Genomic DNA, 115,343 nt, shown 5'->3' on the forward strand with positions numbered 1-115,343 from the left:
ATTCTGATTCAGGGCGCTGGAAATATCGGCAAAATCGCCCGTACCTTAGCTGAAATCAAACTGAAGCCGCAAACCCCGGAGGACGAGCATCATGGCTGATAAGATTGCTGTCCTGTCTGGCGGCACCTCCGCCGAGCGCGAGGTTTCCCTGAATTCCGGCGCGGCTGTACTGGCGGGCCTGCGTGAAGGTGGCGTCAATGCGCACCTGGTCGATCCAAAAGAGATCGACGTGACGCAATTAAAAGCTTTGGGCTTCGATAAAGTCTTTATCGCTTTGCATGGTCGCGGCGGTGAAGACGGCACCCTGCAGGGGCTTCTGGATTTAATCGGCATGCCGTATACCGGCAGCGGCGTGATGGCCTCCGCTATCTCTATGGATAAACTGCGCAGCAAGCTTCTGTGGCAGGGCGCGGGGTTACCTGTTGCGCCATGGGTAGCACTGACGCGTCGCGAATTTGAATTGGGCCTGCCGGATGGCGTTAATACACGCATTGCTGAACTGGGCTTACCGGTTATTGTAAAGCCCAGCCGGGAAGGCTCCAGCGTGGGAATGTCCAAAGTCGACAAAGCTGAAGATCTTTCGTCCGCTTTAGCACTGGCATTTCAACATGATGAAGAAGTTCTGATTGAAAAATGGCTCAGCGGGCCGGAATTTACCGTCGCGATGCTTGGCGAAGAAATTTTACCGTCAATCCGTATCCAACCGGCCGGAACCTTCTATGATTATGAGGCGAAGTATCTCTCTGATGAGACGCAATATTTCTGCCCTTGTGGTCTGGAAGCTGAGCGTGAAGCAGATTTACAGTCCCTGGTGCTTAAAGCCTGGCATGTTCTGGGTTGCCGCGGCTGGGGACGCATCGACGTGATGCAGGACAGTGATGGACAATTTTATCTGCTGGAAGCCAACACTTCTCCGGGAATGACCAGCCACAGCCTTGTGCCAATGGCCGCGCGTCAGGCGGGGATGAGTTTCTCGCAGTTAGTCGTACGCATTCTGGACCAGGCGGGCTGATATGTCGCAGGCTGCATTGAACACGCGCAACCGCGATGATGAGGACGAATACACCTCTTCACGCCGCAGTAATGGAACGCGTCTTGCAGGCATCATTTTCCTGCTCGGGGTGCTGTGCACCGTGTTTATCAGCGGCTGGATGGTCCTGGGCTGGATGGAAGATGCGCAGCGGTTGCCGCTTTCTAAGCTGGTTGTCACCGGTGAGCGTCATTACACGCGTAACGACGATATTCGTCAGTCAATACTGGCGCTGGGCTCGCCTGGCACCTTTATGACTCAGGATGTCAATATTATCCAGAGCCAGATAGAACGTCTGCCATGGATAAAACAGGCGAGCGTAAGAAAGCAATGGCCTGATGAATTGAAGATTCATCTGGTTGAATATGTGCCCATTGCGCGTTGGAATGATCAGCACATGGTTGACGCAGACGGAAATTCCTTCAGCGTCCCGGCCGATCGTGTCAACAAGCAAAATTTACCGATGTTATATGGCCCTGAAGGCAGCGAAAACGAAGTGTTACAGGGGTTTCGCGAAATGGGTCAGGTGCTGGCGAAGGACAGGTTTACGTTAAAAGATGCTGCAATGACGGCGCGCCGCTCCTGGCAGCTGACGTTAACGAACGGCATTAAGCTCAACCTGGGACGCGGGGACACAATGAAGCGTCTGGCACGTTTTGTCGAACTTTACCCGGTTTTACAGCAGCAGGCACAGACTGACGGCAAACGGATAAGCTACGTTGATTTGCGCTATGACTCAGGCGCAGCAGTCGGTTGGGTACCGGCTCCGGTCGAGGAACCTAATCAGCAACAGAATCAGGCACAGGTAAAGGCAGAACAACAATGATCAAGGCGACGGACAGAAAGCTGGTAGTTGGACTGGAGATTGGCACCGCGAAGGTTGCCGCTTTAGTAGGGGAAGTTCTGCCCGACGGTATGGTCAATATCATTGGCGTAGGCAGTTGCCCGTCCCGTGGTATGGATAAAGGTGGGGTAAACGATCTTGAATCGGTGGTGAAATGCGTTCAGCGCGCCATCGATCAGGCTGAATTGATGGCTGATTGCCAGATTTCTTCTGTCTATTTGGCCCTTTCTGGTAAGCACATCAGCTGCCAGAACGAAATCGGTATGGTGCCGATTTCCGAAGAAGAAGTGACGCAGGAAGACGTTGAAAACGTAGTGCACACGGCGAAATCCGTGCGTGTCCGCGACGAACATCGCGTGCTGCATGTGATCCCGCAGGAATATGCGATTGACTACCAGGAAGGGATCAAGAATCCGGTCGGTCTTTCTGGCGTACGTATGCAGGCAAAAGTGCACCTGATCACATGTCACAACGATATGGCGAAGAACATTGTAAAAGCCGTTGAACGTTGTGGCCTGAAAGTTGACCAACTTATTTTCGCCGGTCTGGCGGCAAGTTATTCCGTGCTGACCGAAGATGAACGTGAACTGGGTGTCTGTGTGGTCGATATTGGTGGTGGTACAATGGACATCGCCGTGTATACCGGCGGCGCGCTGCGACACACCAAAGTGATCCCTTATGCCGGGAACGTTGTGACCAGCGATATTGCTTACGCTTTTGGTACGCCGCCGAGCGATGCAGAAGCGATTAAAGTGCGCCACGGCTGTGCGCTGGGGTCTATCGTTGGCAAAGATGAGAGCGTTGAAGTGCCGAGCGTCGGTGGTCGTCCACCGCGTAGCCTGCAGCGCCAGACGTTGGCAGAGGTGATTGAGCCGCGCTATACCGAGCTGCTCAACCTGGTCAATGAAGAGATTTTACAGTTACAGGAACAGCTTCGCCAGCAGGGCGTTAAACATCATCTTGCGGCGGGGATTGTATTAACCGGCGGTGCAGCGCAAATTGAAGGTCTTGCGGCCTGTGCTCAGCGCGTGTTCCATACGCAGGTGCGTATTGGTGCGCCGCTGAATATCACCGGTTTAACGGATTATGCTCAGGAGCCGTATTATTCAACGGCTGTGGGCCTGCTCCACTACGGGAAGGAATCTCATCTCAGTGGTGAAGCGGAAGTGGAAAAACGCGTCTCAGTGGGGTCGTGGGTCAAACGACTGAACAACTGGTTGCGAAAAGAGTTTTAATTTTTTTAAGAGACCGGAGAGAATTAGCGGTCTCGGGCGACAGGCACAACGGAGAGAGAAATTATGTTTGAACCTATGGAACTGACCAACGACGCGGTGATTAAAGTCATCGGCGTCGGTGGCGGCGGCGGTAACGCCGTAGAGCATATGGTGCGTGAACGCATTGAAGGTGTTGAATTCTTCGCAGTTAACACCGATGCGCAGGCACTGCGTAAGACGGCTGTAGGCCAGACTATCCAGATCGGCGGTGGTATCACCAAAGGGCTGGGAGCAGGGGCTAACCCGGAAGTCGGTCGCAATGCGGCTGAAGAAGATCGTGAAGCTCTGCGCGCTGCACTGGAAGGTGCGGACATGGTCTTTATCGCAGCAGGTATGGGTGGCGGTACCGGTACCGGCGCAGCACCTGTTGTGGCTGAAGTGGCAAAAGATTTAGGTATCCTGACCGTTGCTGTCGTGACCAAGCCTTTCAACTTTGAAGGCAAGAAGCGTATGGCCTTCGCGGAGCAGGGTATCACCGAGCTGTCCAAGCATGTGGACTCGCTGATCACCATCCCGAACGACAAGCTGTTGAAAGTTCTGGGTCGCGGTATCTCCCTGCTGGACGCATTCGGTGCAGCAAACGACGTGCTGAAAGGCGCGGTTCAGGGTATCGCTGAACTGATTACCCGTCCTGGCCTGATGAACGTTGACTTTGCAGACGTTCGCACCGTGATGTCCGAAATGGGCTACGCGATGATGGGCTCTGGCGTGGCGAGCGGTGAAGACCGTGCAGAAGAAGCGGCCGAAATGGCGATCTCTTCTCCACTGCTGGAAGATATCGATCTGTCTGGTGCGCGCGGCGTGCTGGTCAACATTACCGCTGGCTTTGACCTGCGTCTGGATGAGTTCGAAACCGTGGGTAACACTATCCGTGCATTCGCCTCTGACAACGCTACCGTGGTAATCGGTACTTCCCTTGACCCGGAAATGAACGACGAGCTGCGTGTTACCGTTGTTGCGACCGGTATCGGTATGGACAAGCGCCCAGAAATCACCCTGGTGACTAACAAGCAGACTCAGCAACCGGTAATGGATCGTTACCAGCAGCACGGTATGTCTCCTCTGACTCAGGAGCAGAAACCGGCTGCGAAAGTGGTGAACGACCCAACGCCGCAAACTGCAAAAGAGCCAGATTATCTGGATATCCCGGCTTTCCTGCGTAAGCAAGCTGACTAAGAATTGGCTGGAATTAGGGGATTTGCGCTCTTTGTGCTAAACTGGCCCACCGTTAGTGATATACACTCTCGGTTGGATAGTTAATTTGGCGAGATTATACGATGATCAAACAAAGGACACTTAAACGTATCGTTCAGGCGACAGGTGTCGGTTTACATACCGGCAAGAAAGTCACGCTGACGTTACGCCCTGCGCCGGCCAATACCGGGGTCATCTATCGTCGCACCGACTTGAATCCACCGGTAGATTTTCCGGCCGATGCCAAATCTGTGCGTGATACTATGCTCTGTACTTGTCTGGTGAACGAGCATGACGTGCGGATTTCTACCGTAGAGCACCTGAACGCCGCCCTGGCGGGTCTGGGTATCGACAACATTATTGTTGAAGTCGATGCGCCAGAAATCCCGATTATGGATGGCAGTGCTGCACCGTTCGTCTATCTGTTGCTGGATGCTGGCATCGAAGAACTGAACTGCGCGAAGAAATTTGTTCACATCAAAGAGACCGTTCGCGTCGAAGATGGCGACAAGTGGGCTGAATTCAAACCGTACAATGGTTTCTCGTTGGACTTTACAATCGACTTTAACCATCCTGCGATTGATTCCAGCACCCAGCGCTATGCGATGAACTTCTCTGCTGATGCGTTTATGCGCCAGATCAGCCGAGCCCGTACATTTGGCTTCATGCGTGATATCGAATATCTGCAGTCCCGCGGCCTGTGCCTGGGCGGCAGCTTCGATTGTGCCATCGTTGTTGACGATTATCGCGTGCTGAACGAAGATGGCCTGCGTTTCGAAGATGAATTCGTTCGTCACAAAATGCTGGATGCTATCGGCGACCTGTTCATGTGTGGTCACAACATCATTGGTGCATTTACCGCGTTCAAATCCGGTCATGCGCTGAACAACAAACTGTTGCAGGCCGTCCTGGCAAAACAGGAAGCCTGGGAATATGTGACCTTCGAAGACGAAGCTGAACTGCCGCTGGCTTTCAAAGCACCAAGCATGGTTCTGGCGTAACGGTTCACGCCGTTTCGTAAAAAAATCGACTGGTTAACCTGGTACTCTCTCCGACCAGGAAGACCAGTCGTTTTTATTTTTACCCTTCTTCGTTTGCCCCAGCGTTATCTCTCGTTTGTCTTACGCAGAAAATGTGTGCGTTAGCTGCATTCTTGACCGTTTTTCCCCGCGGCGGCACCTCATTCCTGCTGATGTATATTGGCTTTAGTGGTACTATCTGGGCGCTAAAAAGAATAACTGAACTCAGCCTCTACAAGGCTGGCTTATTGGGTGGAGCAGGTGAGCGGAATACTGACGCGCTGGCGACAATTTGGCAGACGTTACTTCTGGCCGCATCTCTTATTAGGGATGGTCGCGGCGAGTTTCGGCTTGCCTGCGCTCAGCAACAGTGCCGAAGCGGCGACACCCGCGAAAACCTCCACTACCAAACACGATCTCAACTCGCGGGTTAATTTTACTAACCTTGCTTGGCTTGAAGCCAGTCGCCGCCCAAACTTCTCCGTCGATTACTGGCACCAGCACGCTATCCGCACGGTTATCCGCCATCTGTCCTTCGCGATGGCACCGCAGGCCATGCCTGTTGCGGAAGAGGCGTTGCCGGTGCAGGCTCAGCATCTTGCCCTGCTGGACACGCTCAACGCGCTGCTCACGCAGGATAGCCAGCCGCCGGTCATGGTTCGTCAGACAACGCAGCGTGCGTTTGTTTCACCGGCTTCATTCTCTGTTTCAACCTGGATTAGCCAGGCTCACGGCATTCGCGCCGGGCCGCAACGCCTCAGCTAAATTAACTTTTTCAATACCTTAATTTATCTGCCCACGATGGGGCGTTTGAGAATTTATTATGCTAATCAAATTGTTAACTAAAGTTTTTGGTAGTCGTAACGATCGTACCCTGCGCCGTATGCGTAAAGCAGTTGCCGTCATCAACGGTATGGAACCCGCGATGGAGAAGCTCTCTGATGACGAGCTGAAAGCGAAAACGGCGGAATTCCGTGCGCGTCTGGAAAAAGGTGAAACCTTAGAAAGCCTGATCCCGGAAGCGTTCGCCGTGGTGCGCGAAGCGAGCAAACGCGTGTTCGGCATGCGTCACTTCGACGTTCAGCTGCTGGGTGGTATGGTGCTTAACGAGCGCTGCATCGCGGAAATGCGTACCGGTGAAGGTAAAACCCTGACCGCAACGCTGCCGGCTTATCTGAACGCGCTGACCGGTAAAGGCGTTCACGTCGTTACCGTCAACGACTATCTGGCGCAGCGTGACGCCGAAAACAACCGTCCACTGTTCGAATTCCTCGGTATGATCGTCGGCATCAACATGTCCGGCCTGCCTGCGCCAGCCAAGCGCGAAGCGTACAATGCGGATATCACCTACGGTACCAACAACGAATACGGCTTCGACTACCTGCGTGACAACATGGCGTTCAGCCCTGAAGAGCGCGTCCAGCGTAAGCTGCACTACGCGCTGGTGGATGAGGTGGACTCTATCCTGATCGATGAAGCGCGTACCCCTCTGATCATCTCCGGCCCGGCTGAAGACAGCTCCGAGATGTACCGTAAAGTCGACAAAATCATTCCACACCTGCTGCGCCAGGAGAAAGAGGACTCGGATACCTTCCAGGGTGAAGGCCACTTCTCCGTAGATGAAAAAGCGCGCCAGGTGAACCTGACCGAACGCGGTCTGGTAAAAATTGAAGAACTGCTGGTTGCTGAAGGCATTATGGAAGAGGGGGAGTCTCTGTATTCCCCGAGCAACATCATGCTGATGCACCATGTGACCGCTGCGCTGCGCGCTCATGCGCTGTTTACCCGCGATGTTGACTACATTGTGAAAGACGGCGAAGTGATTATCGTCGATGAACACACTGGCCGTACCATGCAGGGACGTCGCTGGTCTGACGGTTTGCACCAGGCTGTGGAAGCCAAAGAAGGTGTGGATATTCAGAATGAAAACCAGACGCTGGCGTCTATCACCTTCCAGAACTACTTCCGTCTGTACGAGAAGCTGGCGGGTATGACCGGTACTGCTGATACAGAAGCGTTTGAATTCAGCTCCATCTACAAGCTGGATACCGTGGTCGTTCCAACTAACCGTCCGATGATCCGTAAGGATATGCCGGACCTGGTGTACATGACCGAAGCGGAAAAAATTCAGGCGATCATCGAAGATATTCGCGACCGTACTGCCAATGGCCAACCGGTTCTGGTGGGGACCATCTCCATCGAGAAATCCGAAGTGGTTTCTAACGAGCTGACGAAAGCGGGTATCAAACACAACGTTCTTAACGCAAAATTCCACGCCAAAGAAGCGGACATTGTTGCGCAGGCGGGTTATCCGGCTGCCGTGACCATCGCCACCAACATGGCGGGTCGTGGTACCGATATTATGCTGGGTGGTAGCTGGCAGGCTGAAGTGGCGGAGCTGGAAAACCCAACGCCAGAACAGATTGCACAGATCAAAGCCGACTGGCAGGTGCGTCATGATGCGGTTCTGGCTTCCGGCGGTCTGCACATCATCGGTACGGAGCGTCACGAATCGCGTCGTATTGATAACCAGCTGCGTGGTCGTGCGGGTCGTCAGGGGGATGCCGGTTCATCCCGCTTCTACCTGTCTATGGAAGATGCGCTGATGCGAATTTTCGCCTCCGACCGTGTATCCGGCATGATGCGTAAGCTGGGGATGAAACCTGGCGAAGCCATTGAGCACCCGTGGGTGACTAAAGCGATCGCTAACGCACAGCGTAAAGTGGAAAGCCGCAACTTTGATATTCGTAAGCAGCTGCTGGAATATGATGATGTGGCTAACGATCAGCGTCGTGCGATCTACACCCAGCGTAACGAACTGCTTGACGTGTCCGACGTAAGCGAAACCATCAACAGCATTCGTGAAGATGTGTTTAAAGCTACCATTGACGCGCATATTCCACCGCAGTCTCTGGAAGAGATGTGGGATATCGAAGGCCTGCAGGAACGTCTGAAAAACGACTTTGATCTCGATCTGCCAATCAAAGAGTGGCTGGATAAAGAGCCTGAGCTACACGAAGAGACCCTGCGTGAACGTATCTTTGAAACCGCGCTGGACGTCTACAAGCGTAAGGAAGAGGTTGTTGGCGCTGAGATGATGCGTCACTTCGAAAAAGGCGTGATGCTGCAGACGCTGGACTCCCTGTGGAAAGAGCACCTGGCGGCGATGGACTACCTGCGTCAGGGTATCCACCTGCGTGGCTATGCGCAGAAAGATCCGAAGCAGGAATACAAGCGTGAATCCTTCTCCATGTTTGCGTCTATGCTGGAGTCACTGAAGTATGAAGTGATCAGCACCCTGAGCAAGGTTCAGGTGCGTATGCCGGAAGAAGTGGAAGCGATGGAGCAGCAGCGTCGTGAAGAAGCCGAGCGTCTGGCACAAATGCAACAGTTGAGTCATCAGACCGACGACAGCGAAGCCGCAGCGGCGATTGCCGCACAGACCGGCGATCGTAAAGTGGGTCGCAACGATCCGTGCCCGTGTGGTTCCGGTAAAAAGTACAAGGCGTGCCACGGCCGTCTGAGCTAAGTTCATAAAAAAACAAAAAGGCGCAGATTTCTGCGCCTTTTTTATGGAAGTGACAATATGAAAATACTGCAAATTGCCGTCGGGATTATTCGCAACCCGCAAAACCAAATCTTCATCACCCAGCGCGCTGCCGACGCCCACATGGCGAACAAGTGGGAGTTTCCGGGCGGTAAAATCGAGTCAGGTGAAACGCCGGAAGAGGCGCTGATTCGGGAGCTTCAGGAAGAGGTGGGGATCACCCCGCTTGGCGCAACGCTGTTTGATAAGCTTGAATACCAGTTTCCGGACAGGCACATCACGCTGTGGTTCTGGCTGGTGGAAAACTGGGAAGGTGAACCCTGGGGAAAAGAGGGACAGCCGGGTAACTGGGTGGAACTTCAGGCAAGTGATGCCGAAAAATTCCCGCCAGCCAATGAGCCCGTGATCCTGCGGTTAGCCGAACAACCGTAGGCCTGCTAAGCGAAGCGCCAGCAGGCTTTACAGATTACTGCTGGGTTTCACTCCAGTCATCGCTGTCCGAGAGATCGCCTTCGCTTGGAATGCGTTTCTCTTCCGCGGCCCATTCGCCCAGGTCAATGAGCTGACAGCGCTTGCAGCAGAATGGGCGGAACGGACTTACTTCGCCCCAGACAACGGTTTTGCCACAGGTTGGGCAGCTTACGGTGGTGACATCAGACATCGGCACTCCTTAACAACAGGCCAGTTCAAAATCGAGACGTTCCGGCACGGTGCCATTTTCACTGTCCAGCGGCATAAAGCGAATCGCAAAGCGGCTTTTATGCCCTGAAATCTGTGGGTAAAGCTGTTCACCGAGTGACAGATTGAGACGCAGAAGGTCGGCATCATCACCGTTATCCTGGAAGAAACCATTCAGGCTGGTTTGCTTGCGGAACGGCGCAGAGTTACGGATCAGATCGAGGATCAGCGATAGCGTCTGGTGCATTGGCTCCAGGCTTGCCAGCCAGCTGTTCACCTGTGCGTCACGCTGCGCCTGTGGCATATGTAGCCACATATGCAGCGTCGGCAGGTCGAAGCTGCAGCAGCCGCCAGGAATGCTAAGACGCTGGCGCACCAGGCCAATCAGGCGATCTTCACGCAAAAACTGCCCGACGCGCGGCGCCGCCATCAGGACGGCGCTACTGCTTTTCAACTGCTGGCGGAGCGCGTCGATACGGCTCTGATCTACGCCGGGGACTTCTGTCCATGCCTGCAATTTACGCTGCTGGCGCTCCAGCTCTTTGAGTAATTCTGTGCGGACATCGCCGCGTTCAATCACATCCAGCAGATCGCCTACGTTGCGGAAGAAGTGCAAAGCCGTGGCATGATCGTTAACAGGCAGGTGTTGTGAAAGTTGTTGAATAAGGAATTCGATGCGCAGCCAGGTGCGCATTTTTTCGTTGAGCGGATGCTCAAAAAGGATGTGTGTCGACATTATGGTTTTTCCTGTGCAACGGCCTGCGCGGCGAACGTCAGATACTGCTCGTGCAGACGGGCAACATCCGATGCAATGGCATCTGGTGCGCCGTTATTATCAATAACATCATCCGCCACGGCAAGGCGCTGAGCGCGCGTAGTCTGAGCGGCAAGAATTTTTTCAGCATGCTCCCGCGAGACGCGATCGCGCGCCATGGTTCTCTGGATTTGCGTTTCGGGTGCGACATCAATCACCAGCACCCGATCGGCTTTCTTCTGCAGCTTATTTTCAACCAGTAGCGGAACCACCCACAGGACATAGGGCGAGCGGGCTGCGGCTATCTGACGTTGAGTTTCCTGGTGGATGATGGGGTGGAGAAGGGCATTAAGCCAGGCTTTTTCCGCAGAATCAGAAAAAATGCATTCGCGAAGCTGACGGCGATTCAGTGTGCCATCGGCACTGATGATTGCCTGACCAAAATGTTCTGCAATGGCCTTTAGCGCGGGTGTATTGGGCTCTACCACCTGGCGGGCAATGATATCGGCATCAATAATCGTGATACCCAAACGAGAGAACGCGTCCGCAACGGTACTTTTGCCACTACCGATGCCGCCGGTTAATGCGACGATATACCCCATTAAATCAAATCCTGGGAATTATTCATTATAAAAATCAGTTGATTGAAACTCTTAGGTGCGCCGGCAACTGTTTGGCCCTGTTTACCTGCTTATTACCAGGTAAATTTATAGGATTGTAGCGTAAAAAAAGAGAATTTCGCAGTCTTGCGGAGCAGGTATTAGTGCGTATGATAACGTCACTGGAGTTGTGCTTTTAACATATTTGCCTCTAACCCCAGGAATCCGCACATGCGTATCGAAGAAGATCTGAAGTTAGGTTTCAAAGACGTTCTTATCCGCCCTAAACGCTCTACACTGAAAAGTCGCTCAGACGTTGAACTCGAACGTCAATTCACCTTTAAGCATTCCGGTCAGACCTGGTCTGGCGTGCCGATCATCGCTGCCAACATGGATACTGTGGGAACCTTTGAGATGGCAACCGCCCTGGCACAGTTCGACATTCTCACCGCAGTGCACAAACATTACAGCCCTGAAGAGTGGAATGCGTTTGTTGCGTCCGCGTCTGCTGACGTGGTGAAGCATGTGATGGTTTCTACCGGGACCTCCGATGCGGATTTCGAGAAGACCAAACAGATCCTGAACGCTAACCCGGCGCTCAATTTCGTTTGTATTGACGTGGCGAACGGTTACTCCGAGCACTTCGTGCAGTTCGTCAGCAAGGCGCGTGAAGCCTGGCCGACGAAAACCATCATCGCGGGCAACGTGGTGACCGGTGAAATGTGTGAAGAGCTGATCCTTTCCGGTGCAGATATCGTGAAAGTGGGTATTGGTCCCGGCTCCGTGTGCACGACACGCGTCAAAACCGGCGTCGGTTATCCGCAGCTTTCCGCAGTCATTGAATGCGCCGATGCGGCGCACGGTCTGGGCGGTCAGATCATCAGCGACGGCGGTTGTACCATGCCGGGCGATGTTGCGAAAGCCTTCGGTGGTGGCGCGGACTTCGTAATGCTCGGCGGTATGCTGGCAGGCCACGAAGAGAGCGGTGGTACCGTTGTTGAAGAGAACGGCGAGAAATTTATGCTGTTCTACGGCATGAGTTCTGAATCCGCGATGACCCGTCACGTCGGTGGCGTGGCAAAATACCGTGCGGCGGAAGGTAAAACCGTGAAGCTGCCTCTGCGCGGTCCGGTTGAATACACGGCGCGCGATATCCTCGGCGGCCTGCGCTCGGCCTGCACCTACGTTGGGGCATCCCGCCTGAAAGAGCTGACGAAACGTACGACGTTTATTCGCGTTCAGGAACAGGAAAACCGCGTATTCAATAGCCTGTAATGGCTTCTGCTGGCGCATGCCCGTGCGCCAGCACTGTTCAACACTAGCCCGCGCTCATCGCATCCCCCAGATGGAAAATCGGCAGGTACATTGCCACTACCAGCGTCCCGATGATGACCCCTGTCACAATCAAAAGCACTGGCTCCAGAAGTGCCGCCAGATTATCTGCCCGTTGAAAGGTCTGTTCCGTGTGATGCCGGGCGAGGTTTGCCAGCATGATGTCCAGCGCACCTGACATTTCGCCGGTTCGTAAAAGCTGAATACACAGCGGGGTAAAGATGGCCGCTTTCTGAAAGGATGACCAGACGGGGAGACCTTTTTCAATATCCTCCCGAATGCTGCAGATTATTCCCCGCCAGTAACGACTTTCAACGGTCTCCTCTGCGCTCTCCATGCCCTGCAAAAAGGGGATACCCGCCTGCTGCGTGAGTGACAGCACGGTAAAGATGTGTCCAAGTTTTTGTCCCTTTGCCAGCGCGCCCATCACGGGCGTATGCATCAGCATGCGCTGCCAGCGAGGATTCTGCCGCAGAGCCCAGGCGGCGGCTAAGGGCGCTAATAACGCGACGAACAACGCGGGGGCATTGGACTGGATAAATGCGGCCATCCCCATGACCATTTGTGTCAGCATCGGGAGTGGCGTGTTAAACGTTTTGTAGATCGCGGCAAACTCGGGCAAGACCAGAATGACCATCGCCAGTACAACGAGTACGGCCAGCATCAGGACGATCGCCGGATAGCGCAACGCCTTTTTCACCTTCTCTCTGAGCTGCTGCTGCGCTTTTTGCTGCTGGGCGAGCTGGCGGCAGCACTCCTCCAGTTTCCCTGTGAGTTCACCGGTTTTCACCATTGAGACATGCAGTGGGCCAAACACCGCTGGCCACTTTTTTAGCGACTCAGAAAAGGGGGAACCCTCACTGAGCTCATCGGCAATGCTTTGCAGCAGCGCCTGCCATGGCTTCAACGGATGTTGCTCTGCCAGCATCTGCAGGCTGTGGGACAATGTCAGCCCCGCCTGCAAAAGCGTTGCAAGCTGGCGAAACATCTCGTAGCAGTGCTGTGGGCGCCAGCGGTGTCGCTGAGCGCATCGGGTCAGCGACAGAGGATGGAGATCGCTACGCATCAGCCTGGTGAAGGCGGCATCGCGGTCTGTGGCCCAGAGAGTCCCGCTTCGGGGTTCTCCTTCTTGGGTGAGCGCTCGCCAGCGCCAGAGCTGATTAGCAGCCATCCGGCATTCCCAGCACGCGCACCAGCTCTTCGATCGTGGTCAGCCCTCGTTCGACGGCCATGCAGCCGTGCTCAAAAAGAGAAATCATCCCCGCCTGCCGGGCACTCGCCTCTATCACTTCGATTCCCGCCCCGCTGGCAATAGCCTGACGCAGGGCGTTGTCGATCGCCAGTACTTCAAAAATGGCCACGCGGCCATAAAAACCGTGATAACACCGCTCGCAGCCGCTGGGCTGCCAGCGTGGAAGCGGTCTGGACCACACGGCGCCTGGTAATTCAACACGCTCGCTGGCTTCCCGGCGACAATGCGGGCACAAACGCCGGACCAGTCGCTGGGCAATCACCATCGACAGCGCGGAAGATATCATCCAGCGCGCGACGCCCATCTGCTCAAGGCGAATCAGGGTTTCTGTCGTCGAGTTGGTGTGCAGCGTTGAAAGCACCAGATGACCGGTCTGGGCGGCATTAATGGCAATTTCTGCCGTTTCACCGTCACGTATTTCGCCGACCATAATGATGTCGGGATCCTGACGTAGCAGCGCCCTCAACACGCTCTGGAATGTTAAACCCGCCCGGGGATTAATCTGCGTCTGGTTTAATCCCGCAAGGGGGATCTCTATGGGATCCTCCACGCTACAAATGTTGACGTCAGGGGTGTTACGCGCCTGCAGCGCGCTGTATAGCGTCACGGTTTTGCCGCTGCCGGTAGGGCCGGTGACCAGAATCAGTCCCTGCGGATGGTGGAGTACCTCATTGAAACAGGCCAATTGTTCTGCACTCATACCAAGCGCTTCCGGCTCAAGAGCCTGCTGCACCTGATGCAGCAGGCGCAGCACAATTTTCTCGCCACCGCTGCAGGGAAGCGTAGCGATCCGAAACGAGACCGGCTCGTTTGCCAGCTCAATCGTAAACTGACCGTCCTGAGGTAAACGACGTTCTGCAATATCCAGGTTACCCAGCACTTTTAAACGTGCGCTGAACAGGCTTGCCAGCGAGGCGGAAAGCGGAGGCTGGGGGCAAAGAACCCCGTCGATGCGTAAACGGATCTGGCATGCGTGCTCCATCGGTTCGATATGAATGTCGGAGGCGCGTTGGTTAATTGCCTGCTGCAGCGTGTGGTTTAGGATATCCACCGTCGAGTGTGTTTGCGAAACAACGGGCAGATGCGATTGTGACGTAAGCTGCCGGTGTTTTTCCATACGCTCAGCGCTCCAGCACTCAATATCAATCCGTTTCTGGGTCGCGAAGCGCAGCGCTTCCATGAGTTCAGCCGCGGGGCTGCCCACGACGGCGATGCTGACCCTGTCACTGTCGCTGGTGAGCAGCAGAGCGTGATGGCGATGACAAAGCGCCACGAGTTGATCGGTATTCATTATCCGCTCCTCAGTTATTGTTGAAGCGGAAAACGTCTTCGCAGGCCTGTTTCAGCGCGCTGTCAGCACTGATGTTGCAGTCGCGCGTCCAGCCCGTCATTCCGTTGCCGTCGTTCCACCGTGGCGTCATAGTTACCGTCAGCCCGTTAAGACTCTCCTGCCCAGTTAAGGTCACGGTCCCTTTTGCCACGCTCATTCCTGAAACGTAGCGTGTCATGGTGGGGGAAGGAATACCGTTACTACCGGCATCGCAGCTCTCTACGCCACCGTGATCCAGTGCGCAAAGCTCAATGGCCGTGCGGTAGGGAACGAAGGTTTGCAGCATATCGGTCAGCGCCGCCTTGCGCAGGTAGTTCTGATAGGCGGGAACGCCGATGGCGCTCAGAATCGCAATAATGCCAATGACCACCATCAGCTCAATGAGTGTGAATCCTTGTTGTCTGTCCATATCTGCTCCTTATGCAAAGTGGCGCTACTTTGTCAGCGGGAAAGAGTAGAAACGAGAGGCAAAAAAGGGAACGGGAAGGGGTCTTCAGAAAATTTATTCAGTGTTGCAGGGAAGAACAGCGGATCTGCGAGCGGGGCTGAAATTCCCCTCTCCGGCTGGAGAGGGGAGAATGCGTTATTTGAAGCGCATCGAGAGGTCGAGGGCACGAACGTGTTTGGTCAGCGCGCCGACGGAGATGTAATCCACGCCGGTTTCGGCGAATTCACGGATAGTTTCGAAAGTGACGTTCCCGGACACTTCGAGCTGGGCCCGACCGTTGGTCAGTTTTACCGCCTCGCGCATCTGCTCTGTTTCGAAGTTATCGAGCATGATGATATCGGCCCCGGCCTTAATCGCCTGCTCCAGCTCTTCCAGGCTTTCGACTTCTACCTCAACAGGCACATCCGGATGCAGCCAGAAGGCTTTCTCCACCGCCTGACGCACAGAGCCAGAAGCAATAATATGGTTCTCTTTAATCAGGAAGGCGTCGGATAAGCCCAAGCGGTGGTTTGCGCCACCGCCGCAGAGCACCGCGTACTTCAGCGCGGTGCGCAGGCCCGGCAGCGTTTTGCGGGTATCCAGCAGTTGGGTGTGGGTGCCGGCCAGCAGGTCAACGTAGCGACGCACTTCACTGGCCACACCTGAGAGGGTTTGTACAAAATTGAGCGCGGTACGTTCGCCGGTCAGCAAGACGCGGGAAGGACCGTCCAGTTCGAACAGCGGCTGGTTGGCCGTAACTGCATCGCCGTCTTCAACGTGCCAGGTCACCTGCACATCATCGCCCGCCAGCTGGGTAAAGACCTCTTCAACCCAACGCTTGCCGCAAAAAACGCCATCTTCACGGGTGATAATTACCGCGTGTGAGCGAGTCTCTTTTGGCAATAATTGTGCGGTAATATCCTTTTCAGCGTTAACGTCACCGCCCAGATCTTCTTTCAGAGCATGGGAGACGCTTGCCGGAATATCCATATTAATACGTTCCAGAAGCGCTTCACGTCGGTGGTCGGGGTTGTAGCGGCGAGGCGGCATGATAAAACTCCAAATTGGTAACGAATCATAATATTGAAACATGCTACTCTGAACCGAGTCATTGCACCATACAGAAGGAGTTCCAGCATGTTGTTAGAAAACGGATGGCTGGTGGATGCGCGGCATGTGCCCTCGCCGCACCACGACTGCCGCCCGGAGGATGAAAAGCCCACACTGCTGGTGGTTCATAATATTAGTCTCCCGCCTGGGGAATTTGGCGGCCCGTGGATCGATGCGTTATTCACGGGAACGATAGATCCCGATGCCCATCCTTTCTTCGCTGAGATTGCGCATCTGCGCGTGTCGGCTCACTGTCTGATTCGTCGCGATGGTGAAGTGGTTCAGTATGTTCCCTTTGATAAACGCGCCTGGCATGCTGGCGTGTCGATGTATCACGGGCGCGAACGGTGCAACGATTTTTCTATCGGGATTGAACTGGAAGGCACGGATACTACGCCCTACACCGATTCACAGTATCAACAGCTAGCGGCAGTGACCCGCACGCTTATCGGACTCTACCCGGCTATCGCTGACAATATCACGGGACACAGTGATATTGCCCCGGAGAGAAAAACCGATCCCGGCCCGGCCTTTGACTGGCCCCGGTTTCGCGCCATGCTCACCGCGTCGTCAGAATAAGGAGATACCATGACGTTGTTTACCATGCTGCTGGTTATCATCGCTGAACGCCTGTTCAAGCTCGGCGAACACTGGCATCTGGATCACCGGCTGGAGGTGTTATTCCGCCGTATCAAACATTTTTCCATGCTGCGCACGCTGCTGATGATGGCAGGGGTAATGGTCATTACGTTCCTGCTCCTGCGCTCACTGTACGGACTCTTTTTCAACGTGCCGCTGCTGGTGGTGTGGATCCTGCTCGGCGTGCTGTGCATTGGCGCGGGCAAGGTGCGTTTGCACTATCACGCATACCTGAAGGCCGCCTCCCGCGATGATGCCCACGCGCGCGGTGCCATGGCGAGCGAGCTGACGATGATCCACGGCGTGCCGCCGGACTGCGACGAGCGCGAATTCCTGCGCGAGCTGCAAAACGCGCTGCTGTGGATTAACTTCCGTTACTATCTTGCGCCGCTGTTCTGGTTTGTAGTGGGCGGCCCGCTGGGGCCGGTACTGCTGATGGGATATGCGTTCCTGCGCGCCTGGCAGACCTGGCTTGCCCGCTATCTGACGCCGCACGAACGTTTGCTGTCCGGCATCGATGCCATCCTGCACGTGCTCGACTGGCTTCCGGTGCGTCTGGTGGGCGTGGTGTACGCGTTAATTGGTCACGGTGAAAAAGCGCTGCCCGCATGGTTCGCCTCGCTTGCCGACCGCCATACGTCGCAGTACCAGGTGCTAACGCGTCTGGCGCAGTTCTCGCTGGCACGTGAGCCGCACACCGACAAGATTGAAACGCCGAAAGCCGCTGTCTCCATGGCGAAGAAAACGTCGTTTGTGGTGGTGGTTATCGTGGCGCTGCTGACTATTTACGGCACGCTGGTGTAGGCCAGCGCGCCGCAAAGACTACAGCGTATCCGCGGGCGGGATGCCAAAATCAGGCATCCCGTTTTCATTCCAGCGGACGAGCTTCAGGCGGGTATGACGATTCGGATCGTACAGCGGGTCGCCCTCAATTTCGGTGTAATTACGCGCGTGATACACCAGCACATCTTCCCCTTCCTGCGTTTGCGTAAAGCTGTTGTGGCCTGGGCCGTACTGACGATTTTCGTAGCTGGTAACGAACGCCGGACGCGGGGATTTGTGCCAGTTTGCCGGGTTTTGCGGATCGGCATTCAGGTCTATCCACAGTAGCCCCATGCAGTAATTCTCATCTGTGGCGCTGGCGGAATAGCTGATAAACAGCTTATCGCCGTGAATCAGTACCGCCGGGCCTTCGTTGACCCAAAACCCGCGACGCTCCCAGTCATACTCCGGCTTGCTGAGCATCACCGGCTCGCCTTTCAGCGTCCAGGGGTTCTCCATTTCGCACAGATAAAGATTGGAGTTTCCGGTGATATCCGGCGCTTTTTGCGCCCACAGATACCAGCGTTTCCCCTGGTGCACAAAAGTGGTGGCGTCCAGGGCGAAAGTATCGAACGGGGTTTTTATTTGCCCTTGTTCCACCCACGTGCCGGTGAGCGGATCGCCGTCAGCACATTCAATAGCAAACATGCGGTGCTGGAACATCCCGAGCTCGTCGAGCGCCTGGGTGTGCGTCGCGGCAAAGTAGATGTACCACTTCCCGTCAATGTGGTGCAGTTCCGGTGCCCAAATCAGCTGACTCATCGGGCCGGTCTCGGGCTTGCGCCAGACCACCACTTCTTCGGCATGACGTAATCCTTCCAGCGACGCTGCGCGGCGGATCGCAAGCCTGTCGTACTGCGGCACGGAGGCGATAAAATAGTACTGCCCCTCGTGGAGTAAAATGTACGGATCGGCGCGTTGTTCAATAAACGGGTTTGGCCAGGTTTGCATTCGGCTTTCCTTATTTTGTCTCAGCGGCTTTGAGTTCCTGTAAATCATTCAGCTCGCGGTAGTTAGCGCGACGCTTCTCCAGGTCTTCCTGAATGCGTTTCATCGTTTCACGGTCAACCTTCAGCAGACGCACCACGCCAGCGGTAATTAAGTATCCAACGCCGGGAATGACGGTAAAGAGCAGCACAATGCCGTTAATGGCGTCCGCGCTCTGCGCTTTTGCACCTGCGTCATAACCGTACCAGGAGAGCAGGAAGCCGACCATCGTCCCGGCAATTGCCAGACCCAGCTTCAGGAAGAAGATATTGCCGGAGAAGCTGATCCCGGTGATGCGTTTCCCGGTTTTCCACTCGCCATAGTCGTCCACATCCGCCATTAGCGACCAGTGCAGCGGAGACGGGATCTGGTGCAGGATGTTCAGCAGGACGTAGAGCACCACGATGGTGACGGTGGCTTTCGGGTCGAAGAAATAAAAGGCGGTTGAGAAAATCGCCAGCACGATATTGGTCCAGAAGAAGACCTTTAGCTTACACCAGCGGTCGGTCAGCACTTTTGCCAGCACGCTGCCAAGCATCATGCCGACCACGCCCAGGCTGATAAACAGGGTCGCGAAGTGGGTGCTCTGGCCCATCACCCAGGTGACGTAATACATGGTGGCCGCCATGCGGATAAACCCCGGGCAGACGTTGCACAGGGTCAGGAGCAGAATGCGTACCCACTGGTCGTTCTTCCAAACGTCTTTGAGATCGTTTTTCAGCTCGTCGTTGGTCTGTACCGCCGGACGCACGCGCTCGCGCACGGTGGCGAAGCAGAACAGGAACATGCAGGTTCCAATCAGCGCCAGGACAGTCATCGCCATCTGATAGCCTTTGGCTTTGTTATCCCCGCCAAACCAGTCGGCCATCGGCAGCAGCGTTAATGAGAGCAGCAGCGTGGCGATGCCGACCAGCACGAAGCGATACGACTGGCAGGCCACGCGTTCTTTTGGATCGTTGGTGATCACTCCGCCCAGCGAGCAGTAGGGAATGTTGATGGCCGTATAGGTTAAAGAGAGCAGGAAATAGGTGACAAACGCATAGATAACTTTGCTGTTATAGCCCCACTCCGGCGTGGTGAACATCAGAATGCTGAACAGCGCGTAGGGGAAGGCGATCCACAGCAGCCATGGACGAAACCTGCCATATTTGCTGCGGGTACGGTCAGCAATCGCGCCCATTATCGGGTCCGTTACGGCGTCAATAACGCGGACGGAGAGCAGCAGCACCCCGACCAGCGCAGGGGCCAGGCCAAAAATATCCGTATAAAAATAGTTAACAAACAACATGATGGCGCCAAAGATAATGTTGCATCCGGCGTCGCCCATCCCATAGCCGATCTTTTCTTTTACTGACAGTGTGTTGTTATCCATCGACAGCTCTCCGGTTTACGGTATGGAGAGAAGTATTCGCTGGCGAAGGAATATATGCGTTGCAGTATCAGGGCGGTGATATGGATAAATACGCTGTGGGGGCGAAAGTGTGAGGAAGGTAACAACGCGCGGCACCCGCAAAAGCAGGTGCCGCGGAGAGAGGCTTAGTGAGCCTTCATGGCATTACGGCTTTTCTGACTGAAGAGATAGCCCACGCCAAGAATCGCAATCCAGACCGGGATCAGGTAGACGGAAATCGCCATACCCGGCGTGATCAGCATGATCACCAGCACGGCTGCCATAAATACCAGGCACACCCAGTTGCCCAGCGGGTAAAGCAGGGCAGGGAAGCGCGTGGTGACGCCCTGCTGCTGCTTGGCACGGCGGAACTTCATGTGCGCCAGGCTGATCATCGCCCAGTTGATGACCAGGGCAGAGACCACCAGCGCCATCAGCAGGCCAAACGCCGATTCCGGAGCCATGTAGTTAATGAGCACGCACAGCGCGGTCACCACCGCCGAAACCAGAATCGTGTTTACCGGCACGCCGCGTTTATCGACGTTGAGCAGCGCTTTTGGCGCGTTACCCTGCTGGGCCAGGCCGAACAGCATGCGGCTGTTGCAGTATACGCAGCTGTTATAAACCGAGAGCGCTGCGGTCAATACCACGATGTTCAGGGCGTTAGCGACAAAGGTGTCGCCCAGCTCGTGGAAGATCAGCACAAACGGGCTGGTGTCAGCGGTCACGCGCGTCCACGGCAGCAGGGAGAGCAGCACGGTCAGCGAGCCCACGTAGAAGATCAGAATACGGTAGATAACCTGATTGGTGGCTTTTGGAATGCTCTGCTCCGGGTTGTCAGCTTCAGCGGCAGTGATCCCTACCAGCTCCAGGCCGCCGAAGGAGAACATAATGATGGCCATCATCATCACCAGACCGGTCATGCCGTGAGGCAGGAAGCCGCCCTGTTCCCAGAGGTTACGCACGGTTGCCTGCGGGCCGCCGTTGCCGCTGAACAGCAGCCAGCCGCCGAAGATGATCATCGCCACTACGGCAATCACCTTAATAATGGCAAACCAGAACTCCATTTCACCGAACACTTTTACGTTGGTCAGGTTAATGGCGTTAATAATGACGAAGAAAGCCGCTGCGGAGGCCCAGGTTGGGATTTCGGGATACCAGAACTGAATATATTTCCCGACGGCGGTAAGCTCAGCCATGGCAACAAGAACGTACAGCACCCAGTAGTTCCAGCCCGAGGCGAAACCGGCAAAGCTGCCCCAGTATTTATAGGCAAAGTGGCTGAAGGAGCCTGCGACCGGCTCTTCAACGACCATTTCACCCAGCTGTCGCATAATCAGAAAGGCAATAAAACCGGCAATCGCGTAACCCAAAATAATGCCGGGACCGGCTGACTGGATAACGGATGCGCTGCCCAGAAACAGGCCGGTACCAATCGCACCGCCCAGTGCGATGAGCTGAATATGGCGGTTTTTAAGACCGCGCTTTAGCTGATCGCCGTGCTGTTGAGCTTCCATTTGAAACCTCGTGTGTGGTTGTTATGTTCACGCTGAGCGTGTGTAATTATGAAAATCCATATTCTGTATTTATTTCTTTACGGTTAACGAGACCGAAAAAAGCGGGCATGACTTCCGTAAGCGCAAGAATAGTGGTAAGCGCCTGCGAATGCACCTGCTTTATGAAGGGGTGATGACGACTTGAATAAAAAGAAAGCATTTGTAAATCGGCCCGCTCATTCTTCCTAACCCAACCTATAGAATAGAAATGCGCCGTAAGTGGGCGAATTTTCATTATTTGCCTTGTTGAATCGCTTCAGATTGCAAAAGCCCTCGTTTCATTATGGTTAAAACTCCCTCTTTGGGAGTAATCAACTCATTTGTGCAAAGTTACATTTCTGAAACGTTATTTCTGTAAGGTTGTTAAAATGTGCAAGGTTTACTGATTTCAATCAAAACCAATATGGACAGAAGGTGAATACTTTGTTACTTTAGCGATACGAAATAGAAATTGGTAAGACCAATTGACTCCGGGCAAAAAGGCGTAAGACAGGGAATATGGCCTACAGCAAAATTCGCCAACCAAAACTATCTGATGTGATTGAGCAGCAGCTGGAGTTTTTAATCCTCGAAGGGACTCTGCGCCCGGGTGAGAAACTTCCGCCAGAACGCGAGCTGGCAAAACAGTTCGACGTTTCACGTCCCTCTCTGCGTGAGGCGATTCAACGTCTCGAAGCAAAGGGCTTGCTGCTTCGTCGCCAGGGCGGCGGAACCTTTGTGCAAAACAGCCTGTGGCAGAGCTTCAGCGATCCGCTGGTAGAACTTCTCTCTGACCACCCAGAATCCCAGTTTGACCTGCTTGAGACCCGTCACGCGCTTGAAGGTATTGCGGCCTATTACGCCGCCCTTCGCAGCACTGATGAAGATCGCGTGCGTATCCGCGAACTGCATCAGGCCATTGAACGGGCACAGCAGTCCGGCGATTTAGACGCCGAGTCCAGCGCCGTCGTCCAGTATCAAATCGCCGTCACCGAAGCGGCTCACAACGTGGTGCTCCTCCATCTGCTACGCTGCATGGAGCCCATGCTGGCCCAGAACGTTCGTCAGAATTTTGAATTGTTGTATGCCCGTCGGGACATGCTCCCACTGGTAAGCAACCATCGCACCCGAGTATTCGAGGCGATAATGGCCGGGGAACCGGAGCAGGCGCGCGAAGCGTCGCACCGACATCTGGCTTTCATTGAGGAAATCTTGCTGGACCGCAGCCGTGAACAATCGCGTCGCGAACGTTCATTACGCCGCATACAGCAACGAAAGGATTAAGCGCCAGGTACTTTTAGAGCGCGGCAACTAAACGCAGAACCTGTCTTATTGTGTTCTTGCCCAAGAGCACAATGGGACAGGTTCCAGACAAATCAACGTATTAGATAGATAAGGAATACCCCCATGTCAGAACGTCTCCAAAATGACGTGGATCCGATCGAAACTCGCGACTGGCTACAGGCGATCGAATCGGTCATCCGTGAAGAAGGTGTTGAGCGCGCTCAGTATCTGATTGATCAGCTGCTTTCTGAAGCCCGCAAAGGCGGCGTGAAGGTTGCTTCAGGTGCAGGGGCTAGCAACTACGTAAACACGATTGCCGTCGAAGACGAACCGGAATACCCGGGCAATCTGGATCTGGAACGTCGTATCCGTTCTGCAATCCGCTGGAACGCCATCATGACCGTTCTGCGCGCGTCCAAGAAAGACCTGGAACTGGGTGGCCACATGGCGTCCTTCCAGTCTTCTGCAACCGTTTACGAAGTGTGCTTCAACCACTTCTTCCGTGCAGCGAACGAGAAAGACGGCGGCGATCTGGTGTACTTCCAGGGCCACATCTCTCCGGGCATCTATGCACGTGCATTCCTGGAAGGTCGTCTGACTGAAGAGCAGATGAACAACTTCCGTCAGGAAGTTCACGGTAAAGGTCTGTCTTCTTATCCGCACCCTAAACTGATGCCTGAATTCTGGCAGTTCCCGACCGTATCTATGGGTCTGGGCCCAATCGGTGCGATCTATCAGGCTAAATTCCTGAAATACCTGGAACACCGTGGTCTGAAAGACACCTCTGAGCAGACCGTTTACGCCTTCCTGGGCGACGGCGAAATGGATGAACCAGAATCCAAAGGTGCGATCACCATCGCTACCCGTGAGAAGCTGGACAACCTGTGCTTCATCATCAACTGTAACCTGCAGCGTCTGGATGGTCCGGTAACCGGTAACGGCAAGATCATCAACGAACTGGAAGGCATCTTCGCAGGTGCTGGCTGGAACGTGATTAAAGTCATGTGGGGTTCCCGTTGGGACGAACTGCTGCGTAAAGACACCAGCGGTAAACTGATCCAGCTGATGAACGAAACCGTTGACGGTGACTACCAGACCTTCAAATCCAAAGACGGTGCCTACGTGCGTGAGCACTTCTTCGGCAAATATCCAGAAACCGCAGCCCTGGTTGCTGACTGGACTGATGAGCAGATCTGGGCCCTGAACCGCGGTGGTCACGATCCGAAGAAAATCTACGCTGCACTGAAAAAAGCGCGCGAAACCAAAGGCAAAGCGACTGTAATCCTGGCCCACACCATCAAAGGTTACGGCATGGGTGATACCGCAGAAGGTAAAAACATCGCTCACCAGGTTAAGAAAATGAACATGGACGGCGTGCGTTATATCCGCGACCGTTTCAACGTTCCAGTGACCGATGAGCAGGTAGAAAACCTGTCTTACATCACCTTCCCGGAAGGGTCTGAAGAGCACAAGTACCTGCACGAACGTCGTCAGGCGCTGAAAGGCTACCTGCCAGCTCGCCAGCCTAACTTCACCGAGAAGCTGGAACTGCCGGCGCTGGAAGACTTCTCTCAGCTGCTGGAAGAGCAGAACAAAGAGATCTCTACCACTATCGCTTTCGTTCGTGCCCTGAACGTGATGCTGAAGAACAAGTCGATCAAAGATCGTCTGGTTCCAATCATCGCCGACGAAGCGCGTACTTTCGGTATGGAAGGTCTGTTCCGTCAGATCGGTATCTACAGCCCGAACGGCCAGCAGTACACCCCGCAGGACCGTGAGCAGGTTGCATACTACAAAGAAGACGAGAAAGGTCAGATCCTGCAGGAAGGTATCAACGAGCTGGGCGCAGGCGCATCCTGGCTGGCTGCTGCGACCTCTTACAGCACCAACAACCTGCCGATGATCCCGTTCTACATCTACTACTCCATGTTCGGGTTCCAGCGTATCGGTGACCTGTGCTGGCAGGCAGGCGACCAGCAGGCTCGCGGCTTCCTGGTAGGCGGTACTTCAGGTCGTACGACCCTGAACGGTGAAGGTCTGCAGCACGAAGATGGCCACAGCCACATTCAGTCTCTGACTATCCCTAACTGTATCTCTTACGACCCGTCTTACGCGTACGAAGTGGCTGTCATCATGCATGACGGTCTGCAGCGCATGTACGGTGAAGCGCAGGAGAACATTTACTACTACATCACCACCCTGAACGAAAACTACCACATGCCGGCAATGCCAGCAGGTGCCGAGGAAGGTATCCGTAAAGGTATCTACAAACTCGAAACCATTGAAGGTAGCAAAGGTAAAGTTCAGCTGCTGGGCTCCGGCTCTATCCTGCGTCACGTTCGTGAAGCAGCGCAGATCCTGGCGAAAGACTACGGCGTGGGTTCCGACGTGTACTCTGTTACCTCCTTCACCGAGCTGGCGCGTGATGGCCAGGATTGTGAGCGCTGGAACATGCTGCACCCACTGGAAACTCCACGCGTTCCGTACATCGCTCAGGTGATGAACGACGCGCCAGCGGTGGCGTCTACTGACTATATGAAACTGTTCGCTGAGCAGGTTCGTACTTACGTTCCAGCTGATGATTATCGCGTTCTGGGTACTGACGGCTTCGGTCGTTCTGACAGCCGCGAAAACCTGCGTCACCACTTCGAAGTTGATGCTTCTTACGTGGTTGTAGCAGCACTGGGCGAACTGGCTAAACGTGGCGAAATCGATAAGAAAGTGGTTGCGGACGCAATCACCAAATTCAACATCGATGCAGAAAAAGTTAACCCGCGTCTGGCGTAAGAGGTAAAAGAATAATGGCTATCGAAATCAATGTACCGGACATCGGGGCTGATGAAGTTGAAATCACCGAGATCCTGGTCAAAGTAGGCGACAAAGTTGAAGCTGAACAGTCGCTGATCACCGTAGAAGGCGACAAAGCCTCTATGGAAGTCCCGTCTCCTCAGGCTGGCATCGTTAAAGAGATCAAAGTCTCTGTTGGCGATAAAACCGAGACCGGCAAACTGATCATGATTTTCGATTCCGCCGACGGTGCAGCAGCAGCTGCACCTGCGCAGGAAGAGAAGAAAGAAGCCGCTCCGGCCGCCGCTGCTCCAGCAGCCGCCGCGAGCGCGAAAGAAGTCAACGTGCCTGACATCGGCGGTGACGAAGTTGAAGTCACTGAAATCCTGGTGAAAGTGGGCGACACCGTTGCAGCTGAGCAGTCACTGATCACCGTAGAAGGCGACAAAGCCTCTATGGAAGTGCCGGCTCCGTTCGCCGGTACTGTTAAAGAGATCAAGATCAACACCGGCGACAAAGTGTCTACCGGGTCGCTTATCATGATCTTCGAAGTGGCGGGTGCTGCACCTGCTGCCGCGCCTGCGCAGGCCGCTGCTCCGGCTCCGGCTGCTGCACCAGCAGCTGCTGGCGGCGCGAAAGACGTTAACGTACCGGACATCGGCGGTGACGAAGTTGAAGTAACCGAAGTGATGGTGAAAGTGGGCGACAAAGTTGCCGCTGAACAGTCACTGATCACCGTTGAAGGCGATAAAGCTTCTATGGAAGTGCCGGCTCCGTTCGCGGGTACCGTTAAAGAGATCAAGATCAGCACCGGCGACAAAGTGTCTACCGGCTCTCTGATCATGGTCTTCGAAGTGGAAGGCGCTGCGCCTGCCGCAGCTCCGGCTGCCGCGGCTGCTCCAGCACCGGCTGCTGCACCGGCTCAGGCTGCTAAACCAGCCGCTGCCCCTGCTGCTAAAGCAGAAAAATCTGAGTTCGCTGAAAACGACGCTTACGTCCACGCGACTCCGCTGATTCGTCGCCTGGCGCGCGAGTTCGGTGTGAACCTGGCGAAAGTGAAAGGGACCGGCCGTAAGGGTCGTATCCTGCGCGAAGACGTTCAGACCTACGTGAAAGACGCGGTGAAACGCGCCGAAGCTGCACCAGCTGCAGCCGCTGGCGGCGGTATCCCGGGCATGCTGCCATGGCCGAAAGTGGATTTCAGCAAGTTCGGCGAAATCGAAGAAGTGGAGCTGGGCCGCATCCAGAAAATCTCTGGTGCGAACCTGAGCCGTAACTGGGTGATGATCCCGCACGTTACGCACTTCGACAAAACCGATATCACCGATCTGGAAGCGTTCCGTAAACAGCAGAACGCCGAAGCTGAGAAGCGCAAACTGGACGTGAAATTCACCCCAGTGGTCTTCATCATGAAAGCCGTTGCCGCTGCCCTTGAGCAGATGCCACGCTTCAACAGCTCCCTGTCCGAAGACGGCCAGAAGCTGACGCTGAAGAAATACATCAACATCGGTGTTGCGGTTGATACGCCAAATGGTCTGGTTGTTCCGGTCTTCAAAGACGTTAACAAGAAGAGCATTACCGAGCTGTCCCGTGAACTGACCACCATCTCCAAAAAAGCGCGTGATGGTAAGCTGACTGCCGGCGAAATGCAGGGCGGCTGCTTCACTATCTCCAGCATCGGCGGCCTGGGTACCACCCACTTCGCGCCGATCGTGAACGCGCCGGAAGTGGCTATCCTCGGTGTGTCCAAGTCCGCGATGGAGCCGGTGTGGAACGGCAAAGAGTTCGTACCGCGTCTGATGATGCCAATCTCTCTGTCCTTCGACCACCGCGTGATCGACGGTGCTGATGGTGCGCGCTTCATCACCATCATCAACAACATGCTGAGCGACATTCGCCGCCTGGTGATGTAATCGAAAAGCCGGCCAGTCGGCCGGCTTTTTTCTGATAATCTCATGGGGTTTGTGAGGTTATTGGCGAAAGCGACAATTCGTGAGCCGTTTGTTGTTTCAAAATTGTTAACAATTTTGTAAACTGCGGGCGGATAGAACGACCCGGTGGACGACGGGTATAAATTAAGAGGTCATGATGAGCACAGAAATCAAAACTCAGGTCGTAGTACTTGGGGCAGGCCCGGCAGGTTACTCCGCAGCATTCCGCGCCGCGGATTTAGGTCTGGAAACCGTCATCGTAGAACGTTACAGCACCCTCGGCGGTGTTTGTCTGAACGTCGGCTGTATCCCTTCTAAAGCGCTGCTGCACGTAGCGAAAGTTATCGAAGAAGCCAAAGCGCTGGCTGAACACGGTATCGTCTTCGGCGAGCCGAAAACCGATATCGACAAAATTCGTACCTGGAAAGAGAAAGTTATCACTCAGCTGACCGGCGGTTTGGCGGGTATGGCCAAAGGCCGTAAGGTGAAAGTGGTAAACGGTCTGGGTAAATTCACCGGTGCGAACACCCTGGAAGTAGAAGGCGAAAACGGTAAAACCGTAATCAACTTCGACAACGCGATCATCGCGGCAGGCTCTCGCCCAATCGAACTGCCATTCATTCCGCATGAAGATCCGCGCGTGTGGGATTCCACCGATGCGCTGGAGCTGAAAACCGTTCCTAAGCGTCTGCTGGTCATGGGCGGCGGTATTATCGGTCTGGAAATGGGTACCGTGTACCATGCGCTGGGTTCAGAGATCGACGTGGTTGAAATGTTCGACCAGGTTATCCCGGCTGCCGACAAAGACATCGTTAAAGTCTTCACCAAACGCATCAGCAAGAAATTCAACCTGATGCTGGAGACCAAAGTGACTGCCGTTGAAGCGAAAGAAGACGGTATTTACGTTTCCATGGAAGGCAAAAAAGCCCCATCCGAACCACAGCGTTACGACGCCGTGCTGGTGGCTATCGGTCGTGTACCGAACGGTAAAAACCTCGACGCGGGCAAAGCTGGCGTAGAAGTGGACGACCGTGGCTTCATCCGCGTTGACAAACAGCTGCGCACTAACGTGCCGCACATCTTTGCTATCGGCGATATCGTCGGTCAGCCAATGCTTGCGCACAAAGGTGTTCACGAAGGTCACGTTGCCGCTGAAGTTATCGCCGGCATGAAGCACTACTTCGATCCGAAAGTTATTCCATCTATCGCGTACACCGAGCCAGAAGTTGCCTGGGTGGGTCTGACCGAGAAAGAAGCGAAAGAGAAAGGCATCAGCTACGAAACCGCCACCTTCCCGTGGGCTGCTTCTGGCCGTGCTATCGCTTCCGACTGCGCTGACGGTATGACCAAACTGATCTTCGACAAAGAGACTCACCGCGTGATCGGTGGTGCGATTGTCGGTACCAACGGCGGCGAGCTGCTGGGTGAAATCGGTCTGGCTATCGAAATGGGCTGTGACGCTGAAGACATCGCGCTGACCATTCACGCTCACCCGACTCTGCACGAGTCAGTGGGCCTGGCGGCAGAAGTGTTTGAAGGCAGCATCACCGACCTGCCAAACGCGAAAGCGAAGAAGAAATAAGTTTCTTCCCTGATTGCTAACGCCTCCTCTGGAGGCGTTTTTTTTGCCTGAAAACTACCCATTATGGTAGGTAACTTCTTGTTATTTCCCCTAAAAATTTTCGTCTGTCTGCCGATACCTTTTGCACCATTGTGTAGCTACTGGCCGCACGGTTAACGATTCTGGACTTTTGATTACACACAAAAAGGAAATAGCATGTCTTTGAAGAAAGTGATGGGGATTGGCTTATTAGCGGCAGTGATGACGCTGACCGGGTGCGGTGCGATGACGACGGCGGTGAAAAAACGCAACCTGGAAGTAAAAACGCAGATGAGTGAAACCATCTGGCTTGAGCCATCCAGTGAAAAAACGGTCTACATCCAGGTTAAAAACACCTCTGATAAAGACATGAGCAACCTGCAGACGCTGCTGGCAAACGATCTGAGTGCCAAGGGATACAAGATCACCAGCTCACCTGACAGCGCGTACTATTGGGTGCAGGCTAACGTTCTGAAAGCAGATAAAATGGACCTGCGTGAATCTCAGGGTTACCTGAAAACGGGCTATGAAGGTGCCGCTGTTGGTGCTGCGTTGGGTGCCGGTATTACGGCCTACAACAGCAACTCCTCCGGTGCAGCGCTGGGCGTGGGGTTGGCTGCGGGACTGATCGGCATGGCGGCAGATGCGATGGTGGAAGACGTGAACTACACCATGGTGACCGACCTGCAGATCTCCGAGCGCAGCAAGGCGAAGGTGACCACGGACAACATCGCGGCGCTGCGTCAGGGAACGTCTGGCGTGAAGCTGCAAACGAGCTCCGAGCAGGGCGACCGTGCGAAGTATCAAACCCGCGTGGTGTCGAACGCTAACAAAGTAAACCTGAAGTTTGAAGAAGCCAAACCGGTTCTGGAAGCTCAGCTGGCGAAATCTGTCGCAAATATTCTGTAAGTTAAAAAGCCGGGAGGCGGCTTCGCCTTACCCGGCCTACAGGTTTAGCAGGCGAAGCGCCTCCGGGGATTCAGGGTTCGACGGGCTGCCAGGTTTTATCAGGCGCGTATGAGGCTAGCGCCCGGGCTTTCTGCTCTGAATCGCTGCCGAGATCGGACTGGTACACCTTGTCGTCCTGGTTTATCACAAAGCTCATTACGCCCGTCTGACCATAGCTGACCGGCCAGGCAACCATCGCGAAACCGTGGTTATCCGGCAGAATTCGAAAACGATAGCCGTGATAGCCGGTACCTGGCTCCTTCGGGCTAAATGCCGGTCCGAGTGGACTGGGCGCTTCGCCCGGAGAGGCTGGCCAGTACAAACCGTCTTTTTTCCCTTTCGAGCTGACAATCTTCTGCGCGTATCTCTGGTTCATCGCAAAATAGCTTTGCTGCGCATCCACGTAAGCATGTAAGGCTTCTATTGCTGCGAGCTCGTTACGACCAATTTCGCGAGTCAGGATCTCCTCAGCGCCTTCTTTGATATCAAATTGCCAGCCTGAAGTGGTCTTGATGACCGGGATAGGAAGTTGCCAGTCGGTCTCGCCGACAACAAGATGCGCCGTGTCACCTTCAACAACGGTGTTATGACGGACTTTCCAGTCGCGCAGGAAGCGATCGACGGCATCAGGATCGACCCCTTCTGGGGGCAGGAAATCGCGCCAGTTCTCTCCAAGCAGGTTATTCATTGCACTTTCATTCTGCTCACTAATGGCATTTGCCAGTGCATCGGTAGCCCGATCGGGTGTGCTAAAGGACTGCTGGGCCATCACCGAGGCCGAAAGCATGAATAACACCATTCCACTGAGTAGTTTACGTTTCATGTCGGTTCCCTTAGCGATGTCGAATTTCACGGCGTTCAGCGCGTCCGCCAGCTGCCTGGCGCGGTTGTTGTTGACGAGCGATCTGTCGGCTTTGCGCCCCGCGCTGCTGCTGCGCCTGCCAGTTCGCGGAGCGGCTGTCGTTACCGCTCAGCGCATTGGCCCGGGGCTGGCTGTTTCGCTGCTGGAAAGGGCGTTGCTGCGCGGGCTGCGAAACCCGTTTCTCTTGTCTCTGCGCGGTGGTCTGGCGATTTTCTCGGTGTTGCGTGGTGCTCCGCTTCGCCGTTTGCGGTTTGGTGTCGTAGCCACGGTAGTTATTTCGCTGAGAAATCTGTTTCAGCTGCTCAGTTGAGGCCTTGCGCTGGACATCTTTCGTTCCGGTGCGCGCCGTTTGGGGGAAGGTTTTGCCCGTTGATTTCTCCATCTGGCTCAGCGCGGCCTGACGCTGGCTATCGCGGTTACCCGGTTTTTGCTGCGTTGAACTGAGCCCTGTCGCCGTGTTGGTGGCGTGGAAGCGAGTGTTGAGCTGGTTGGTCGGATAGGGCACGCCTTCCCGATAAGCCGGGTTGTGCTGCCAGGTGCGGTTGGCATCCTTCAGACGCTGTCCGCTGATTTTATTGAAGTTCTCAACGTTAATATTGATGTTGTTATCACCGTTGCGGTTATAGCCGCCGTGATTATCCCAGTCGCCATGGTGATGATCCCAGTCATCGTCATCATCCCAGTCAATGTTGCTGAAGATGGCATAGGTTGTGGCGACACCCAGACTGAAGCCTAAACCGTTGACGAAGCTGTTGCCAAACTGCTCTCCGGGTGTGGGCGGGAGATAGGTGGGTGGATAGGAGGTGTTGGGCCAGGTCCCGTAAACCGTATTAGGGTTATAGGTGGGGACGTAAACGACCTGCGGATCGGCAGATTCAATTTTGATCACCGTTGGGGCGGGCGCAGACGTGGTTGTTGTCGTTGCCTCGGTGGCGCTGGCTTTAGCCGGTGCAGGTTTAGTCACTGTAGTGACCGTCTGCTGAGGCGTGGATTGTAAAGCGCCGGTCTTCTGTGCCAGCGCGCGCAGGCGTTGCACGGAGTCCATCACGTCCTTCGGCTGCGCGAGAAACGCATCACCCAGATTTTGTACCCACGGCGGGTTTTCGCCCATCAGGGACATAAGCTGAGGAAACGCGACCAGCGATTTTACGCTGGGATCCCAGGGCTGGCTGGCAACGGCCTGAATCGCGGCGTCCCCTTCCATTTTAGGGTTGTCTTTGGACCACTGCGCCGCCTGGATAACGTTGGCCGGATAGGTCGACGCCATTAAAATTTGCGACAGCAGGGCATCCGGGTAGAGCGCAATGGGAGCAACCCACTGATCTATTTGCGCGGCAGTGTAGGTTGGTGCGACAACAGAGGCGGGCTGGGCTGCGGCCGCCGCCGGTGCAGCCGGTTGTTGTGCGACAGGGGCCGGTGCAGCGGGCTCCGTGGCGCGGCCTTTGACAAACATGACGCCTGAGGCGGCAAGCAGCCCGGCACTGCACAGAAGGACGAGCAGATGTGGCTTAAAGGGCAACTTCATAAAATGACTCCAACGAGACAAGCGCTGTGCCGTGAGGCGTTACGGTTGGCGTGAGTATTATTCACCCGTCTTTTACTGTTTTGACTTTTATTGGGAAGCGTCCGGTACGTCCGGATAAAGAGTGTGAGTATTTATTACACAATTATATCTGATGAGGAAAAAACTGAAGCGTCACGGTGCAGAAGAAACCGCAAAACGATGCCCTAAATCCTCGCTACACCATGCTTAACGATTCAGCAAATTTTTTAATGTTGCTTTTTTGTAAACGGATTAACACTGTGCAGAAATCCTGCTATGCTGCCCGACGCGGTATCGGGCATTTACCCTACAAACTGCTGTCTCACAGGAGCGTGAAGAGAACGCCCGCCGCATATGACAATGAGAGCGAGGAGAACCGTCGTGCTAGAAGAATACCGTAAGCACGTAGCAGAACGTGCCGCCGAGGGAATTGTACCCAAACCTTTAGATGCAACCCAAATGGCCGCGCTCGTCGAGCTGCTGAAGAACCCGCCTAAGGGCGAAGAAGAATTCCTGTTAGATCTGTTGATCAACCGCGTACCGCCTGGCGTAGATGAAGCTGCCTACGTAAAAGCCGGATTCCTTGCTGCTATCGCCAAGGGCGAAGCCACCTCCCCACTGGTTACTCCTGAAAAAGCCATTGAACTGCTCGGCACCATGCAGGGTGGTTACAACATTCATCCGCTGATTGACGCGCTGGATAACGACAAGCTGGCACCGATTGCCGCTAAAGCGCTCTCTTCCACGCTGCTGATGTTCGATAACTTCTACGACGTAGAAGAAAAAGCCAAAGCAGGCAACGTCTATGCGAAGCAGGTGATGCAGTCCTGGGCTGATGCCGAATGGTTCCTGAATCGTCCAGCACTTGCTGAAAAAATCACCGTCACCGTCTTTAAAGTGACCGGTGAAACCAACACCGATGACCTCTCTCCTGCACCGGACGCGTGGTCTCGCCCGGATATCCCTCTGCACGCCCTGGCGATGCTGAAAAACGCCCGTGAAGGCATTGAGCCGGATCAGCCGGGCAGCGTCGGCCCGATCAAACAGATCGAAGCCCTGCAGAAAAAAGGCTTCCCGCTGGCCTACGTGGGTGACGTTGTGGGGACCGGTTCTTCCCGTAAGTCTGCAACCAACTCCGTGCTGTGGTTCATGGGTGACGACATTCCGCACGTGCCAAACAAGCGCGGCGGCGGCCTGTGCCTCGGCGGCAAAATTGCGCCAATCTTCTTCAACACCATGGAAGATGCGGGCGCGCTGCCGATCGAAGTGGATGTTTCTAACCTGAACATGGGCGACGTGATTGACGTCTATCCGTATAAAGGTGAAGTGCGCAACCACGAGACCAACGAGCTGCTGGCAAGCTTCGAGCTGAAAACTGACGTGTTGATCGACGAAGTGCGCGCCGGTGGCCGTATCCCGCTGATCATCGGCCGTGGCCTGACCACCAAAGCGCGTGAAGCGCTGGGTCTGCCGCACTCAGACGTGTTCCGTCAGGCGAAAGACGTTGCTGAAAGCAACCGCGGTTACTCTCTGGCACAGAAAATGGTGGGCCGCGCGTGCGGCGTCGCCGGCGTGCGTCCGGGCGCATACTGCGAACCGAAAATGACCTCCGTGGGCTCTCAGGACACCACTGGCCCAATGACCCGTGACGAACTGAAAGACCTGGCGTGCCTGGGCTTCTCTTCTGACCTGGTGATGCAGTCCTTCTGCCACACGGCGGCCTATCCGAAGCCGGTTGACGTGACCACGCACCACACGCTGCCAGACTTCATCATGAACCGCGGCGGCGTTTCCCTGCGTCCGGGTGACGGCGTAATTCACTCCTGGCTGAACCGCATGCTGCTGCCGGATACCGTGGGTACCGGCGGTGACTCCCATACCCGTTTCCCAATCGGTATCTCCTTCCCGGCGGGCTCCGGTCTGGTGGCGTTTGCTGCTGCGACCGGCGTGATGCCGCTGGATATGCCGGAATCGGTGCTGGTGCGCTTCAAAGGCAAAATGCAGCCGGGTATCACCCTGCGCGATCTGGTTCACGCGATCCCGCTGTATGCGATCAAACAGGGCCTGCTGACCGTTGAGAAGAAAGGGAAGAAAAACATCTTCTCTGGCCGTATCCTGGAAATTGAAGGTCTGCCGGATCTGAAAGTGGAGCAGGCGTTCGAGCTGACCGATGCCTCCGCCGAGCGTTCTGCGGCGGGCTGTACCATCAAGCTGAACAAAGAGCCGATTATTGAGTATCTGAACTCTAACATCGTGCTGCTGAAGTGGATGATTGCGGAAGGCTACGGCGACCGTCGTACGCTGGAGCGTCGTATCCAGGGTATGGAAAAATGGCTGGCCGATCCGCAGCTGCTGGAAGCCGATGCTGACGCAGAGTACGCGGCGGTGATCGACATCGATCTGGCGGATATCAAAGAGCCAATCCTGTGTGCACCGAACGATCCTGACGACGCGCGTCCGCTGTCTGAGGTTCAGGGCGAGAAGATCGACGAAGTGTTTATCGGATCCTGCATGACCAACATCGGTCACTTCCGTGCTGCCGGTAAACTGCTGGATACCCACAAAGGCCAGCTGCCAACCCGTCTGTGGGTGGCGCCGCCAACCCGTATGGACGCGGCTCAGCTGACCGAAGAGGGCTACTACAGCGTGTTTGGTAAGAGCGGCGCGCGTATCGAAATCCCGGGCTGTTCCCTGTGCATGGGCAACCAGGCGCGCGTAGCCGACGGTGCGACGGTGGTCTCCACCTCTACCCGTAACTTCCCGAACCGTTTAGGTACCGGTGCGAACGTCTTCCTGGCCTCTGCGGAGCTGGCGGCGGTTGCGGCGCTGATTGGCAAACTGCCAACGCCGGAAGAGTACCAGACCTTTGTGGCTCAGGTGGATAAGACCGCGGTGGATACCTATCGCTATCTGAACTTCGACCAGCTCTCTCAGTACACCGAGAAGGCCGACGGGGTTATCTTCCAGACGGCGGTATAAACAGCAAAACCGTCTCCACGAGACGGTTTTTAGTGTTTGCACCCTCTCCCGTGAGAGAGGGACGGGGTGAGGGCATCAGGCCGCAGGGTCTTGCTCTCACCTTTTTATTTTCATTCCTCCTGCCTCTCCCGCTTTTTTTCTTCCTCTCTGCTGCGATAATTACCTTAATGGCTTTGCAGAGGAAAATACTATGGATTACGAATTTCTGCGCGACATCACCGGAGTGGTGAAAGTGCGTATGTCGATGGGCCACGAAGCCGTTGGACACTGGTTTAACGAAGAGGTGAAAGAAAATCTCGCACTTCTTGATGAGGTTGAACAGGCGGCAAATACGGTGAAAGGCAGTGAACGATCCTGGCAGCGCGCCGGGCATGAATATACGCTGTGGATGGACGGTGAAGAGGTCATGGTGCGTGCCAACCAGCTCGAGTTTTCAGGTGACGAGATGGAGGAGGGGATGAGCTACTATGACGAAGAAAGTCTGTCGCTGTGCGGCGTGGAAGACTTCCTTCAGGTCGTGAACGCCTACCGTGACTTCATGAAACAGAAATAACAGACCGGAGCATCCCTGCTCCGGCTTGCTCTTACACGGCCGGAATATTGCGGCCGTAGTAAATCTCGCGCATCTCTTTCCAGAGCAGGTCAGTAATCGCCTTACGCTCTTCTTCGCTCAAATCTTCCGGCTTCGTGTGGAACATATAATGCTTAAGGTCGAATTCCTTAAGTAACATCTTGGTATGGAAGATGTTTTCCTGATAAACGTTCACGTCCATCATGTCGTACAGCGATTTCATGTCTTCGGACATAAAGTTCTGGATGGAGTTGATCTCGTGGTCGATGAAATGCTTCATGCCGTTGATATCGCGGGTAAAACCACGCACGCGATAATCAATGGTGACGATGTCCGATTCCAGCTGGTGGATTAAATAGTTCAGCGCGTTCAGCGGGGAAATCACGCCGCAGGTCGACACTTCAATATCCGCGCGGAACGTGCACAGCCCGCCTTCCGGATGACTCTCCGGGTAGGTGTGCACGCAGATATGGCTTTTATCCAGGTGGGCCACGACCACTTCCGGCAGCGGGCCCGGATGTTCAGTTTTGTCGATAAGCTTCGGGTCGACCGGCTCTTCGCTGACCAGAATAGTCACGCTGGCGCCCTGAGGTTCATAATCCTGTCGGGCGATGTTCAGGATGTTTGCGCCGATAATGGAACAGGTTTCTGACAGGATCTCGGTCAGACGGTTGGCGTTGTAGAGTTCGTCGATATAGGCGATGTAACCATCGCGTTCTTCCGCTGTTTTGGCATAGCAGATATCGTAAATACAAAAACTCAGGCTTTTCGTCAGGTTGTTAAAGCCATGCAGTTTAAGCTTTTTCAATTAGCTCACCCCCTTAGTGGATAATGCGTCTTGCAGGTACTGCGGCAGAGCAAACGCTGCGGTATGGATAGCCGGATTGTAGTATCGGCACTGAAGACCGGCCTGATGGAAGCGGGCCTGAATAATTTCGGTGGAGAGGTGGCGTAATACGTCGTTATCCGTCGCCCAGGCAAAGGTCATGATTCCGCCGTAGTACGTCGGAATGGCCGCCTGATAGAAGCTGACGTCATCGAAATAGGTACTCAGCTTGCGATGGCTGTCGAGCGCTTCATCCTGCTGCAGGAAGCAGACGCCATTTTGTGCGACAAAAATCCCACCCGGGTTCAGGCAGCGCTTGCAGCCTTCGTAGAAGGAGGAGGTGAACAGCGACGCGCCAGGACCGATAGGGTCGGTGCAGTCGGAGATAATAACGTCAAAGGTCTGCGAGGTCTGGTTAACAAAGTTAACGCCGTCGTCAATCACCAGGCTAAAGCGCGGATCGTCATAGCTACCGGCATTGTGGTTGGGCAGGAACTGGCGGCAGAAAGAGACGACGCCCGCATCGATTTCCACCATGGTGATGGTTTCAATGGAACGATGGCGGGATACTTCACGCAGCATTGCGCCGTCGCCGCCGCCGATAATCAGGACATGCTTCGCGTGACCGTGCGCCAGGAGCGGAACGTGGGTCATCATCTCATGATAGATAAACTCATCTCGCTCGGTGGTTTGCACGACGCCGTCCAGCGCCATGACGCGGCCAAAGGCGGCATTCTCGAAGATGATCAGATCTTGGTGATCGGTTTTCTCATGATAGAGCACGTTATCAACGGCAAAGTACTGACCAAACTGGTCATGCAGTGTTTCATGCCACAACGTGTGGTCGGCCATAGCGAACTCCTCCTGTGTAAACATCCATTACGCTCACAAAAAATGAGCGAAACATGATAGCTAACTCTAACCGTGGTTGCACGGCCAGAGGTTCAACAGGGGGCGTCGGGAAGGTTATTTGACGTAGGCGAGCAGGCTGAGTGAGTCGCGAGCCAGCGCTTTGCATTTTTTGGCAGTGGGAATACCAATACCGCTCAAGTCACGGTAGCTGTCTTCGCCGAGCGCCTTCATGTCGAAGCTGTCGTAGTTGCTGAGATCCCACTGGTTCTGCTGGGCAAAAAAGACCAGCGCGCGGCGAATTTGCCCGTTGGGTAAATTCTGGTAGCCACAATCATTTTTCAGGAATACAAAAACCGCCGTTAAATCGGCCATATCTTCCGCTTCATTTTCACTTAGCGCATAGCTGTTCGCACACATTGCCATCAGGCTACCGAACAAAATTGTCCTGAAAAACGTCTTCATTGCTTCTACCACTTCTTCACGGAAAATTAACGTTAGCATACTTGATGCCAGTGCGACGATCTTTATTATTGCCGCCTGACTTGACCTTCCGGTAAGGGGAGGGTTTATGCTCAAAAGATCGCCTGCTGGAAATAAGGAAATGAACATGCAACGTCGTGATTTTTTAAAATATTCCGCTGTGCTGGGGGCTGCCAGCGCATTACCACTCTGGAGCCGCTCGGTTTTCGCGGCCGACAGGCCTGCCTTACCCATTCCTGACTTACTGACCGCTGACGCCCGCAGCCGTATTCAGCTTGTGGTTCAGGCGGGTAAAACGACGTTCGGCGAGCACAACGCCACGACGTGGGGTTATAACGGTAATCTGCTCGGCCCGGCGCTTCAGCTACGTAAAGGGAAAGCGGTGACGGTGGATATCCACAACACGCTCGCCGAAGAGACGACGCTGCACTGGCACGGACTGGAGGTTCCGGGCGAGGTGGACGGCGGGCCGCAGGGCGTCATCAAAGCGGGCGGCACGCGTAGCGTCACCTTTACGCCCGTTCAGCGCGCGGCGACCTGCTGGTTCCATCCGCATCAGCATGGCAAAACGGGCCATCAGGTGGCGATGGGGCTGGCGGGGCTGGTACTGATTGAAGACGACGAAAGCCGCCTGCTGCGCCTCCCGAAACAGTGGGGCATCGACGACGTACCGGTGATTGTGCAGGACAAGAAATTCAACGCTGACGGGCAAATTGACTACCAGCTGGACGTGATGAGCGCGGCGGTAGGCTGGTTTGGCGACACGTTGCTGACCAACGGCGCCATTTACCCTCAGCATGTCGCGCCGAAAGGCTGGCTGCGCCTGCGCCTGCTCAACGGCTGTAACGCACGCTCGCTGAATTTTGCCGCCAGCGATAAACGCCCGCTGTATGTGGTGGCAAGCGACGGCGGCCTGCTGCCGGAGCCTTTGAAAGTGAGCGAGCTGCCGATGCTCATGGGCGAACGCTTTGAGGTGCTGGTGGATATCAGCGACGGCAAGCCGTTTGACCTCGTGACGCTGCCGGTGAGCCAGATGGGCATGGCGGTCGCGCCGTTTGATAAGCCGCATCCGGTGCTGCGTATTCAGCCGCTGCTGGTGACTGCATCCGGCACGCTGCCTGATACGTTAACCACTTTGCCAGCCCTCCCGCCGCTGGAGGGGCTTACGCAGCGCAAGCTGCAGCTCTCCATGAATCCGATGCTTGATATGATGGGCATGCAGGCGCTGATGGCGAAATATGGCGATAAGGCGATGGCGGGGATGCACCACGGCCAGATGATGGGCCACATGAATATGGACCACGGCAAAATGGGCGGCATGGGGAACATGAATCACGGCGACCATGGCTTTGATTTCCACAACGCCAACATGATCAACGGTAAAGCGTTCGACATGAATACGCCAATGTTTGCTGCGGCAAAGGGTCAGTATGAGCGCTGGGTGATTTCGGGCGAAGGGGACATGATGCTGCATCCGTTCCACATCCACGGCACCCAGTTCCGCATTCTGTCTGAAAACGGCAAAGCGCCGGAGGCGCACCGCGCGGGCTGGAAAGATACGGTGAGAGTGGAAGGCGGCGTGAGCGAGGTGCTGGTGAAGTTTGACCACGATGCGCCGAAAGAGTTTGCCTATATGGCGCACTGCCACCTGCTGGAGCATGAGGATACGGGGATGATGTTGGGGTTCACTGTTTAAAACAGTGTGGCCTGATCCCCTCTCCCACAGGGAGAGGGAACAAATATAAAAACGGCAACCGAAGTTGCCGTTTTGCTTTTATTTGCCTTCGTCAGGCAGCGCATACGCGACAATATAGTCGCCCATCTTCGTGCCAAACGAACCATGACCGCCGGCAGAGATGACAACGTACTGCTTGCCATTCACTTCATAGGTCATCGGCGTGGCCTGTCCACCTGCCGGCAGGCGGCCTTGCCACAGTTTTTCACCGTTGGTCATGTTGTACGCGCGCAGGTAGTTGTCTGCGGTTGCCGCGATGAACAGCACGTTACCGGCGGTGGAAATTGGGCCACCCAGCATCGGCATACCCATATTGAACGGCACCGGAACCGGCATCGGGAACGGCATGCTGTCCTGCGGCGTACCAATACGTTTTTTCCACACGATCTGGTTGGTTTTCAGATCCAGACCGGAGATATAACCCCAGGCAGGCTGTTTACACGGCAGACCAAACGGAGACAGGAACGGGTTCAGCGTCACGCCAAACGGTACGCCGTACTGCGGCTGAATGCCGGCTTCGGTACCGCTGCCTTTCGCGTCTTTCGGCTGCTCCATTGGGTTGCCCGGACCGCGTGGGATCAGGCGGGAAACGAACGGCAGCGCCATCGGGTTGGCAATCGCCACCTGACGGTTCGGGTCAACGGAGATCCCGCCCCATTCGAACATCCCCAGGTTACCCGGGAAGACCAGCGTGCCCTGCTCAGAAGGCGGCGTGAAGATGCCCTCATAGCGCAGCTGGTGGAACATCACGCGGCACACCAGCTGGTCAAACATGGTGGCACCCCACATGTCCGCACCGCTGAGGTCTTTCTTCGGACGGAAGCTCAGGTCAGAGAACGGCTGGGTTTTGCTGACGTAATCGCCTTTAGCCGCGCCCTGCGGAACCGGTTTTTCCGGAGCAGGCACAACCAGCTTGCCGTTGCTGCGATCCAGGACGAAGATGTTACCCGTCTTGGCCGGAGCGTAAATCACCGGCACGGTTTTGCCGTCAACGGTAATGTCCGCCAGCGTCGGCTGGGACGGCATATCCATATCCCACAGATCGTGGTGAACGGTCTGGTAGCTCCATGCCAGCTTGCCGGTGGTCGCATTCAGCGCCACGATAGCGCTCGCATAACGCTCCTGCTCCGGCGTGCGGTTACCGCCCCAGATATCTGGCGTGGTTACGCCCATCGGCAGGTAGACCAGATCCAGCTTCGCGTCATACGCTGCAGGTGCCCAGGAGTTAGGCGAGTTAAAGGTAAAGGTGTGCTCGTCCGACGGGATCGCGTTTGGATCTTTCGCGCCCGGGTCGAAGGCCCACAGCAGTTTACCGGTGTTCACGTCGAAGCCACGGATAACGCCGGAGGTTTCACGCGTGGAGAAGTTATCCGTAACCGAACCGGCAATCACGATGGTTTTATCGGTAATGATTGGCGGAGAGGTGGGCTCATAAAGACCCGGCGTGGTGTCCGGCATGTTGGTCTGCAGGTTCAGAATACCTTTGTTGGCAAAGGTTTCGCACAGCTTGCCCGTTTCGGCGTTGATGGCGAACAGACGGCCATCGTTCACCGGCAGCATAATGCGGCGCGGGCAGTCGGCGATGACTTCCGGGCTGGCATTATCGGCACGCGCTTCGTGGTAAGAGACGCCACGGCAGGTCACGTGCTGGAACGACGGGTTGGAGTTCAGCTGCGGATCGAAGTGCCATTTCTCTTTACCGGTGGCCGCGTCGAGCGCGAACAGACGCTGGTGCGCAGTACACAGGTAGAGCATGTTGCCCACTTTAATCGGGGTCACTTCGTTGGTCAGCTCGCCCGGATCGTTCGGCATCTTCAGGTCGCCGGTACGGAATACCCAGGCTTCTTTAAGGTTTTTAACGTTGTCCGCGTTGATCTGCTTAAGCGGGGAGTAACGCTGACCTTCCTGGTTACGACCATAGGCCGGCCAGTCACCGTCAGCGACCTGGGAGATAGCTGCTGCAGGCGTGGATTCCGCGTTCAGCGTACCGTTGATCTCCTGTGGGTCGTTAAAGCCGGCCCAGGTCAGAATGCCGCCGGTAATCAGCAGGGCAACAACCAGGCCTGCTACCGCACCGCTGGAAGGCACAATCAGGCGACGCCAGACAAACGGTAGGATCAGCCAGATACCGAAGAAGACCAGGATGTCGCTACGCGGCGTCAGTGCCCAGAAGTCGAACCCGACTTCCCAGACGCCCCAGATCATGGTGGCAAGAAGGAGTGCGGCATACAGCCACAGTGCAGATTGTTTTCTACGCAACAGCAGGACGGTTACGGCAACCATAACCAGACCCGCAATCGGGTAGTACCAGGAGCCGCCTAAAGCGACCAGCCAGACGCCACCGATTAACAGATACAGCGCGCAGAAGGCTGCGAACGCTGCTGTTAATGTCACCAGTAGACGCGGCTGTTTAGAGTGTGTTTCAGCCATAGAAAGTGTACTCGTCAGTTTTTGTTAATAATTTGCTAGCAACTAATTATAGGTATTAACAAGTGTGATCGGAATCACAATATTTGCTTTTTATAACTCATACGCCAGGGTTATCCATTTGCTGATATAATGGCTGGCTTGCGTATCGATGCCGGAGATGAATTCATCCGCATTGAGAGATTTTCATTAAAATCATTTGGTTAGTAATATGAAACATACTGTTGAAGTGATGATCCCGGAAGCCGAGATCAAAGCGCGTATCGCCGAACTGGGTCATCAAATCACCGAACATTACAAGGACAGCGGCAGCGAAATGGTGCTGGTCGGTCTGTTGCGCGGCTCTTTCATGTTCATGGCAGACCTGTGCCGTGAAGTGCATGTGCCCCATGAGGTCGATTTTATGACCGCCTCCAGCTACGGCAGCGGCATGTCTACAACCCGTGATGTGAAAATCCTGAAAGATCTGGATGAAGATATTCGTGGCAAAGATGTGTTGATCGTTGAGGACATTATCGACTCCGGCAACACGCTTTCAAAAGTGCGTGAGATCCTGAGCCTGCGCGAGCCGAAATCACTGGCGATTTGTACGCTGCTGGATAAGCCCGACCGCCGTGAAGTGCAGGTACCGGTAGAGTTTGTTGGCTTCTCCATCCCGGACGAATTCGTGGTGGGTTACGGCATTGACTACGCACAGCGTTATCGTCATCTGCCGTATGTTGGGAAAGTGGTATTGCTGGACGAGTAATTACGGGCTGATGCCCTCACCCCGGCCCTCTCCTACAGGGAGAGGGAGAAAATCCCCGGCTTTATTTATGGTTCACATGCTTAAGCTGAAGGTTGGCTATCCCCGAACGATAACGCTGCTCCAGCGTTTCGCGGTTGGTGGCGGTGACTTCCAGATTACGCAGCAGACCATCGTGAATGCCGTACGCCCAGCCGTGGATAGAGACCTTCTGCCCGCGTTTCCACGCCGATTGCATGATCGTTGAGTGGCCGAGGTTATACACCTGCTCCATCACGTTGAGTTCGCAGAGGGTATCCATGCGACGCTCCTGCGGCATTTCGCCCAGCAGTGAGCTATGTTTGAACCAGATATCGCGGATGTGCAGTAGCCAGTTATCAATGAGCCCCAGTTCCGTGTTTTCAACCGCCGCCTGCACGCCGCCGCAGCCATAATGGCCGCAAATGATGATGTGCTCGACTTGCAGAACGTCCACGGCATACTGAACAACAGAAAGACAGTTAAGATCGGTGTGAATCACGAGATTGGCGACATTGCGATGAACAAACAGTTCGCCGGGTTCAAGGCCGGTCAGGCGCTCCGCCGGTACGCGGCTGTCGGAACATCCAATCCAGAGAAAGCGTGGGTTCTGAGCCTGCGCGAGTTTTCCAAAAAATCCGGGGTCTTCCTCCACCAGCATTTTTGACCATAGTGCATTGTTGCTGATGAGTGTATCTATGTTGTTCATGGAGGTTAGCGACCTGTAACCGAGTTATTGCGTTGCGCTACTATAGGGTAACCCGACTTTTAATGAAACCACACAACGTGTGTAAGAACTGAAGGTAAGTTAATTTCATGGCAATTGCACTGGAGCTTGAGCAGCTTAAAAAAACCTATTCGGGTGGCATTCAGGCGCTACGCGGAATAGATCTTAAAGTAGAGGCCGGCGATTTTTACGCGCTTCTGGGGCCGAACGGGGCGGGGAAATCGACCACCATTGGGATTATCAGCTCGCTGGTCAACAAAACGTCCGGCCGGGTGAGCGTCTTTGGGTACGACCTGCAAAAAGATGTGGTTAACGCCAAGCGCCAGCTGGGGCTGGTTCCGCAGGAGTTCAACTTCAACCCGTTCGAGACGGTGCAGCAAATTGTCGTTAACCAGGCGGGCTATTACGGCGTTGAGCGTAAAGAGGCCCTGGAGCGTAGCGAAAAATACCTTAAGCAGCTCGATCTGTGGGAAAAGCGTAACGAACGCGCGCGCATGTTGTCCGGCGGGATGAAGCGCCGCCTGATGATTGCCCGTGCGCTGATGCACGAGCCAAAACTGCTGATCCTCGATGAACCGACAGCGGGTGTTGATATCGAACTTCGCCGTTCCATGTGGGGCTTCCTGAAAGATCTCAACGACAAAGGCACCACCATTATTCTGACCACCCACTACCTTGAAGAGGCAGAAATGCTGTGCCGCAACATCGGCATCATTCAGCACGGTGAGCTGGTGGAAAACACCTCGATGAAGAATCTGCTCTCCAAGCTGAAATCCGAAACCTTCATTCTCGATCTGGCGGCTAAAAGCGCGCTGCCGAAGCTGGAAGGGTATCAGTATCGCCTGGTGGATACCTCGACGCTGGAGGTGGAAGTGCTGCGCGAGCAGGGGATTAACAGCGTGTTCTCGCAGCTCAGTGCGCAGGGGATTCAGGTCTTAAGTATGCGTAACAAAGCGAACCGACTGGAAGAGCTGTTTGTCTCTCTGGTACATGACAAACAAGGAGACAAGGCATGACGCATCTTTACTGGGTCGCGCTGAAAAGTATCTGGGCGAAAGAGATTAACCGCTTTATGCGTATCTGGGTGCAAACCCTGGTGCCGCCGGTCATCACGATGACGCTCTATTTCATCATCTTCGGTAACCTGATTGGTTCCCGAATTGGTGAGATGCACGGCTTTACCTATATGCAGTTTATCGTGCCGGGCCTGATCATGATGGCGGTGATCACCAACGCCTACGCCAACGTGGCGTCGTCGTTCTTTAGCGCCAAGTTCCAGCGCAATATTGAAGAGCTGCTGGTGGCGCCCGTACCGACGCACGTCATTATTGCCGGCTATGTGGGCGGCGGCGTGGCGCGCGGGCTGTGTGTGGGGATTCTGGTCACGGCGATTTCGCTGTTCTTCGTGCCGTTCCAGGTCCACTCGTGGCTGTTTGTCGCACTGACGCTGCTTCTGACGGCGATCCTGTTCTCGCTGGCCGGTCTGCTGAACGCCGTGTTCGCCAAAACGTTTGACGACATCAGCCTGATCCCGACCTTCGTGCTGACGCCGTTGACCTATCTCGGCGGGGTGTTCTACTCCCTGACGCTGCTGCCACCGTTCTGGCAGGCGCTGTCGCACCTGAACCCGATTGTCTACATGATCAGCGGCTTCCGCTTTGGCTTCCTCGGCATTACCGATGTGCCGCTGTTTACCACGGTGGCGGTGCTGGTGGTGTTCATCATCGCCTTCTACCTGCTGTGCTGGTCTCTGATCCAGCGCGGACGCGGTCTGCGCAGCTAATCTTTTGCCCGGCGACGTTCTGTTTGCCGGGCACTTTCTTTGACAGTTATCACCGCAAGCTAACCTTCACTTCGCTAAACTACTTGCCTGCTAAGGAGGGAGTTATGCTGGGATGGGTTATCACCTGCCACGATGAACAGGCGCAGGAAATGCTGGATAAGCTTGAAGCCAGATTTGGGCCGCTGGTGCAATGCCGGGCGGTAAACTACTGGCGTGGGTTGAGCACCAACATGCTTAGCCGCATGATGTGTGATGCCCTGCATGAAACGGACACCGGTGATGGCGTGATTTTTCTTACCGATAGATCGGGCGCGGCGCCTTATCGCGCAGCCGCTTTGCTGAGCCATAAGCATGCGTGCTGTGAAGTGATCTCGGGTATTAACCTCTCCCTGCTGGCGTTAATGTATCCGCAGCGTGAATCCTTAAGCAGCGCTGAGTTTCGCCAGGCCATCGTGGCACAGGGCGTTCCGGGCGTCAGCAGCTTGTGGCATCAGCAGCAAAAAAATCCTCCTTTCGTCCTGCTCCACGATCTGTATAAGAATTAAACGTTGGTATTGATGTCTCATTTGTTACAATAGCGGCAGTTTTCCGCACCGATTAAGACACCATGCTACCGCGCATTCTTTTCTTGCTATTGATGCTCATTTCCGGCGTCAGCTCAGCCAGTTTACTCAGTCAGCAAACGCTGCCTGCCCAGTACATGCAAACCACCGAAGACGCGGCGATCTGGGCGCAGGTGGGGAACAGCGTGATTAACGTCGGTAACGTGCGCGCCGGGCAGATCCTGGCGGTTGTGCCCGCAGCGGCGGACTACTATGAATTTCGCTTTGGTTTTGGTACGGGCTTTATCGACAAAGGGCACCTGGAACCGGTTCAGGGGAAACAGCGCGTCGAGGACAGCCTCGGGGACCTCAATAAGCCCCTGAGCAATCAGAACCTCATTACCTGGAAAGACACGCCGGTATATAACGCGCCGTCGAGCGGCAGCGCGCCGTTCGGCACATTAAGCGCCAATCTTCGCTATCCGATACTGAACAAACTGAAAGACCGTCTGAATCAGACCTGGTTCCAGATCCGCATCGGCAATCGTCTGGCGTGGATCAGCAGCCTGGATGCGCAGGAAGATAACGGACTTCCGGTTCTGACCTACCATCATATTTTGCGTGATGAAGAAAACACGCGCTTTCGACATACGTCCACGACGACCAGCGTACGTGCGTTCAACAACCAGATGGCCTGGTTACGCGATCAGGGCTATACCACCCTGACGATGTACCAGCTGGAAGGGTACGTGCGTAACAAAATGAACCTGCCTGCAAAATCGGTGGTGATTACCTTTGACGACGGCCTGAAATCCGTCAGCCGCTATGCTTATCCTGTGCTGAAAGAGTACGGCTTTAAGGCTACCGCATTTATTATCTCTTCCCGCATTAAAGGCCACCCACAGAAGTGGGATCCAAAATCGCTGCAGTTTATGAGCGTGCAGGAGATTAAGGGCATTCAGGATGTGTTCGATATTCAGTCTCACACTCACTTCCTGCACCGCGTGGATGGGTATAAACACCCGATTTTACTGAGCCGCAGCTATCACGTGATTTTGTTTGATTTTGAACGCTCGCGTCGCGCGCTGGCGCAGTTTAATCCACGCGTGCTCTATCTTTCCTATCCGTTTGGCGGCTACGACAATAAAGCGATAAAGGCGGCGAATGATGCCGGTTTTCATCTGGCGGTAACGACGGTGAAAGGGAAGGTGAAGCCGGGGGATAATCCGTTCTTGCTGAAACGTCTGTACATCTTAAGAACGGATTCGCTGGAAACAATGTCGCGGCTGATCAGCAATCAGCCGCAGGGATAGTGCTTAAGCAACCTGAACCGGGATCGCCTTCGCGGTACGTTTCATGTCGTTTTCGCCTTCAAAGTAGGCGACTTTCGGCTGCCAGCGGCGTGCTTCTTCATCAGACATCATCACGAAGCTGGCGATAATCACAATATCGCCCACGTCCGCACAGTGCGCTGCCGCGCCGTTAACGGAGATGATTTTAGACCCACGCTCGGCTGCAATGGCGTAGGTTGAGAAACGTTTGCCGTTGTTGACGTTCCAGATATCAATCGCTTCGTTTTCAAGGATGCCCGCAGCATCAAGGAAATCCTGGTCGATGGCGCAGGAGCCTTCATAGTGCAGGTCGGCCTGGGTGACTTTCACACGGTGAAGCTTACCTTGCAGCATTTTGCGAATCATTACGTTTACCTTTCATCTTCCGGGTAGAGAAACCTACGCCAGTTCAACCACTTTGTTGTCGATTAGGCGGGCTTGACCAAGCCATGCCGCCACCAGAATGACCGCACGTTTGCTGGTCTGTGCAAGCTCCAGAAGCGTGTCGGCATCGCGAATTTGAATATCATCAGCGCGGAAGCCTTTATCGTTCAGCGTCTGTTCAGCCAGAGCAATAATCTCTTCGGCAGTTAACTCTTTCGCCAGAAGCTGTTCTGCCATGGTATTCATCACCTTGCTTAATCCAGGCGCGATTTTACGCTGTTCGGCGGTCAGGTAGCCATTTCGCGAGCTAAGCGCCAGACCGTCTTTGGCGCGTACAATCGGTACGCCGACAATCTCGATATCGTAACCCATATCCGCAACCATCTTGCGGATCAGCGCCAGCTGCTGGAAATCCTTCTCGCCAAAACACGCGACGTCGGGCTGAACGAGGTTGAACAGCTTGCTGACGATGGTCGATACGCCACGGAAATGACCAGGGCGGCTTGCGCCTTCCAGCATGGTGGAAATACCCGGTACGTCAACGTAAGTGGCCTCATCGGTACCCTGCGGGTAAACATCCGCCGGTGCAGGTGAGAAGACGATATCCGCATGGCGTTTTTTGAGCTTCTCGCAATCTTCCTGCAGGGTGCGCGGATAGCGTGCCAGATCGTCGGCGCGGTCAAACTGCATTGGGTTAACGAAGATACTGACCACCACGATATCTGCACGGGCTCTTGCTTCATCGACCAGCTTCATATGGCCGTCATGCAGGTTACCCATGGTCGGGACCAGTGCGATACGTTTACCTTCCTGACGCGCACGACGGATATGCTGGCGCAGCAGCGGCAGGGTTTCAATGATTAGCACAACGAGACTCCTTAATGGAAACTGTGTTCTTCACCCGGGTAAACACCGGATTCAACGTCGGCAATATACTGCCTGACCGCAGCGCGCATGTCGCCCGCTTCGGTGAGGAAATTTTTGGCAAACTTCGGAATATGCCCGCCGGTGATGCCAAAGGCGTCGTGCATCACCAGGATCTGACCGTCGGTCACGTTGCCTGCGCCAATACCTATCACCGGAATGGACAGAGCTTCAGTAATACGCTTCGCCAGCTCAACCGGCACGCACTCCAGCACCAGCAGCTGCGCACCTGCGGCTTCCAGCGCCATGGCATCATCAAACAGCGTCTGGGCTGCGTCACCGCGGCCCTGCACCTTATATCCACCAAAGATGTTGACGGACTGCGGCGTCAGGCCCAAATGACCGCACACCGGCACGGCGCGCTCGGTGAGCATTTTCACCGTATCCACCAGCCAGGCGCCGCCTTCAATTTTGACCATGTTGGCACCGGCGCGCATTACTGCCGCCGCGTTTTGGAATGCCTGCTCTGGCGTGGCGTAGGCCATAAACGGCAGATCGGAGAGCAGCAGGCAGGCTGGGGCACCACGGCGTACAGCGCGGGTATGGTAAGCGATATCCTCAACCGTGACCGGGAGGGTGGAATCATGTCCTTGTACCGTCATCCCTAACGAATCTCCGACCAGCATGACGTTGATACCCTCTTCGGCAAAGAGTTTGGCGAAGCTGTAGTCATACGCGGTGATGGTGGCGAAGCGTTTGTTTTCCTGTTTGCATTTCTGCAGTAAGGAGATGGTGGTTGGTTTCATACTGTTTCCTGATAGCCCAAAAGCGAATCTTTGCGCATTCTAACAGTAACATTCGAGGGAACAATGATTTTAGGTAACCGATTAGCCACAATTATTTTGAGGCTAATCGGCGAGGGAACAGGATCACCAGCGGGCGGGTCTTTCCGCGTTGAGGCTGTCCAGAATGGACTTGAGTGGAGTGCCGTCCGGGAAGATGAAATCGGGGGCGACTTCAAAGAGCGGCCAGAGCATAAACCCGCGATTTTTCATGTCGTAATGCGGAACGGTGAGACGTTCAGTGTTAATGGTCTCGTGACCAAACAGCATAATGTCGAGGTCCAGCGTGCGCGGCCCCCAGCGCTCGGCTTTGCGCACGCGGCCCTGCTGCAGCTCAATGCGCTGGGTGTTATCCAGCAGCGTTTCGGCACTAAGAGCGGTTTCAAGCACTACGGCGGCATTGAGATAATCAGGCTGATCCTGCGGACCCAGCGGCGGCGTGCGGTAGAAAGAGGAGACCGCCACTATTCGACTTTGTGGGATCTCCCCCAGCGCCTGTACGGCAGCGTTAACCTGCTCCAGCGGAGAGGCTAAATTACTGCCGATGGCGATATACGCGAGGGTCATGCTGTCCCTTCACGACGCGGCGCGCGTTTGCGCGGACGACGATGACGGCGACGCGGTTCCGGCTCTTCATCCAGTCCGGTGAGCATGTCTTTTTGCTCCGGCGGTGCTGAGACCTGGAATTCGGCCCACCACTGCGCCAGGCGCTGCAGTTCCTGATTGCGTTCAATTTCAGCACGCAGCGACAGCAGATCGAAGGCGGCGCGGAATTTTGGATGCTCCATCAGCTTCCAGGCGCGTTTGCCCTGACGACGGGACATGCGCAGCTGAAGCTGCCAGATATCGCGCACCAGCGTGGTAATACGTTTTGGAATAGCGAGCGTACGGCACCCTTCGTCCAGCACGTCGTTTGCGGCCAGCGCGAAGGCATCATAGTAGGCGAGCCCGCTCTCCTGGGTGATGCGCTGGGCCGTTTCCAGCAGCGGATACCAGAACATCGCCGCAAACAGGAACGCTGGATTGACGCGCATGTCGTTGCGAATACGGGTATCGGTATTTTTCAGCACCTGCGCAATCATCCGCTCCATTGGGCTATCACCGCTTTCGGTGAAGTAACGGGTAATGGTCGGGAACAGCGGCTGGAACAGGTTGTATTCGCGCAGCAGATTATAGGTTTCAAAGCCGTGGCCAGCCTGCAGCAGCTTCAGGGCCTCTTCGAACAGGCGGGCAGGAGGTACGTCGTTAATCAGCGTCGCCAGACGCGGAATCGGCTCTGCCGTTTCCGGGCTAATGCGCATATTGAGCTTGGCGGCGAAACGCACGGCGCGCAGCATACGCACGGGATCTTCGCGATAGCGTGTTTCCGGCGTGCCAATCAGGCGGATCAGACCTTCTTTCAGGTCCTGCATGCCGCCGACGTAATCGCGCACGGTGAAATCCGCCACGCTGTAATAAAGGCTGTTGATGGTGAAGTCACGACGCTGGGCATCTTCTTCGATAGAGCCAAAGATATTGTCACGCAGCAGCATACCGTTCTGGCCGCGCTGTGACGTAGTGCGATCGGATGCGCCCGCTTCGTGGTGGCCGCGGAAGGTCGCCACTTCGATAATTTCCGGGCCAAACATCACGTGAGCCAGACGGAAACGGCGGCCAACGAGACGGCAGTTACGGAATAGTTTGCGCACCTGCTCAGGCGTGGCGCTGGTCGTCACGTCGAAATCTTTTGGTTTTTTGCCCAGCAGTAAATCACGTACTCCACCGCCCACGAGGTAGGCCTCGTAGCCCGCTTTATTCAGACGATAGAGCACCTTGAGGGCATTTTCACTGATATCTTTGCGGGAAATAGTGTGCTGCTCACGCGGAATAACCGACATGTGTGGCTGCGCAATAGCATCGTTCGCCATGCTCTCTTCGCGGCTTAGCACTTTACGGCAAAAATTAGCGACTCGGGTAAAAATGGTACACCTCGTAGTGTGTTTTGTTATGAAAAAAGCGGCTAATCATAGCTCAGCGCAACGCATTTGAGAATGCTGGATTTTTGGCACAGCCGCGAGCGTCCAGTTGGCAATGGCCATTTTCAGCAGTTCGTCAATACGCAGATCCTGCCATTCCTGGGTTACATTCTGGTTGAGAAATCTCAGCGCGTCGATCAAAACAGGACGCGGATCGCTGTCCGGCAGGGCCGGGGCGTGGTTCTGCTTTGACAATTTAAAGCCCTGCGCATTGACCGCCAGCGGCAGATGAACGTAGTCCGGTGCCGTCCAGCCAAACTGGTGATACAGCGAGATTTGTCGCACTGTAGGCTCAACCAGATCCGCGCCGCGCACAATTTCCGTCACGCCCTGGAAACGATCGTCGACGACCACCGCCAGGTTATAGGCAAACAGGCCGTCACGACGATGAATAATAAAATCCTCACGCGCCAGACGTTCATCGGCATGAATCTCACCGGAGAGGAGATCGGTAAAGCGCGTCACCGGGGAACGCTGCCGTATACGCACGGCGGCATTTTCCGGGGGAAGATTCAGCGTGCGGCAGTGGCCGTCATAGACGCCACCCGCGCTCTGGATACGCGCGCGGGTACAGGTGCAGTTATAGGAAAGCCCCCGATCGCGAAGCCAGGCCAGCCGTTCCCGATAAGCATCGTGACGTTTTGACTGCCAGAGAACCTCGTCGTCCCAGTGAAGACCGTAATGTTCCAGCTGACGCAGAATGGTGTCTGCAGCACCGGGAACTTCACGCGGAGGGTCAATATCTTCAATGCGGACAAGCCATTTTCCCTGGCGGGCGCGAGCCTGCAGGTAGCTGCCGAGCGCGGCAATCAATGAGCCGAAGTGTAATTCACCGGAAGGAGATGGCGCGAAGCGCCCAATATAATGTGATTCAGACATATCAGCAGTAACAAGGCGGGAGAGACTCCCGCCTTTGGAGTGTGTAAACAGCGCTGGTATTAACCGGCCATCTGTTTTTCGCGGATTTCGGCCAGCGTTTTACAGTCGATGCACAGATCGGCGGTTGGACGCGCTTCCAGGCGACGAATTCCAATTTCAACACCGCAGGATTCGCAGTAGCCAAAATCTTCGTCTTCGACTTTTTTCAGCGTTTTCTCGATCTTTTTGATCAGTTTGCGCTCGCGGTCACGGTTACGCAGTTCGAGGCTGAACTCTTCTTCCTGAGCGGCACGGTCTACCGGATCCGGGAAGTTTGCAGCTTCATCCTGCATATGAGTAACGGTGCGATCGACTTCATCCCTGAGTTGATTACGCCATGCTTCAAGAATACGCTTGAAGTGCGACAGCTGGGCTTCGTTCATATACTCTTCGCCCGGCTTCTCTTGATACGGCTCCACCCCAGCGATGGCGAGAATACTCAGGGACGATGTTTTACGGTTTTGCCCTTCTTGCATGTTGCTTCTCCTTAACACGCACTATCGATCCCCGTGTTGGGGGAAAAATCAGGTCGCTATAAATAGCAGATGCTTTTCCGTATGGCAATTATCTAAACGTAACACTTGACAAGCCTGTGAGGAAAAGCGTATTTGCGCACGCGGCCAGAACACTTATTCGACAATCGTCTAATCCCTTACAAGACAATGGGAAGAGAGGATCTCAGAGTCATATTATCGGCAGAAAGTTCCGCTTTATAAGCGAAAACCTCTACCCCCTGCTTTTGTGCCTCATTCAACAATTGCGCGTATTTAGGATCAATATGGCGGGCAGGGGAGAAACGTTCAATGGCTGAATGTAGCACCGCAAACAGCAATACGGCGCGTTTGCCCGCCGCCGCAACACTCATTAGCTCTCGCAGATGCTTCTGGCCACGTAGCGTTACCGCATCCGGGAAGTAGCCATTTTCCTGTTCCGCTAACGTCACTGATTTCACTTCAATATAGCACTCCGGCCTGTCTTCCGCCTGTAACATGAAGTCAATTCTGCTGCCTTCATCGCCGTATTTCACTTCACTTTTATGCGTGCCATATCCCACCAGTTCGGGAATTGCGCCATGGGTCAACGCTTCCTTAACCAGTTGATTTGCGCGCAGGGTATTAACGCAAATAAATGCCCCGTTTTGGGTTTCGGTCATTTCCCAGGTATGGGCATATTTGCGTTTACTATTGTCTGATGTGGAATACCAGACCCTGTCACCTGGCGTCGCACACCCCGTCATAGCGCCGGTGTTGGGGCAGTGCAGGGTGAGCTGAACCCCTTCGGGGGTGATCACGTCGGCGAGGAAGCGTTTGTAGCGTTGGATAAGCGTAGCGTGCTGCAGGGGAGGACTAAACTTCATCAGAATTCCTTTCGGTGTTGCCCAGCGTCCAGCGCTGTAGCGGCGTATAGCGGGTGCGTCCCTGTACAAAGACGGATTCGTAAAGCGCGAATCCGTTGACCGGAAAGGCCCAGTGAAAACCCGGCGGCGGGATAGCAACGGCCTGACCGGCATCGCGCAGCAGCGTGATATGAGGATGAAACGGCTGTGGGCTTTGATAACAGCCGCTGCGTGCCGCCTGGGCGCGCAGCATATTCGCCAGCTGCAATAATCCGCGCGGTGGCTGGCGCGTTCCCAGCCAGACCACGCGTGAACGCAGCCACTGCCCCGCGTCGTCGAGGTGCAGCGTAAATTCCGGCTGGGCAATACGCCCGGCCATTGCGGCTAACGCCCGCTGTTTTTCGGCACTGACGTCGCCCAAAAAGGCCAGCGTCAGGTGCAGGTTGGCCGCCGCGACAGGGCGGCCCGCTTCCGGCGGAAAGCGATCGGCGCGCCAGCGAACAATTTGACGCTGTATTGTGGTGGGCAATTCAATGGCAAAAAACAGCCGTTTCGACTCAGGCATACGGAGGACTCGGTAATGATATGCGCCGATGCTACAATGTACGCCGACTAATGTTAACCCTCTGGAGCTGTTAGTGTCCTCATTGCCGGTCGCCGTCATTCTTCCTGAGCTTCTCGCTGCCTTACACCATGCCCCGCAGGTTTTACTGAATGCCCCTACGGGCGCGGGCAAGTCCACCTGGCTGCCGCTGCAGATTCTTAAAGACGGAAACATCAGCGGGAAAATTATCCTGCTGGAGCCGCGCAGGCTGGCCGCGCGCAACGTGGCGCAGCGTCTGGCGGAACTGCTGAATGAAAAACCGGGCGAAACGGTAGGTTACAGGATGCGTGCCGAGACCTGCGTTGGCCCGACCACGCGTCTTGAAGTGGTCACCGAGGGTATTCTCACCCGCATGCTGCAAAACGATCCGGAGCTGACCGGCGTCGGGCTGGTGATCCTCGATGAATTCCACGAGCGCAGCCTGCAGGCGGATCTGGCCCTCGCGCTGTTGCTGGACGTGCAGCAGGGGCTACGCGACGATCTCCGGCTGCTTATTATGTCGGCCACGCTGGACAACGAGCGGCTACGACAGGCATTACCCGATTCACCGGTCATCAGTTCAGAAGGGCGGGCGTTTCCGGTTGAACGTCGCTATCAACCGCTTCCCTCACATCTGCGTTTTGACGAGGCCGTCGCGATTGCCACGGCTGAGCTGCTGCGCCAGGAGTCCGGTTCCCTGCTGCTGTTTTTGCCCGGCGTGGGCGAAATTCAGCGCGTGCAGGAGCAGCTTTCTAGCCGCGTAGGCGACGATGTGCTGCTTTGCCCGCTGTACGGCGCGTTGTCGCTACAGGAGCAGCGTAAAGCCATCCTTCCGGCCCCGGAGGGGCAGCGCAAGGTGGTGCTGGCAACCAACATTGCTGAAACCAGTTTGACCATTGAAGGTATTCGTCTGGTGGTGGATAGCGCGCATGAGAGAGTGGCAAGCTTTGACCCGCGTACCGGGCTGACTAAACTCCTGACGCAACGCATTAGCCAGGCGTCGATGGTGCAGCGCGCGGGCCGTGCGGGGCGTCTTGAGCCGGGTATCTGCCTGCATTTGACCAGTGCGGAGCAGGCGGAACGCGCTGCGCAGCAAAGCACGCCGGAAATTTTACAAAGTGATTTGTCAGGCCTGGTGATGGAGCTGCTGCAGTGGGGTTGCCCGAACCCTGAGCAGCTCACCTGGCTTAACCCTCCCCCTGTCGTAAACCTCACCGCTGCGCGTACGTTGCTGACCCAGCTTGGCGCGCTGGAAGGCGAGCGTCTGACGGCGCGCGGCCAGAAAATGGCCGCGCTGGGCAACGATCCGCGTCTGGCCGCGATGCTGGTGGCTGCGCAAGGGGAAGATGAAATTGCCACGGCGGCAAAACTGGCGGCTATTCTTGAGGAGCCGCCTCGCGGTGGCAGCAGCGATCTGGGGCAGGCGTTTTCGCGCAATCAGGGGAACTGGCAGCAGCGGGCGCAGCAGCTGAGCAAACGCCTGAATAGCCGGGGAGGCGCGCCTGACAGCGATAAGATTGCCTTTCTGCTGGCCCAGGCCTTCCCGGACAGGATTGCGCGTCGGCGCGGGCTGGACGGTCGCTACCAGCTGGCAAACGGCATGGGGGCGATGCTGGACAGCGATGATGGGCTGACGCGTCATGAGTGGCTGATTGCGCCGCTCCTGCTGCAGGGAAGTCACTCCCCGGATGCGCGTATCCTGCAGGCGATTGCCGTAGATATTGATGCCCTGACCCGTACCTGTCCGCAGCTGCTTAAGCAATCTGACATCGTCGAGTGGGATGACGCCCAGGGCACGCTGAAGGCGTTTCGTCGCAGCCAGATTGGGAAACTGACGCTCGGGACGAAGCCGCTGGCGAAGCCGTCGGAAGAAGAGCTTCATCAGGCTATGCTGAACGGCATTCGGGAAAAAGGGCTGAGCGTGCTGAACTGGACGCCGGAAGCGGAGCAGTACCGCATTCGCCTGCACTGCGCCGCGAAGTGGCTACCGGGATACGGTTGGCCTGCGGTGGATGATGAGACGCTGCTGGCTACGCTTGAGCGCTGGCTACTGCCGCAAATGAGCGGCGTGCACTCCCTGCGAGCCCTTAAGGCGCTTGATGTTAAGACAGCGCTACAGAATTTACTGGACTGGTCATTACGTCAACGTCTGGATAGTGAACTGCCAGGGCATTACACTGTGCCGACCGGAAGCCGGATTGCCATCCGTTATCATGAGGATAATCCGCCGGCGCTCGCGGTTCGTATGCAGGAGATGTTTGGCGAGGCCACCACGCCGTCTATTGCGCAAGGGCGTGTGCCGTTAGTGCTTGAGCTGCTGTCGCCTGCGCATCGTCCATTACAAATCACCCGAGATTTGGGGGCGTTCTGGGCGGGAAGCTACCGTGAAGTGCAGAAAGAGATGAAGGGGCGATATCCCAAACATGTCTGGCCGGACGATCCGGCGAATACGGCGCCGACGCGGCGAACGAAGAAATATTCGTGAGTTAAGTGAAAGGGGGGAGTGCGGCCTGATGCCCTCACCCCGGCCCTCTCCCACGGGGAGAGGGAGAAAACAAATTTTGAGAGATTTCTTCTTTCACAGGCCTGTGAAAGAAAAGAAAATCTGGCCTTTGCGCCTGAAAGTTGCGGAGAAAAAGCATGGCGGGGAATGACCGCGAACCAATAGGACGTAAGGGAAAACCAACGCGTCCGGCGAAAGAAAAGGTAAGCCGTCGTCGCCTCAGAGATGAGGACTATGACGATGACTATGAAGACGATTATGAGGATGAAGAACCGATGCCGCGTAATGGAAAAGGCAAAGGGCGTAAGCCTCGGGGCAAGCGCGGCTGGTTCTGGCTGTTGCTGAAGCTGTTTATTGTTTTTGTTGTCCTGATGGCGATTTACGGCGTCTATCTGGATCAGAAGATCCGCAGCCGTATCGACGGTAAAGTCTGGCAGTTACCTGCGGCAGTGTATGGCCGTATGGTGAACCTTGAGCCAGATATGTCCATCACCAGGAACGAGATGGTTAAACTACTGGAAGCCACCCAGTATCGTCAGGTGTCTAAAATGACCCGTCCTGGCGAATTTACCGTGCAGGCCAACAGCATTGAGATGATCCGTCGTCCGTTTGATTTCCCGGACAGCAAAGAGGGGCAGGTGCGTGCGCGTCTGACCTTTGACGGCGATCGTCTGGACACCATCGAGAACATGGATAACAACCGTCAGTTCGGTTTCTTCCGTCTCGATCCGCGTCTGATCACCATGCTTTCGTCAGCAAACGGCGAGCAGCGTCTGTTCGTGGCGCGTAACGGCTTCCCGGATCTGCTGGTCGATACGCTGCTGGCAACCGAAGACCGTCACTTCTACGAGCACGACGGCATCAGCCTTTACTCGATTGGTCGTGCGGTACTGGCTAACCTGACTGCCGGCCGTACCGTGCAGGGGGCGAGTACGCTGACCCAGCAGCTGGTGAAGAACCTGTTCCTCTCCAGCGAGCGCTCTTACTGGCGTAAAGCGAACGAAGCCTACATGGCCGTGCTGATGGATGCGCGCTACAGCAAGGATCGTATCCTCGAGCTGTACATGAACGAGGTGTACCTCGGTCAAAGCGGCGATAACGAAATTCGCGGCTTCCCGCTGGCGAGCCTGTACTACTTTGGCCGTCCGGTAGAAGAGCTGAGCCTGGACCAGCAGGCGCTGCTGGTGGGTATGGTGAAAGGGGCGTCCATTTATAACCCTTGGCGTAACCCGAAACTGGCGCTGGAGCGTCGTAACCTGGTGCTGCGCCTGCTGCAACAACAGCAGGTGATTGACCAGGAGCTGTACGACATGCTGAGCGCGCGTCCACTCGGCGTACAGCCGCGCGGTGGCGTGATCTCGCCACAGCCTGCATTTATGCAGCTGGTGCGTCAGGAGCTGCAAAGTAAACTCGGAGATAAGGTTAAAGACCTCTCCGGCGTGAAGATCTTCACCACCTTTGACTCCGTGGCGCAGGATGCAGCGGAAAAAGCGGCGGTGGAAGGCATTCCGGCGCTGAAAAAACAGCGTAAGCTCTCCGATCTTGAAACCGCGATGGTGGTGGTTGACCGCAACACCGGCGAAGTGCGCGCGATGGTGGGCGGTGCCGAGCCGCAGTTTGCAGGCTACAACCGTGCCATGCAGGCCCGTCGCTCAATCGGCTCTCTGGCAAAACCCGCGACTTATCTCACTGCCCTGAGTCAGCCAAACCTGTATCGCCTTAATACCTGGATTGCGGATGCGCCGATCTCCCTGCGTCAGCCTAACGGTCAGGTCTGGTCACCGCAGAACGACGATAAGCAGTTCAGCGGCCAGGTCATGCTGGTGGATGCGTTGACTCGTTCCATGAACGTGCCAACGGTGAACCTGGGCATGTCGCTGGGACTGCCGGCCATTGTCGATACCTGGCAAAAACTGGGCGTGGCGAAAGATCAGCTCCACCCGGTTCCTGCGATGATCCTCGGTGCGCTTAACCTGACGCCGATCGAAGTGGCGCAGGCGTTCCAGACTATTGCCAGCGGGGGCAACCGCGCACCGCTGTCTGCCCTGCGCTCAGTCATTGCCGAAGATGGTTCGGTTCTGTATCAGAGCTTCCCGCAGGCGGAGCGTGCCGTTCCTGCTCAGGCCGCCTATATGACGCTGTGGACGATGCAGCAGGTCGTGCAGCGCGGCACCGGGCGTCAGCTTGGGGCGAAGTATCCGGGTCTGCATCTGGCGGGTAAAACCGGGACCACCAACAACAACGTCGATACCTGGTTCGCCGGTATTGATGGCCGTGAAGTGGTGATCACCTGGGTAGGCCGCGACAACAACCAGCCGACCAGGCTGTACGGCGCGAGCGGGGCGATGTCGATTTACCAGCGCTATCTGGCCAATCAGTCCCCTGTGCCGCTGAATCTGGTTGCGCCGGAAGATATCGTCGATATGGGCGTGGACAGTTCCGGTAATTTCGTCTGCGGCGGCGGAATGCGTACCCTGCCTGTCTGGACCGCAAACCCGGACTCGCTGTGCCAGCAAAGCCAGCCAGAACAGCCAACGGGTAACCCGTTCGACCAGTCTTCTCAGCCACAGCAGCCGCAGCAGCAACAGCCGCAGCAGCAGCAGAATGAGAAGAAAGACAGCGACGGTGTCGCGGGCTGGATTAAAGACATGTTCGGCGGTAACTAACCTTTTAAAGCCCTCTTCCCCGGAAGGGGGCTTTTTTTACCCGTAAATCTCATTTCGTTAACCCTCGCTTTAATTCTGATTAACCCTTCGTTTTCTCTTGATGATTTCTTAAACCCTTAATTCTCGTAGGGCCGCTTACTGCTTGCTATGCAACCCGCGATTCGCATATTATTCTGGCGCTCATAATAATAATTCTCGTTTACGTTATCATTCACTTTCACATCAGAGATTCAACATGGCGCTTTCCAATACTGCTCAGCCAATGAACACGTCGCTGCGTAAACTCGCGGTCGTCCTCGCCACAGCGGTTGCCGGCATGTCTGCTTATACTCACGCGGCCGAAACCCCGAAAAAAGAAGAAACCATTACGGTAACCGCAGCACCTGCGGCACAGGAAAGTGCCTGGGGGCCGGCTGCGACCATCGCCGCAAGGCAATCCGCAACCGGGACCAAAACGGATACCCCGATTCAGAAGGTTCCTCAGTCTATTTCTGTGGTCACGGCCGAAGAGATGGCGCTGCATCAGCCGCGATCGGTGAAAGAGGCCCTGAGCTACACGCCGGGTGTTGCGGTAGGCACGCGCGGTGCGTCTAACACCTATGATTATTTGATTATTCGCGGCTTCGCGGCCGATGGTCAGACGCAGAATAACTACCTCGACGGCATGAAAATGCAGGGGAACTTCTATAACGACGCAGTGATTGATCCTTATATGCTGGAACGCGCCGAGATCATGCGCGGTCCGGTTTCCGTTCTGTACGGCAAAAGCAGTCCAGGCGGTTTGCTGAACATGGTCAGTAAGCGCCCAACAACCGAGCCGCTGAAAGAAGTTCAGTTCAAAATGGGCACTGACAGCCTGTTCCAGACCGGCTTTGACTTTAGCGATGCGATCGACGACAGCGGCGTCTACTCTTACCGCTTAACGGGCGTTGCACGTTCGAATAATTCCCAGCAGGAAGGTAAGGGCGAACAGCGGTACGCCATCGCGCCATCTTTCTCCTGGCGTCCGGATGATAAAACCACCTTCACGTTCCTCTCTTACTTCCAGAACGAGCCTGAAACGGGTTATTACGGCTGGCTGCCAAAAGAGGGAACGGTTGATCCGCTGCCGAACGGCGATCGTCTGCCGACGAACTTCAATGAAGGCGCTAAGAACAATACCTATTCCCGTAACCAGAAAATGGTGGGATACAGCTTCGACCACGAGTTCAACGACACCTTTACCGTGCGTCAGAACCTGCGCTATGCACAGAATAAGACCTCGCAAAACAGCGTTTACGGCTACGGTATGTGTTCCGATCCGCTCTATTCGAGTAATCTGGCATCCAGCCCTTGCGCGAGCGTTCCTCAGTCGCAGTGGGGGCATACGCTGACTCGCCAGTATGTGATCGATAACGAGAAGCTGGAAAACTTCACTGTTGATACGCAGTTGCAAAGCAAGTTCGCGACGGGTTCACTCGATCATACTCTGCTGACGGGTGTGGATTTCATGCGCATGCGTAATGACATCGACTCGTGGTTCGGTTATGCCGGTTCCGTTGCGCCATCTGATATCTACAATCTCGATCGTAGCGACTTCGATTTCGGTTCACATCCCGGACCGTCAGGCGCTTATCAGGTGTTGAACAAGCAAAAGCAGACCGGTATTTATGCTCAGGATCAGATCGAGTGGGATAAAGTGCTGGTAACGCTGGGTGGCCGATACGACTGGGCCAATCAGGAATCTTACAACCGCGTGACGAATACCACCTCCGAGCGTGATGACACGCAGTTTACCTGGCGCGGCGGCGTTAACTACCTGTTCGATAACGGCGTCACCCCGTACTTTAGCTATAGCGAGTCGTTTGAGCCGGCTTCTCAGACCGGAGCGAACGGCAACGTCTTCGCACCGTCTAAAGGCAAGCAGTACGAAGCGGGCGTGAAATACGTGCCGAACGATCGTCCGATCGTTGTTACCGGTGCGGTCTACCAGCTGACCAAAACCAACAACCTGATGGCCGACCCGGCGGGTTCGTTCTTCTCCGTTGAAGGCGGTGAAATCCGTGCGCGTGGCATAGAGCTGGAAGCGAAAGCGGCCCTGTCTGCGAGCGTGAACGTCGTCGGTTCTTACACCTACACCGATGCGGAATATACCACCGATACGAACTACAAAGGCAACACGCCTGCTCAGGTGCCAAAACACATGGCATCGTTGTGGGGCGATTACACCCTGTTTGACGGTGCGTTGTCTGGTCTTACGCTGGGTACCGGCGTGCGATACACGGGCTCAAGCTATGGCGATCCGGCGAACTCCTTCAAGGTGGGCAGCTACACCGTGGTTGATGCGTTGGTCAGATACGATCTGGCACGCGTTGGCATGGCAGGCTCGAACGTGGCGCTGCACGTGAATAACCTGTTCGATCGTGAGTACGTTGCCAGCTGCTTCAACACCTACGGCTGCTTCTGGGGTGCTGAACGTCAGGTTGTTGCCACCGCGACCTTCCGCTTCTAATCTCTCTTCGGGCACGGTTCGCCGTGCCCTTTTTATTTAAGTTGGCTGATATGCAGGATAATCAAACGCAACCCGACACCACCTTTACGCTCAATCATCTCTCCTTTCGCGTACCCGGGCGCACGCTGCTGCATCCGCTCTCTCTGACGTTTCCGGCCGGTAAAGTGACGGGCCTGATTGGTCACAACGGTTCAGGTAAATCCACGCTGCTCAAGATGCTGGGGCGCCATCAGCCGCCTTCAGAAGGCGATATTCTGCTGGATGACCAACCGCTGGAGAGCTGGAGCAGTAAAGCCTTTGCCCGCAAAGTGGCCTATCTGCCGCAGCAGCTGCCGCAGGCGGAAGGGATGACGGTGCGTGAGCTGGTGGCGATTGGGCGTTATCCGTGGCACGGGGCGCTTGGCCGCTTCGGCGTCGCCGACAGAGAGAAAGTGGAAGAGGCGATTGCGCTGGTCGGGCTAAAGCCGCTGGCGCACCGTCTGGTGGATAGCTTATCCGGCGGTGAACGTCAGCGCGCGTGGATCGCGATGCTGGTTGCGCAGGACAGCCGCTGCCTGCTCCTTGATGAACCCACCTCCGCGCTCGATATCGCCCATCAGGTCGATGTTCTGGCGCTGGTACACCGCTTGAGCCAGCAGCGTGGTCTGACGGTAATTGCGGTGCTGCATGACATCAACATGGCGGCGCGCTATTGCGACTACCTTGTTGCGCTGCGCGGGGGCGAGATGATTGCCGAGGGGACACCGGCAGAGCTGATGCGCAGCGAAACGCTGGAACACATTTATGGTATTCCGATGGGTATTCTGCCTCACCCGGCCGGGGCTGCACCGGTGAGCTTCGTCTACTGATGCTCGACAAGATGCGCATTAGCCGCCGTCGCCTGCTGACGGCGATGGCCCTCTCACCGCTGCTGTTAAAAATGAACACGGCGCGTGCCGCCGTCGTCGATCCGCACCGTATTGTGGCCCTGGAGTGGCTGCCGGTCGAACTGATGATGGCGCTCGGCGTCACGCCCTACGGCGTGGCGGACATTCCTAACTATAACCTCTGGGTGAACGAGCCGAAGCTGCCGGACTCGGTGATCGACGTCGGCCTGCGTACGGAGCCCAACCTTGAACTGCTCACCCAGATGAAACCCTCGTTCATGTTCTGGTCAGCGGGCTACGGTCCGTCAGAGGAAATCATGGCGCGCATTGCGCCAGGGCGTGGATTTGCTTTCAGCGACGGTAAAAAACCGCTGGCTGTGGCGAAAAACTCGATTAACGAGATGGCGCATTTCCTCAACCGCGAAGCGGAAGCCAAAAAACATCTCGACGAATTCGATGCCCTGATCGACTCCCTGAAGCCGCGCTTTGCTCACCGGGGCGACCGTCCGCTGCTGATGGTGACGCTGCTGGATGCCCGCCATATGCTGGTCTTCGGTAAAAACTGCCTCTTCCAGGAGGTGCTCGACAGCTTCGGCATTCGCAATGCCTGGGAAGGGGAGATGACGTTCTGGGGCAGTACCGCCGTCGGTATCGATCGTCTGGCGGCGTTTCGTGATGTCGATGTGCTGTGTTTCGACCACGGTAACGAACGCGACATGCAAACCCTGATGGCGACCCCGCTCTGGCAGGCGATGCCGTTTGTGCGTGAGCAGCGCTTCCAGCGCGCTCCGGCGGTCTGGTTCTACGGGGCGACGCTGTCGGCCATGCATTTTGCCCGCGTGCTGGATAACGCCCTGGGAGGTAAAGCATGAGTACGCGTATCGCCCGCTTTCCGGCGCTGCTGTTATCCCTGCTTTTTCTGGTTGCGCTGGCATTAACCGGTTTCAACCTCTCCACGGCGTTACCCCGCGCGCAGTGGGGGGCCGCTCTGGCCTCGCCGGATATCGACAATATTCAGCAGATGCTGTTCCACTACAGCCTGCTGCCGCGTCTGGCAATCTCCCTTTTAGTCGGCGCCGGTTTAGGGCTGGTGGGCGTGCTGTTCCAGCAGGTTTTACGTAACCCGCTGGCAGAGCCGACCACGCTCGGCGTCGCGACGGGGGCTCAACTTGGGATCACCGTCACCACGCTGTGGGCGCTGCCGGGAGCGTTAACCTCGCAGTTTGCGGCACTCGCGGGAGCGTGCGTGGTGGGGGCGCTGGTCTTTGGCGTGGCCTGGGGCAAGCGCCTTTCCCCGGTGACGCTTATTCTGGCCGGACTGGTGGTAAGCCTCTACTGCGGGGCGATTAACCAGCTGCTGGTGCTGTTCAACCACGATCGTCTGCAAAGCATGTTCCTCTGGAGTACCGGCACGCTCACCCAGACCGACTGGAGCGTTGTGCAGCACCTTTGGCCGCAGCTGGCGGGCGGTGTGGTGCTGACGCTGCTGCTCCTGCGTCCTCTGACGCTCATGGGTCTGGATGATGGCGTGGCGCGTAACCTGGGGCTGGCGCTGTCGCTGGCTCGTCTGGCGGCGCTGACGCTGGCGATTGTATTGAGTGCCCTGCTGGTGAACGCGGTCGGCATCATCGGGTTTATCGGCCTGTTTGCGCCGCTGCTGGCGAAAATGCTCGGGGCGCGTCGCTTGCTGGCGCGTCTGATGCTGGCACCGCTGATTGGGGCGCTGATCCTCTGGCTTTCCGATCAGCTTATTCTCTGGCTGGCGCAGGTCTGGCGGGAAGTATCCACCGGCTCTGTGACCGCGCTTATCGGGGCGCCGCTGCTGCTGTGGCTGCTCCCGCGCCTGCGCAGCATGAGCGCCCCGGCGATGAACGCGGGCGATAAAGTCTCCGCTGAACGTCGGTCGGTGTGGTGGTTCAGTCTTGCCGGTCTGGCGGTGCTGATCATCGCCTCGTTCGCGGCGCTCTCATTCGGGCGCGATGCCGCGGGCTGGCACTGGGCAACGGGTGATTTACTCAATGAACTGCTGCAGTGGCGCTGGCCGCGTATTTTCGCTGCGCTGATCGCAGGGGTGATGTTGGCGGTGGCGGGGTGCATTATCCAGCGTCTGACCAGCAACCCGATGGCAAGCCCTGAAGTGCTCGGGATCAGCTCTGGCGCCGCCTTTGGCGTGGTGCTGATGCTGTTCTTTGTGCCGGGGAATGCGTTTGGCTGGCTGATGCCTGCGGGGAGTCTCGGCGCGGCAGTTACGCTGCTGATTATCCTGATTGCCGCCGGTCGCGGCGGATTTTCGCCGCACCGCATGCTGCTGGCCGGGATGGCGCTCAGCACCGCATTTACGATGCTGCTGATGATGCTGCAGGCGAGCGGCGATCCGCGTATGGCGAAGATCCTGACCTGGATTTCCGGATCAACGTACGGTGCCACCGGTAGCCAGGCGATCTGGTCCGGGATAGTGATGGTCGTGCTGCTGGCGATGGTACCGCTGTGCCGCCGCTGGATGACCATTCTGCCGCTCGGCGGCGAAACCGCGCGTGCGGTGGGAATGGCGCTGACGCCAGCGCGTGTGGCCTTGCTGCTGCTGGCGGCGTGCCTGACGGCGACGGCAACCCTGACGATAGGACCGCTGAGTTTTGTCGGGTTAATGGCGCCGCACATTGCCAGAATGATGGGATTCCGCCGGACGATGCCGCATATCGTAATGTCGGCCCTGACGGGTGGGGTGATGCTGGTGTTTGCGGACTGGTGCGGAAGAATGGTGCTGTTCCCGTATCAGATCCCGGCGGGTCTGCTGTCGACCTTTATCGGCGCGCCGTATTTTATTTATCTGTTGAGAAAGCAGAGCCGGTAATAAAAGCAAACGGCAACCTTCAGGTTACCGTTTTAGTGTTTGCTCCCTCTCCCGTGGGAGAGGGGTGGGGTGAGGGCATCAAGCCGCACATTTTACAGCTTCGCAAACACCTTACGCGCCGCGTCGATGGTGTTATTGATATCTTCTTCACTGTGCGCCACGGACATAAAGCCCGCTTCGAATGCGGACGGCGCCAGGTATACGCCTTCTTCCAGCATCAGGTGGAAGAAGCGCTTGAAGCGTTCAACGTCGCACTTCACCACGTCCTGATAGCAGGTCACGGTTTTCGCATCGGTGAAGAAAATCCCGAACATGCCGCCCACGTGGTTCACCACCAGCGGAACCCCCGCTTCTTCTGCGGCTTCCAGCAGGCCGTTTGCCAGCTGCGTGGTCAGGTCGGTCAGGGTTTCGTGAATGCCAGGCTGAGCCACTTCGGTCAGGCAGGCAAAGCCCGCAGCCATGGCGATAGGGTTACCGGAGAGCGTGCCCGCCTGGTAAACCGGGCCGGTTGGTGCCAGGGCTTCCATCACGTCCTTACGACCACCGAATGCACCAACCGGCATGCCGCCGCCAATGATTTTGCCGAGGCAGGTCAGGTCCGGCACGACGTCGTAGTAAGACTGGGCACCCGCCAGCGCCACGCGGAAGCCGGTCATGACTTCATCGATGATTAGCAGCGCGCCGAATTCGTCACACAGGGCGCGCAGGCCCGGCAGGAAGTCAGGCTGCGGTGGGATACAGTTCATGTTACCCGCAACCGGCTCAACGATGATGCAGGCGATCTCCTGCGGATACTGCTCGAACGCCGCGCGAACGGTAGCAAGATCGTTGTAGGTGCAGGTCAGGGTGTGCTTCGCGAAATCTGCCGGCACGCCCGGGGAGTTCGGCTGGCCGAGCGTCAGCGCGCCGGAACCGGCTTTCACCAGCAGGCAGTCCGCATGACCGTGGTAGCAGCCTTCAAACTTGATGATTTTATCGCGACCGGTAAAACCGCGCGCCAGGCGGATGGCGCTCATGGTGGCCTCGGTACCGGAGTTCACCATGCGCACCATGTCCATGGTGGGCACCAGTTCGGTCACCAGCTCCGCCATTTTCACTTCCATTTCGGTTGGCGCGCCGAAGCTCAGGCCGCGCTGGGCGGCTTCAATCACCGCGTTACGAATGGCCGGGTGGTTGTGCCCCAGCACCATCGGTCCCCAGGAACCCACATAATCGATATAGGCTTTGCCATCGACATCATACAGATACGCGCCGTCAGCACGTTCGATAAACAGCGGCGTACCGCCCACGCCGGTGAAGGCGCGCACGGGTGAGTTCACGCCACCCGGAATAAGCTCGCGGGCTGCACTGTAGAGGTTTTCAGACTTGCTCATGGCGTCGTTCCTGGTTCGTATAAAATGATTAAGCCCACTATTCTAAGTGATTCGGGGAAGGTTATGAAATTTTTAGCCGGGTAATGCTTTAAGATTTGTTAAGTAATTTTCAGGAGACGGTAGGGCAGTCTCTGGTAAAATCCCTGCGGCTTTTTGTATGACGAATAAGAACAGGACATGAAATCAGATTCTCCGTCTTTTGAAGAACAACAGTTTACGCGCGCCCAGCACCGAATCAGCATTCGGCGGCTGCTCAATCGCGATAAAACGCCGCTGGCGATCCTGCTGGCCGCTGCCGTGGTGGGCACACTCGCGGGGCTGATTGGCGTGGCGTTTGAAAAAGCGGTTAACGCCGTACTCAACTGGCGAGTGGGCACCGTGGCCGGTTTCGCCGACAGCGAATGGCTGGTCTGGGTGTGGGCATTCGGGCTGTCTGCGCTGTTTGCCATGGTGGGGTATTTTCTGGTGCGTAAATTTGCGCCGGAAGCGGGCGGGTCGGGCATCCCGGAAATTGAAGGTGCGCTGGAGGAGCTGCGTCCGGTTCGCTGGTGGCGGGTGATTCCGGTTAAATTCATCGGCGGTATGGGTACCCTGGGCGCGGGCATGGTGCTTGGCCGGGAAGGGCCCACGGTACAGCTGGGGGGCAACGTCGGCCGCATGGTGGGCGATCTGTTTCGGATGCGAAGCGCCGAAGCGCGCCATACGCTGCTGGCAACCGGCGCGGCGGCAGGGCTTTCCGCCGCGTTTAACGCGCCGCTGGCGGGCATTTTGTTCATTATCGAAGAGATGCGCGCGCAGTTTCGCTACAACCTGATCTCGATTAAAGCGGTGTTTACCGGCGTTATTATGTCGAGCATCGTGTTTCGCATCTTTAATGGCGAGGGAGCGGTCATTGAGGTGGGTAAACTGACCAACGCGCCGGTCAACACCCTGTGGCTTTACCTGATCCTCGGCATGGTTTTTGGCGTGGTGGGACCGCTGTTTAACACCTTTATCCTGCGCGCTCAGGATATGTTCCAGCGCATTCACGGCGGGAACACCACGAAATGGGTGCTGATGGGCGGTCTGCTGGGCGGAATGTGTGGCGTACTCGGGTTTATTGAGCCGAATGCCGCAGGCGGCGGGTTTGGGCTGATTCCCATTGCCGCGGCGGGGAATTTCAGCGTGGGTCTGCTGCTGTTTATGTTTATCTCGCGGGTCATCACGACGGTACTCTGCTTCTCTTCCGGCGCGCCAGGGGGGATTTTTGCCCCAATGCTGGCGCTGGGTACGCTGCTCGGCACCGCGTTTGGTATGGCGGCTGAAGTGGGATTTCCTGCCTATCACCTTGAAGCCGGGACCTTTGCGGTGGCCGGAATGGGGGCGCTGCTGGCCGCTTCCCTGCGTGCGCCCTTGACCGGGATCGTGCTGGTGCTGGAGATGACGGACAATTACCAGCTCATTTTGCCAATGATCATTACCTGTCTCGGCGCGACACTATTAGCCCAGTTCCTGGGTGGAAAACCGCTATACTCCACCATCCTTGCGCGTACCCTGGCGAAACAAGAGGCTGAGCGGGCCGCCTCGCAGAATACTTGAATGAATTACCAGGGTATTAGATAATGACACAAAGAATTGGGTGAATTTTACCCAATAGCAGTATTCATGGGAGCATAAGATGAGTGATGACGTAGTAGCTGTACCGCTCGAATTTACCGAAGCAGCAGCCAACAAAGTGAAAGTTCTGATTGCCGACGAAGACAATCCGGATCTGAAACTGCGCGTTTATATTACCGGTGGCGGCTGCAGCGGCTTCCAGTATGGTTTTACCTTTGACGATCAGGTTAACGATGGCGATATGACTATCGAGAAACAGGGCGTCGCGCTGGTGGTTGACCCGATGAGCCTGCAATATCTGGTGGGTGGTTCGGTGGATTACACCGAAGGTCTGGAAGGTTCGCGCTTTGTGGTAACTAACCCGAATGCGACAAGCACCTGTGGGTGTGGATCTTCGTTCAGTATTTAATTTCAGTATTTGATAAGGTGCGGGCTGATGCCCTCACCCCGGCCCTCTCCGACAGGGAGAGGGAGAAAACACTACAAACGGTAACCTGGCGGTTACCGTTTTGCTTTTACCTGTCATCCAGCGCAAACGTCGGCAGCTTCAGGTGCCAGCGTATCGCCGCTAAGCGTATCACCAGCGTCACGACCATCCCCAGCATCGCGGCATTTTCCAGCGGGAGGGCAAAGGTGTAGTACGCGGTAGCGTGAACAATCCCGCCCACAATGCAGGCCGTTGCGTAAATTTCAGTACGCAGGATCATCGGCACTTCACGCGCCAGAATGTCGCGAATGATCCCACCGCCCACGCCGGTTAGTACGCCCATACAGATTGCCACCATCGGACCGGTACCTGCATTAAACGCCTTATTGACGCCGATACCGACAAACACGGCCAGACCCACGGCATCCAGTACCGGCAATATCCACTTGGGTAAGCGGCGGGGCTGGCGAACCAGCACAATGGTTAACAGGCAGGTGACCATCGCGACCACCAGATCGGTAGGATCTTTCACCCAAAACACCGGGCCATTCGCCAGCGCCATATCACGGATAGTCCCGCCGCCGACGGCGGTCACGACGCCCAGCACCAGCACGCCAAACGGATCCATGCGTAGTTTTCCGGCGAGCAGGACGCCGGAGATAGCAAAAACGGCTGTGCCAAGAATATCCAGCCAATAAACGAGCATCGTTAAATCCTCGAAAAGGGTCTTAGGTTAGTGACTCTCTGCCAGTGCGGCACAGAGCTGTTTTGCGGCGAGGATAATACGCGGGCTGGCGCGTTCAAACCAGTCGCTGTTGAGGGGGATCACTGGAATTTTTAGCTGCCTTTGCCAGAATTGTTCGATTTTAGGAATTTCGCTCGCATTTCCGACCACGACGATGGCCTGCGGCTGACGCGCCAGCACCTGCTCGCGGCTGACCTGAGGCCACGGCACCCGGCTGGCGGCAAAGATATTTTCACCGCCACAGACTTCCAGCACCTGGTTCTGAATCGACCCTTTTCCGGTGGTGAACAGCGGCTGGCTGCCAAACTGCAGGAAGATGCGCTTTTTAACAGGGGTATCGTATCGGGATTTCAGCGCGGCATAGTCGCTCAGCATCTGTTTCGCCGCAGCCTCGGCTTTTTTGGGCGTAGGGCTATAGGGTGCCAGGGCGCCTAGCGCCTGAGCGACTTGCTCAATGCTGACGGCATCAATCCACATGACCTTTATGCCAAGCGAGGTGAGCTGGTTGACCTGCCGCTCGGCATTGCCGCCACGCCAGGCCAGCACGAGATCCGGTTTAAGCGCCACGATGCGCTCAAGGTTCATCCCCTGCCAGGTTGCCACCTGTTCAATACCCGCGGCTTGCGGTGGATAATCCGAAAAGCTACTCACGCCAACGGGCGTGATCCCGGCGGCAAACGCCAGTTCCGTATTTGCGGGAGAGAGAGTAATCACGCGCGGTAACGCATAGAGCCACAGCGGTGCGAGAAGAAGCAGGGCGGCTAGCGCCCTGACGGTATGTTTAGCCACGAGCCAGATTCTGCACCAGGCGTTCCACCATCACGGTGGACTGTTTTGCCGCAACGGTCAGGAACTCGTCAAAGCTGATGTGGGACTGCTGGTCTGCCACGTCCGAGATGGCGCGAACCACCACGAACGGTACGCTGAAATTATGGCAAACATGAGCGATCGCGGTCGCTTCCATCTCAACGGCAACCGCCTGTGGGAAGTTATGACGGATTTTCGCCAGCCCAACGGAGCCGTTGATGAATGCATCACCGCTGACAATCAGACCGCGTACCGCGTTGAGGTTGAGTTCTGCGATGCAGGTCTCTGCCGCCGCGATCAGTTTGTCGTCAGCTTTAAAACCAGCAGGGCAGCCCGGGAGCTGACCGTATTCGTAACCGAACGCGGTGACGTCGGCATCGTGGTAACGCGCTTCGTCGGAGACAACGATATCGCCCACTTTCAGCGTCGGCGCCAGGCCGCCCGCAGAGCCGGTATTCACGATCACGTCCGGCTTGCAGCGCTCCAGCAGCAGGGTCGCACCCAGCGCAGCAGCCACTTTACCGATGCCTGATTTCAGCAGAGCCACGTCAACACCGTTCAGCTGGCCGGTGTAGATCTCACAACCACCAAGAGAGAGTGTCTGACGGTTCTCAATTTTGTCACGCAGCAGCGTAACTTCTTCTTCCATTGCACCAATAATGCCGATTTTCATAGATTTACTCGCGATGTGCCTTGTTAAGATGCATAGTCTATCATGCGGTTAAGGGGAAACGCATTCTCACGCGGGGGAGCACATGGCACCAATCGATTTTCGCACCAAAATTAACTGGCACCGACGTTTCCGTTCGCCACAGGGCGACAAGAGCGAACATGAGATCCTGCGTATCTTCGAGAGCGATCGCGGGAGGATCATTAACTCGCCCGCTATCCGGCGTCTGCAGCAAAAGACCCAGGTATTCCCGCTGGAGCGTAACGCCGCAGTGCGCACCCGTTTAACCCACTCCATGGAGGTGCAGCAGGTCGGGCGCTACATCGCCAAAGAGATTTTAACCCGTCTCAAAGAGCAGAGCTTACTGGAAACCTATGGTCTGGACGAGCTGACGGGCCCCTTTGAGAGCATCGTTGAGATGGCCTGCCTGATGCATGACATCGGCAACCCGCCTTTCGGTCATTTTGGTGAGGCAGCAATCAATGACTGGTTTAAACAACGGCTTTACCCTTCGGATGCGGTAAGCCAGCCGCTGAGCGACGACCGCTGCATCGTACGCGATTTACGCCTGCGTGAAGGCGAAGAGGGGCTGAACGATTTGCGCCGCAAGGTGCGCCAGGATTTGTGTCATTTCGAGGGCAACGCGCAGGGTATCCGGCTGGTCCATTCCCTGATGCGCATGAACCTCACCTGGGCACAGGTCGGCTGCATTCTGAAATATACCCGCCCGGCGTGGTGGATGGGGGATACGCCCGCGTCCCACAGCTATTTAATGAAAAAACCGGGCTATTACCTTTCCGAAGAAGCCTATATTGAACGGTTACGTAAAGAACTTTCATTGACGCCAAACGGCCGCTTCCCATTGACCTGGATTATGGAAGCCGCCGATGATATTTCCTATTGTGTAGCCGATCTGGAAGATGCCGTGGAGAAAAGAATCTTCAGCGTCGAGGAGCTTTATCAGCATCTTTATGCGGCCTGGGGGACTCATGAAAAAGGCTCGCTGTTTGCGCAGGTTGTCGAAAATGCCTGGGAAAAATCGCGCTCAAATACATTAAGCCGCAGTACGGAAGACCAGTTCTTTATGTATTTGCGGGTCAACACATTAAATAAACTGGTGCCGTATGCGGCGTCGCGCTTTATTGATAATTTGCCGCAAATTTTTAGCGGGGAATTCAACCACGCGCTGCTGGAAGATGACAGCAGTTTCAGTCAACTCCTTGAGCTTTATAAACAGGTGGCGATGCGGCATGTATTTAGCCATCCGGATGTCGAGCAGCTGGAACTGCAGGGCTATCGGGTAATCAGCGGGTTACTGGAAATTTATTCCCCGTTGCTCCAGCTGTCGGTCGATGAATTCAGCGAGCTGGTGGAACACGAGCGTGTGCGCAGAATACCTATCGAATCGCGGCTTTATCAGAAACTCTCTACCCGGCATCGTCTGGCGTACGTCGAAGCGATTGGCAAGCTGGATCGCCACTCTTCCCAATGGCCGGTGATGGAATATTATTATCGCTGCCGTCTTATCCAGGACTATATTAGCGGCATGACGGATTTGTATGCCTGGGATGAATACCGCAAGCTAATGGCCGTGGAATAATCCGGGAGTTTTGTAAAGACGGCCAATAAATTTTTACCTTTTCCATAAACTTATCGCCGGAACTAAGCGGTATAAAACGAATCTGAGTTACACAGCAATTTTGCGTTACCTGTAAATCGAGATTAAGAAACATGAAAAAAACCACATTAGCAATGAGTGCACTGGCTCTGAGTTTAGGTTTAGCGCTGTCTCCTCTGACTGCTACCGCAGCCGAGACCGCGTCGTCGGCAGCAACCGCGCAGCAGATGCCAAGCCTGGCACCGATGCTCGAAAAAGTGATGCCATCGGTGGTGAGTATTAACGTTGAGGGCAGTACGACCGTCAATACGCCGCGTATGCCGCGTAACTTCCAGCAGTTCTTCGGCGACAACTCGCCATTCTGCCAGGACGGTTCGCCATTCCAGAGTTCTCCGTTCTGTCAGGGCGGCGGTGCTGGGGATGACAGCCAGGGCGGCGGCCAGCAGCAGAAATTCATGGCGCTCGGCTCGGGTGTAATTATTGATGCGGCAAAAGGCTATGTCGTCACCAACAACCACGTTGTCGATAACGCTAACAGCATTAAGGTTCAGCTGAGCGATGGCCGTAAGTTCGACGCCAAAGTGGTGGGTAAAGACCCGCGCTCCGACATCGCGCTGATCCAGATCCAGGATCCGAAAAACCTGACGGCGATTAAAATTGCCGACTCCGATGCGCTGCGCGTTGGCGACTACACCGTGGCGATCGGTAACCCGTTCGGTCTGGGTGAAACCGTGACCTCGGGTATCGTCTCTGCGCTGGGCCGTAGCGGCCTCAATGCCGAGAACTATGAAAACTTCATCCAGACGGATGCGGCGATCAACCGCGGTAACTCCGGCGGTGCGCTGGTTAACCTCAACGGTGAGCTGATCGGTATCAACACCGCTATCCTGGCACCGGACGGCGGCAACATCGGGATCGGCTTTGCTATCCCAAGTAATATGGTGAAAAACCTGACCGCGCAGATGGTGCAGTATGGCCAGGTGAAACGCGGCGAGCTGGGTATCCTCGGTACGGAGCTGAACTCCGAACTCGCTAAGGCGATGAAAGTTGACGCCCAGCGCGGGGCATTCGTCAGCCAGGTGATGCCGAATTCCTCCGCGGCGAAAGCGGGTATTAAAGCGGGTGATGTGATCACCTCCCTGAACGGTAAGCCGATCAGCAGCTTTGCCGCCCTGCGTGCCGAAGTGGGCTCTATGCCGATTGGCAGCAAAGTGACCCTCGGCCTGCTGCGCGACGGTAAGCCGGTTAACGTGAGCCTGGAGCTGCAGCAGAGCAGCCAGAACCAGGTGGATTCCAGCACCATCTTCAGCGGTATTGAAGGTGCCGAGATGAGCAATAAAGGCGCAGACAAAGGCGTGGTAGTGAACAACGTGAAAGCGAATTCACCGGCAGCCCGTATAGGCCTGAAAAAAGGCGATGTGATTATGGGCGCTAACCAGCAGCCGGTGAAAAACATCGCTGAACTGCGCAAGATCCTCGACAGCAAGCCTTCCGTGCTGGCGCTGAATATCCAGCGTGGTGATACCTCGCTTTATCTGCTGATGCAGTAATCCTCTAAAGCCCCTGTTCGCAGGGGCTTTCTCTTTTCTGTGATTCTTGCCACAACTCCATACTTCTCCCTCTCTCTTTGTGCATTCGCACAATGCAGCCGTCCCTGAACTTCCCTATGCTTGAGCTCTGCTCACGGGAGGGTTACATGGCTGGCTGGCATCTTGATACCAAAATGGCGCAGGATATAGTAGCGCGCACCATGCGCATCATTGATACCAATATCAACGTGATGGATGCCCGCGGGCGTATTATTGGCAGCGGCGATCGCGAGCGTATTGGAGAATTGCACGAAGGTGCGCTGCTGGTGCTTTCTCAGGGGCGGGTAGTGGATATCGACGATGCGGTAGCGAAACACCTGCACGGCGTACGTCAGGGCATCAATTTACCGCTGCGTCTTGAAGGCGAAATTGTGGGGGTAATCGGCCTCACCGGCGAGCCCGAATCACTGCGAAAATACGGTGAGCTGGTCTGTATGACGGCAGAGATGATGCTGGAGCAGTCGCGCCTGATGCACCTGCTTGCCCAGGACAGCCGCCTGCGTGAAGAGCTGGTGATGAACCTTATCCAGGCGGAAGAGCATACGCCTGCGCTCAGCGAATGGGCGCAGCGTCTTGGGATCGATCTCAACCAGCCGCGCGTGGTGGCGGTCATTGAGGTCGATAGCGGACAGCTTGGCGTGGACAGCGCGATGGTCGAGCTGCAGCAGCTGCAAAATGCGCTGGCGACGCCGGAGCGCGATAACCTGGTGGCGATCGTTTCTCTGACGGAAATGGTGGTGCTCAAACCGGCGCTCAATGCGTTCGGCCGCTGGGATGCAGACGATCATCGTCGTCGCGTGGAGCTGCTGATCTCCCGGATGGAAGAGAATGGTCAGCTGCGTTTTCGCGTTGCGCTGGGCAACTATTTTACCGGTCCCGGCAGCGTCGCACGCTCCTGGCGTACCGCTCGCACCACCATGATGGTGGGCAAGCAGCGGATGCCGGAGAGCCGCAGTTATTTCTATCAGGATCTGATGCTGCCGGTGCTGCTCGACAGTCTGCGCGGGGGATGGCAGGCCAATGAGCTGGCTCGGCCATTAGCGCGTCTGAAAGCCATGGACAATAACGGCCTGCTGCGCCGGACGCTGCAGGCGTGGTTCCGCCATAACGTGCAGCCGCTGGCGACCTCGAAGGCGCTGTTTATTCACCGTAATACCCTTGAGTATCGTTTAAACCGCATTTCGGAGCTGACGGGGCTGGACCTGGGGAATTTTGACGACAGGCTGCTGCTGTATGTGGCGTTGCAGCTGGACGAACAGAGATGATGTTGTATGCGGTTTTCACCCTCTCCCGGTGGGAGAGGGCCAGGGTGAGGGCATCAGACCGCACCGGTAATTACTTATTGCGGGTAAGCTTCTCAAGATCCGCTTCAATTTCGCTGATCTTATTAGTCACAACGCTTTCGAGGTGACGCAGATCGTCAAGGATCTTACGCTTGAGATCGACTTCGGTGCGGTCGCGCTGGCAGATCTGATCGAGTTCATCGATCACATAGCGCAGGTTAGGGCTGATTTCCTGTACTTCTTTGTAGCCCTGTCCTACACCGTCAGCAACAACGGTCTTACGCTGGCGTGGATATTTAAACTTCACGCTTTTGGCGAAAAACTCTCCTTTGTCCTTGTGAAAATAGATTTTCAGAATATCGTTATTGGCTTCCTGACGGAGGCTGTAACGATCAATTTCATCAGGATTGGTAATGCCCAGACTTTTCAGATTATCGTACATAGCGGTACCCTTGATCTCAACATAACCTTTGAATAATTAACGAAAAAATCTATTTTCGCCACCCTCAGATATAAAAAAAGCGGGGTTGCCCCCGCTTTTTGTTATACCCGATTAATCGATGGTGCGCAGCAATTCGTTGATGCCCACTTTACCGCGCGTTTTCGCATCCACTTTCTTCACGATAACCGCACAGTACAGGCTGTATTTGCCATCTTTTGACGGCAGGTTGCCGGAAACCACCACGGAGCCCGCCGGAACACGACCGTAATGAACTTCGCCGGTTTCACGGTCGTAAATACGGGTGCTCTGACCGATGTAAACGCCCATGGAGATCACCGAGCCTTCTTCGACGATTACGCCTTCAACCACTTCAGAGCGTGCGCCGATGAAGCAGTTGTCTTCGATGATGGTCGGGTTAGCCTGCAGTGGCTCAAGAACACCACCGATGCCAACACCGCCGGACAGGTGAACGTTTTTACCGATCTGCGCGCAGGAACCAACAGTTGCCCAGGTGTCCACCATGGTACCTTCGTCAACGTAGGCACCAATATTCACGTAGGATGGCATCAGCACGGTATTGCGTGCGATGAAGGCGCCCTGACGCACTGCCGCAGGCGGTACCACGCGGAAACCTTCTTTCTGGAAACGCGCTTCGTCGTAGTCAGCGAATTTCATTGGCACTTTATCGAAGTAGCGGCTTTCTGCTCCGTCGATAACCTGGTTATCGTTGATGCGGAAAGAGAGCAGCACGGCTTTCTTCAGCCATTGATGAGTGACCCACTGACCGTCGATTTTTTCTGCCACGCGCAGCGCGCCGGAATCCAGAAGGGAAATCACCTGGTTTACCGCTTCACGGGTGACGGTATCCACATTTGCCGGGGTAATCTCGGCGCGACGCTCAAAAGCGGACTCAATAACGTTCTGTAACTGCTGCATTGTTTACTCTTTCCATTTCACTAAAAAACATATCACCCTTTATCGTTTGGATTGAGGGCCGCTGTCAACCGTTGTTGCACTTCAAGCTGCAGGTCATTATTAAGGGCACGCCGGTCGGCGGTGGCGATTATAAATAAATCTTCTACTCGCTCGCCAATGGTTGTAATTCGGGCCCCATGAAGCGAAATTCCCAGATCGGCAAAAACCTGACCGACGCGGGCGAGCAGCCCGGGCTGGTCGAGCGCAATAAGCTCCAGGAACGATTTACGGTCGGTGTGGGTCGGCAGGAAATTGACCTCAGTATCGACGGTAAAGTGGCGCAATTTTGCCGGCTGGCGACGCGGCAGCGGGGGTTGCCAGCTGTGCTGGGTAATAGCCTGTTCCAGACCAAAGCGTATCCCTTCATGCCTGTCCGACGAGAGCGGGCTGCCGTCTGGCTCAAGCACGATAAAGGTGTCCATCGCCATGCCGTCACGGGTGGTGAAAATCTGCGCGTCGTGAACGCTCAGGTTCCTCCTGTCCAGCTCGGCGCAGACCGCAGCAAACAAATAAGGTCGGTCCGGGCTCCAGATGAAAATCTCCGTCCCGCCGCGGGTGGCCTGCGGGCTCAGCAGGATCATCGGTTGGGACAGATCGTGTTTCAGCAGGTGCCGCGCGTGCCACGCAAGCTGGTTTGGGCTATGGCGGACAAAATAGTTGGCACGGCAGCGGGCCCAAATCTGATGCAGTGCCTCTTCATCAATGTTATCCATCCGCAGCAGCGCAAGCGCCTGGAGCTGGTGATGACGCACGCGCTCGCGCATATCCGGGGTATTTTGCATCCCGCGACGCAGCTGTTTTTCGGTGGCGAAGTACAGCTCGCGCAGCAGGCTCTGCTTCCAGCTGTTCCACAGGGTCTCGTTGGTGGCGCAGATATCGGCCACGGTCAGGCAGACCAGATAGCGCAGACGGTTTTCCGTCTGAACCTCTTCCGCGAACTGCTTGATCACTTCAGGATCCTGAATGTCACGACGCTGCGCGGTGACCGACATCAGCAGGTGATGGCGTACCAGCCAGGCCACCAGCTGTGTTTCACGTGAGTTCAGGCCGTGCAGTTCGGCAAATTTCAGCACGTCCTGTGCGCCCAGCACCGAATGGTCACCGCCGCGACCTTTGGCAATATCGTGGAACAGGGCGGCAATCAGGATCAGTTCCGGATGGGTCAGGCGCGGCCACAGTTCCACGCAGAGCGGGTGGCGGGAGCGCGTCTCTTCTTTCGCAAAGCTTTCCAGCTTGAGCATGACGCGGATCGTGTGCTCATCCACCGTGTAGGCGTGGAACAGATCGAACTGCATCTGTCCGACGATGTGCGACCACTGCGGCATATAGGCCCATAGCACGCTGTGACGGTGCATTGGCAGCAGACCGCGGCTGACGGCGCCCGGGTGGCGTAGCATGCTCAGAAACAGCGATCGCGCTTCCGGGATATAGCACAGCGGCTGCGTCAGATGACGGCGCGCATGGCGCAGATGGCGCAGGGTGGTGGAATAGATCCCGGTAATCGTGCTGTTGCGCACCATGGTGTAGAACATTCTCAGGATCGCTTCCGGCTCGCGGATAAACAGCGTTTCGTCCCGCAGATCGATAAGCGTGCCGCGCAGCTGGAATTCGTCATCAATTGGGCGCGGCTTTTCGTCCGCCGTCAGGGCCAGAATGGCCTCGTCGAACAGCTGCAACAGCATCTGGTTCAGCTCGGTCACCCGGCGGGTGACGCGGAAGAAATCCTTCATCATGTGCTCAACCGGCTCGTTGCCTTCGCCCTGATAATTCAGGCGCTGCGCCACGCTGAGCTGACGGTCAAACAGCAGGCGGTTATCGTAGCGGGTGACTTCCAGATGCAGGGCAAACCGGATGCGCCAGAGCAGGTGCAGGCACTCGTTCAGCTCGTTACGCTCGGCTTCGGTTAAGAAGCCGAAGCCGACCATCTCGTCCATTGAGGTGGCGCCAAAATGGCGTCGGGCGACCCACTGCAGGGTGTGGATGTCGCGCAGGCCGCCGGGGCTGCTTTTAATATCTGGTTCAAGATTATAGCTGGTGCCGTGGTAGCGCTGGTGGCGCTGATTTTGCTCCTCGACCTTCGCGGCGAAAAACTTTTCTGACGGCCAGAAGCCGTCGCTGAAGATGTGTTTTTGCAGCTCCAGGAACAGCGCGACGTCACCAATCAGCAGGCGGGTTTCAATCAGGTTGGTGGCGACGGTCAGGTCCGATAACCCTTCCAGCAGACACTCTTCAAGGGTGCGCACGCTGTGCCCGACTTCCAGCTTCACGTCCCAGAGCAGCGTCAGCAGTTCGCCAATTTTTTGCGCCTGTTCATCCGGCAGCTTTTTACGGCTTAAGATCAGAAGATCGATATCGGAAAGCGGATGCAGCTCGCCGCGGCCATAGCCCCCGACGGCAACCAGTGCAACATCACTGATTTGCCCAAATCCGTAATCGATCCACAGGCGCTGCAGCAGCTGGTCGATAAATTCGGTGCGCGCTTCAATGAGCTGCTCGGCCGACACGCCCGCGTCGAACGCGCTGCCCAGCCAGCGATGGAAAACATCCATATGGGCTTTAATATGCGCGCAGGTCAGCTCGTGCGACGGCCAGACGCCCGGGTTATCGGGCTGGTCGGGAAGGGTGGGAAGTGCTGTGTTAGCATACTGTTCGGGTAAAAGATTACTCATCGTGCGCCACCCATAAGAAAAAACTATAGCCATTAAAAAAGCCGGCATTTGCCGGCTTTTTTATCATTCATCGTGCGTCAGTATCGCCGGGATGGTGTCATCCTTGCGCAACGTCATAATTTCGCAGCCGTTGTCAGTTACCACAATAGTATGCTCATACTGCGCAGACAAGCTTCTGTCTTTGGTTTTCACCGTCCAGCCGTCTTTCATGGTACGGATGCGATAGTCACCCGCGTTGACCATCGGCTCAATGGTAAAGGTCATGCCTTTTTGCAGCACCACGCCGCCGTCATCTGCATCATAGTGCAGGACCTGCGGTTCTTCATGGAACACCCGACCAATGCCGTGACCGCAGTACTCGCGCACCACGGAGAAACCTTCTGCTTCCACAAACTTCTGGATTGCCGCACCGATGGTGCGCAGGCGAATACCCGGCTTAACCATTTTCAGCGCCAGGTAGAGGCTCTCTTGCGTCACTTTGCACAGACGCTCGCCAAGAATAGTCGGCTTGCCAACGATGAACATTTTTGAGGTGTCACCGTGGTACTCGTCTTTAATGACGGTTACGTCGATGTTGACGATGTCGCCATCTTTCAGCAGTTTTTCATCGTCCGGGATGCCGTGGCAAACCACTTCATTAATAGAGATGCAGACGGATTTCGGGAAGCCGTGGTAGCCGAGGCAGGCGGAAACCGCGTGCTGCTCATTCACGATATAGTCGTTACAGATACGGTCCAGTTCGCCGGTGCTAACGCCCGGCTTCACGAACGGCTCGATCATTTCCAGCACTTCCGCGGCCAGACGACCGGCGACGCGCATCTTTTCAATTTCTTCAGGTGTCTTAATAGAGATAGCCATGTAATCTGTCCATCGGTGTCGATTTTTTCGACAATACTAGTCTAAGTGTCGTCAATGGTATCAGTCAGGCACGCTCCGTGCCAAATTGAGAATCATTAACAGCACACTCCGCCAACAACTGTTGGTTTCTGGTCGTGTTTTGTGGTATAAAGCGCGCCGGACTTCCGATCCATCTCAGATACACAGGCTGGACGGAAGCGACAAATCTCACTTTGTGTAACAACACACACGTATCGGCACATATTCCGGGGTGCCCTTCGGGGTCGGTAATATGGGATACGTGGAGGCATAACCCCAACTTTCAATATAGAGGTTTTAAACATGGCAACTGTTTCCATGCGCGACATGCTCAAGGCTGGTGTTCACTTTGGTCACCAGACCCGTTACTGGAACCCGAAAATGAAGCCTTTCATCTTCGGCGCACGTAACAAAGTTCACATCATCAACCTTGAGAAAACTGTACCAATGTTCAACGAAGCCCTGGCTGAGCTGAACAAGATCTCTTCCCGTAAAGGTAAGATTCTGTTCGTTGGTACTAAGCGCGCTGCAAGCGAAGCTGTGAAAGATGCTGCTAACAGCTGCGACCAGTTCTTCGTGAACCATCGCTGGTTGGGCGGCATGCTGACCAACTGGAAAACTGTTCGTCAGTCCATCAAACGCCTGAAAGATCTGGAAACCCAGTCTCAGGACGGTACTTTCGACAAGCTGACTAAGAAAGAAGCGCTGATGCGCACTCGTGAACTGGACAAGCTGGAAAACAGCCTGGGCGGTATCAAAGATATGGGCGGCCTGCCAGACGCGCTGTTCGTAATCGATGCAGACCACGAGCACATCGCAATCAAAGAAGCTAACAACCTGGGTATCCCGGTATTCGCTATCGTTGATACCAACTCCGATCCGGACGGTGTTGACTTCGTTATCCCGGGTAACGACGACGCAATCCGTGCTGTTAGCCTGTACCTGAGCGCTGTAGCTGCTACCGTTCGTGAAGGCCGTTCCCAGGATCTGGCTTCTCAGGCGGAAGAAAGCTTCGTAGAAGCTGAATAATAAGGTTTTACCCCTTATTAGTACCGTGTATGAATAGGGGCCCATTACCGGCCCCTTTTTTCAATTTACACTGTTTGGCCCCCGGCCGGGCAGTTCACATCTCCCGAGGATTTAAGAATGGCTGAAATTACCGCATCCCTGGTAAAAGAGCTGCGCGAGCGTACTGGCGCAGGCATGATGGATTGCAAAAAAGCGCTGACTGAAGCGAACGGCGACATCGAGCTGGCAATCGAAAACATGCGTAAATCCGGTGCGATCAAAGCAGCTAAAAAAGCAGGCAACGTTGCTGCTGACGGCGTGATCATCACTAAGATCGACGGCAACTACGGCATCATTCTGGAAGTTAACTGCCAGACTGACTTCGTTGCTAAAGACGGTGGTTTCCAGGCATTTGCTAACAAAGTACTGGACGCAGCTGTTGCTGGTAAAATCACTGACGTGGAAGTTCTGAAAGCACAGTTCGAAGAAGAACGTGTTGCGCTGGTTGCTAAAATCGGTGAGAACATCAACATCCGTCGCGTATCTTCTCTGGAAGGCGACGTTCTGGGCTCTTACCAGCACGGTGCACGTATCGGTGTTCTGGTTGCGGCTAAAGGCGCTGACGAAGAACTGGTTAAACAGCTGGCAATGCACATCGCTGCAAGCAAACCAGAATTCGTTAAGCCAGAAGACGTGTCTGCTGAAGTGGTAGAGAAAGAGTACCAGGTTCAGCTGGACATCGCGATGCAGTCTGGTAAGCCAAAAGAAATCGCAGAGAAAATGGTTGAAGGCCGCATGAAGAAATTCACCGGCGAAGTTTCTCTGACTGGCCAGCCATTCGTAATGGACCCAAGCAAGTCTGTTGCTCAGCTGCTGAAAGAGCACAACGCTGACGTAACTGGCTTCATCCGCTTCGAAGTGGGCGAAGGCATCGAGAAAGTTGAGACTGACTTCGCAGCAGAAGTTGCTGCAATGTCCAAGCAGTCTTAATGTTTGAAAAGGAGCCGCCTGAGGGCGGCTTCTTTTTGTCACCCGTCACAGGAAATCAGACAGGCTCCAGTATCGCTGTGCTGATTTGCGGCATATCATGTCGCCAGAATTAACCCCCATCTTAATCGTTGACAGTCTCAGGAAAGAAACATGGCTACCAATGCAAAACCCGTGTACAAACGCATTCTGCTTAAGCTGAGTGGCGAAGCGCTGCAGGGATCGGAAGGCTTCGGTATTGACGCAAGCATCCTTGATCGCATGGCACAGGAAATCAAAGAACTGGTCGAACTGGGTATCCAGGTTGGCGTGGTCATTGGCGGTGGCAACCTTTTCCGTGGTGCTGGTCTGGCGAAAGCGGGGATGAACCGCGTTGTGGGCGACCACATGGGTATGCTGGCAACCGTCATGAATGGCCTGGCGATGCGTGATGCACTGCATCGCGCCTATGTGAACGCCCGCCTGATGTCCGCTATTCCTCTGAATGGCGTATGCGATAATTACAGCTGGGCAGAAGCCATCAGCCTGCTGCGCAACAACCGCGTGGTGATCCTCTCCGCCGGTACGGGTAACCCGTTCTTTACAACCGATTCCGCCGCCTGCCTGCGCGGTATCGAGATCGAAGCCGATGTGGTACTGAAAGCGACCAAAGTAGACGGCGTGTTTACTGCCGACCCGGCAAAAGATCCTTCTGCCACCATGTACGATCAGCTGAGCTACAGCGAAGTGCTGGATAAAGAGCTGAAAGTGATGGATCTTGCCGCCTTCACGCTGGCTCGCGACCACAAACTGCCGATCCGTGTCTTCAACATGAATAAGCCTGGCGCACTGCGTCGCGTGGTCATGGGCGAAAAAGAAGGCACTTTGATCACGGAATAATTTCCGTTGACGATAAATACAGGTAAGATTCCGCTTTATTTTGTAGTGGTATCTTACCCGGGCGCGCCTTTGGCGTTGTCATGAATTAAACGCGACTATACTTAGCACACCTGTAGCGCTGTGCTGGCGGATAGTCTGCCTGAGACAAGTTTTCAAGGATTCGTAACGTGATTAACGACATCAGAAAAGATGCTGAAGTACGCATGGACAAATGCGTAGAAGCGTTCAAAAACCAAATCAGCAAAATCCGTACTGGCCGTGCTTCCCCAAGCCTGCTGGATGGCATCATCGTAGAATATTACGGTACGCCAACCCCTCTGCGCCAGCTTGCGAGCGTGACGGTTGAAGATACCCGTACGCTGAAAATCAACGTCTTCGACCGCTCTATGAGCCCGGCCGTTGAGAAAGCGATTATGGCCTCTGACCTCGGACTGAACCCAAGCTCTGCGGGCGCAGACATCCGTGTTCCACTGCCTCCGCTGACGGAAGAGCGTCGTAAAGATCTGATCAAAGTCGTTCGTGGCGAAGCTGAGCAGGGTCGTGTATCCGTGCGTAACGTACGTCGCGACGCGAACGATAAAGTGAAAGCACTGCTGAAAGAAAAAGAGATCAGCGAAGATGACGATCGTCGTTCTCAGGACGACATTCAGAAAATGACCGACGCGGCCATCAAGAAAATTGATGCGGCGCTGGCAGAAAAAGAAGCGGAACTGATGCAGTTCTGATTTCTGTCGTACACTGATAAACGCCGTTCAGAGGGACTTCAGGTCTTGCTGGCGGCGTTTTGCTTTTATCTGGTCTAACTTTTTTCGGGCATCCCATGAAGCATTTAACACTCCTCGGCTCAACCGGCTCTATCGGTTGCAGCACTCTCGACGTCGTTCGCCATAATCCTGAACTTTACACCGTGACAGCGCTGGTGGCCGGTAAGAATGTGCAGCGAATGGTCGAACAGTGCCTGGAGTTTGCGCCCCGCTATGCGGTGATGGATGACGAAGAGAGCGCACGTCTGCTGAAAGCACAGCTGCGTGAAAAGGGCTGCCGAACCGAAGTGCTGAGTGGCCAGCAGGCGGCCTGCGAGATGGCGGCGCTGGACGAGGTGGATCAGGTGATGGCGGCCATTGTCGGCGCGGCAGGGCTGCTGCCGACGCTTGCCGCGATTGATGCCGGTAAGGATGTTTTGCTGGCCAATAAAGAGTCGTTGGTCACCTGCGGACGCCTGTTTATGGATGCGGTGAAGCAGCGCGGCGCGCGTCTTTTGCCGGTCGACAGCGAACACAACGCGATTTTTCAGAGTTTACCGCAACCTTTTCAACAGAACCTGGGGTACGCTGACCTGGAGCAGAATGGCGTGGTGTCTATTCTGCTTACCGGGTCTGGTGGCCCGTTCCGTGAAACGCCACTGTCTGAACTGCGTGCAATGACACCCGATCAGGCGTGCCGTCATCCGAACTGGTCGATGGGGCGTAAAATCTCCGTTGATTCTGCCACCATGATGAACAAAGGTCTGGAATACATTGAAGCACGCTGGCTGTTTAATGCGTCAGCGAAACAGATGGAAGTACTGATTCACCCGCAATCGGTGATTCACTCGATGGTGCGTTATCAGGATGGCAGCGTGCTGGCACAGCTGGGCGAGCCGGACATGCGTACACCGATTGCCCATTCAATGGCGTGGCCTAATCGAGTGAAATCCGGCGTGAAGCCGCTTGATTTCTGCAAGCTAAGTTCCCTGACGTTCAGTGAACCAGAGTACGACCGCTATCCTTGTCTGAAGCTTGCGATGAATGCCTTTGACCAGGGGCAGGCGGCGACGACGGCACTTAATGCAGCCAATGAAATTACCGTTGAGGCATTTCTGAATCAGCAAATTCGTTTTACCGATATCGCGTCGTTAAATTTATCGGTACTGGAGATGATGGATTTGCGCGAACCACAAAGCGTGGAAGAGGTGCTGGCGGTGGATGCAGCTGCGCGTAATATTGCGCGTCAACAGGTGACACGTCTCGCAAGCTGGTGATAAAGCAAGCACTAGTCGTCGTGCTATTTGTTAGCGTTGGGCTTCAGTGATATAGTCTGCGCCACCTGATCGCAGGTATTTGACTTAATGTGGTCAGGTGGGCCGTGGTTTGACACGGCTTTTTTATGTATAGGCTTCAGTATTCCTGAGTACCGTTAAATCCTTTTCAGGGACAAAAAACGCGTTATGTTGTCTGCGAATCAACCAATAAGCGAAAATTTGCCAGCTCATGGCTGCCGTCATGTAGCAATCATTATGGATGGCAATGGCCGCTGGGCGAAAAGACAAGGGAAGATACGAGCCTTTGGGCATAAAGCGGGGGCGAAATCCGTTCGCCGCGCCGTTTCTTTTGCCGCTAACAACGGCATTGATGCGTTAACGCTCTATGCTTTTAGCAGTGAAAACTGGAATCGACCTCTGCAGGAAGTGACTGCGTTGATGGAATTGTTTGTGTGGGCGCTAGACAGCGAAGTAAAAAGCCTGCACCGCCACAACGTTCGCCTGCGCATCATTGGCGATACCAGTCGTTTTAACTCACGTTTGCAGGAACGGATTCGTAAAGCTGAAGCGCTGACGGAAAATAATACCGGTCTTACGCTGAATATTGCGGCGAATTACGGTGGACGCTGGGATATTATCCAGGGCGTTCGGCATCTGGCCGAACAGGTTCAGGAAGGGCTGTTGAGACCCGACCAAATTGATGAAGAGGCGCTGAGCAAGCAAATCTGCATGAATGAACAGGCACCTGTGGATTTGGTAATTAGGACAGGGGGGGAACATCGCATAAGTAACTTTTTGATATGGCAAATTGCCTATGCCGAACTTTACTTTACGGATGTTCTTTGGCCCGATTTTGATGAACAAGACTTTGAAGGTGCGCTGCATGCCTTTGCCAATCGAGAGCGTCGTTTCGGCGGCACCGAGCCTGGTGGCGACAAAGCCTGATGGGGGTAGCTTTTGCTGAAGTATCGCCTGATTTCCGCTTTTGTATTAATACCCATTGTCATAGCGGCGCTGTTTTTACTGCCCCCGGTGGGATTCGCTATTGTCACGCTGGTGGTGTGCATGCTCGCCGCGTGGGAATGGGGACAGTTTAGCGGCTTTACCTCGCGCACTCAGCGAGTATGGCTTGCGGTACTTTGTGGCTTTATCCTGGCCATAATGCTGTTTACGTTGCCTGAATATCACCATGATATTCATCAGCCCCTGGTTGCCGGTTCCTTGTGGATATCGCTGGCCTGGTGGGTTGCCGCGCTGTTGCTGGTTCTTTTTTATCCGGGTTCCGCGTCATTGTGGCGTAATTCAAAAGTGCTGCGACTGATTTTTGGCTTGCTCACAATTATTCCTTTTTTCTGGGGTATGGTTGCGCTGCGAGCGTGGCACTACGACGAAAACCACTACAGCGGTGCGATCTGGCTGCTTTATGTGATGATTCTGGTCTGGGGGGCTGACTCCGGGGCCTATATGTTTGGTAAACTGTTTGGCAAACATAAGCTGGCACCGAAGGTTTCTCCGGGCAAAACCTGGCAAGGATTCATCGGCGGCCTGTTTACGGCAGCGATCATCTCCTGGGGCTACGGCGTCTGGGCGAATCTTGAAGTGGCACCGTCAATACTGCTGGTGTGCTCGATTTTTGCTGCGCTTGCCTCCGTGCTCGGTGATTTAACCGAAAGTATGTTTAAGCGTGAAGCAGGGATTAAGGACAGCGGACACCTGATTCCAGGGCATGGCGGTATACTGGATCGCATTGATAGCCTGACAGCGGCTGTTCCAGTGTTTGCGTGTTTGCTTTTACTGGTATTCGGGACGATTTAACGGAAGGTTTTATGCTGAGCATTCTCTGGAATCTGGCGGCGTTCATAGTTGCACTGGGTGTACTGATTACCGTGCATGAATTTGGCCATTTCTGGGTTGCTCGCCGCTGTGGCGTGCGCGTAGAGCGGTTTTCCATCGGCTTTGGGAAATCACTCTGGACGCGCACCGACCGCCACGGCACGGAATTTGTCATCGCCCTTATCCCGCTGGGCGGCTACGTCAAAATGCTCGACGAACGCGTCGAGCCTGTCGCTCCTGAGCTGCGACACAGCGCATTCAACAATAAAACCGTTGGACAACGCGCCGCCATCATTGCTGCCGGACCGGTAGCCAACTTCATCTTTGCGATTTTCGCTTACTGGCTGGTGTTTATCATCGGCGTCCCTGGCGTACGTCCGGTGGTGGGTGAAATTGCCCCCAATTCCATCGCGGCGAGTGCGCAAATTACATCCGGGATGGAACTTAAAGCGATTGATGGCATCGAAACCCCTGATTGGGATGCCGTGCGACTGCAGCTGGTAGCTAAAATTGGCGATCCGCAGACCACCATCAGCGTATCGCCGTTTGGTTCAGATACGCGTCAGGACAAAGTACTCGATTTACGTCACTGGCGTTTCGAGCCAGACAAAGAAGATCCCGTCGCTGCGCTGGGCATTCGTCCACGCGGCGCGCAGATCGAGCCGGTATTGGCCGAAGTACAGGCAAATTCGGCGGCGAGCAAAGCGGGTTTGCAAGCGGGCGACAGGATCGTTAAAGTCGATGGTCAACCATTAACAGAGTGGATGACCTTTGTTACTCTGGTGCGCGATAATCCGGGAACGTCTCTCGCGCTGGAAGTTGAAAGGCAGGGCAGTCCGCTTTCGCTAACGCTGATCCCGGATACGAAGTCGGTCGGCAAAAAGGCAGAAGGGTTCGCAGGCGTTGTGCCGAAAGTGATCCCGCTGCCAGATGAGTACAAGACAATACGCCAGTATGGGCCGTTCAGCGCCATCCTTGAAGCCACGGATAAAACATGGCAACTGATGAAGCTGACGGTCAACATGTTGGGGAAATTGATAACCGGTGATGTGAAACTGAACAACCTCAGTGGGCCAATTTCGATTGCTCAGGGGGCTGGGATGTCAGCGGAATTCGGGGTGATTTACTATCTCATGTTCCTCGCGCTCATTAGCGTGAACCTTGGGATAATCAACCTGTTCCCGCTTCCCGTTTTAGACGGGGGTCATCTGCTGTTTTTGGCAATTGAAAAGCTAAAAGGCGGACCGGTATCCGAGCGAGTTCAAGACTTTAGTTATCGCATTGGCTCGATTTTGCTGGTGCTGTTAATGGGGCTTGCACTTTTCAATGATTTCTCTCGGTTGTAAGAGAGTGTTAGGAAGAACGCATAATAACGATGGCGATGAAAAAGTTGCTCATAGCGTCGCTGCTGTTTAGCAGCGCCACCGTATACGGTGCTGACGGGTTCGTAGTGAAAGACATTCATTTCGAAGGCCTCCAGCGTGTCGCCGTTGGTGCGGCCCTCCTCAGTATGCCTGTACGCCCCGGCGATACGGTTAATGATGATGATATCAGTAACACCATCCGTGCTCTGTTTGCCACCGGCAACTTTGAGGACGTCCGCGTCCTGCGCGATGGTGATACGCTGCTGGTACAGGTAAAAGAACGTCCGACGATCGCCAGTATCACTTTCTCCGGTAACAAGTCGGTGAAAGATGACATGCTCAAGCAGAACCTTGAAGCATCCGGTGTTCGTGTGGGTGAGTCCCTGGACCGCACAACCCTTTCAGACATTGAAAAAGGTCTGGAAGACTTCTACTACAGCGTCGGTAAATACAGCGCCAGCGTGAAAGCGGTTGTCACTCCGCTGCCGCGTAACCGTGTTGACCTGAAGCTGGTCTTCCAGGAAGGTGTTTCTGCGAAGATCCAGCAGATCAACATTGTCGGCAACCACGCGTTCAGCACCGACGAACTGATCTCCACCTTCCAGCTGCGCGATGAAGTGCCATGGTGGAACGTGGTAGGCGATCGCAAATACCAGAAACAAAAACTGGCGGGCGACCTTGAAACCCTGCGCAGCTACTATCTCGATCGTGGCTATGCGCGTTTCAACATCGACTCGACTCAGGTCAGTCTGACTCCGGACAAGAAAGGCATCTACATTACGGTTAACATCACCGAAGGCGAGCAGTACAAGCTTTCTGGTGTTGAAGTGAGTGGTAACCTTGCGGGGCATTCTGCTGAAATCGAATCGCTGACCAAAATTCAGCCGGGCGATCTGTACAGCGGTTCCAAAGTAACCAAAATGGAAGACAGCATTAAGAAGCTGCTCGGCCGCTATGGTTATGCCTATCCGCGCGTACAGACTCAGCCGGAAATCAATGACGCGGATAAAACCGTTAAGCTGCACGTGAATGTGGATGCGGGCAACCGTTTCTACGTGCGTAAGATCCGCTTCGTCGGTAACGACACCTCCAAAGATTCCGTTCTGCGTCGCGAAATGCGTCAGATGGAAGGCGCATGGTTAGGAAGCGACCTCGTTGATCAGGGTAAAGAGCGTCTGAACCGTCTGGGCTATTTTGAAACGGTGGATACTGATACCCAGCGCGTCCCGGGCAGTCCGGATCAGGTTGATGTCGTTTATAAAGTGAAAGAGCGTAACACCGGCAGCTTCAACTTCGGTGTAGGCTACGGTACTGAAAGCGGCGTCAGCTTCCAGGTCGGCGTGCAGCAGGATAACTGGCTGGGTACGGGTTACTCTGTCGGTATTAACGGCACCAAAAACGACTACCAGACCTACTCTGAGTTCTCTGTGACTAACCCATACTTCACCGTAGACGGTGTAAGCCTGGGCGGTCGTATCTTCTATAACGACTTTAAAGCAGACGACGCGGACCTGTCTTCTTACACCAACAAGAGTTACGGTGTAGACGGTACGCTTGGCTTCCCGGTTAACGAATACAACACCCTGCGTGCGGGCTTAGGTTACGTGCATAACGACCTGTCCAACATGCAACCGCAGGTGGCGATGTGGCGTTATCTGGACTCTATCGGCCAGTCAACCAGTAAAAATGGTAATGACAATGGCTTCGCGGCGGATGACTTCACCTTTAACTACGGCTGGACCTATAACCGTCTCGACCGTGGTTACTTCCCAACTGAAGGTTCTCGCGTCAACCTGAACGGTAAAGTTACCGTGCCGGGTTCCGATAACGAGTTCTATAAGGTCACGCTGGATACCGCGTCCTACTTCCCGATCGATGACGATCATAAGTGGGTGGTTCTGGGTCGTACCCGTTGGGGCTATGGCGATGGTCTGGGTAGCAAAGAACTGCCGTTCTATGAAAACTTCTATGCGGGTGGCTCCAGCACCGTTCGTGGTTTCCAGTCCAACAACATTGGTCCGAAAGCGGTTTACTACGGCGGGAACGACAAAGATAACTGTAATAAGTCTTCCTCTTCCGAAGTCTGTAGCTCTGATGACGCGGTGGGCGGTAACGCCATGGCCGTTGCCAGCCTGGAGTTCATCACGCCAACGCCGTTTATCAGTGATAAATACGCGAACTCGGTCCGTACGTCCTTCTTCTGGGATGCGGGTACCGTGTGGGATACCAACTGGCAGAATACTGCCCAGATGCGCGCAGAGGGCGTTCCAGACTACAGCGATCCGAGCAATATTCGCATGTCTGCCGGTATCGCATTACAATGGATGTCACCGCTGGGGCCGTTGGTCTTCTCTTACGCCCAGCCGTTTAAGAAATACGATGGAGACAAAGCGGAGCAATTCCAGTTTAACATTGGTAAAACCTGGTAATAATCCGCTGCAAAGGAATGCGTTGGCAGTGTAGCGCTGACAACTGGCGATCGGTAACACGGTCGCCTTGCCACGCAAAGAACGGTACCTTCTGGTGCCAATGGGATGGTAAGGAGTTAATTGTGAAAAAGTGGTTATTAGCTGCAGGTCTCGGTTTAGCGATGGCAACTTCTGCTCAGGCAGCAGACAAAATTGCAATCGTCAACATGGGTAATTTGTTCCAGCAGGTTGCACAGAAAACAGGTGTTTCTGCGACTCTGGAAAACGAATTCAAAGGCCGTGCAAGCGAACTGCAGGGTATGGAAAACGATCTTCAGTCCAAAATGCAGCGTCTGCAGCGTGATGGTTCTACCATGAAAGCAAGCGACCGTAGCAAGCTGGAAAAAGACGTAATGGCTCAGCGCCAGACGTTCTCCCAGAAAGCGCAGGCTTTCGAGCAGGATCGTCAGCGTCGTTCTAACGAAGAACGCGGCAAGCTGGTAACTCGCATTCAGACTGCTGTTAAAGCAGTGGCTGCCGATCAGAGTATCGATCTGGTTGTAGATGCGAACGCCGTTGCTTATAACAGCAAAGATGTTAAAGACATCACTGCTGATGTTCTGAAACAGGTTAAATAAGTAATGCCTTCAATTCGACTGGCTGATTTAGCTCAGCAGTTGGATGCAGAATTACACGGTGATGGCGATATCGTCATCACCGCTGTTGCGTCCATGCAATCTGCTAAAGCTGGCACGATTACCTTCATGGTAAGCCCTAAGTACCGTGAGCAACTGGCTCAATGCCAGGCGTCAGCTGTTGTTCTGACGCAGGACGATCTTCCATTTGCCACTGTAAGCGCGCTGGTAGTGAAAAACCCCTACCTGACGTATGCACGCATGGCTCAAATTCTTGATACTACGCCGCAGCCGGCCCAGAATATTGCTGCCAGTGCAGCGATTGACGCGACGGCCAGGCTTGGTAACAACATCGCCGTTGGCGCGAATGCGGTTATCGAATCCGGCGTTGTGCTGGGCGATAACGTCGTCATTGGCCCGGGCTGCTTCGTTGGGAAAAATACGAAAATCGGCGCCGGGACCCGTTTATGGGCCAATGTGTCCGTTTATCATGATGTTGAAATTGGCGAAAATTGCCTTGTCCAGTCCAGTACCGTGATTGGTTCTGATGGCTTTGGTTACGCTAACGATCGCGGTAACTGGGTTAAGATCCCGCAGCTTGGTCGCGTTATTATTGGCGATCGCGTGGAGATCGGCGCCTGTACAACCATTGACCGTGGCGCGCTTGACGACACGATCATTGGCAATGGTGTTATCATCGATAACCAGTGCCAGATTGCGCATAACGTTGTGATTGGCGACAATACCGCGGTTGCGGGTGGCGTCATCATGGCTGGCAGCCTGAAAATTGGCCGTTATTGCATGATTGGCGGCGCGAGCGTGATTAATGGCCATATGGAAATATGCGACAAGGTCACCGTGACGGGAATGGGCATGGTAATGCGTCCTATCACTGAACCTGGCGTCTATTCCTCAGGCATTCCGCTACAACCCAACAAGGTATGGCGTAAAACAGCAGCTCTGGTGATGAACATTGATGATATGAGCAAGCGCCTCAAGTCTCTTGAGCGTAAGATCGATCAACAAGATTAAGCGTCATCCGTTTAACGCTATTTTTCCCGGCCTGTCGGCTTTCTAATAAACCGGCAGGCCGTGTTATTATTGTTATCAGTACATTTTGACAGGAAGAGTATTTTGACTACTGACACTCATACTCTGCATATTGAAGAGATTTTAGAACTTCTGCCGCACCGTTACCCGTTTTTGCTGGTAGACCGTGTGCTGGATTTTGAAGAAGGTCGTTTTCTGCGCGCAGTGAAAAATGTTTCCGTGAACGAGCCGTTCTTCCAAGGGCACTTCCCTGGTAAGCCTATCTTCCCGGGTGTGTTGATTTTGGAAGCGATGGCTCAGGCTACCGGTATTCTGGCGTTTAAAAGCGTTGGCAAACTGGAGCCAGGTGAGCTGTATTACTTCGCGGGTATTGATGAAGCGCGCTTTAAGCGCCCTGTCGTGCCTGGTGATCAGATGATCATGGAAGTCACTTTTGAAAAAACGCGTCGTGGCCTGACTCGCTTCAAAGGCGTAGCGCTGGTTGACGGCAAAGTTGTTTGCGAAGCGACGATGATGTGTGCTCGTAGCCGGGAGTCCTGATACGTGATTGATAAATCCGCCTTTATTCATCCTACCGCTATTGTGGAAACCGGTGCCATCATTGGCGCTAACGTCCACATTGGCCCGTTTTGTATTGTTGGACCCCATGTCGAAATTGGTGAGGGTACAGTACTGAAATCTCACGTTGTCGTGAATGGTCACACGACCATTGGCTGCAATAACGAGATCTATCAGTTCGCTTCCATCGGCGAAGTTAACCAGGATCTGAAATATGCTGGTGAGTCGACCCGTCTGGAAATTGGCGATCGTAACCGTATTCGCGAAAGCGTCACCATTCATCGTGGAACAGTACAGGGTGGTGGATTGACGAAGGTGGGCAGCGATAACCTGTTTATGGTTAATGCGCATATCGCGCACGACTGTACCGTGGGTGACCGCTGTATTCTTGCCAACAACGCTACGCTGGCAGGACACGTATCGGTTGATGACTTCGCAATTATTGGCGGCATGACCGCAGTCCATCAGTTCTGCATCATTGGTGCGCACGTGATGGTTGGCGGATGCTCCGGTGTGGCGCAGGACGTCCCACCGTATGTGATTGCGCAGGGCAACCATGCCACGCCGTTTGGTGTGAACATCGAAGGCCTCAAGCGTCGTGGTTTTAGCCGCGAAGCGATTACTGCCATCCGCAACGCGTACAAACTGCTGTACCGTAGCGGTAAAACGCTGGAAGAGGCGAAGCCGGAAATTGCCGAGCTGGCGAATAAGCACCCGGAAGTGAACGCGTTCATGGAGTTCTTTGACCGTTCAACAAGGGGTCTGATTCGTTAATGGTCGACAGTCGTCCGCTTACGATAGCCCTGGTCGCCGGAGAAACCTCCGGCGATATTCTTGGTGCCGGTCTCATCCGCGCGCTTAAGGCGCGTGTACCCAATGCTCGCTTTGTCGGCGTTGCTGGTCCGCTAATGCAGGCCGAAGGCTGTGAAGCCTGGTATGAAATGGAAGAGCTCGCCGTGATGGGCATCGTTGAGGTGCTGGGGCGTCTGCGACGCTTGCTGCACATCCGCGCCAATCTCACCCGCCGCTTTACCGAACTCAAACCCGATGTGTTTGTCGGTATCGATGCGCCTGATTTCAACATTACCCTCGAAGGGAATCTGAAAAAGCAGGGTATCAAAACGATTCACTACGTCAGTCCGTCCGTCTGGGCGTGGCGACAGAAACGCGTTTTCAAAATCGGACGGTCCACCAATCTGGTTCTGGCTTTCCTGCCTTTCGAAAAAGCGTTTTACGATAGATTTAATGTTCCGTGCCGTTTTATCGGTCATACCATGGCGGATGCGATGCCATTGGATCCGGATAAAAACGCGGCGCGCGACGCGCTGGGCATCCCGCATGATGTGCACTGTCTGGCACTGCTGCCGGGCAGCCGTGGCGCAGAAGTTGAGATGCTGAGCGCCGATTTCCTCAAAACGGCGCAAATTCTTCGCCAGACCTATCCCGATCTTGAAGTGGTTGTTCCGCTGGTGAATACCAAACGCCGCGAGCAGTTTGAGCGCATCAAAGCGGAAGTCGCCCCGGATCTTCACGTCCGTCTTTTGGACGGGAAAGGGCGGGAAGCGATGTATGCGAGCGATGCCGCGCTGCTGGCCTCCGGCACGGCGGCGCTGGAATGTATGCTGGCGAAATGCCCGATGGTGGTTGGTTATCGCATGAAACCATTCACTTTCTGGCTGGCAAAGCGTCTGGTGAAAACGGATTATGTCTCCCTGCCAAACCTTCTTGCCGGGCGCGAACTGGTGAAAGAGCTGCTACAGGATGAGTGTCAGCCACAGGCGTTGGCCGATGCTTTGTTACCGCTGCTCGCCAACGGTAAGACCAGCCACCAGATGCATGATACGTTCCGCGAACTGCATCAGCAGATCCGCTGTAATGCCGATGAGCAAGCGGCTGATGCGGTGCTGGAGTTAGCAAAATGATGGAATTTGTTTATCCTCACACTCGCCTTGTGGCGGGCGTGGACGAAGTGGGGCGTGGCCCGTTAGTCGGGGCTGTGGTGACTGCCGCAGTGATCCTCGATCCGGCTCGCCCGATTATCGGGCTGAACGACTCTAAAAAATTGTCAGAAAAGCGCCGGCTGGCGCTATTTAGTGAGATTCAGGAGAAGGCGCTGGCCTGGAGCCTGGGGCGCGCTGAACCGCATGAAATAGACGAACTGAATATTTTGCATGCCACGATGCTGGCGATGCAGCGTGCGGTAGCGGGGCTGAAAATTTCCCCGGAATATGTACTGATTGACGGCAACCGCTGTCCGGCATTGCCCATGCCCTCAATGGCGGTCGTCAAAGGCGATAGCCGGGTCGCAGAAATTAGCGCAGCTTCTATTATTGCCAAAGTGACGCGCGACGCCGAAATGGCCGCGCTGGATCTCACTTACCCTCAGTATGGTTTCGCCCAGCATAAGGGGTATCCCACTCCTTTCCATCTGGAAAGACTGGCTGAACATGGCGCAACCGAACACCACCGGCGCAGTTTTGGCCCGGTGAAACGCGCGCTGGGACGGGTGTCCTGAATCAATACGCAAGCAATTAAGTAACGCGGAATCTGAAGATGGCTGAACCACGTTTCGTACACCTGCGGGTGCATAGCGACTATTCCATGATCGATGGGCTGGCGAAGACCGGGCCGCTGGTAAAAAAGGCGGCCTCCCTTGGCATGCCTGCGCTGGCGATAACCGATTTTACCAACCTGTGTGGCCTGGTGAAGTTCTACGGAACGGCGCATGGCGCGGGGATGAAGCCTATTGTCGGGGCGGATTTTCATGTGCAGAGCGATCTCATTGGCGAGGAACTGACGCAAATCTCCGTGCTGGCGATGAACAATACGGGCTATCAAAATCTCACTCTGCTTATCTCAAAAGCCTACCAGCGTGGTTACGGCGCGCTGGGCCCGTGGATCGACAGGAACTGGCTGGCTGAACTGAACGAAGGGCTGCTGCTAATCTCCGGCGGCCGCATGGGCGATGTCGGCAAATCCCTGCTGCGCGGCAATAGCGCGCTGGTGGATCAATGCGTCTCGTTCTATGAAGAGTATTTCCCGGATCGTTATTATCTGGAGTTGATCCGCACCGGTCGCCAGGACGAAGAGAACTATCTGCATGCGGCGGTTGCACTCGCAGAAGAACGCGGGTTGCCCGTGGTGGCTACCAACGATGTGCGGTTCCTTGAGCCGGGAGATTTTGACGCTCACGAAATCCGCGTGGCGATCCACGATGGCTTCACGCTGGACGATCCTAAAAGACCGCGTAACTACTCATCGCAGCAGTACATGCGCAGCGAAGAGGAGATGTGCGAGATATTCTCCGATATCCCGGAAGCGCTGGAAAACAGCGTAGAAATTGCAAAGCGCTGTAACGTTACCGTCCGCCTTGGCGAGTACTTCCTGCCGCAGTTCCCGACGGGCGACATGACCACGGAAGATTTTCTGGTCAAGAAATCGAAAGAAGGTCTGGAAGAGCGTCTCGAATTCCTGTTCCCGGATGAAGAAGAGCGTAAAAAGCGTCGTCCGGAGTATGACGAGCGTCTGGATATTGAGCTCCAGGTGATTAACCAGATGGGCTTCCCGGGCTACTTCCTGATCGTTATGGAGTTCATCCAGTGGTCGAAGGATAACGGGGTGCCGGTTGGGCCGGGGCGTGGCTCCGGTGCGGGTTCGCTGGTGGCCTATGCGCTGAAAATTACCGACCTCGATCCGCTGGAATTCGACCTGCTGTTCGAACGTTTCCTCAACCCGGAACGTGTTTCCATGCCCGACTTTGACGTCGACTTTTGCATGGAGAAACGCGACCAGGTGATCGAGCACGTCGCCGATATGTACGGCCGTGATGCGGTATCGCAGATCATTACGTTCGGTACGATGGCGGCGAAAGCGGTTATCCGTGACGTGGGCCGCGTGCTGGGCCATCCGTATGGTTTCGTCGATCGCATCTCTAAACTGGTGCCGCCCGATCCGGGCATGACGCTGGCAAAAGCGTTTGAAGCCGAGCCACAACTGCCGGAAATCTACGAAGCGGACGAAGAAGTCAAAGCGCTGATCGACATGGCGCGCAAGCTGGAGGGCGTCACGCGAAACGCCGGTAAGCATGCGGGTGGGGTGGTTATCGCCCCAACAAAAATTACCGATTTTGCACCGCTCTACTGCGATGAAGCGGGCCAGCATCCGGTAACCCAGTTTGATAAGAACGACGTAGAATACGCCGGGCTGGTGAAGTTTGACTTCCTTGGCCTGCGTACGTTGACGATCATCGACTGGGCGCTGAAGATGATCAACCCGCGCCGGGAGAAGCAGGGCCTTGAGCCGATAGACATTGCCGCCATCCCGCTGGATGACAAGAAAAGTTTCGACATGCTGCAGCGCTCGGAGACCACCGCGGTTTTCCAGCTTGAATCCCGAGGCATGAAAGATCTGATTAAACGTCTGCAGCCCGACTGCTTCGAAGATATGATCGCGCTGGTGGCCCTGTTCCGTCCGGGCCCGCTGCAGTCAGGGATGGTAGATAACTTTATTGACCGTAAGCACGGGCGAGAAGAGATTTCTTACCCGGACGTTCAGTGGCAGCATGAAAGCCTGAAGCCGGTACTGGAGCCAACCTACGGCATTATCCTGTATCAGGAACAGGTCATGCAGATTGCCCAGGTGCTTTCCGGCTATACCCTCGGCGGCGCGGACATGCTGCGTCGTGCGATGGGTAAGAAAAAGCCAGAAGAGATGGCCAAGCAGCGCTCCATCTTTGAAGACGGGGCGAAGAAAAACGGCGTTGACGGCGAGCTGGCGATGAAAATCTTCGACCTGGTGGAGAAATTTGCCGGGTACGGATTTAACAAATCCCACTCCGCCGCCTATGCTTTGGTGTCGTATCAAACGCTGTGGCTCAAAGCGCACTATCCTGCTGAATTTATGGCGGCAGTAATGACGGCCGATATGGACAACACCGAGAAGGTGGTGGGCCTGGTGGACGAGTGCTGGCGCATGGGGCTTAAGATCCTGCCGCCGGACATCAACTCGGGTCTTTACCATTTCCACGTCAATGACGACGGGGAGATCGTTTACGGGATCGGCGCGATCAAGGGCGTGGGCGAGGGGCCGATCGAGGCGATCATCGAGGCGCGTAACAACGGCGGGTATTTCCGCGAGCTGTTCGATCTTTGCGCCCGTACCGACACCAAAAAGCTCAACCGTCGCGTGCTGGAAAAACTGATCATGTCAGGCGCGTTTGACAGGCTGGGGCCACACCGCGCCGCGCTGATGAACTCGCTGGGCGATGCCCTGAAAGCGGCGGATCAGCACGCAAAAGCGGAAGCCATTGGTCAGGCGGATATGTTCGGGGTGCTGGCGGAAGAGCCAGAGCAGATCGAGCAGTCTTATTCCAACTGCCAGCCGTGGCCAGAACAGGTGGTACTGGATGGGGAGCGTGAGACGTTAGGCTTGTACCTGACGGGACACCCGATCAACCAGTACATCAAAGAAATTGAGCGCTATGTCGGCGGCCACAGGCTTAAAGACATGCATCCGACAGAACGTGGTAAAATCACCACGGCTGCGGGGCTCGTGATTGCTGCAAGGGTTATGGTCACCAAGCGCGGCAATCGTATCGGTATCTGTACGTTGGATGACCGTTCCGGGCGTCTGGAGGTGATGTTGTTCACCGACGCGCTGGATAAATACCAGCAATTGCTGGAAAAAGACCGCATACTTATCGTCAGCGGACAGGTCAGCTTTGATGACTTCAGCGGGGGGCTTAAAATGACCGCCCGCGAAGTGATGGACATTGACGAAGCCCGGGAAAAATATGCTCGCGGGCTTGCTATCTCGCTGACGGACAGGCAAATTGATGACCAGCTTTTAAACCGACTCCGTCAGTCTCTGGAACCCCACCGCTCGGGGACAATTCCAGTACATCTCTACTATCAGAGGGCGGATGCACGTGCGCGGTTGCGCTTTGGTGCAACGTGGCGTGTCTCTCCGAGCGATCGTTTGTTGAACGATCTCCGTGGCCTCATTGGTTCGGAGCAGGTGGAACTGGAGTTTGACTAATACAGGAATACTATGAGTCTGAATTTCCTTGATTTCGAACAGCCGATTGCTGAGCTGGAAGCGAAAATCGATTCTCTGACAGCGGTAAGCCGTCAGGATGAAAAACTGGATATTAACATCGACGAAGAAGTGCATCGTCTGCGCGAGAAAAGCGTAGAACTGACGCGCAAAATCTTTGCCGATCTCGGCGCATGGCAGGTGGCCCAGCTGGCTCGCCATCCACAGCGTCCGTACACCCTGGATTATGTCCGCTTGGCGTTTGACGAATTTGACGAACTGGCAGGCGATCGCGCATACGCTGACGATAAAGCTATCGTTGGCGGTATCGCGCGTCTGGACGGACGCCCGGTGATGATCATTGGTCATCAGAAAGGTCGTGAAACCAAAGAGAAAATCCGTCGTAACTTTGGTATGCCAGCACCAGAAGGCTACCGTAAAGCCCTGCGTCTGATGGAGATGGCTGAGCGTTTCAACATGCCAATCATCACCTTCATCGACACCCCGGGTGCATACCCTGGCGTGGGCGCGGAAGAGCGCGGTCAGTCTGAAGCCATCGCGCGCAACCTGCGCGAGATGTCTCGTCTGAAGGTGCCGGTCATCTGTACCGTTATCGGCGAGGGTGGTTCCGGCGGTGCGCTGGCGATTGGCGTGGGTGATAAAGTGAATATGCTGCAGTACAGCACCTATTCCGTTATCTCCCCGGAAGGCTGCGCGTCCATTCTGTGGAAAAGCGCCGACAAAGCGCCGCTGGCTGCCGAAGCAATGGGCATCATTGCGCCACGCCTGAAAGAGCTTAAGCTGATCGATTCCATCATCCCGGAACCGCTGGGTGGTGCGCATCGTAAGCCGGAAGTGATGGCGGCATCCCTTAAAGCACAGCTGCTGGCTGACCTGGCGGATCTGGACGTGCTGAGTAAAGACGATCTGCTCAACCGCCGCTACCAGCGTCTGATGACCTACGGTTACGCGTAAGCTTCACAATTATCTGAAAAGCCGCACACTGTTGCGGCTTTTTTTATACCTGCGGTTTAGCCGGACTATGCTTAGCTAATGTTTTTTAAGGAGGAAGCCCATGAATATCATTGCCATTATGGGGCCGCACGGCGTCTTTTATAAAGATGAGCCGATTAAGGAGCTCGAGCAAGCTTTGCAGTCGCGCGGGTATCAGCTAATCTGGCCGCACAACAGCGCCGACCTGCTGAAGTTCATCGAGCATAACCCGCGTATCTGCGGCGTGATCTTCGACTGGGACGAATACGATCTCGAACTGTGCAGCGATATCAACAAGCTGAACGAATACCTCCCTCTGTACGCGTTTATTAATACCCACTCCACCATGGACGTCAGCGCCAATGATATGCGTATGGCGCTGTGGTTCTTTGAATATTCGCTCGGCGTGGCGGAAGATATTGCGAGCCGCATTCAGCAATACACCGGCGAGTATCTCGATAACATTACGCCGCCGTTTACCCGCGCGCTCTTCACCTACGTAAAGGAAGGCAAATACACCTTCTGTACTCCTGGTCATATGGCGGGAACGGCTTATCAAAAAAGCCCGGTGGGCTGCCTGTTCTATGATTTTTTCGGTGGCAACACGCTGAAAGCGGACGTATCAATATCGGTCACTGAGCTAGGCTCTCTTCTCGACCATACCGGCCCGCATCTGGAAGCCGAAGAGTATATTGCCCGTACCTTTGGTGCTGAGCAGAGCTATATGGTGACCAACGGTACCTCGACCTCGAACAAAATCGTCGGGATGTACGCTGCGCCTGCCGGCAGTACCTTGCTGATTGACCGTAACTGCCATAAATCGCTGGCACACCTGCTGATGATGAGCGACGTCGTACCGCTCTGGCTGTCGCCCACGCGTAACGCGCTCGGTATTCTTGGCGGTATTCCGCGCCGGGAGTTTACCCATGAATCCATTGAAAGTAAGGTCGCGGCAGTCTCTGGCGCAAGCTGGCCTGTTCATGCGGTGATCACCAACTCTACCTATGACGGTCTGCTGTACAACACGAACTGGATCAAAGAGACGCTGGACGTGCCGTCGATCCACTTCGATTCCGCATGGGTGCCATACACTAATTTCCACCCGATTTACGCAGGTAAAAGCGGGATGAGCGGTGAACGCGTGCCGGGTAAAGTATTCTTCGAAACGCAGTCGACGCACAAAATGCTGGCGGCGTTTTCCCAGGCTTCGCTTATTCACATCAAAGGTGAATACGACGAAGAGACCTTTAACGAAGCCTTTATGATGCACACCACCACATCGCCAAGCTATCCGCTGGTGGCCTCCATTGAAACGGCCGCGGCGATGCTGCGCGGCAATCCGGGCAAACGTCTCATCAATCGTTCGGTAGAGCGCGCTCTGCACTTCCGCAAAGAGGTTCAGCGGCTGAAAGATGAAGCCGACGGCTGGTTCTTTGATATCTGGCAGCCGGAAGAGATTGATGAAGCAGAATGCTGGCCCGTCTCGCCCGGCGAAGACTGGCATGGCTTCCGGGATGCTGATAGCGACCATATGTTCCTCGACCCGGTAAAAGTGACGATCCTGACTCCGGGCATGAATGAGCAGGGCAAGATGAGCGATGAAGGTATTCCGGCCGCGCTGGTCGCGAAATTCCTTGATGAACGTGGCGTGGTGGTGGAGAAAACCGGTCCCTATAACCTGCTTTTCCTGTTCAGTATTGGTATTGATAAAACCCGGGCGATGGGGTTGTTGCGCGGCCTGATGGAGTTTAAGCGCGCCTACGATCTCAACCTGCGGGTGAAGAATATGCTGCCGGATCTCTACGCGGAGGATCCTGACTTCTATCGAAATATGCGCATTCAGGATCTGGCCCAGGGGATCCACAGGCTGATCCGTCAGCACGATCTGCCGCGTCTGATGCTTCAGGCGTTCGATGTATTACCGGAGATGAAGTTTACCCCGCACAAGGCGTGGCAGCGACAGGTGAAAGGGGAGGTCGAAACCGTCGAGCTGGAAAACCTTGTCGGGCGCGTATCGGCTAACATGATCCTGCCTTACCCACCGGGCGTACCGCTCCTGATGCCGGGAGAGATGATTACCGAAGAGAGTCGGGCCGTGCTCGATTTCCTGCTGATGCTCTGTTCGGTAGGACGTCACTATCCCGGTTTTGAGACGGATATCCACGGTGCGAAGCGCGACGAGAACGGCGTTTACTGGGTGCGAGTCCTAAAATAAAGGTGACCGCTTGCCAGGCGCGGGTTCTCGGTTGTAACGTTCAGGCATCATAAAAAGGAGAAGCTATGCTGGGTTTAAAACAGGTTCATCATATTGCGATTATTGCGACAGATTACGCGAAAAGTAAGGCCTTCTACTGCGACATCCTGGGCTTTACGCTCATGAGCGAGGCCTACCGCGAGGAGCGAGACTCCTGGAAGGGCGACCTGGCGTTAAACGGGCAATATGTGATTGAGCTGTTCTCTTTTCCTTTTCCGCCTGCGCGTCCGTCCCGCCCGGAAGCCTGTGGCCTGCGTCATCTTGCCTTTAGCGTCGATGACCTGGATAGCGCAGTAAAACATCTGGAAGCGCACGGCGTGGCGTGCGAAGCGATTCGCGTCGATCCGTTCACCGACAAGCGTTTTACCTTTTTCAACGACCCTGACGGCCTGCCGCTTGAGCTTTATCAGCAGTAATGGTTGTCCTGTGTGATAATGCCCGCTCAGTTCGGGCATTTTTTATGTGTAATCTCCTATGACCTTACCCGCTATCGCACAAGCCGTTTCACCGTACCGCCAGCTGCTGGTGGGGTTTAGCGGTGGCCTGGATTCTACCGTGTTGCTGCATCGCCTTAAGCGCTGGCGCGATCGGGAACCTGACGTCCAGCTTCGGGCGATGCATATTCACCACGGATTAAGCCCTCACGCAGATGCGTGGGTGGAGCACTGTGAGGCTTTGTGTGCGGCCTGGGCGATCCCGCTCATCGTTGAGCGCGTCACGCTTGCGGAGGAAGGGCTAGGCATCGAGGCGCAGGCGCGTAAAGCCCGCTATGCCGCGTTTGCCGGGGTATTACGTACTGGAGAAGCGCTGGTCACGGCACAGCATCTGGACGATCAGTGTGAAACCTTTCTGCTGGCGCTTAAGCGGGGCAGCGGCCCGGCGGGGCTTTCTGCTATGCCGGCGCGTTCTGAATTTGCCGACACAATGTTACTCCGTCCGCTGCTTGGCGAGACGCGTTCCTCACTGGAAGCCTGGGCGCGAGAACATCAGCTGAACTGGATCGAAGATGAGAGTAACCAGGATGACGGCTATGACCGGAACTTCCTGCGTCTGCGCGTCCTTCCGCTTTTAGGCGAGCGCTGGCCGCATTTCGCCGACGCGACGGCAAGAAGCGCCATGCTGTGCGCCGAACAGGAATCGCTGCTGGATGAGCTGTTGAGCGACGAGCTGGCTGGACTCATTTCTGCCGACGGAGCGCTGGCGATCGCACCGATGAAAGCAATGAGCCCGGTACGTCGCGCCGCGCTGTTACGACGCTGGCTGGCCTTTCATCGCGCTGCGATGCCGTCGCGGACAATGCTGAGCCGTATCTGGGACGAAGTCGCACTGGCACGGGATGATGCTTCCCCGTGCGTCCATCTGAACGGTTTTGAGGTTAGACGCTATAAAGGAGAACTCTGGTGGATAAAATCCATGCCCTCACTGACCGATGTGGTGCTCGACTGGCTTTCTCCTGACGCACCGCTGATATTGCCCTGTGAGGCAGGACGCGTCTCTCTCCTGTCGTCTGGTCATGTGCGGCTGCCGAAGCCCGGTGAACCGGTCACCGTGCGCTTTAAGGCTGGCGGCATGCTGCATATCGTCGGGCGCAACGGGGGACGGAAGCTGAAGAAAATATGGCAAGAGTGTAACGTGCCGCCGTGGCTGCGCGACACCACGCCGCTACTGTTCTACGGTGAAACGCTTATCGCTGCGGCAGGGGTTTTCATCACGGAAGAGGGGTGGTCAGAAGAGGGTGTTCGTTTTGAGTGGCAGAAAGCGTAACGGGCAGCCTGGCTGCCCGTTAGTGTCATCAGGATTCGCTCACCACGACGGTGCCGATTTGCGGGTGGCTGAAGCTGGCTATTTTGTCCAGACGCAGCTCACGCGTCGCACCGGCGTCTTCTTCCACTATCAGATATTCCACATTCTTCCGTGAAACCAGATCGCTGGCTTTCGCCTTCAACACTTCGCCATCTTTTAGCTCCAGCGTCAGTAATAAATGATGCTGGCAGGCGAGTTCGAGGTTGTCATAGTCATCACAATTGATAGGTTGATAAGTATCATTCATCGACATAATCGCTCACCAGTAAATTCGCTGCAGCATACGCTGCTTTTTCCCTGACCGACTCTGAAAGGCCCTCATCAGAGGCCACTTCATTAAGCACTTTCAATACACAGCCCAACGCGTCCGGGACATACCCCAGATCTCCGCTGGCGATTTCCGCATACCGTTTGCGAATTAACTCACAATAATTATTCACATCCCCTCCCGCCAGCGCACTGACTTACTGTGAGATATCATTAAGCCTACGAAGATAAACTCGGTTTAGCAAGGTGACTATACCATACTCATTTAAGCAATATCAGAGCCTTGATAGCGGTGTATTTAACACCCTGTAACAGCCTTTTGCCGCGGTTTTCGCTACAATGTGCGCCTGATTCGAATGGAGTTCTCTCATGGCGCTGAAAGCGACAATTTATAAAGCAGTGGTCAATGTGGCCGATCTGGATCGCAACCAGTTCCTCGACGCGTCGCTTACGCTGGCACGCCACCCCTCCGAAACCCAGGAGCGCATGATGCTGCGCCTGCTGGCGTGGATTAAGTATGCCGACGAGCGCCTGCAGTTCACCCGTGGGTTAAGCGCCGAAGACGAGCCTGAAGCCTGGCTACGCAACGATCATCTGGGTATCGATTTGTGGATCGAACTCGGCCTGCCGGACGAGCGTAGAATTAAAAAGGCCTGCACCCAGTCCGCTGAAGTGGCCTTATTCGCGTATAATCAGCGCGCTGCGGATATTTGGTGGCAGCAAAACAAGAGCAAGTGCGGACAGTTTAAAAATCTTACGGTCTGGTATCTGGATGATGAGCAGCTGGCGCAGTTGAGCGAATTTGCCAGCCGGACCATGGTTTTGCAGGCGACGATTCAGGATGGCGCCATCTGGCTCTCTGATTCTCAGAATAATCTGGAAATTCATTTAACGGCGTGGCAACCCGCGTCATGATCGCCTTGTCCCGAAACGTCAGCATTCCTGACAGCGAGCTGGATATCACCGCCATTCGTGCGCAGGGTGCAGGCGGGCAGCACGTCAACAAGGCATCGACGGCTATCCATTTGCGTTTTGACATTCGGGCCTCAAGCCTGCCAGAGTATTATAAGGAAAGCCTGCTTGCCGCCAGCCATCACCTGATCACCAGCGATGGTGTTATTGTGATCAAAGCTCAGGAATACCGCAGCCAGGAGCTCAATCGGGAAGCGGCGATAGCCAGGCTGGTGGCTGTCATCAAAGAGTTAACGACAGTACAAAAAAGCCGCCGGGCAACGCGGCCAACCCGCGCATCGAAAGAGCGTCGGTTGTCCTCGAAGGCCCAAAAATCCACAGTGAAAGCACTACGCGGTAAAGTTCGTCGCCCGACAGAGTGACGAAAGGGAACACACTTTTCATAAGGAATTCATTGTGAAAAAAGCATTATGGTCAGCGCTGGCAGTGAGTACGCTGTTTGCGCTTTTTGGGTGTAACAACCGCTCCGAAACGCAGGTTTTACAACCCACGCAAACGGAAGAATTAAAACCGATGCAGCAAAGCTGGCGCGGCGTATTGCCTTGCGCGGACTGCGAAGGTATTGAAACGTCTCTGTTCCTGCAAAAAGATGGCACCTGGGTAATGAATCAGCGCTATCAGGGCGCTAAAGAGCCTTCTTCTTTTGCGACTTATGGAACATGGGCGCGTACGGCGGAGAAGCTGGTCCTGACGGATACCTCCGGTGAGAAAACCTTTTTCCGCGCCAAAGGCGGGGGGATGGAGATGCTTGACCGCGAAGGTAATCCGATTGAATCCCAGTTCAACTACACGCTGGCCCCGGTGAAAGCGGCCCTGCCCGCAACGCCGATGGCAATGCGGGGGATGTACTTCTATATGGCGGATGCGGCGATCTTTACCGACTGCGCTACCGGTAGGAAGGTCAGCGTGGCAAACAATGCGCAGCTTGAACGCGATTACGCTGTGGCACGCGGCAATGACAGCAAGCCGGTATTGCTGACGGTTGACGGTCATTTTACATTGGAGCCAAACCCGGATAGCGGAGAGATGGTGAAAACGCTGGTGGCAGATAAAGACGCGAAGTTTGTCGCGGGTAAAGACTGTAACAGTAAATAAGCTAACGCTGAGCCATTAAAAAACCCCGCCTGAGCGGGGTTTTTTATTTAGCCTTTGATGGCTTTCACCAGGTAATCAAGAATGTCGCCGGTCTTGATCATCTGTTTTTCGCCGCTGCGACGGTATTTGTATTCAATCTCATCGCTGTCGAGGTTGCGGTCGCCGATGACGATGGTGTGCGGGATACCGATCAGTTCCATATCGGCAAACATCACGCCTGGACGCTCTTTACGGTCATCCATCAGCACTTCGATACCCTGAGCGCGCAGCTCGGCATACAGCTTCTCGGCCAGCTCCTGCACGCGGTAAGACTTGTGCATGTTCATTGGCAGAATGGCCACCTGGAACGGCGCAATATTGTCCGGCCAGACGATGCCGCGCTCGTCGTAGTTCTGCTCAATCGCCGCAGCCACCACGCGCGTCACCCCGATACCGTAGCAACCCATAGTCAGGATCTGGTTACGGCCATCCTCACCCTGAACAGCGGCGTTCAGCGCGCGAGAGTATTTATCACCCAGCTGGAAGATATGACCGACTTCGATGCCGCGCTTAATCATCAGGGTACCCTGACCGTCCGGGCTTGGATCGCCTGCAACCACGTTACGGATGTCTGCCACTTCCGGCGTCGCTACGTCGCGATCCCAGTTGATGCCGAAGTAATGTTTGCCGTCGATGTTAGCACCTGCAGAGAAGTCGCTCATTGCAGCAACCGTGCGGTCAATAACAACTGGCACCGGCAGATTGACTGGACCCAGTGAACCTGGACCCGCATTGACCACGGCGCGGATTTCCGCTTCCGTTGCGAACGTCAGCGGGCTGGCTACCTGAGGCAGCTTCTCGGCTTTCACTTCGTTCAGCTCATGATCGCCACGCACCAGCAGGGCAACCAGCGGGTATTCACTGCCTTCGGTGGATTTCACCAGCAGCGTTTTTACGGTTTTCTCAACAGGCAGATTGAACTGCTCAACCAGCTCGGCGATGGTTTTCGCGTTTGGCGTATCAACCAGCTTCATCTCTTCGGTTGCCGCGCCGCGTGGCTCTTTTGGTGCCAGAGCTTCTGCAAACTCGATGTTCGCCGCGTAGTCTGAAGAGTCAGAGAAGATCACATCGTCTTCACCGCTCTGTGCCAGTACCTGGAACTCATGGGATGCGCTACCGCCGATGGAGCCGGTATCAGCCTGTACCGCACGGAAATCCAGACCCATGCGGGAGAAGATTTTGCTGTACGCCGCGTACATGGCGTCGTAAGTCTCTTGCAGCGATTCCTGAGAAGTATGGAAAGAGTAGGCGTCTTTCATCAGGAATTCGCGAGAACGCATGACGCCAAAGCGTGGACGTACTTCGTCACGGAATTTGGTCTGGATCTGGAAGAAGTTCAGCGGCAGCTGTTTGTATGAGCTCAGCTCATTACGGATCAGATCGGTAATGACTTCTTCATGCGTTGGGCCAAGGACAAACGGACGATCGCCGCGATCGGCAATGCGCAGCAGTTCTGGACCATACTGCTCCCAGCGACCGCTCTCCTGCCACAGTTCAGAAGGTTGAACGACCGGCATTAACACCTCGATAGCACCGGCGTTGTTCATCTCTTCACGCACGATGTTTTCGACTTTTTTCAGGACGCGCACGCCGGTCGGCAGCCAGGTGTATAACCCTGAGGCCAGCTTGCGGATCATCCCGGCGCGCAGCATCAGCTGATGGCTGATCACTTCGGCGTCGGCAGGTGTCTCCTTTAAAGTGGAGAGCAGATATTGGCTAGTACGCATGTTGTTACGGTTCCGTTTCGACGAGTAGGGCTGGCTGAAAGGCCAACCTGACACAAAAAAGTGGTTTAGTTTACCAGTGTGGCAAAGATGCCAAAAGAGAGGAGGTTAAAATTACCTGGGTTCAAGGGCAAACACTTCAAAACCTGCCCCCGTGACGCGCCAGCGAACGTTAAAATCGATCAGCCAGACGGCGTACATTTTTCCTGCTTCCTCTTCTTTACGGTAGGCCGGACGAGGGTCCTGTGCCAGAACTTCAGTGATGAAATCCCGTAAGCGAGGATAGCGTTTCTCCAGTTGACCGAGCTGCGCGATTATCTCAGGCGTAAAATAAACAGGCATGTCAGCCTGCGGTGCGTCCTGAGCATAGCTTGCACGCGCGTCCGGCAGGGCTTCGGCGAAGGGCAAATAGGGTTTGATGTCGATTACCGGCGTGCCGTCTACCAGATCCAGGCTACCTAACTCCAGTATCACCTGATCTTTCTGGCAACGTATGCCTTTCAGTTCAACCAGCGACATTCCAACCGGGTTTGGGCGGAAGGTCGAGCGCGTCGCAAACACGCCCATTCTCGCATTTCCGCCAAGACGAGGAGGGCGCACGGTCGGACGCCAGCCGCCTTCCATCGTCTGGTGAAACACGAACACCACCCATAAATGGCTGAAAGCCTCGAGTCCGCGTACCGCATCGGCCTGATTGTAAGGCGCAACCAGGTGAAGCTCACCGCTTCCGCTGGTGACAAGACCGGGCTGGCGGGGGACGGCGAACTTCTCTTTATAAGGAGAGTGGATAACGCCTATCTGCTCGAACTGAAATGCACTCATTTCGCCGTGATGTTCAGAGCAGAACCGATGCAAACCGCCTGACGGTAGCAGCCCGGCGTGCCGCTGGTGACTTCGCAACTGTGCAGCAGGACCGCGTTGGCTTTCATTTTTGCGGCATTAATCTGCATACGTTTACGCGCTGTCGGAATATTTGGTGGTGAGTCCTGATTGGTCGCCTGACAGGATTCGCCACTCACTTCGCCCAGTTCACGGAACGGTTTACCGACGAGTTCGTCTGCTTTCGTGATAATGCGAACCGGCGCAGGGCGAACCACTTTCGGTTTCGCAGGCTCGGTTTTTGGCGGGGTTGCCGTGCTTTGAACAGGTTCAACGGGAGATCTGCTTAGCATAGAACAGCCGCTCAGCATGAGTGCTAAAAGACAGATCGGTAAAGCACGCATAATATTTCCTCAATGGATAATCAAAACGTCAGATATTGAATCAGTAGACTGCACAAATGACAAGACGGGCATAAGCCCGTCCTGATGATATTACACTGAGGTGAGATTACCAGCCTTTAACAGCGCCGCCGTTAAACACTTTGTTGGCTTCCTGGTAAACTTCATCAGACTGATAAGCCTGAACGAATTTCTTCACGTTTTCCGCGTCTTTGTTGTCTTCGCGAGTCACGATCAGGTTAACGTACGGAGAGTCTTTATCTTCAACGAAGATACCGTCTTTGGCTGGCGTCAGGCCAATCTGACTGGCGTAAGTGGTGTTGATCACGGCCAGAGCAATCTGCGCATCGTCCAGAGAACGTGGCAGCTGCGGTGCTTCCAGTTCAACAATTTTCAGATTTTTCGGGTTTTCGGTGACATCCAGAACGGTTGGCAGCAGGCCTACACCATCTTTCAGTTTGATCAGGCCCACTTTCTGCAGCAGCAGCAGGGAACGACCAAGGTTGGTTGGGTCGTTAGGCACGGCAACCTGAGAGCCCGGCTGCAGTTCCTCCAGCGATTTAATTTTCTTAGAGTAACCGGCAATTGGATAAACGAAGGTCTTACCGATACCCACCAGTTTATAGCCACGATCTTTGATCTGCTGATCCAGATATGGCTTATGCTGGAAGGCGTTAGCGTCAATATCGCCTTTGCTCAGCGCTTCGTTCGGCAGAACGTAATCGTTGAAAGTCACCAGCTCAACGTCCAGGCCATACTTCTCTTTTGCTACTTTCTGAGCAACTTCTGCAACCTGTTGTTCAGCGCCCACGATAACGCCCACTTTAATGTGGTTTGGATCTTTTTCGTCCTGACCGCAACCCACCAGTGCCAGAGAGCCGATCAGCGCGCCTACTGCTGCAAAGGTCTTTAATTTAAACGCCATGTTTTATCCTTAACTCGTAGAGTTTGTGTTGTGTGTAACGTTATTTGTGAGTAACGGTCCGGACGATGCGATCGCCAGAGAACTGGATTAAATAAACCAGAACAACCAGCAATACCAGAACGGTATTCATCACGGTAGCGTTATATCCAATATAGCCGTACTGGTAACCAATCTGACCTAAACCGCCAGCGCCAACTGCACCACCCATTGCGGAATAACCGACCAGCGTGATGAGCGTGATGGTTGCTGCGTTCACCAGGCCTGGCAGTGCTTCCGGGAGCAGGACTTTGCGGACGATCTGCATCGGCGTTGCGCCCATTGCGCGTGAGGCTTCGATCAAACCGGTTGGGATCTCCAGCAGGGCGTTTTCTACCATACGGGCGATAAACGGCGCAGCCCCCACGGTCAGCGGAACAATGGCCGCCTGCAGTCCAATTGACGTTCCGACGATCACGCGGGTAAAAGGAATCATCCACACCAGCAGAATAATGAAGGGGATAGAACGGAAGATGTTCACCAGCGCAGAGAGCGTACGGTACAGCTTCGCGTTCTCAATGATTTGACCCGGACGCGTCACGTACAGCAATACGCCGACCGGCAGGCCAATCACAAAACCAAAGAAGCCAGAGACAAAGGTCATTGCCAGCGTTTCCCAAACGCCGCGAACCAGCAGCCACATCATCGGCTCAGACATAACCCAGTACCTCTACTTTTACATGGTGTTCTTGCAGCCAGGCAATCGCTGCCTGGGTTTCTTCTTGTGTGCCGTGCATTTCTGTCAGCATGATGCCGAACTTCACGCCACCGGCGTAATCCATCTGCGCGCTGATGATGTTGTTGTTCACGTTAAAGCGACGTGCGGTTTCGGAAAGCAGGGGAGCGTCAACGGACTGACCGGTGAACTCCATGCGCAGCATCGGGACGCTGTCTGCTGTGGGTTCGGTTTTCAAACGCTCCAGATAATCTTCCGGAATGTCCAGATGCAGCGTGGACTGGATGAACTGCTGTGCCAGCGGCGTCTTCGGATGCGAGAACACTTCACTTACCGTGTCCTGCTCGATCAGCTCACCGTTGCTGATGACCGCCACGCAGTCACAGATTCGTTTCACCACATCCATCTCATGTGTAATAAGGAGGATCGTCAGGCCCAGGCGGCGGTTAATGTCTTTCAGCAGTTCCAGAATCGAACGCGTGGTTGCCGGATCCAGTGCGCTGGTCGCTTCATCGCACAGCAGCACCTTAGGATTGCTTGCCAGCGCGCGGGCAATGGCCACTCGCTGTTTCTGCCCTCCGGACAGGTTCGCCGGGTAGCTATCATGTTTATCGCCCAGACCCACGAGGTCGAGCAGTTCGGTGACGCGACGCTTCACTTCTTCTTTTGGCGTGTTATCCAGTTCAAGCGGCAAGGCAACGTTGCCGAACACGGTGCGGGAGGCCAGCAGGTTAAAGTGCTGGAAGATCATGCCAATCTGACGACGCGCTTTGGTGAGTTCTTTCTCTGAAAGGGCGGTAAGTTCCTGCCCACCAACTTCTACGCTGCCCTGGGTTGGGCGCTCAAGCAGGTTAACACAACGGATCAGCGTACTTTTACCTGCACCCGATGCGCCAATGACGCCATAAATTTGACCAGCAGGAACATGCAGGCTGACATTGTTCAACGCCTGAATGGTTCGGTTTCCCTGCTGGAACACTTTGGTGATATTGGAAAGTTTAATCATTAGATTATTTTTATCGTATGTAAGTTAGCCGTGGCATTTTCTTCTGCCAGATACGGGTGATGACCGTAAACAAAACGGATGTTAAGGCATCCAGACGTCTAAATCAATCCAACTCTGTACGATGAGCACTTTATTGCGCTGCGATTCATGAGATACTAGCTGAACATGCCTTTTTCAGGAGCAAACCGGTGGCAAAATCAGTACCCGCAATTTTTCTCGATCGTGACGGCACTATTAATGTGGATCACGGTTATGTCCATGAGATTGATGAGTTCGAGTTTATCGAGGGCGTAATAGATGCCATGCGCCAGCTGAAAGAGATGGGTTATGCGCTGGTGGTTGTGACGAACCAGTCCGGTATTGCACGCGGTAAATTCACCGAAGCGCAGTTCGAAACGCTGACGGAATGGATGGACTGGTCGCTCGCCGACCGCGGAGTGGATCTCGACGGTATCTATTATTGTCCGCATCACCCGCAGGGAACGGTAGAAGAGTATCGTCAGACCTGTGATTGCCGTAAGCCGCATCCGGGGATGTTCATCTCTGCGCAGGAATTCCTGCACATTGATATGGCCGCTTCTTATATGGTGGGCGATAAACTGGAAGATATGCAGGCAGCCGCCGCAGCGGGTGTAGGGACCAAAATATTAGTTCGCACCGGTAAGCCAGTGACGCCAGAAGCAGAAAATGCAGCGGATTGGGTAATTAATAGTCTGGCTGAACTGCCAAAAGAAATTAAAAAGCGCCAAAAATAGTTTTTTTGATGAAAAGATGAGCGGTTGAAATAAAAATGCATTTTTCCGCTTGTCATTCCTCGGCGGCCCCCTATAATGCGCCTCCATCGACACGGCGGATGTGAATCACTTCACACAACAAGCGGTTCGGTTGAAGAGAAAAAATCCTGAAATAACGGGTTGACTCTGAAAGAGGAAAGCGTAATATACGCCACCTCGCAACGGTGAGCGAAAGCCGCGTTGCACTGCTCTTTAACAATTTATCAGACAATCTGTGTGGGCACTCAAAGTGACATGGATTCTTAACGTCGCAAGACGAAAAATGAATACTCAAGTCTCTGAGTGAACATACGTAATTCATTACGAAGTTTAATTCACGAGCATCAAACTTAAATTGAAGAGTTTGATCATGGCTCAGATTGAACGCTGGCGGCAGGCCTAACACATGCAAGTCGAGCGGTAGCACAGGAGAGCTTGCTCTCCGGGTGACGAGCGGCGGACGGGTGAGTAATGTCTGGGAAACTGCCTGATGGAGGGGGATAACTACTGGAAACGGTAGCTAATACCGCATAACGTCGCAAGACCAAAGAGGGGGACCTTCGGGCCTCTTGCCATCAGATGTGCCCAGATGGGATTAGCTAGTAGGTGGGGTAACGGCTCACCTAGGCGACGATCCCTAGCTGGTCTGAGAGGATGACCAGCCACACTGGAACTGAGACACGGTCCAGACTCCTACGGGAGGCAGCAGTGGGGAATATTGCACAATGGGCGCAAGCCTGATGCAGCCATGCCGCGTGTATGAAGAAGGCCTTCGGGTTGTAAAGTACTTTCAGCGGGGAGGAAGGTGTTGAGGTTAATAACCTCAGCAATTGACGTTACCCGCAGAAGAAGCACCGGCTAACTCCGTGCCAGCAGCCGCGGTAATACGGAGGGTGCAAGCGTTAATCGGAATTACTGGGCGTAAAGCGCACGCAGGCGGTCTGTCAAGTCGGATGTGAAATCCCCGGGCTCAACCTGGGAACTGCATTCGAAACTGGCAGGCTAGAGTCTTGTAGAGGGGGGTAGAATTCCAGGTGTAGCGGTGAAATGCGTAGAGATCTGGAGGAATACCGGTGGCGAAGGCGGCCCCCTGGACAAAGACTGACGCTCAGGTGCGAAAGCGTGGGGAGCAAACAGGATTAGATACCCTGGTAGTCCACGCCGTAAACGATGTCGACTTGGAGGTTGTGCCCTTGAGGCGTGGCTTCCGGAGCTAACGCGTTAAGTCGACCGCCTGGGGAGTACGGCCGCAAGGTTAAAACTCAAATGAATTGACGGGGGCCCGCACAAGCGGTGGAGCATGTGGTTTAATTCGATGCAACGCGAAGAACCTTACCTACTCTTGACATCCAGAGAACTTTCCAGAGATGGATTGGTGCCTTCGGGAACTCTGAGACAGGTGCTGCATGGCTGTCGTCAGCTCGTGTTGTGAAATGTTGGGTTAAGTCCCGCAACGAGCGCAACCCTTATCCTTTGTTGCCAGCGGTTAGGCCGGGAACTCAAAGGAGACTGCCAGTGATAAACTGGAGGAAGGTGGGGATGACGTCAAGTCATCATGGCCCTTACGAGTAGGGCTACACACGTGCTACAATGGCGCATACAAAGAGAAGCGACCTCGCGAGAGCAAGCGGACCTCATAAAGTGCGTCGTAGTCCGGATTGG

103 protein-coding genes and 1 rRNA gene (2 of these 104 only partly in view) are annotated in these 115,343 nt (G+C 55.1%); 61 read left to right on the forward strand and 43 right to left on the reverse strand.

Going from position 1 to position 115,343, the window contains the following annotated elements; all coding sequences use genetic code 11:
• From murC to mutT, 9 genes are all read left to right on the forward strand, one after another.
• Positions 1-99, forward strand: the final stretch of a protein-coding gene (gene murC, locus KGP24_RS03825) for a UDP-N-acetylmuramate--L-alanine ligase (RefSeq protein ID WP_223562423.1). 1,377 nt of this gene lie to the left of the window's left edge; the window shows 99 of its 1,476 coding nt (coding positions 1,378-1,476); its start codon lies beyond the left edge, outside the window; it ends in the stop codon at positions 97-99.
• On the forward strand, positions 92-1,012 hold the full coding sequence (locus KGP24_RS03830; RefSeq protein WP_223562424.1) for a D-alanine--D-alanine ligase: 921 nt from the start codon (positions 92-94) through the stop codon (positions 1,010-1,012). Before murC ends, KGP24_RS03830 begins: the two co-directional genes overlap by 8 nt.
• A 1-nt stretch (position 1,013) precedes the next feature.
• Positions 1,014-1,856 (forward strand): cell division protein FtsQ, encoded by an 843-nt coding sequence (gene ftsQ, locus KGP24_RS03835; RefSeq protein WP_223562425.1) that lies wholly within the window; start codon positions 1,014-1,016, stop codon positions 1,854-1,856.
• Positions 1,853-3,109 (forward strand): cell division protein FtsA, encoded by a 1,257-nt coding sequence (gene ftsA, locus KGP24_RS03840; protein WP_023334508.1) that lies wholly within the window; start codon positions 1,853-1,855, stop codon positions 3,107-3,109. Before ftsQ ends, ftsA begins: the two co-directional genes overlap by 4 nt.
• 63 nt (positions 3,110-3,172) lie before the next feature.
• Positions 3,173-4,324 (forward strand): cell division protein FtsZ, encoded by a 1,152-nt coding sequence (ftsZ, locus tag KGP24_RS03845; protein WP_008501978.1) that lies wholly within the window; start codon positions 3,173-3,175, stop codon positions 4,322-4,324.
• 101 nt (positions 4,325-4,425) lie between these two features.
• Complete coding sequence (gene lpxC / locus KGP24_RS03850; RefSeq protein WP_223562426.1) at positions 4,426-5,343, forward strand: UDP-3-O-acyl-N-acetylglucosamine deacetylase; 918 nt, start codon at positions 4,426-4,428, stop codon at positions 5,341-5,343.
• Between the two features lie 279 nt (positions 5,344-5,622).
• On the forward strand, positions 5,623-6,126 hold the full coding sequence (secM, locus tag KGP24_RS03855) for a secA translation cis-regulator SecM (protein WP_223562427.1): 504 nt from the start codon (positions 5,623-5,625) through the stop codon (positions 6,124-6,126).
• A gap of 58 nt (positions 6,127-6,184) precedes the next feature.
• Positions 6,185-8,890, forward strand: coding sequence for a preprotein translocase subunit SecA (gene secA, locus KGP24_RS03860; RefSeq protein WP_223562428.1), 2,706 nt, complete (start codon positions 6,185-6,187; stop codon positions 8,888-8,890).
• A gap of 57 nt (positions 8,891-8,947) precedes the next feature.
• Entirely contained in the window at positions 8,948-9,340 is a 393-nt protein-coding gene (mutT, locus tag KGP24_RS03865) for an 8-oxo-dGTP diphosphatase MutT (RefSeq protein WP_223562429.1), read from the forward strand.
• 34 nt (positions 9,341-9,374) lie between these two features.
• On the opposite strand, the gene yacG is transcribed toward mutT, so the two are convergent.
• Genes yacG through coaE form a run of 3 tightly spaced genes read right to left on the reverse strand, consistent with a single transcriptional unit; the run spans position 9,375 to position 10,942 of the window.
• Entirely contained in the window at positions 9,375-9,569 is a 195-nt protein-coding gene (gene yacG, locus KGP24_RS03870; protein WP_023310404.1) for a DNA gyrase inhibitor YacG, read from the reverse strand.
• Positions 9,570-9,578: 9 nt separating this feature from the next.
• Complete coding sequence (zapD, locus tag KGP24_RS03875) at positions 9,579-10,322, reverse strand: cell division protein ZapD (RefSeq protein ID WP_023310405.1); 744 nt, start codon at positions 10,320-10,322, stop codon at positions 9,579-9,581.
• Entirely contained in the window at positions 10,322-10,942 is a 621-nt protein-coding gene (gene coaE / locus KGP24_RS03880) for a dephospho-CoA kinase (protein WP_223562430.1), read from the reverse strand. The genes zapD and coaE overlap by 1 nt, the downstream gene beginning before the upstream one ends.
• Before the next feature lie 228 nt (positions 10,943-11,170).
• On the opposite strand from coaE, the gene KGP24_RS03885 reads away from it, so the two are divergent.
• On the forward strand, positions 11,171-12,214 hold the full coding sequence (locus tag KGP24_RS03885) for a GMP reductase (RefSeq protein WP_023310407.1): 1,044 nt from the start codon (positions 11,171-11,173) through the stop codon (positions 12,212-12,214).
• 43 nt (positions 12,215-12,257) lie between these two features.
• Here KGP24_RS03885 and hofC read toward each other — a convergent pair whose 3' ends face one another.
• The 4 genes from hofC to nadC form a co-directional block, all read right to left on the reverse strand.
• Positions 12,258-13,442 (reverse strand): protein transport protein HofC, encoded by a 1,185-nt coding sequence (gene hofC, locus KGP24_RS03890; protein ID WP_223562431.1) that lies wholly within the window; start codon positions 13,440-13,442, stop codon positions 12,258-12,260.
• The gene (gene gspE, locus KGP24_RS03895) at positions 13,432-14,814 is read right to left on the reverse strand and encodes a type II secretion system protein GspE (protein WP_223562432.1); all 1,383 of its coding nucleotides are present in this window, start codon (positions 14,812-14,814) and stop codon (positions 13,432-13,434) included. The genes hofC and gspE overlap by 11 nt, the downstream gene beginning before the upstream one ends.
• Before the next feature lie 10 nt (positions 14,815-14,824).
• Positions 14,825-15,262, reverse strand: coding sequence for a prepilin peptidase-dependent pilin (gene ppdD / locus KGP24_RS03900; RefSeq protein WP_223562433.1), 438 nt, complete (start codon positions 15,260-15,262; stop codon positions 14,825-14,827).
• Between the two features lie 174 nt (positions 15,263-15,436).
• The gene (gene nadC, locus KGP24_RS03905) at positions 15,437-16,330 is read right to left on the reverse strand and encodes a carboxylating nicotinate-nucleotide diphosphorylase (RefSeq protein WP_223562434.1); all 894 of its coding nucleotides are present in this window, start codon (positions 16,328-16,330) and stop codon (positions 15,437-15,439) included.
• 87 nt (positions 16,331-16,417) lie between these two features.
• On the opposite strand from nadC, the gene ampD reads away from it, so the two are divergent.
• Together ampD and ampE are read left to right on the forward strand one after the other, a co-directional pair.
• The gene (gene ampD, locus KGP24_RS03910; protein WP_024907473.1) at positions 16,418-16,969 is read left to right on the forward strand and encodes a 1,6-anhydro-N-acetylmuramyl-L-alanine amidase AmpD; all 552 of its coding nucleotides are present in this window, start codon (positions 16,418-16,420) and stop codon (positions 16,967-16,969) included.
• A 9-nt stretch (positions 16,970-16,978) separates the two neighbouring features.
• The gene (gene ampE / locus KGP24_RS03915) at positions 16,979-17,833 is read left to right on the forward strand and encodes a beta-lactamase regulator AmpE (RefSeq protein WP_194400735.1); all 855 of its coding nucleotides are present in this window, start codon (positions 16,979-16,981) and stop codon (positions 17,831-17,833) included.
• 18 nt (positions 17,834-17,851) lie between these two features.
• Here ampE and KGP24_RS03920 read toward each other — a convergent pair whose 3' ends face one another.
• The 4 genes from KGP24_RS03920 to KGP24_RS03935 form a co-directional block, all read right to left on the reverse strand.
• A complete protein-coding gene (locus KGP24_RS03920; RefSeq protein WP_223562435.1) occupies positions 17,852-18,802 on the reverse strand; it encodes a family 43 glycosylhydrolase in 951 nt (316 codons plus the stop codon).
• 10 nt (positions 18,803-18,812) lie between these two features.
• Positions 18,813-20,210: an MFS transporter gene (locus KGP24_RS03925; RefSeq protein WP_223562436.1), complete on the reverse strand. Its 1,398-nt coding sequence runs from the start codon at positions 20,208-20,210 to the stop codon at positions 18,813-18,815.
• 164 nt (positions 20,211-20,374) lie between these two features.
• On the reverse strand, positions 20,375-21,745 hold the full coding sequence (gene aroP, locus KGP24_RS03930; protein WP_223562437.1) for an aromatic amino acid transporter AroP: 1,371 nt from the start codon (positions 21,743-21,745) through the stop codon (positions 20,375-20,377).
• Positions 21,746-21,791: 46 nt separating this feature from the next.
• A complete protein-coding gene (locus tag KGP24_RS03935) occupies positions 21,792-22,019 on the reverse strand; it encodes a hypothetical protein (protein WP_223562438.1) in 228 nt (75 codons plus the stop codon).
• Between the two features lie 263 nt (positions 22,020-22,282).
• Here KGP24_RS03935 and pdhR point away from each other — a divergent pair, with 263 nt between their 5' ends.
• The 5 genes from pdhR (at position 22,283) to traT (ending at position 30,274) form a co-directional block, all read left to right on the forward strand.
• Positions 22,283-23,047: a pyruvate dehydrogenase complex transcriptional repressor PdhR gene (pdhR, locus tag KGP24_RS03940; protein ID WP_008501960.1), complete on the forward strand. Its 765-nt coding sequence runs from the start codon at positions 22,283-22,285 to the stop codon at positions 23,045-23,047.
• Between the two features lie 123 nt (positions 23,048-23,170).
• The gene (gene aceE, locus KGP24_RS03945) at positions 23,171-25,834 is read left to right on the forward strand and encodes a pyruvate dehydrogenase (acetyl-transferring), homodimeric type (protein WP_223562439.1); all 2,664 of its coding nucleotides are present in this window, start codon (positions 23,171-23,173) and stop codon (positions 25,832-25,834) included.
• A 14-nt stretch (positions 25,835-25,848) separates the two neighbouring features.
• A complete protein-coding gene (gene aceF, locus KGP24_RS03950; RefSeq protein ID WP_223562440.1) occupies positions 25,849-27,747 on the forward strand; it encodes a pyruvate dehydrogenase complex dihydrolipoyllysine-residue acetyltransferase in 1,899 nt (632 codons plus the stop codon).
• A gap of 175 nt (positions 27,748-27,922) precedes the next feature.
• On the forward strand, positions 27,923-29,347 hold the full coding sequence (gene lpdA, locus KGP24_RS03955) for a dihydrolipoyl dehydrogenase (RefSeq protein WP_003856313.1): 1,425 nt from the start codon (positions 27,923-27,925) through the stop codon (positions 29,345-29,347).
• A 195-nt stretch (positions 29,348-29,542) separates the two neighbouring features.
• Entirely contained in the window at positions 29,543-30,274 is a 732-nt protein-coding gene (gene traT / locus KGP24_RS03960; RefSeq protein WP_223562441.1) for a conjugal transfer complement resistance protein TraT, read from the forward strand.
• A 70-nt stretch (positions 30,275-30,344) separates the two neighbouring features.
• Here traT and KGP24_RS03965 read toward each other — a convergent pair whose 3' ends face one another.
• The gene (locus tag KGP24_RS03965; protein ID WP_223562442.1) at positions 30,345-31,136 is read right to left on the reverse strand and encodes a DUF2950 family protein; all 792 of its coding nucleotides are present in this window, start codon (positions 31,134-31,136) and stop codon (positions 30,345-30,347) included.
• Between the two features lie 10 nt (positions 31,137-31,146).
• Positions 31,147-32,700 carry a DUF3300 domain-containing protein gene (locus KGP24_RS03970; RefSeq protein ID WP_223562443.1) on the reverse strand — a complete coding sequence of 518 codons (1,554 nt, stop codon included), beginning with the start codon at positions 32,698-32,700 and terminating at the stop codon, positions 31,147-31,149.
• A gap of 399 nt (positions 32,701-33,099) precedes the next feature.
• Here KGP24_RS03970 and acnB point away from each other — a divergent pair, with 399 nt between their 5' ends.
• Both acnB and yacL read left to right on the forward strand, forming a co-directional pair.
• On the forward strand, positions 33,100-35,697 hold the full coding sequence (gene acnB, locus KGP24_RS03975; protein WP_223562444.1) for a bifunctional aconitate hydratase 2/2-methylisocitrate dehydratase: 2,598 nt from the start codon (positions 33,100-33,102) through the stop codon (positions 35,695-35,697).
• Between the two features lie 190 nt (positions 35,698-35,887).
• Positions 35,888-36,250, forward strand: a complete 363-nt coding sequence (gene yacL / locus KGP24_RS03980; RefSeq protein ID WP_223562445.1) for a protein YacL — start codon at positions 35,888-35,890, stop codon at positions 36,248-36,250.
• Positions 36,251-36,281: 31 nt separating this feature from the next.
• Here the strand turns inward: yacL and speD are convergent, their stop codons facing one another.
• The 3 genes from speD to KGP24_RS03995 all read right to left on the reverse strand — a co-directional run bounded on the left by speD (position 36,282) and on the right by KGP24_RS03995 (position 38,408).
• Entirely contained in the window at positions 36,282-37,076 is a 795-nt protein-coding gene (speD, locus tag KGP24_RS03985) for an adenosylmethionine decarboxylase (protein WP_032649781.1), read from the reverse strand.
• On the reverse strand, positions 37,077-37,946 hold the full coding sequence (speE, locus tag KGP24_RS03990; RefSeq protein WP_223562446.1) for a polyamine aminopropyltransferase: 870 nt from the start codon (positions 37,944-37,946) through the stop codon (positions 37,077-37,079).
• Positions 37,947-38,060: 114 nt separating this feature from the next.
• Positions 38,061-38,408 (reverse strand): YacC family pilotin-like protein, encoded by a 348-nt coding sequence (locus KGP24_RS03995; RefSeq protein WP_014882582.1) that lies wholly within the window; start codon positions 38,406-38,408, stop codon positions 38,061-38,063.
• Between the two features lie 145 nt (positions 38,409-38,553).
• Here KGP24_RS03995 and cueO point away from each other — a divergent pair, with 145 nt between their 5' ends.
• Complete coding sequence (gene cueO, locus KGP24_RS04000; protein ID WP_223562447.1) at positions 38,554-40,122, forward strand: multicopper oxidase CueO; 1,569 nt, start codon at positions 38,554-38,556, stop codon at positions 40,120-40,122.
• A 78-nt stretch (positions 40,123-40,200) separates the two neighbouring features.
• Here cueO and KGP24_RS04005 read toward each other — a convergent pair whose 3' ends face one another.
• Positions 40,201-42,591 (reverse strand): glucose/quinate/shikimate family membrane-bound PQQ-dependent dehydrogenase, encoded by a 2,391-nt coding sequence (locus KGP24_RS04005; RefSeq protein ID WP_223562448.1) that lies wholly within the window; start codon positions 42,589-42,591, stop codon positions 40,201-40,203.
• Positions 42,592-42,799: 208 nt separating this feature from the next.
• Here KGP24_RS04005 and hpt point away from each other — a divergent pair, with 208 nt between their 5' ends.
• Entirely contained in the window at positions 42,800-43,336 is a 537-nt protein-coding gene (gene hpt / locus KGP24_RS04010; protein WP_063409778.1) for a hypoxanthine phosphoribosyltransferase, read from the forward strand.
• Between the two features lie 61 nt (positions 43,337-43,397).
• Here hpt and can read toward each other — a convergent pair whose 3' ends face one another.
• Positions 43,398-44,060: a carbonate dehydratase gene (gene can, locus KGP24_RS04015; RefSeq protein WP_008501947.1), complete on the reverse strand. Its 663-nt coding sequence runs from the start codon at positions 44,058-44,060 to the stop codon at positions 43,398-43,400.
• A 107-nt stretch (positions 44,061-44,167) separates the two neighbouring features.
• Here can and KGP24_RS04020 point away from each other — a divergent pair, with 107 nt between their 5' ends.
• From KGP24_RS04020 to KGP24_RS04035, 4 genes are all read left to right on the forward strand, one after another.
• On the forward strand, positions 44,168-45,094 hold the full coding sequence (locus KGP24_RS04020; RefSeq protein WP_223562449.1) for an ABC transporter ATP-binding protein: 927 nt from the start codon (positions 44,168-44,170) through the stop codon (positions 45,092-45,094).
• Positions 45,091-45,861: an ABC transporter permease gene (locus KGP24_RS04025; RefSeq protein WP_023310428.1), complete on the forward strand. Its 771-nt coding sequence runs from the start codon at positions 45,091-45,093 to the stop codon at positions 45,859-45,861. The genes KGP24_RS04020 and KGP24_RS04025 overlap by 4 nt, the downstream gene beginning before the upstream one ends.
• A gap of 104 nt (positions 45,862-45,965) precedes the next feature.
• The gene (locus tag KGP24_RS04030; RefSeq protein WP_223562450.1) at positions 45,966-46,406 is read left to right on the forward strand and encodes a PTS sugar transporter subunit IIA; all 441 of its coding nucleotides are present in this window, start codon (positions 45,966-45,968) and stop codon (positions 46,404-46,406) included.
• A gap of 62 nt (positions 46,407-46,468) precedes the next feature.
• Positions 46,469-47,716 carry a polysaccharide deacetylase family protein gene (locus KGP24_RS04035; protein WP_115876423.1) on the forward strand — a complete coding sequence of 416 codons (1,248 nt, stop codon included), beginning with the start codon at positions 46,469-46,471 and terminating at the stop codon, positions 47,714-47,716.
• A gap of 3 nt (positions 47,717-47,719) precedes the next feature.
• On the opposite strand, the gene panD is transcribed toward KGP24_RS04035, so the two are convergent.
• The 9 genes from panD to thpR all read right to left on the reverse strand — a co-directional run bounded on the left by panD (position 47,720) and on the right by thpR (position 54,658).
• Entirely contained in the window at positions 47,720-48,100 is a 381-nt protein-coding gene (gene panD / locus KGP24_RS04040; protein WP_223562451.1) for an aspartate 1-decarboxylase, read from the reverse strand.
• Positions 48,101-48,133: 33 nt separating this feature from the next.
• Complete coding sequence (gene panC / locus KGP24_RS04045; RefSeq protein ID WP_223562452.1) at positions 48,134-48,985, reverse strand: pantoate--beta-alanine ligase; 852 nt, start codon at positions 48,983-48,985, stop codon at positions 48,134-48,136.
• A gap of 11 nt (positions 48,986-48,996) precedes the next feature.
• On the reverse strand, positions 48,997-49,788 hold the full coding sequence (gene panB, locus KGP24_RS04050) for a 3-methyl-2-oxobutanoate hydroxymethyltransferase (protein WP_223562453.1): 792 nt from the start codon (positions 49,786-49,788) through the stop codon (positions 48,997-48,999).
• 123 nt (positions 49,789-49,911) lie between these two features.
• Positions 49,912-50,391, reverse strand: coding sequence for a 2-amino-4-hydroxy-6-hydroxymethyldihydropteridine diphosphokinase (gene folK / locus KGP24_RS04055; protein WP_223562454.1), 480 nt, complete (start codon positions 50,389-50,391; stop codon positions 49,912-49,914).
• Positions 50,388-51,785 (reverse strand): polynucleotide adenylyltransferase PcnB, encoded by a 1,398-nt coding sequence (pcnB, locus tag KGP24_RS04060; RefSeq protein ID WP_072162357.1) that lies wholly within the window; start codon positions 51,783-51,785, stop codon positions 50,388-50,390. Before pcnB ends, folK begins: the two co-directional genes overlap by 4 nt.
• 42 nt (positions 51,786-51,827) lie before the next feature.
• Entirely contained in the window at positions 51,828-52,718 is an 891-nt protein-coding gene (gene gluQRS, locus KGP24_RS04065; protein WP_223562455.1) for a tRNA glutamyl-Q(34) synthetase GluQRS, read from the reverse strand.
• Positions 52,719-52,777: 59 nt separating this feature from the next.
• Positions 52,778-53,233: an RNA polymerase-binding protein DksA gene (gene dksA / locus KGP24_RS04070; protein WP_001155232.1), complete on the reverse strand. Its 456-nt coding sequence runs from the start codon at positions 53,231-53,233 to the stop codon at positions 52,778-52,780.
• Between the two features lie 176 nt (positions 53,234-53,409).
• Positions 53,410-54,114: a DNA/RNA nuclease SfsA gene (gene sfsA / locus KGP24_RS04075; protein WP_223562456.1), complete on the reverse strand. Its 705-nt coding sequence runs from the start codon at positions 54,112-54,114 to the stop codon at positions 53,410-53,412.
• Positions 54,104-54,658 carry an RNA 2',3'-cyclic phosphodiesterase gene (gene thpR / locus KGP24_RS04080; protein ID WP_223562457.1) on the reverse strand — a complete coding sequence of 185 codons (555 nt, stop codon included), beginning with the start codon at positions 54,656-54,658 and terminating at the stop codon, positions 54,104-54,106. The genes sfsA and thpR overlap by 11 nt, the downstream gene beginning before the upstream one ends.
• A gap of 73 nt (positions 54,659-54,731) precedes the next feature.
• Between thpR and hrpB the strand changes: the two genes are divergently transcribed.
• From hrpB to fhuB, 6 genes are all read left to right on the forward strand, one after another.
• Positions 54,732-57,161: an ATP-dependent helicase HrpB gene (gene hrpB / locus KGP24_RS04085; RefSeq protein WP_223562458.1), complete on the forward strand. Its 2,430-nt coding sequence runs from the start codon at positions 54,732-54,734 to the stop codon at positions 57,159-57,161.
• Positions 57,162-57,316: 155 nt separating this feature from the next.
• Positions 57,317-59,845: a bifunctional glycosyl transferase/transpeptidase gene (gene mrcB / locus KGP24_RS04090; RefSeq protein WP_223562459.1), complete on the forward strand. Its 2,529-nt coding sequence runs from the start codon at positions 57,317-57,319 to the stop codon at positions 59,843-59,845.
• Between the two features lie 235 nt (positions 59,846-60,080).
• On the forward strand, positions 60,081-62,336 hold the full coding sequence (gene fhuA / locus KGP24_RS04095) for a ferrichrome porin FhuA (RefSeq protein WP_223562460.1): 2,256 nt from the start codon (positions 60,081-60,083) through the stop codon (positions 62,334-62,336).
• Between the two features lie 50 nt (positions 62,337-62,386).
• Entirely contained in the window at positions 62,387-63,184 is a 798-nt protein-coding gene (fhuC, locus tag KGP24_RS04100; protein ID WP_223562461.1) for a Fe3+-hydroxamate ABC transporter ATP-binding protein FhuC, read from the forward strand.
• On the forward strand, positions 63,184-64,074 hold the full coding sequence (gene fhuD / locus KGP24_RS04105) for a Fe(3+)-hydroxamate ABC transporter substrate-binding protein FhuD (RefSeq protein ID WP_223562462.1): 891 nt from the start codon (positions 63,184-63,186) through the stop codon (positions 64,072-64,074). Before fhuC ends, fhuD begins: the two co-directional genes overlap by 1 nt.
• Complete coding sequence (gene fhuB, locus KGP24_RS04110; RefSeq protein ID WP_223562463.1) at positions 64,071-66,053, forward strand: Fe(3+)-hydroxamate ABC transporter permease FhuB; 1,983 nt, start codon at positions 64,071-64,073, stop codon at positions 66,051-66,053. The genes fhuD and fhuB overlap by 4 nt, the downstream gene beginning before the upstream one ends.
• A 92-nt stretch (positions 66,054-66,145) precedes the next feature.
• Here the strand turns inward: fhuB and hemL are convergent, their stop codons facing one another.
• A complete protein-coding gene (gene hemL / locus KGP24_RS04115) occupies positions 66,146-67,426 on the reverse strand; it encodes a glutamate-1-semialdehyde 2,1-aminomutase (protein ID WP_223562464.1) in 1,281 nt (426 codons plus the stop codon).
• A 177-nt stretch (positions 67,427-67,603) separates the two neighbouring features.
• Between hemL and clcA the strand changes: the two genes are divergently transcribed.
• On the forward strand, positions 67,604-69,004 hold the full coding sequence (clcA, locus tag KGP24_RS04120) for a H(+)/Cl(-) exchange transporter ClcA (protein WP_223562465.1): 1,401 nt from the start codon (positions 67,604-67,606) through the stop codon (positions 69,002-69,004).
• A 79-nt stretch (positions 69,005-69,083) separates the two neighbouring features.
• Positions 69,084-69,431 carry an iron-sulfur cluster insertion protein ErpA gene (gene erpA / locus KGP24_RS04125; protein WP_023310446.1) on the forward strand — a complete coding sequence of 116 codons (348 nt, stop codon included), beginning with the start codon at positions 69,084-69,086 and terminating at the stop codon, positions 69,429-69,431.
• Between the two features lie 106 nt (positions 69,432-69,537).
• Here the strand turns inward: erpA and KGP24_RS04130 are convergent, their stop codons facing one another.
• From KGP24_RS04130 to mtnN, 3 genes are read right to left on the reverse strand one after another with little or no spacing between them, the layout of a single operon-like run.
• Positions 69,538-70,155 (reverse strand): TRIC cation channel family protein, encoded by a 618-nt coding sequence (locus KGP24_RS04130; RefSeq protein WP_148243578.1) that lies wholly within the window; start codon positions 70,153-70,155, stop codon positions 69,538-69,540.
• A gap of 27 nt (positions 70,156-70,182) precedes the next feature.
• Positions 70,183-70,983 carry a vitamin B12 ABC transporter substrate-binding protein BtuF gene (gene btuF / locus KGP24_RS04135; RefSeq protein WP_223562466.1) on the reverse strand — a complete coding sequence of 267 codons (801 nt, stop codon included), beginning with the start codon at positions 70,981-70,983 and terminating at the stop codon, positions 70,183-70,185.
• On the reverse strand, positions 70,976-71,674 hold the full coding sequence (mtnN, locus tag KGP24_RS04140; protein WP_014882620.1) for a 5'-methylthioadenosine/S-adenosylhomocysteine nucleosidase: 699 nt from the start codon (positions 71,672-71,674) through the stop codon (positions 70,976-70,978). Before mtnN ends, btuF begins: the two co-directional genes overlap by 8 nt.
• Before the next feature lie 82 nt (positions 71,675-71,756).
• Here mtnN and dgt point away from each other — a divergent pair, with 82 nt between their 5' ends.
• From dgt to KGP24_RS04155, 3 genes are all read left to right on the forward strand, one after another.
• Positions 71,757-73,271: a dGTPase gene (gene dgt / locus KGP24_RS04145; protein ID WP_223562467.1), complete on the forward strand. Its 1,515-nt coding sequence runs from the start codon at positions 71,757-71,759 to the stop codon at positions 73,269-73,271.
• Positions 73,272-73,402: 131 nt separating this feature from the next.
• Positions 73,403-74,839, forward strand: coding sequence for a serine endoprotease DegP (degP, locus tag KGP24_RS04150; protein WP_024907518.1), 1,437 nt, complete (start codon positions 73,403-73,405; stop codon positions 74,837-74,839).
• Between the two features lie 146 nt (positions 74,840-74,985).
• Positions 74,986-76,143 (forward strand): CdaR family transcriptional regulator, encoded by a 1,158-nt coding sequence (locus KGP24_RS04155; RefSeq protein WP_223562468.1) that lies wholly within the window; start codon positions 74,986-74,988, stop codon positions 76,141-76,143.
• 70 nt (positions 76,144-76,213) lie between these two features.
• Here the strand turns inward: KGP24_RS04155 and KGP24_RS04160 are convergent, their stop codons facing one another.
• The 4 genes from KGP24_RS04160 to map form a co-directional block, all read right to left on the reverse strand.
• Positions 76,214-76,603: a DUF3461 family protein gene (locus tag KGP24_RS04160; protein WP_008501916.1), complete on the reverse strand. Its 390-nt coding sequence runs from the start codon at positions 76,601-76,603 to the stop codon at positions 76,214-76,216.
• 111 nt (positions 76,604-76,714) lie between these two features.
• Entirely contained in the window at positions 76,715-77,539 is an 825-nt protein-coding gene (gene dapD, locus KGP24_RS04165) for a 2,3,4,5-tetrahydropyridine-2,6-dicarboxylate N-succinyltransferase (protein ID WP_008501915.1), read from the reverse strand.
• A 32-nt stretch (positions 77,540-77,571) separates the two neighbouring features.
• A complete protein-coding gene (gene glnD, locus KGP24_RS04170; RefSeq protein ID WP_223562469.1) occupies positions 77,572-80,247 on the reverse strand; it encodes a bifunctional uridylyltransferase/uridylyl-removing protein GlnD in 2,676 nt (891 codons plus the stop codon).
• A 63-nt stretch (positions 80,248-80,310) separates the two neighbouring features.
• Positions 80,311-81,105: a type I methionyl aminopeptidase gene (gene map / locus KGP24_RS04175; protein ID WP_023310454.1), complete on the reverse strand. Its 795-nt coding sequence runs from the start codon at positions 81,103-81,105 to the stop codon at positions 80,311-80,313.
• 321 nt (positions 81,106-81,426) lie between these two features.
• Here map and rpsB point away from each other — a divergent pair, with 321 nt between their 5' ends.
• The 20 genes from rpsB (at position 81,427) to tilS (ending at position 104,909) form a co-directional block, all read left to right on the forward strand.
• On the forward strand, positions 81,427-82,152 hold the full coding sequence (rpsB, locus tag KGP24_RS04180; protein ID WP_003856207.1) for a 30S ribosomal protein S2: 726 nt from the start codon (positions 81,427-81,429) through the stop codon (positions 82,150-82,152).
• A 117-nt stretch (positions 82,153-82,269) separates the two neighbouring features.
• The gene (gene tsf, locus KGP24_RS04185; RefSeq protein ID WP_014882627.1) at positions 82,270-83,121 is read left to right on the forward strand and encodes a translation elongation factor Ts; all 852 of its coding nucleotides are present in this window, start codon (positions 82,270-82,272) and stop codon (positions 83,119-83,121) included.
• Between the two features lie 150 nt (positions 83,122-83,271).
• Entirely contained in the window at positions 83,272-83,997 is a 726-nt protein-coding gene (gene pyrH / locus KGP24_RS04190) for a UMP kinase (protein ID WP_008501910.1), read from the forward strand.
• A 167-nt stretch (positions 83,998-84,164) separates the two neighbouring features.
• A complete protein-coding gene (gene frr, locus KGP24_RS04195; protein WP_003856180.1) occupies positions 84,165-84,722 on the forward strand; it encodes a ribosome recycling factor in 558 nt (185 codons plus the stop codon).
• Positions 84,723-84,817: 95 nt separating this feature from the next.
• Entirely contained in the window at positions 84,818-86,017 is a 1,200-nt protein-coding gene (gene ispC / locus KGP24_RS04200) for a 1-deoxy-D-xylulose-5-phosphate reductoisomerase (RefSeq protein WP_223562470.1), read from the forward strand.
• 186 nt (positions 86,018-86,203) lie between these two features.
• Positions 86,204-86,962 carry a (2E,6E)-farnesyl-diphosphate-specific ditrans,polycis-undecaprenyl-diphosphate synthase gene (gene ispU, locus KGP24_RS04205; RefSeq protein WP_024907522.1) on the forward strand — a complete coding sequence of 253 codons (759 nt, stop codon included), beginning with the start codon at positions 86,204-86,206 and terminating at the stop codon, positions 86,960-86,962.
• A 12-nt stretch (positions 86,963-86,974) separates the two neighbouring features.
• The gene (gene cdsA / locus KGP24_RS04210) at positions 86,975-87,832 is read left to right on the forward strand and encodes a phosphatidate cytidylyltransferase (protein ID WP_032660590.1); all 858 of its coding nucleotides are present in this window, start codon (positions 86,975-86,977) and stop codon (positions 87,830-87,832) included.
• 11 nt (positions 87,833-87,843) lie between these two features.
• On the forward strand, positions 87,844-89,196 hold the full coding sequence (gene rseP / locus KGP24_RS04215; RefSeq protein WP_023310458.1) for a sigma E protease regulator RseP: 1,353 nt from the start codon (positions 87,844-87,846) through the stop codon (positions 89,194-89,196).
• A gap of 29 nt (positions 89,197-89,225) precedes the next feature.
• A complete protein-coding gene (gene bamA / locus KGP24_RS04220; protein WP_223562471.1) occupies positions 89,226-91,643 on the forward strand; it encodes an outer membrane protein assembly factor BamA in 2,418 nt (805 codons plus the stop codon).
• Positions 91,644-91,765: 122 nt separating this feature from the next.
• Positions 91,766-92,260, forward strand: a complete 495-nt coding sequence (gene skp, locus KGP24_RS04225; RefSeq protein WP_032644135.1) for a molecular chaperone Skp — start codon at positions 91,766-91,768, stop codon at positions 92,258-92,260.
• Positions 92,261-92,263: 3 nt separating this feature from the next.
• Positions 92,264-93,289: a UDP-3-O-(3-hydroxymyristoyl)glucosamine N-acyltransferase gene (lpxD, locus tag KGP24_RS04230; RefSeq protein WP_223562472.1), complete on the forward strand. Its 1,026-nt coding sequence runs from the start codon at positions 92,264-92,266 to the stop codon at positions 93,287-93,289.
• 102 nt (positions 93,290-93,391) lie between these two features.
• Positions 93,392-93,847: a 3-hydroxyacyl-ACP dehydratase FabZ gene (gene fabZ / locus KGP24_RS04235; RefSeq protein WP_010426706.1), complete on the forward strand. Its 456-nt coding sequence runs from the start codon at positions 93,392-93,394 to the stop codon at positions 93,845-93,847.
• A gap of 3 nt (positions 93,848-93,850) precedes the next feature.
• A complete protein-coding gene (lpxA, locus tag KGP24_RS04240) occupies positions 93,851-94,639 on the forward strand; it encodes an acyl-ACP--UDP-N-acetylglucosamine O-acyltransferase (RefSeq protein WP_023310462.1) in 789 nt (262 codons plus the stop codon).
• Complete coding sequence (gene lpxB, locus KGP24_RS04245) at positions 94,639-95,787, forward strand: lipid-A-disaccharide synthase (protein ID WP_223562473.1); 1,149 nt, start codon at positions 94,639-94,641, stop codon at positions 95,785-95,787. Before lpxA ends, lpxB begins: the two co-directional genes overlap by 1 nt.
• The gene (gene rnhB, locus KGP24_RS04250) at positions 95,784-96,380 is read left to right on the forward strand and encodes a ribonuclease HII (RefSeq protein WP_024907528.1); all 597 of its coding nucleotides are present in this window, start codon (positions 95,784-95,786) and stop codon (positions 96,378-96,380) included. Before lpxB ends, rnhB begins: the two co-directional genes overlap by 4 nt.
• Positions 96,381-96,418: 38 nt before the next feature.
• Positions 96,419-99,901 carry a DNA polymerase III subunit alpha gene (dnaE, locus tag KGP24_RS04255; protein ID WP_223562474.1) on the forward strand — a complete coding sequence of 1,161 codons (3,483 nt, stop codon included), beginning with the start codon at positions 96,419-96,421 and terminating at the stop codon, positions 99,899-99,901.
• 12 nt (positions 99,902-99,913) lie between these two features.
• Positions 99,914-100,873, forward strand: a complete 960-nt coding sequence (gene accA / locus KGP24_RS04260) for an acetyl-CoA carboxylase carboxyl transferase subunit alpha (protein WP_023310466.1) — start codon at positions 99,914-99,916, stop codon at positions 100,871-100,873.
• Between the two features lie 100 nt (positions 100,874-100,973).
• Positions 100,974-103,106 (forward strand): lysine decarboxylase LdcC, encoded by a 2,133-nt coding sequence (locus KGP24_RS04265; protein ID WP_223562475.1) that lies wholly within the window; start codon positions 100,974-100,976, stop codon positions 103,104-103,106.
• Between the two features lie 65 nt (positions 103,107-103,171).
• Positions 103,172-103,561 (forward strand): VOC family protein, encoded by a 390-nt coding sequence (locus KGP24_RS04270; RefSeq protein ID WP_148420151.1) that lies wholly within the window; start codon positions 103,172-103,174, stop codon positions 103,559-103,561.
• Positions 103,562-103,619: 58 nt separating this feature from the next.
• Complete coding sequence (tilS, locus tag KGP24_RS04275; protein ID WP_223562476.1) at positions 103,620-104,909, forward strand: tRNA lysidine(34) synthetase TilS; 1,290 nt, start codon at positions 103,620-103,622, stop codon at positions 104,907-104,909.
• Between the two features lie 28 nt (positions 104,910-104,937).
• Here the strand turns inward: tilS and rof are convergent, their stop codons facing one another.
• Both rof and KGP24_RS04285 read right to left on the reverse strand, forming a co-directional pair.
• The gene (gene rof, locus KGP24_RS04280; RefSeq protein WP_223562477.1) at positions 104,938-105,201 is read right to left on the reverse strand and encodes a Rho-binding antiterminator; all 264 of its coding nucleotides are present in this window, start codon (positions 105,199-105,201) and stop codon (positions 104,938-104,940) included.
• Positions 105,188-105,388, reverse strand: coding sequence for a YaeP family protein (locus KGP24_RS04285; RefSeq protein ID WP_032667327.1), 201 nt, complete (start codon positions 105,386-105,388; stop codon positions 105,188-105,190). Before KGP24_RS04285 ends, rof begins: the two co-directional genes overlap by 14 nt.
• A 196-nt stretch (positions 105,389-105,584) precedes the next feature.
• Here KGP24_RS04285 and KGP24_RS04290 point away from each other — a divergent pair, with 196 nt between their 5' ends.
• The 3 genes from KGP24_RS04290 to nlpE are packed head-to-tail and all read left to right on the forward strand — an operon-like array spanning position 105,585 to position 107,282.
• Positions 105,585-106,130 carry a YaeQ family protein gene (locus KGP24_RS04290; RefSeq protein ID WP_223562478.1) on the forward strand — a complete coding sequence of 182 codons (546 nt, stop codon included), beginning with the start codon at positions 105,585-105,587 and terminating at the stop codon, positions 106,128-106,130.
• Positions 106,127-106,549 (forward strand): alternative ribosome rescue aminoacyl-tRNA hydrolase ArfB, encoded by a 423-nt coding sequence (gene arfB / locus KGP24_RS04295; RefSeq protein ID WP_223563448.1) that lies wholly within the window; start codon positions 106,127-106,129, stop codon positions 106,547-106,549. The genes KGP24_RS04290 and arfB overlap by 4 nt, the downstream gene beginning before the upstream one ends.
• A 34-nt stretch (positions 106,550-106,583) precedes the next feature.
• Positions 106,584-107,282 (forward strand): envelope stress response activation lipoprotein NlpE, encoded by a 699-nt coding sequence (nlpE, locus tag KGP24_RS04300; protein WP_223562479.1) that lies wholly within the window; start codon positions 106,584-106,586, stop codon positions 107,280-107,282.
• Between the two features lie 47 nt (positions 107,283-107,329).
• Here the strand turns inward: nlpE and proS are convergent, their stop codons facing one another.
• The 6 genes from proS to metN all read right to left on the reverse strand — a co-directional run bounded on the left by proS (position 107,330) and on the right by metN (position 112,908).
• The gene (gene proS, locus KGP24_RS04305; protein WP_223562480.1) at positions 107,330-109,048 is read right to left on the reverse strand and encodes a proline--tRNA ligase; all 1,719 of its coding nucleotides are present in this window, start codon (positions 109,046-109,048) and stop codon (positions 107,330-107,332) included.
• A gap of 111 nt (positions 109,049-109,159) precedes the next feature.
• Positions 109,160-109,867 carry a tRNA (N6-threonylcarbamoyladenosine(37)-N6)-methyltransferase TrmO gene (tsaA, locus tag KGP24_RS04310; RefSeq protein ID WP_223562481.1) on the reverse strand — a complete coding sequence of 236 codons (708 nt, stop codon included), beginning with the start codon at positions 109,865-109,867 and terminating at the stop codon, positions 109,160-109,162.
• The gene (gene rcsF, locus KGP24_RS04315; RefSeq protein ID WP_008501883.1) at positions 109,864-110,268 is read right to left on the reverse strand and encodes an Rcs stress response system protein RcsF; all 405 of its coding nucleotides are present in this window, start codon (positions 110,266-110,268) and stop codon (positions 109,864-109,866) included. Before rcsF ends, tsaA begins: the two co-directional genes overlap by 4 nt.
• 106 nt (positions 110,269-110,374) lie before the next feature.
• A complete protein-coding gene (metQ, locus tag KGP24_RS04320) occupies positions 110,375-111,190 on the reverse strand; it encodes a methionine ABC transporter substrate-binding lipoprotein MetQ (protein WP_223562482.1) in 816 nt (271 codons plus the stop codon).
• 40 nt (positions 111,191-111,230) lie between these two features.
• Positions 111,231-111,884, reverse strand: coding sequence for a methionine ABC transporter permease MetI (locus KGP24_RS04325; RefSeq protein WP_014168730.1), 654 nt, complete (start codon positions 111,882-111,884; stop codon positions 111,231-111,233).
• Positions 111,877-112,908: a methionine ABC transporter ATP-binding protein MetN gene (metN, locus tag KGP24_RS04330; protein WP_023334590.1), complete on the reverse strand. Its 1,032-nt coding sequence runs from the start codon at positions 112,906-112,908 to the stop codon at positions 111,877-111,879. Before metN ends, KGP24_RS04325 begins: the two co-directional genes overlap by 8 nt.
• A 188-nt stretch (positions 112,909-113,096) precedes the next feature.
• Between metN and gmhB the strand changes: the two genes are divergently transcribed.
• Entirely contained in the window at positions 113,097-113,663 is a 567-nt protein-coding gene (gene gmhB, locus KGP24_RS04335) for a D-glycero-beta-D-manno-heptose 1,7-bisphosphate 7-phosphatase (RefSeq protein WP_223562483.1), read from the forward strand.
• Positions 113,664-114,033: 370 nt separating this feature from the next.
• Positions 114,034-115,343 (forward strand): 16S ribosomal RNA (locus KGP24_RS04340); it runs 232 nt beyond the window's last position.

It is taken from the genome of Enterobacter sp. JBIWA008 (assembly GCF_019968765.1).
GTDB lineage: Bacteria > Pseudomonadota > Gammaproteobacteria > Enterobacterales > Enterobacteriaceae > Enterobacter.

Coding starts and splice junctions, on each gene's coding strand:
- ftsA (WP_023334508.1), top strand. CDS start 1,853: ATGATCAAGGCGACGGACAGAAAGCTGGTAGTTGGACTGGAGATTGGC.
- lpxB (WP_223562473.1), top strand. CDS start 94,639: ATGGTCGACAGTCGTCCGCTTACGATAGCCCTGGTCGCCGGAGAAACC.
- thpR (WP_223562457.1), bottom strand. CDS start 54,658: ATGCCTGAGTCGAAACGGCTGTTTTTTGCCATTGAATTGCCCACCACA.
- mrcB (WP_223562459.1), top strand. CDS start 57,317: ATGGCGGGGAATGACCGCGAACCAATAGGACGTAAGGGAAAACCAACG.
- fhuB (WP_223562463.1), top strand. CDS start 64,071: ATGAGTACGCGTATCGCCCGCTTTCCGGCGCTGCTGTTATCCCTGCTT.
- panD (WP_223562451.1), bottom strand. CDS start 48,100: ATGATTCGCAAAATGCTGCAAGGTAAGCTTCACCGTGTGAAAGTCACC.
- rnhB (WP_024907528.1), top strand. CDS start 95,784: ATGATGGAATTTGTTTATCCTCACACTCGCCTTGTGGCGGGCGTGGAC.
- KGP24_RS03885 (WP_023310407.1), top strand. CDS start 11,171: ATGCGTATCGAAGAAGATCTGAAGTTAGGTTTCAAAGACGTTCTTATC.
- arfB (WP_223563448.1), top strand. CDS start 106,127: ATGATCGCCTTGTCCCGAAACGTCAGCATTCCTGACAGCGAGCTGGAT.
- cueO (WP_223562447.1), top strand. CDS start 38,554: ATGCAACGTCGTGATTTTTTAAAATATTCCGCTGTGCTGGGGGCTGCC.
- traT (WP_223562441.1), top strand. CDS start 29,543: ATGTCTTTGAAGAAAGTGATGGGGATTGGCTTATTAGCGGCAGTGATG.
- gluQRS (WP_223562455.1), bottom strand. CDS start 52,718: ATGTCTGAATCACATTATATTGGGCGCTTCGCGCCATCTCCTTCCGGT.
- ftsZ (WP_008501978.1), top strand. CDS start 3,173: ATGTTTGAACCTATGGAACTGACCAACGACGCGGTGATTAAAGTCATC.
- dnaE (WP_223562474.1), top strand. CDS start 96,419: ATGGCTGAACCACGTTTCGTACACCTGCGGGTGCATAGCGACTATTCC.
- ispU (WP_024907522.1), top strand. CDS start 86,204: ATGTTGTCTGCGAATCAACCAATAAGCGAAAATTTGCCAGCTCATGGC.
- dapD (WP_008501915.1), bottom strand. CDS start 77,539: ATGCAGCAGTTACAGAACGTTATTGAGTCCGCTTTTGAGCGTCGCGCC.
- metN (WP_023334590.1), bottom strand. CDS start 112,908: ATGATTAAACTTTCCAATATCACCAAAGTGTTCCAGCAGGGAAACCGA.
- hofC (WP_223562431.1), bottom strand. CDS start 13,442: ATGGCTGCTAATCAGCTCTGGCGCTGGCGAGCGCTCACCCAAGAAGGA.
- rpsB (WP_003856207.1), top strand. CDS start 81,427: ATGGCAACTGTTTCCATGCGCGACATGCTCAAGGCTGGTGTTCACTTT.
- lpdA (WP_003856313.1), top strand. CDS start 27,923: ATGAGCACAGAAATCAAAACTCAGGTCGTAGTACTTGGGGCAGGCCCG.
- aceE (WP_223562439.1), top strand. CDS start 23,171: ATGTCAGAACGTCTCCAAAATGACGTGGATCCGATCGAAACTCGCGAC.
- clcA (WP_223562465.1), top strand. CDS start 67,604: ATGAAATCAGATTCTCCGTCTTTTGAAGAACAACAGTTTACGCGCGCC.
- pdhR (WP_008501960.1), top strand. CDS start 22,283: ATGGCCTACAGCAAAATTCGCCAACCAAAACTATCTGATGTGATTGAG.
- speE (WP_223562446.1), bottom strand. CDS start 37,946: ATGGCCGACCACACGTTGTGGCATGAAACACTGCATGACCAGTTTGGT.
- hemL (WP_223562464.1), bottom strand. CDS start 67,426: ATGAGCAAGTCTGAAAACCTCTACAGTGCAGCCCGCGAGCTTATTCCG.
- aroP (WP_223562437.1), bottom strand. CDS start 21,745: ATGGAAGCTCAACAGCACGGCGATCAGCTAAAGCGCGGTCTTAAAAAC.
- KGP24_RS04130 (WP_148243578.1), bottom strand. CDS start 70,155: ATGCTCGTTTATTGGCTGGATATTCTTGGCACAGCCGTTTTTGCTATC.
- rseP (WP_023310458.1), top strand. CDS start 87,844: ATGCTGAGCATTCTCTGGAATCTGGCGGCGTTCATAGTTGCACTGGGT.
- fhuD (WP_223562462.1), top strand. CDS start 63,184: ATGCTCGACAAGATGCGCATTAGCCGCCGTCGCCTGCTGACGGCGATG.
- ispC (WP_223562470.1), top strand. CDS start 84,818: ATGAAGCATTTAACACTCCTCGGCTCAACCGGCTCTATCGGTTGCAGC.
- rcsF (WP_008501883.1), bottom strand. CDS start 110,268: ATGCGTGCTTTACCGATCTGTCTTTTAGCACTCATGCTGAGCGGCTGT.
- gspE (WP_223562432.1), bottom strand. CDS start 14,814: ATGAATACCGATCAACTCGTGGCGCTTTGTCATCGCCATCACGCTCTG.
- KGP24_RS04325 (WP_014168730.1), bottom strand. CDS start 111,884: ATGTCTGAGCCGATGATGTGGCTGCTGGTTCGCGGCGTTTGGGAAACG.
- KGP24_RS04265 (WP_223562475.1), top strand. CDS start 100,974: ATGAATATCATTGCCATTATGGGGCCGCACGGCGTCTTTTATAAAGAT.
- secA (WP_223562428.1), top strand. CDS start 6,185: ATGCTAATCAAATTGTTAACTAAAGTTTTTGGTAGTCGTAACGATCGT.
- tsaA (WP_223562481.1), bottom strand. CDS start 109,867: ATGAGTGCATTTCAGTTCGAGCAGATAGGCGTTATCCACTCTCCTTAT.
- sfsA (WP_223562456.1), bottom strand. CDS start 54,114: ATGAAGTTTAGTCCTCCCCTGCAGCACGCTACGCTTATCCAACGCTAC.
- pyrH (WP_008501910.1), top strand. CDS start 83,272: ATGGCTACCAATGCAAAACCCGTGTACAAACGCATTCTGCTTAAGCTG.
- KGP24_RS04025 (WP_023310428.1), top strand. CDS start 45,091: ATGACGCATCTTTACTGGGTCGCGCTGAAAAGTATCTGGGCGAAAGAG.
- ampE (WP_194400735.1), top strand. CDS start 16,979: ATGACGTTGTTTACCATGCTGCTGGTTATCATCGCTGAACGCCTGTTC.
- KGP24_RS04290 (WP_223562478.1), top strand. CDS start 105,585: ATGGCGCTGAAAGCGACAATTTATAAAGCAGTGGTCAATGTGGCCGAT.
- nadC (WP_223562434.1), bottom strand. CDS start 16,330: ATGCCGCCTCGCCGCTACAACCCCGACCACCGACGTGAAGCGCTTCTG.
- zapD (WP_023310405.1), bottom strand. CDS start 10,322: ATGTCGACACACATCCTTTTTGAGCATCCGCTCAACGAAAAAATGCGC.
- folK (WP_223562454.1), bottom strand. CDS start 50,391: ATGACCCTCGCGTATATCGCCATCGGCAGTAATTTAGCCTCTCCGCTG.
- ampD (WP_024907473.1), top strand. CDS start 16,418: ATGTTGTTAGAAAACGGATGGCTGGTGGATGCGCGGCATGTGCCCTCG.
- lpxC (WP_223562426.1), top strand. CDS start 4,426: ATGATCAAACAAAGGACACTTAAACGTATCGTTCAGGCGACAGGTGTC.
- KGP24_RS03935 (WP_223562438.1), bottom strand. CDS start 22,019: ATGAAAATTCGCCCACTTACGGCGCATTTCTATTCTATAGGTTGGGTT.
- ftsQ (WP_223562425.1), top strand. CDS start 1,014: ATGTCGCAGGCTGCATTGAACACGCGCAACCGCGATGATGAGGACGAA.
- glnD (WP_223562469.1), bottom strand. CDS start 80,247: ATGAGTAATCTTTTACCCGAACAGTATGCTAACACAGCACTTCCCACC.
- dgt (WP_223562467.1), top strand. CDS start 71,757: ATGGCACCAATCGATTTTCGCACCAAAATTAACTGGCACCGACGTTTC.
- KGP24_RS04270 (WP_148420151.1), top strand. CDS start 103,172: ATGCTGGGTTTAAAACAGGTTCATCATATTGCGATTATTGCGACAGAT.
- panB (WP_223562453.1), bottom strand. CDS start 49,788: ATGAAACCAACCACCATCTCCTTACTGCAGAAATGCAAACAGGAAAAC.
- KGP24_RS04155 (WP_223562468.1), top strand. CDS start 74,986: ATGGCTGGCTGGCATCTTGATACCAAAATGGCGCAGGATATAGTAGCG.
- aceF (WP_223562440.1), top strand. CDS start 25,849: ATGGCTATCGAAATCAATGTACCGGACATCGGGGCTGATGAAGTTGAA.
- KGP24_RS04160 (WP_008501916.1), bottom strand. CDS start 76,603: ATGTACGATAATCTGAAAAGTCTGGGCATTACCAATCCTGATGAAATT.
- lpxD (WP_223562472.1), top strand. CDS start 92,264: ATGCCTTCAATTCGACTGGCTGATTTAGCTCAGCAGTTGGATGCAGAA.
- rof (WP_223562477.1), bottom strand. CDS start 105,201: ATGTCGATGAATGATACTTATCAACCTATCAATTGTGATGACTATGAC.
- KGP24_RS03995 (WP_014882582.1), bottom strand. CDS start 38,408: ATGAAGACGTTTTTCAGGACAATTTTGTTCGGTAGCCTGATGGCAATG.
- degP (WP_024907518.1), top strand. CDS start 73,403: ATGAAAAAAACCACATTAGCAATGAGTGCACTGGCTCTGAGTTTAGGT.
- proS (WP_223562480.1), bottom strand. CDS start 109,048: ATGCGTACTAGCCAATATCTGCTCTCCACTTTAAAGGAGACACCTGCC.
- KGP24_RS04005 (WP_223562448.1), bottom strand. CDS start 42,591: ATGGCTGAAACACACTCTAAACAGCCGCGTCTACTGGTGACATTAACA.
- KGP24_RS04030 (WP_223562450.1), top strand. CDS start 45,966: ATGCTGGGATGGGTTATCACCTGCCACGATGAACAGGCGCAGGAAATG.
- mutT (WP_223562429.1), top strand. CDS start 8,948: ATGAAAATACTGCAAATTGCCGTCGGGATTATTCGCAACCCGCAAAAC.
- tsf (WP_014882627.1), top strand. CDS start 82,270: ATGGCTGAAATTACCGCATCCCTGGTAAAAGAGCTGCGCGAGCGTACT.
- erpA (WP_023310446.1), top strand. CDS start 69,084: ATGAGTGATGACGTAGTAGCTGTACCGCTCGAATTTACCGAAGCAGCA.
- KGP24_RS03920 (WP_223562435.1), bottom strand. CDS start 18,802: ATGCAAACCTGGCCAAACCCGTTTATTGAACAACGCGCCGATCCGTAC.
- dksA (WP_001155232.1), bottom strand. CDS start 53,233: ATGCAAGAAGGGCAAAACCGTAAAACATCGTCCCTGAGTATTCTCGCC.
- coaE (WP_223562430.1), bottom strand. CDS start 10,942: ATGGGGTATATCGTCGCATTAACCGGCGGCATCGGTAGTGGCAAAAGT.
- tilS (WP_223562476.1), top strand. CDS start 103,620: ATGACCTTACCCGCTATCGCACAAGCCGTTTCACCGTACCGCCAGCTG.
- ppdD (WP_223562433.1), bottom strand. CDS start 15,262: ATGGACAGACAACAAGGATTCACACTCATTGAGCTGATGGTGGTCATT.
- mtnN (WP_014882620.1), bottom strand. CDS start 71,674: ATGAAAATCGGCATTATTGGTGCAATGGAAGAAGAAGTTACGCTGCTG.
- accA (WP_023310466.1), top strand. CDS start 99,914: ATGAGTCTGAATTTCCTTGATTTCGAACAGCCGATTGCTGAGCTGGAA.
- KGP24_RS03970 (WP_223562443.1), bottom strand. CDS start 32,700: ATGAAGTTGCCCTTTAAGCCACATCTGCTCGTCCTTCTGTGCAGTGCC.
- fhuA (WP_223562460.1), top strand. CDS start 60,081: ATGGCGCTTTCCAATACTGCTCAGCCAATGAACACGTCGCTGCGTAAA.
- KGP24_RS03830 (WP_223562424.1), top strand. CDS start 92: ATGGCTGATAAGATTGCTGTCCTGTCTGGCGGCACCTCCGCCGAGCGC.
- bamA (WP_223562471.1), top strand. CDS start 89,226: ATGGCGATGAAAAAGTTGCTCATAGCGTCGCTGCTGTTTAGCAGCGCC.
- hpt (WP_063409778.1), top strand. CDS start 42,800: ATGAAACATACTGTTGAAGTGATGATCCCGGAAGCCGAGATCAAAGCG.
- yacG (WP_023310404.1), bottom strand. CDS start 9,569: ATGTCTGATGTCACCACCGTAAGCTGCCCAACCTGTGGCAAAACCGTT.
- yacL (WP_223562445.1), top strand. CDS start 35,888: ATGGATTACGAATTTCTGCGCGACATCACCGGAGTGGTGAAAGTGCGT.
- can (WP_008501947.1), bottom strand. CDS start 44,060: ATGAACAACATAGATACACTCATCAGCAACAATGCACTATGGTCAAAA.
- KGP24_RS03925 (WP_223562436.1), bottom strand. CDS start 20,210: ATGGATAACAACACACTGTCAGTAAAAGAAAAGATCGGCTATGGGATG.
- KGP24_RS04035 (WP_115876423.1), top strand. CDS start 46,469: ATGCTACCGCGCATTCTTTTCTTGCTATTGATGCTCATTTCCGGCGTC.
- metQ (WP_223562482.1), bottom strand. CDS start 111,190: ATGGCGTTTAAATTAAAGACCTTTGCAGCAGTAGGCGCGCTGATCGGC.
- KGP24_RS03965 (WP_223562442.1), bottom strand. CDS start 31,136: ATGAAACGTAAACTACTCAGTGGAATGGTGTTATTCATGCTTTCGGCC.
- fhuC (WP_223562461.1), top strand. CDS start 62,387: ATGCAGGATAATCAAACGCAACCCGACACCACCTTTACGCTCAATCAT.
- KGP24_RS04020 (WP_223562449.1), top strand. CDS start 44,168: ATGGCAATTGCACTGGAGCTTGAGCAGCTTAAAAAAACCTATTCGGGT.
- map (WP_023310454.1), bottom strand. CDS start 81,105: ATGGCTATCTCTATTAAGACACCTGAAGAAATTGAAAAGATGCGCGTC.